The organism is Corynebacterium halotolerans, assembly GCF_050107895.1.
GTDB lineage: Bacteria > Actinomycetota > Actinomycetes > Mycobacteriales > Mycobacteriaceae > Corynebacterium > Corynebacterium halotolerans_B.
Genome location: NZ_JBNILW010000002.1, coordinates 172674 through 287105 on the forward strand (window position 1 = coordinate 172674; position 114432 = coordinate 287105).

At 66.7% G+C, this 114432-nt stretch carries 100 protein-coding genes and 1 pseudogene (1 of these 101 cut by a window edge); 41 read left to right on the forward strand and 60 right to left on the reverse strand.

Annotation, left to right across the window (positions count from 1 at the left end; translation table 11 throughout):
- The 5 genes in view from ACQCVD_RS03070 to ACQCVD_RS03090 are tightly spaced (at most 4 nt apart) and all read left to right on the forward strand, a layout consistent with a single transcriptional unit that may run on beyond the window.
- Positions 1-121 carry the 3' portion of a Na(+)/H(+) antiporter subunit C gene (locus ACQCVD_RS03070; protein ID WP_426822231.1) on the forward strand. It extends 371 nt beyond the left edge of the window, so the window shows 121 of its 492 coding nt (coding positions 372-492); its start codon lies off the left edge, out of view; the stop codon is at positions 119-121.
- Positions 114-1865, forward strand: coding sequence for a Na+/H+ antiporter subunit D (locus ACQCVD_RS03075; RefSeq protein ID WP_426822232.1), 1752 nt, complete (start codon positions 114-116; stop codon positions 1863-1865). The genes ACQCVD_RS03070 and ACQCVD_RS03075 overlap by 8 nt, the downstream gene beginning before the upstream one ends.
- Complete coding sequence (locus ACQCVD_RS03080) at positions 1862-2371, forward strand: Na+/H+ antiporter subunit E (RefSeq protein WP_426822233.1); 510 nt, start codon at positions 1862-1864, stop codon at positions 2369-2371. The genes ACQCVD_RS03075 and ACQCVD_RS03080 overlap by 4 nt, the downstream gene beginning before the upstream one ends.
- 4 nt (positions 2372-2375) lie before the next feature.
- Positions 2376-2651, forward strand: coding sequence for a monovalent cation/H+ antiporter complex subunit F (locus ACQCVD_RS03085; RefSeq protein ID WP_426822234.1), 276 nt, complete (start codon positions 2376-2378; stop codon positions 2649-2651).
- Position 2652: 1 nt separating this feature from the next.
- Entirely contained in the window at positions 2653-3033 is a 381-nt protein-coding gene (locus ACQCVD_RS03090; RefSeq protein WP_426822235.1) for a monovalent cation/H(+) antiporter subunit G, read from the forward strand.
- Between the two features lie 169 nt (positions 3034-3202).
- Here ACQCVD_RS03090 and ACQCVD_RS03095 read toward each other — a convergent pair whose 3' ends face one another.
- From ACQCVD_RS03095 to ACQCVD_RS03110, 4 genes are all read right to left on the reverse strand, one after another.
- Positions 3203-3817: an alpha/beta fold hydrolase gene (locus tag ACQCVD_RS03095; protein WP_426822236.1), complete on the reverse strand. Its 615-nt coding sequence runs from the start codon at positions 3815-3817 to the stop codon at positions 3203-3205.
- Positions 3810-4940: a glutamate--cysteine ligase gene (locus ACQCVD_RS03100; RefSeq protein ID WP_426822237.1), complete on the reverse strand. Its 1131-nt coding sequence runs from the start codon at positions 4938-4940 to the stop codon at positions 3810-3812. Before ACQCVD_RS03100 ends, ACQCVD_RS03095 begins: the two co-directional genes overlap by 8 nt.
- Positions 4941-4966: 26 nt before the next feature.
- Positions 4967-5665 (reverse strand): LytR C-terminal domain-containing protein, encoded by a 699-nt coding sequence (locus ACQCVD_RS03105; protein WP_426822238.1) that lies wholly within the window; start codon positions 5663-5665, stop codon positions 4967-4969.
- Positions 5666-5814: 149 nt separating this feature from the next.
- Positions 5815-6063: a DUF3263 domain-containing protein gene (locus ACQCVD_RS03110; protein WP_426822239.1), complete on the reverse strand. Its 249-nt coding sequence runs from the start codon at positions 6061-6063 to the stop codon at positions 5815-5817.
- Between the two features lie 16 nt (positions 6064-6079).
- Between ACQCVD_RS03110 and ACQCVD_RS03115 the strand changes: the two genes are divergently transcribed.
- The gene (locus ACQCVD_RS03115; protein WP_426822240.1) at positions 6080-6712 is read left to right on the forward strand and encodes a peptide deformylase; all 633 of its coding nucleotides are present in this window, start codon (positions 6080-6082) and stop codon (positions 6710-6712) included.
- Entirely contained in the window at positions 6712-7713 is a 1002-nt protein-coding gene (locus tag ACQCVD_RS03120) for an N-acetylglutamate synthase, CG3035 family (RefSeq protein WP_426822241.1), read from the forward strand. The genes ACQCVD_RS03115 and ACQCVD_RS03120 overlap by 1 nt, the downstream gene beginning before the upstream one ends.
- Before the next feature lie 6 nt (positions 7714-7719).
- Here the strand turns inward: ACQCVD_RS03120 and tatA are convergent, their stop codons facing one another.
- Positions 7720-7890, reverse strand: coding sequence for a Sec-independent protein translocase subunit TatA (gene tatA, locus ACQCVD_RS03125; protein WP_426822242.1), 171 nt, complete (start codon positions 7888-7890; stop codon positions 7720-7722).
- Positions 7891-7991: 101 nt separating this feature from the next.
- Between tatA and ACQCVD_RS03130 the strand changes: the two genes are divergently transcribed.
- Complete coding sequence (locus ACQCVD_RS03130) at positions 7992-8789, forward strand: exodeoxyribonuclease III (RefSeq protein ID WP_426822243.1); 798 nt, start codon at positions 7992-7994, stop codon at positions 8787-8789.
- Between the two features lie 15 nt (positions 8790-8804).
- Positions 8805-10328, forward strand: a complete 1524-nt coding sequence (cls, locus tag ACQCVD_RS03135; protein ID WP_426822244.1) for a cardiolipin synthase — start codon at positions 8805-8807, stop codon at positions 10326-10328.
- Positions 10329-10371: 43 nt separating this feature from the next.
- Here cls and ACQCVD_RS03140 read toward each other — a convergent pair whose 3' ends face one another.
- Positions 10372-11604 (reverse strand): multidrug effflux MFS transporter, encoded by a 1233-nt coding sequence (locus ACQCVD_RS03140; protein WP_426822245.1) that lies wholly within the window; start codon positions 11602-11604, stop codon positions 10372-10374.
- 346 nt (positions 11605-11950) lie between these two features.
- On the opposite strand from ACQCVD_RS03140, the gene ACQCVD_RS03145 reads away from it, so the two are divergent.
- Positions 11951-13198, forward strand: a complete 1248-nt coding sequence (locus ACQCVD_RS03145) for a Na/Pi symporter (protein ID WP_426822246.1) — start codon at positions 11951-11953, stop codon at positions 13196-13198.
- Between the two features lie 12 nt (positions 13199-13210).
- Here the strand turns inward: ACQCVD_RS03145 and ACQCVD_RS03150 are convergent, their stop codons facing one another.
- From ACQCVD_RS03150 to ACQCVD_RS03165, 4 genes are all read right to left on the reverse strand, one after another.
- Complete coding sequence (locus ACQCVD_RS03150; RefSeq protein ID WP_426822247.1) at positions 13211-14569, reverse strand: HNH endonuclease signature motif containing protein; 1359 nt, start codon at positions 14567-14569, stop codon at positions 13211-13213.
- 357 nt (positions 14570-14926) lie between these two features.
- Entirely contained in the window at positions 14927-15673 is a 747-nt protein-coding gene (locus ACQCVD_RS03155; RefSeq protein WP_426822248.1) for a multidrug ABC transporter permease, read from the reverse strand.
- A 2-nt stretch (positions 15674-15675) separates the two neighbouring features.
- On the reverse strand, positions 15676-16698 hold the full coding sequence (locus ACQCVD_RS03160; RefSeq protein ID WP_426822249.1) for an ABC transporter ATP-binding protein: 1023 nt from the start codon (positions 16696-16698) through the stop codon (positions 15676-15678).
- Positions 16699-16722: 24 nt separating this feature from the next.
- The gene (locus tag ACQCVD_RS03165; RefSeq protein ID WP_426822250.1) at positions 16723-17232 is read right to left on the reverse strand and encodes an NUDIX domain-containing protein; all 510 of its coding nucleotides are present in this window, start codon (positions 17230-17232) and stop codon (positions 16723-16725) included.
- Between the two features lie 184 nt (positions 17233-17416).
- Between ACQCVD_RS03165 and ACQCVD_RS03170 the strand changes: the two genes are divergently transcribed.
- Genes ACQCVD_RS03170 through ACQCVD_RS03180 form a run of 3 tightly spaced genes read left to right on the forward strand, consistent with a single transcriptional unit; the run spans position 17417 to position 22547 of the window.
- Positions 17417-19012, forward strand: coding sequence for a hypothetical protein (locus ACQCVD_RS03170; protein ID WP_426822251.1), 1596 nt, complete (start codon positions 17417-17419; stop codon positions 19010-19012).
- Positions 19012-20049 (forward strand): glutamate ABC transporter substrate-binding protein, encoded by a 1038-nt coding sequence (locus ACQCVD_RS03175; RefSeq protein ID WP_426822252.1) that lies wholly within the window; start codon positions 19012-19014, stop codon positions 20047-20049. The genes ACQCVD_RS03170 and ACQCVD_RS03175 overlap by 1 nt, the downstream gene beginning before the upstream one ends.
- Complete coding sequence (locus tag ACQCVD_RS03180; protein WP_426822253.1) at positions 20046-22547, forward strand: tetratricopeptide repeat protein; 2502 nt, start codon at positions 20046-20048, stop codon at positions 22545-22547. Before ACQCVD_RS03175 ends, ACQCVD_RS03180 begins: the two co-directional genes overlap by 4 nt.
- 17 nt (positions 22548-22564) lie before the next feature.
- Here ACQCVD_RS03180 and ACQCVD_RS03185 read toward each other — a convergent pair whose 3' ends face one another.
- Positions 22565-23773, reverse strand: a complete 1209-nt coding sequence (locus ACQCVD_RS03185; RefSeq protein ID WP_426822254.1) for an acetate kinase — start codon at positions 23771-23773, stop codon at positions 22565-22567.
- A gap of 2 nt (positions 23774-23775) precedes the next feature.
- A complete protein-coding gene (gene pta, locus ACQCVD_RS03190) occupies positions 23776-25152 on the reverse strand; it encodes a phosphate acetyltransferase (protein WP_426822255.1) in 1377 nt (458 codons plus the stop codon).
- A gap of 290 nt (positions 25153-25442) precedes the next feature.
- On the opposite strand from pta, the gene ACQCVD_RS03195 reads away from it, so the two are divergent.
- Both ACQCVD_RS03195 and ACQCVD_RS03200 read left to right on the forward strand, forming a co-directional pair.
- A complete protein-coding gene (locus tag ACQCVD_RS03195) occupies positions 25443-26810 on the forward strand; it encodes an FAD-dependent oxidoreductase (RefSeq protein WP_426822256.1) in 1368 nt (455 codons plus the stop codon).
- Positions 26811-26957: 147 nt separating this feature from the next.
- A complete protein-coding gene (locus ACQCVD_RS03200; RefSeq protein ID WP_426822257.1) occupies positions 26958-27473 on the forward strand; it encodes a GNAT family N-acetyltransferase in 516 nt (171 codons plus the stop codon).
- Here ACQCVD_RS03200 and purT read toward each other — a convergent pair.
- Positions 27470-28738 (reverse strand): formate-dependent phosphoribosylglycinamide formyltransferase, encoded by a 1269-nt coding sequence (gene purT / locus ACQCVD_RS03205; protein ID WP_426822258.1) that lies wholly within the window; start codon positions 28736-28738, stop codon positions 27470-27472. The two genes, ACQCVD_RS03200 and purT, sit on opposite strands and share 4 nt — an antisense overlap.
- 184 nt (positions 28739-28922) lie before the next feature.
- Here purT and ACQCVD_RS03210 point away from each other — a divergent pair, with 184 nt between their 5' ends.
- The 3 genes and pseudogenes from ACQCVD_RS03210 to ACQCVD_RS03220 form a co-directional block, all read left to right on the forward strand.
- Entirely contained in the window at positions 28923-30155 is a 1233-nt protein-coding gene (locus tag ACQCVD_RS03210; RefSeq protein ID WP_426822259.1) for an amidohydrolase, read from the forward strand.
- Positions 30156-30157: 2 nt separating this feature from the next.
- Positions 30158-31645: an MFS transporter gene (locus tag ACQCVD_RS03215; RefSeq protein ID WP_426822260.1), complete on the forward strand. Its 1488-nt coding sequence runs from the start codon at positions 30158-30160 to the stop codon at positions 31643-31645.
- Between the two features lie 289 nt (positions 31646-31934).
- Positions 31935-32153 (forward strand): annotated as a pseudogene (locus ACQCVD_RS03220) (IS1634 family transposase); the annotation flags it as partial.
- A gap of 17 nt (positions 32154-32170) precedes the next feature.
- Here ACQCVD_RS03220 and ACQCVD_RS03225 read toward each other — a convergent pair.
- Both ACQCVD_RS03225 and ACQCVD_RS03230 read right to left on the reverse strand, forming a co-directional pair.
- Complete coding sequence (locus ACQCVD_RS03225) at positions 32171-32710, reverse strand: GNAT family N-acetyltransferase (RefSeq protein WP_426822261.1); 540 nt, start codon at positions 32708-32710, stop codon at positions 32171-32173.
- Positions 32711-34000: an adenylosuccinate synthase gene (locus tag ACQCVD_RS03230; RefSeq protein ID WP_426822262.1), complete on the reverse strand. Its 1290-nt coding sequence runs from the start codon at positions 33998-34000 to the stop codon at positions 32711-32713.
- Between the two features lie 205 nt (positions 34001-34205).
- On the opposite strand from ACQCVD_RS03230, the gene ACQCVD_RS03235 reads away from it, so the two are divergent.
- A complete protein-coding gene (locus ACQCVD_RS03235; RefSeq protein WP_426822263.1) occupies positions 34206-35189 on the forward strand; it encodes a hypothetical protein in 984 nt (327 codons plus the stop codon).
- Positions 35190-35280: 91 nt separating this feature from the next.
- Here the strand turns inward: ACQCVD_RS03235 and ACQCVD_RS03240 are convergent, their stop codons facing one another.
- The 13 genes from ACQCVD_RS03240 to ACQCVD_RS03300 all read right to left on the reverse strand — a co-directional run bounded on the left by ACQCVD_RS03240 (position 35281) and on the right by ACQCVD_RS03300 (position 49174).
- A complete protein-coding gene (locus tag ACQCVD_RS03240) occupies positions 35281-36792 on the reverse strand; it encodes a YkvI family membrane protein (RefSeq protein ID WP_426822264.1) in 1512 nt (503 codons plus the stop codon).
- A gap of 534 nt (positions 36793-37326) precedes the next feature.
- On the reverse strand, positions 37327-37905 hold the full coding sequence (locus tag ACQCVD_RS03245; RefSeq protein ID WP_426822265.1) for a septum formation family protein: 579 nt from the start codon (positions 37903-37905) through the stop codon (positions 37327-37329).
- 153 nt (positions 37906-38058) lie between these two features.
- Entirely contained in the window at positions 38059-39294 is a 1236-nt protein-coding gene (locus ACQCVD_RS03250) for an FUSC family protein (protein ID WP_426822266.1), read from the reverse strand.
- A 54-nt stretch (positions 39295-39348) separates the two neighbouring features.
- Entirely contained in the window at positions 39349-40383 is a 1035-nt protein-coding gene (gene fbaA, locus ACQCVD_RS03255; RefSeq protein WP_426822267.1) for a class II fructose-bisphosphate aldolase, read from the reverse strand.
- A 141-nt stretch (positions 40384-40524) separates the two neighbouring features.
- A complete protein-coding gene (locus ACQCVD_RS03260) occupies positions 40525-41739 on the reverse strand; it encodes a glycoside hydrolase family 76 protein (RefSeq protein ID WP_426822268.1) in 1215 nt (404 codons plus the stop codon).
- A gap of 51 nt (positions 41740-41790) precedes the next feature.
- Entirely contained in the window at positions 41791-42471 is a 681-nt protein-coding gene (locus ACQCVD_RS03265) for a TrmH family RNA methyltransferase (protein ID WP_426822269.1), read from the reverse strand.
- Positions 42464-43018 carry an orotate phosphoribosyltransferase gene (pyrE, locus tag ACQCVD_RS03270; protein ID WP_426822270.1) on the reverse strand — a complete coding sequence of 185 codons (555 nt, stop codon included), beginning with the start codon at positions 43016-43018 and terminating at the stop codon, positions 42464-42466. The genes ACQCVD_RS03265 and pyrE overlap by 8 nt, the downstream gene beginning before the upstream one ends.
- 57 nt (positions 43019-43075) lie before the next feature.
- Positions 43076-44425 carry a hypothetical protein gene (locus ACQCVD_RS03275; protein ID WP_426822271.1) on the reverse strand — a complete coding sequence of 450 codons (1350 nt, stop codon included), beginning with the start codon at positions 44423-44425 and terminating at the stop codon, positions 43076-43078.
- A 97-nt stretch (positions 44426-44522) separates the two neighbouring features.
- Positions 44523-45389: a sulfurtransferase gene (locus ACQCVD_RS03280; protein WP_426822272.1), complete on the reverse strand. Its 867-nt coding sequence runs from the start codon at positions 45387-45389 to the stop codon at positions 44523-44525.
- Positions 45390-45476: 87 nt separating this feature from the next.
- Positions 45477-46100 carry a response regulator gene (locus ACQCVD_RS03285; protein WP_426822273.1) on the reverse strand — a complete coding sequence of 208 codons (624 nt, stop codon included), beginning with the start codon at positions 46098-46100 and terminating at the stop codon, positions 45477-45479.
- Positions 46101-46109: 9 nt separating this feature from the next.
- Complete coding sequence (locus tag ACQCVD_RS03290) at positions 46110-47318, reverse strand: sensor histidine kinase (RefSeq protein ID WP_426822274.1); 1209 nt, start codon at positions 47316-47318, stop codon at positions 46110-46112.
- Between the two features lie 11 nt (positions 47319-47329).
- Positions 47330-48175, reverse strand: coding sequence for an ABC transporter permease (locus tag ACQCVD_RS03295; protein ID WP_426822275.1), 846 nt, complete (start codon positions 48173-48175; stop codon positions 47330-47332).
- A gap of 30 nt (positions 48176-48205) precedes the next feature.
- A complete protein-coding gene (locus tag ACQCVD_RS03300) occupies positions 48206-49174 on the reverse strand; it encodes an ABC transporter ATP-binding protein (RefSeq protein ID WP_426822276.1) in 969 nt (322 codons plus the stop codon).
- 297 nt (positions 49175-49471) lie between these two features.
- Between ACQCVD_RS03300 and ACQCVD_RS03305 the strand changes: the two genes are divergently transcribed.
- The 6 genes from ACQCVD_RS03305 (at position 49472) to ACQCVD_RS03330 (ending at position 55791) form a co-directional block, all read left to right on the forward strand.
- The gene (locus tag ACQCVD_RS03305; protein ID WP_426822277.1) at positions 49472-50878 is read left to right on the forward strand and encodes an MFS transporter; all 1407 of its coding nucleotides are present in this window, start codon (positions 49472-49474) and stop codon (positions 50876-50878) included.
- Positions 50879-51223: 345 nt separating this feature from the next.
- On the forward strand, positions 51224-52186 hold the full coding sequence (locus ACQCVD_RS03310; RefSeq protein ID WP_426822278.1) for an ABC transporter substrate-binding protein: 963 nt from the start codon (positions 51224-51226) through the stop codon (positions 52184-52186).
- Positions 52187-52191: 5 nt separating this feature from the next.
- Positions 52192-53238: an iron chelate uptake ABC transporter family permease subunit gene (locus ACQCVD_RS03315; protein WP_426822279.1), complete on the forward strand. Its 1047-nt coding sequence runs from the start codon at positions 52192-52194 to the stop codon at positions 53236-53238.
- A gap of 4 nt (positions 53239-53242) precedes the next feature.
- A complete protein-coding gene (locus ACQCVD_RS03320) occupies positions 53243-54301 on the forward strand; it encodes a FecCD family ABC transporter permease (RefSeq protein WP_426822280.1) in 1059 nt (352 codons plus the stop codon).
- Entirely contained in the window at positions 54298-55080 is a 783-nt protein-coding gene (locus ACQCVD_RS03325; RefSeq protein WP_426822281.1) for an ABC transporter ATP-binding protein, read from the forward strand. Before ACQCVD_RS03320 ends, ACQCVD_RS03325 begins: the two co-directional genes overlap by 4 nt.
- 33 nt (positions 55081-55113) lie before the next feature.
- Entirely contained in the window at positions 55114-55791 is a 678-nt protein-coding gene (locus ACQCVD_RS03330; RefSeq protein WP_426822282.1) for an SIMPL domain-containing protein, read from the forward strand.
- A 1-nt stretch (position 55792) separates the two neighbouring features.
- Here ACQCVD_RS03330 and ACQCVD_RS03335 read toward each other — a convergent pair whose 3' ends face one another.
- Positions 55793-56365, reverse strand: coding sequence for a TetR/AcrR family transcriptional regulator (locus ACQCVD_RS03335; protein WP_426822283.1), 573 nt, complete (start codon positions 56363-56365; stop codon positions 55793-55795).
- A gap of 85 nt (positions 56366-56450) precedes the next feature.
- Here ACQCVD_RS03335 and ACQCVD_RS03340 point away from each other — a divergent pair, with 85 nt between their 5' ends.
- Positions 56451-56930, forward strand: a complete 480-nt coding sequence (locus ACQCVD_RS03340; RefSeq protein WP_426822284.1) for a hypothetical protein — start codon at positions 56451-56453, stop codon at positions 56928-56930.
- A gap of 6 nt (positions 56931-56936) precedes the next feature.
- Here the strand turns inward: ACQCVD_RS03340 and ACQCVD_RS03345 are convergent, their stop codons facing one another.
- Positions 56937-57374, reverse strand: coding sequence for a DUF4265 domain-containing protein (locus ACQCVD_RS03345; RefSeq protein ID WP_426822285.1), 438 nt, complete (start codon positions 57372-57374; stop codon positions 56937-56939).
- 234 nt (positions 57375-57608) lie between these two features.
- On the reverse strand, positions 57609-60170 hold the full coding sequence (gene clpB / locus ACQCVD_RS03350) for an ATP-dependent chaperone ClpB (protein ID WP_426822286.1): 2562 nt from the start codon (positions 60168-60170) through the stop codon (positions 57609-57611).
- A gap of 532 nt (positions 60171-60702) precedes the next feature.
- On the opposite strand from clpB, the gene ACQCVD_RS03355 reads away from it, so the two are divergent.
- Complete coding sequence (locus tag ACQCVD_RS03355; RefSeq protein ID WP_426822287.1) at positions 60703-61311, forward strand: class I SAM-dependent methyltransferase; 609 nt, start codon at positions 60703-60705, stop codon at positions 61309-61311.
- A gap of 93 nt (positions 61312-61404) precedes the next feature.
- Here ACQCVD_RS03355 and ACQCVD_RS03360 read toward each other — a convergent pair whose 3' ends face one another.
- Entirely contained in the window at positions 61405-62775 is a 1371-nt protein-coding gene (locus ACQCVD_RS03360) for a sodium/glutamate symporter (protein WP_426822288.1), read from the reverse strand.
- A gap of 143 nt (positions 62776-62918) precedes the next feature.
- On the opposite strand from ACQCVD_RS03360, the gene ACQCVD_RS03365 reads away from it, so the two are divergent.
- The 3 genes from ACQCVD_RS03365 to ACQCVD_RS03375 all read left to right on the forward strand — a co-directional run bounded on the left by ACQCVD_RS03365 (position 62919) and on the right by ACQCVD_RS03375 (position 66521).
- Positions 62919-64070, forward strand: coding sequence for an NAD(P)-binding domain-containing protein (locus ACQCVD_RS03365; RefSeq protein ID WP_426822289.1), 1152 nt, complete (start codon positions 62919-62921; stop codon positions 64068-64070).
- 171 nt (positions 64071-64241) lie between these two features.
- Complete coding sequence (locus ACQCVD_RS03370; RefSeq protein ID WP_426822290.1) at positions 64242-65309, forward strand: LLM class flavin-dependent oxidoreductase; 1068 nt, start codon at positions 64242-64244, stop codon at positions 65307-65309.
- Positions 65310-65354: 45 nt separating this feature from the next.
- Positions 65355-66521, forward strand: coding sequence for an FAD-binding oxidoreductase (locus ACQCVD_RS03375; RefSeq protein WP_426822388.1), 1167 nt, complete (start codon positions 65355-65357; stop codon positions 66519-66521).
- Between the two features lie 6 nt (positions 66522-66527).
- Here ACQCVD_RS03375 and ACQCVD_RS03380 read toward each other — a convergent pair whose 3' ends face one another.
- A complete protein-coding gene (locus tag ACQCVD_RS03380; protein ID WP_426822291.1) occupies positions 66528-67337 on the reverse strand; it encodes a carbon-nitrogen hydrolase family protein in 810 nt (269 codons plus the stop codon).
- A gap of 90 nt (positions 67338-67427) precedes the next feature.
- Between ACQCVD_RS03380 and ACQCVD_RS03385 the strand changes: the two genes are divergently transcribed.
- Positions 67428-67694, forward strand: coding sequence for a hypothetical protein (locus ACQCVD_RS03385; RefSeq protein WP_426822292.1), 267 nt, complete (start codon positions 67428-67430; stop codon positions 67692-67694).
- Entirely contained in the window at positions 67691-68932 is a 1242-nt protein-coding gene (locus ACQCVD_RS03390; RefSeq protein ID WP_426822293.1) for an alpha/beta hydrolase, read from the forward strand. Before ACQCVD_RS03385 ends, ACQCVD_RS03390 begins: the two co-directional genes overlap by 4 nt.
- Here ACQCVD_RS03390 and exaC read toward each other — a convergent pair.
- The 11 genes from exaC to dps form a co-directional block, all read right to left on the reverse strand.
- Positions 68902-70422 (reverse strand): acetaldehyde dehydrogenase ExaC, encoded by a 1521-nt coding sequence (gene exaC / locus ACQCVD_RS03395; RefSeq protein WP_426822294.1) that lies wholly within the window; start codon positions 70420-70422, stop codon positions 68902-68904. The two genes, ACQCVD_RS03390 and exaC, sit on opposite strands and share 31 nt — an antisense overlap.
- 259 nt (positions 70423-70681) lie before the next feature.
- Positions 70682-71143 (reverse strand): heat shock protein transcriptional repressor HspR, encoded by a 462-nt coding sequence (locus ACQCVD_RS03400; protein ID WP_426822295.1) that lies wholly within the window; start codon positions 71141-71143, stop codon positions 70682-70684.
- Positions 71144-71188: 45 nt separating this feature from the next.
- Entirely contained in the window at positions 71189-72382 is a 1194-nt protein-coding gene (dnaJ, locus tag ACQCVD_RS03405) for a molecular chaperone DnaJ (protein ID WP_426822296.1), read from the reverse strand.
- A 426-nt stretch (positions 72383-72808) separates the two neighbouring features.
- Positions 72809-73543 carry a nucleotide exchange factor GrpE gene (gene grpE / locus ACQCVD_RS03410; protein WP_426822297.1) on the reverse strand — a complete coding sequence of 245 codons (735 nt, stop codon included), beginning with the start codon at positions 73541-73543 and terminating at the stop codon, positions 72809-72811.
- Entirely contained in the window at positions 73540-75393 is a 1854-nt protein-coding gene (dnaK, locus tag ACQCVD_RS03415; protein WP_426822298.1) for a molecular chaperone DnaK, read from the reverse strand. Before dnaK ends, grpE begins: the two co-directional genes overlap by 4 nt.
- Positions 75394-75763: 370 nt before the next feature.
- Complete coding sequence (locus ACQCVD_RS03420) at positions 75764-76387, reverse strand: hypothetical protein (RefSeq protein ID WP_426822299.1); 624 nt, start codon at positions 76385-76387, stop codon at positions 75764-75766.
- Positions 76380-77780, reverse strand: a complete 1401-nt coding sequence (locus tag ACQCVD_RS03425) for a hypothetical protein (RefSeq protein ID WP_426822300.1) — start codon at positions 77778-77780, stop codon at positions 76380-76382. The genes ACQCVD_RS03420 and ACQCVD_RS03425 overlap by 8 nt, the downstream gene beginning before the upstream one ends.
- Positions 77781-78377: a SipW-dependent-type signal peptide-containing protein gene (locus tag ACQCVD_RS03430; RefSeq protein WP_426822389.1), complete on the reverse strand. Its 597-nt coding sequence runs from the start codon at positions 78375-78377 to the stop codon at positions 77781-77783.
- 93 nt (positions 78378-78470) lie between these two features.
- On the reverse strand, positions 78471-79049 hold the full coding sequence (locus ACQCVD_RS03435) for a SipW-dependent-type signal peptide-containing protein (RefSeq protein WP_426822301.1): 579 nt from the start codon (positions 79047-79049) through the stop codon (positions 78471-78473).
- A 209-nt stretch (positions 79050-79258) separates the two neighbouring features.
- Positions 79259-79804, reverse strand: a complete 546-nt coding sequence (locus ACQCVD_RS03440; RefSeq protein WP_426822302.1) for a signal peptidase I — start codon at positions 79802-79804, stop codon at positions 79259-79261.
- Between the two features lie 176 nt (positions 79805-79980).
- Positions 79981-80478, reverse strand: a complete 498-nt coding sequence (dps, locus tag ACQCVD_RS03445; RefSeq protein WP_426822303.1) for a DNA starvation/stationary phase protection protein Dps — start codon at positions 80476-80478, stop codon at positions 79981-79983.
- A 581-nt stretch (positions 80479-81059) separates the two neighbouring features.
- Between dps and ACQCVD_RS03450 the strand changes: the two genes are divergently transcribed.
- Together ACQCVD_RS03450 and ACQCVD_RS03455 are read left to right on the forward strand one after the other, a co-directional pair.
- Positions 81060-84542, forward strand: a complete 3483-nt coding sequence (locus ACQCVD_RS03450; protein WP_426822304.1) for a bifunctional proline dehydrogenase/L-glutamate gamma-semialdehyde dehydrogenase — start codon at positions 81060-81062, stop codon at positions 84540-84542.
- A 91-nt stretch (positions 84543-84633) separates the two neighbouring features.
- Positions 84634-86043, forward strand: a complete 1410-nt coding sequence (locus ACQCVD_RS03455; RefSeq protein ID WP_426822305.1) for an AI-2E family transporter — start codon at positions 84634-84636, stop codon at positions 86041-86043.
- Between the two features lie 157 nt (positions 86044-86200).
- On the opposite strand, the gene ACQCVD_RS03460 is transcribed toward ACQCVD_RS03455, so the two are convergent.
- The 3 genes from ACQCVD_RS03460 to ACQCVD_RS03470 form a co-directional block, all read right to left on the reverse strand.
- Positions 86201-87406 (reverse strand): cobalamin-independent methionine synthase II family protein, encoded by a 1206-nt coding sequence (locus tag ACQCVD_RS03460; protein WP_426822306.1) that lies wholly within the window; start codon positions 87404-87406, stop codon positions 86201-86203.
- A gap of 87 nt (positions 87407-87493) precedes the next feature.
- Complete coding sequence (locus ACQCVD_RS03465; protein WP_426822307.1) at positions 87494-88858, reverse strand: M20 family metallopeptidase; 1365 nt, start codon at positions 88856-88858, stop codon at positions 87494-87496.
- Positions 88859-88860: 2 nt separating this feature from the next.
- On the reverse strand, positions 88861-90546 hold the full coding sequence (locus ACQCVD_RS03470) for an AbgT family transporter (RefSeq protein ID WP_426822308.1): 1686 nt from the start codon (positions 90544-90546) through the stop codon (positions 88861-88863).
- Between the two features lie 360 nt (positions 90547-90906).
- On the opposite strand from ACQCVD_RS03470, the gene ACQCVD_RS03475 reads away from it, so the two are divergent.
- Positions 90907-91440: a type 1 glutamine amidotransferase domain-containing protein gene (locus ACQCVD_RS03475; RefSeq protein ID WP_426822309.1), complete on the forward strand. Its 534-nt coding sequence runs from the start codon at positions 90907-90909 to the stop codon at positions 91438-91440.
- Between the two features lie 85 nt (positions 91441-91525).
- On the opposite strand, the gene ACQCVD_RS03480 is transcribed toward ACQCVD_RS03475, so the two are convergent.
- Positions 91526-92110 (reverse strand): nucleosidase, encoded by a 585-nt coding sequence (locus ACQCVD_RS03480; RefSeq protein WP_426822310.1) that lies wholly within the window; start codon positions 92108-92110, stop codon positions 91526-91528.
- Between the two features lie 150 nt (positions 92111-92260).
- Between ACQCVD_RS03480 and ACQCVD_RS03485 the strand changes: the two genes are divergently transcribed.
- The gene (locus ACQCVD_RS03485) at positions 92261-92698 is read left to right on the forward strand and encodes an Hsp20/alpha crystallin family protein (protein ID WP_426822390.1); all 438 of its coding nucleotides are present in this window, start codon (positions 92261-92263) and stop codon (positions 92696-92698) included.
- A gap of 101 nt (positions 92699-92799) precedes the next feature.
- Here the strand turns inward: ACQCVD_RS03485 and ACQCVD_RS03490 are convergent, their stop codons facing one another.
- Genes ACQCVD_RS03490 through ACQCVD_RS03520 form a run of 7 tightly spaced genes read right to left on the reverse strand, consistent with a single transcriptional unit; the run spans position 92800 to position 99512 of the window.
- The gene (locus ACQCVD_RS03490) at positions 92800-93795 is read right to left on the reverse strand and encodes a sulfite exporter TauE/SafE family protein (protein WP_426822311.1); all 996 of its coding nucleotides are present in this window, start codon (positions 93793-93795) and stop codon (positions 92800-92802) included.
- 32 nt (positions 93796-93827) lie between these two features.
- Positions 93828-94556, reverse strand: coding sequence for a sirohydrochlorin chelatase (locus tag ACQCVD_RS03495; protein ID WP_426822312.1), 729 nt, complete (start codon positions 94554-94556; stop codon positions 93828-93830).
- A gap of 9 nt (positions 94557-94565) precedes the next feature.
- Positions 94566-95858, reverse strand: coding sequence for a sulfate adenylyltransferase subunit 1 (locus ACQCVD_RS03500; RefSeq protein WP_426822313.1), 1293 nt, complete (start codon positions 95856-95858; stop codon positions 94566-94568).
- Complete coding sequence (gene cysD / locus ACQCVD_RS03505) at positions 95858-96772, reverse strand: sulfate adenylyltransferase subunit CysD (protein ID WP_426822314.1); 915 nt, start codon at positions 96770-96772, stop codon at positions 95858-95860. The genes ACQCVD_RS03500 and cysD overlap by 1 nt, the downstream gene beginning before the upstream one ends.
- Positions 96772-97572 (reverse strand): phosphoadenylyl-sulfate reductase, encoded by an 801-nt coding sequence (locus tag ACQCVD_RS03510; RefSeq protein WP_426822315.1) that lies wholly within the window; start codon positions 97570-97572, stop codon positions 96772-96774. Before ACQCVD_RS03510 ends, cysD begins: the two co-directional genes overlap by 1 nt.
- A gap of 3 nt (positions 97573-97575) precedes the next feature.
- A complete protein-coding gene (locus ACQCVD_RS03515) occupies positions 97576-97827 on the reverse strand; it encodes a hypothetical protein (protein WP_426822316.1) in 252 nt (83 codons plus the stop codon).
- The gene (locus tag ACQCVD_RS03520) at positions 97824-99512 is read right to left on the reverse strand and encodes a nitrite/sulfite reductase (protein WP_426822317.1); all 1689 of its coding nucleotides are present in this window, start codon (positions 99510-99512) and stop codon (positions 97824-97826) included. Before ACQCVD_RS03520 ends, ACQCVD_RS03515 begins: the two co-directional genes overlap by 4 nt.
- Before the next feature lie 594 nt (positions 99513-100106).
- Between ACQCVD_RS03520 and ACQCVD_RS03525 the strand changes: the two genes are divergently transcribed.
- A complete protein-coding gene (locus tag ACQCVD_RS03525) occupies positions 100107-101489 on the forward strand; it encodes an FAD-dependent oxidoreductase (protein ID WP_426822318.1) in 1383 nt (460 codons plus the stop codon).
- A 966-nt stretch (positions 101490-102455) separates the two neighbouring features.
- On the opposite strand, the gene ACQCVD_RS03530 is transcribed toward ACQCVD_RS03525, so the two are convergent.
- Positions 102456-104114 carry a gamma-glutamyltransferase gene (locus tag ACQCVD_RS03530; RefSeq protein WP_426822319.1) on the reverse strand — a complete coding sequence of 553 codons (1659 nt, stop codon included), beginning with the start codon at positions 104112-104114 and terminating at the stop codon, positions 102456-102458.
- A 132-nt stretch (positions 104115-104246) separates the two neighbouring features.
- Between ACQCVD_RS03530 and ACQCVD_RS03535 the strand changes: the two genes are divergently transcribed.
- Positions 104247-104819 carry a hypothetical protein gene (locus ACQCVD_RS03535; protein WP_426822320.1) on the forward strand — a complete coding sequence of 191 codons (573 nt, stop codon included), beginning with the start codon at positions 104247-104249 and terminating at the stop codon, positions 104817-104819.
- 299 nt (positions 104820-105118) lie between these two features.
- Here the strand turns inward: ACQCVD_RS03535 and ACQCVD_RS03540 are convergent, their stop codons facing one another.
- Positions 105119-106411 carry a Fic family protein gene (locus ACQCVD_RS03540; protein WP_426822321.1) on the reverse strand — a complete coding sequence of 431 codons (1293 nt, stop codon included), beginning with the start codon at positions 106409-106411 and terminating at the stop codon, positions 105119-105121.
- Between the two features lie 1338 nt (positions 106412-107749).
- Here ACQCVD_RS03540 and ACQCVD_RS03545 point away from each other — a divergent pair.
- Together ACQCVD_RS03545 and ACQCVD_RS03550 are read left to right on the forward strand one after the other, a co-directional pair.
- On the forward strand, positions 107750-108655 hold the full coding sequence (locus ACQCVD_RS03545; RefSeq protein ID WP_426822391.1) for a cytochrome b/b6 domain-containing protein: 906 nt from the start codon (positions 107750-107752) through the stop codon (positions 108653-108655).
- A gap of 164 nt (positions 108656-108819) precedes the next feature.
- Entirely contained in the window at positions 108820-109419 is a 600-nt protein-coding gene (locus ACQCVD_RS03550) for a DUF1707 SHOCT-like domain-containing protein (protein ID WP_426822322.1), read from the forward strand.
- A gap of 117 nt (positions 109420-109536) precedes the next feature.
- Here the strand turns inward: ACQCVD_RS03550 and ACQCVD_RS03555 are convergent, their stop codons facing one another.
- Positions 109537-110799 carry an Nramp family divalent metal transporter gene (locus tag ACQCVD_RS03555; protein ID WP_426822323.1) on the reverse strand — a complete coding sequence of 421 codons (1263 nt, stop codon included), beginning with the start codon at positions 110797-110799 and terminating at the stop codon, positions 109537-109539.
- Positions 110800-110945: 146 nt separating this feature from the next.
- Positions 110946-111692 carry a sulfite exporter TauE/SafE family protein gene (locus tag ACQCVD_RS03560; RefSeq protein WP_426822324.1) on the reverse strand — a complete coding sequence of 249 codons (747 nt, stop codon included), beginning with the start codon at positions 111690-111692 and terminating at the stop codon, positions 110946-110948.
- Between the two features lie 312 nt (positions 111693-112004).
- On the opposite strand from ACQCVD_RS03560, the gene ACQCVD_RS03565 reads away from it, so the two are divergent.
- Complete coding sequence (locus tag ACQCVD_RS03565) at positions 112005-113195, forward strand: pyridoxal phosphate-dependent aminotransferase (protein ID WP_426822392.1); 1191 nt, start codon at positions 112005-112007, stop codon at positions 113193-113195.
- 61 nt (positions 113196-113256) lie between these two features.
- Here the strand turns inward: ACQCVD_RS03565 and ACQCVD_RS03570 are convergent, their stop codons facing one another.
- Complete coding sequence (locus ACQCVD_RS03570; RefSeq protein ID WP_426822325.1) at positions 113257-114159, reverse strand: universal stress protein; 903 nt, start codon at positions 114157-114159, stop codon at positions 113257-113259.
- Positions 114160-114432: the final 273 nt, after the last annotated feature.

Below are 114432 nucleotides of genomic sequence, written 5' to 3' on the forward strand. Positions count from 1 at the left end.
TTCCGCCGCCCCCGACCACGACGCCTCCGATGACCCGGAGACCGGCCGCATGACCTCCGGGGGCGACGCCTTCGGCCCGAAGTCCTTCGAACAGCCGCTGAAGGGGGAGGAGGATGACTGAGTTGCATTCCGCTCTGCTGGATCTGATGCCCTACCTGATCCCGCTGCCCATCGTCCTGCCCGCCGTCGCCGCGGGACTGGCCCTGTTACTCAGCCGCTTCCCCCACGCCCAGCGCGCGGTCGCCCTGTTCACGCTGTTGTTCATCATCGTGCTGGCCGGTGCGATGCTGTGGGTCGTGGACGCCAACGGCATCCAGACCGTCCAGATCGGCGGCTGGGACGCCCCCGTCGGCATCACCCTGGTGGCCGACCGGCTGTCCACCGTGATGCTGACCGTCTCCGCCCTCGTGCTGTTCTGCGTGATGTGGTACGCGATCAGCCAGGGCGTGCGCGACGGCGGGAAGGACGAGCCGGTGGCCGTGTTCATGCCCACCTACCTGCTGCTGAGCATGGGCGTGAACCTGTCCTTCCTGTCCGGTGACATCTTCAACCTCTACGTCGGTTTCGAGGTCTTCCTCGTAGCCTCCTACGTGCTGCTGACGTTGGGCGGTTCGCCCTCCCGCGTCCGCGCCGGTGTGGGGTACGTGATGGTCTCCATGGCCAGCTCCATGGTCTTCCTGTTCGCCCTGGCCATGATCTACGCCTCGGTGGGCACACTGAACATGGCGCAGGTCGGCATGCGGATGGACGAGGTGCCCTCCGGCACCCGGGCCGCCATTTTCGGCGTCCTGCTGGTCGCGTTCGGCATCAAGGCCGCGGTCTTCCCCCTGGACGCCTGGTTGCCGGACTCCTACCCCACCGCCCCCTCCCTGGTCACCGCGGTGTTCGCCGGCCTGCTGACCAAGGTCGGCGTGTACTCGATCATCCGGATGCGTTCGGTGGTGTTCACTGACGGCTCCCTGGACACCATGCTGATGTGGGTGGCCCTGGCGACGATGCTGGTGGGTATCCTGGGCGCGATGGCGCAGAACGACATCAAGCGTCTGCTCTCGTTCACCCTGGTCAGCCACATCGGTTACATGATCTTCGGCATCGCACTGGGCTCCGCCCAGGGGCTGTCGGGCGCCATCTTCTACGCCGTGCACCACATCCTCGTCCAGACCGCGCTGTTCCTGGTGGTCGGCCTCATCGAACGCCAGGCCGGCACGTCCTCGTTGCGGCGCCTGGGTTCCCTGGCCTACATCTCACCGGTGCTGGCTCTGCTCTACTTCATCCCGGCGATCAACCTGGGCGGCATTCCGCCGTTCTCCGGCTTCCTGGGCAAGATCATCCTGCTGCAGGCCGGCGCCAATGAGGGCGGCTGGCTGGCGTGGGTGCTCATCGCCGGTGCGGTGGTCACCTCCCTGCTGACCCTGTACACGATGGTCCTGGTCTGGTCGAAGGGGTTCTGGCGCGACCGTCGCGACGCCCCGGAGGGCTCGCTGGCGATGGCACGTCCGGCGCCGCTGGCCGATGTCACGGACGAGATCAAGTTCACCGACCGTGAGGACGTGGGCCGGATGCCCTTCGGCATGGTCGGCGCGACGACCCTGCTGGTGCTCGCCTCGCTGTCCCTGACGGTGTTGGCCGGACCACTGACCGGTGTCACCGGCCGGGCCGCCGATTCCGCCCAGGACGTCAACATCTACCGGACCGCGGTGCTGGGCGAGGACCCCGACAACCCGACCCGGACCCTGGACCAGCAACGGCTCGACGACGGCTCGGACGACCGGGAGCACCGGGATCGTCAGGAGCAGGCTCCCCTGCCGGACATCGCCACCGACAATGGCACCCCTGCCCCGGACGCCGAGGAGGACGCATCATGATCGTCGACATCAAACGCCGGTTCCGGCCCTGGACCCTGTTTTGGCTGACCTTCCTCTGGATGGCGCTGCAGGGAGAATTCACCTGGGCCAACTTCTTCGCCGGCCTGGCCATCGCGCTGCTGATCGTCTTCGGTCTGCCGCTTCCGGCCATGCCGGTCCAGGGACTGACCATCCACTGGGGCAAGTTCTTCAGTCTCATGGCCGCCTGGGTGGGAAACCTGATGTTCGCCTCCGTGAAGGTGGCCTGGTTGGCGCTGCGCCCCACGCCCCCGCCGCGCACCTCCATCGTGCGGGTGCCGATGCGGGTGCAGAATGAACTGATCCTGTCCTTCGCCACCATGCTGTTCAACCTGCAGCCCGGCGGTTCGGTCACCGACATCGACATCGCCAACCGCATGTGGACGGTCCACCTGCTGGACACCGACACCGATGAGGACCTGCAGCGCGAGCTGGCGTCTGTCGCCCGCCTGGAAAAGCGCCTCATCGAGACTTTCGAAAGGAGATAGCCACGTGGACCCGACACTCTACAACTCGATCCTGCTGGTGGCCGCGATATTCTTCGCCGGGGCCTTCCTGCTGACCATGTGGGCCATCCTGATTGGACCGAACTCACTCGACCGGCTGCTCGGTCTCGACGGCCTGGTGGCGATGATCCAGTGCATGCTGGCCACCTACATCTGCTGGACGCTGGACACCACGGTCTCCAATGCCATGCTCGTGGTCGCCCTGCTGGGCTTCATCAGCACGGTGAGCGTGGCCCGGTTCCGGAAGCGGGATGGTTCCTGATATGTCACTGCAACTTGTCACCGACATCGTCTCGCTGGTCTTCCTGCTCGCCGGGGCCCTGCTGGCCTTCTCCGCGGCAGTCGGACTGCACCGCTTCAACGACACCATGTCCAAGGTTCACGCGATCACCAAGCCGCAGACCACCGGACTGATCCTGACCGTGATCGGCGCGATCATCCGGGTCCTGGGCAGCGAGCACTTCGGGGTCACCGAACGCGGTGATCTGGGGATTCTGGTCCTGCTGGTCACTTTCGCGCTGCTCACCAGCCCCGTCACCGCACAGCGGGTGGGCCGGATCTCCCGGCGTGAAGGGCTCTACGGCACCAAGGACAACATGAACCACAATGAGGCACCGGCCGACCGTTCCATGCGGCGGCGGTGAGCCATGGGCTCAGCGGCGCTGGGCCAGATGCTCGTCGAGATTACCGTGCTGCTTCTGTCCGCGCGAAAGGCCACTCAGGCGGCGCGGGCGGTGTAGCTCCACTGCTGCCCTTCGTTCCGTAGTCGGCCGGGAACCGGTCCAGCAGCGACTGGGTGCGGAACGCCGCTTCCTACACCAGCAGCCTTCCGACCGCCGCACCGAACACCTCGGGCCGGGCTTCGAACCACGCCGCGGCCGGCCCGGGGCCAGTCGCGGCGTCCACCACCTCCAGCTCCGCCTGCGGCAGGGCGGCCGCCACCTCACGGGCCGCGGCCTCGGTGTCCCGGGCCGCCAACAGCTGCACCGGAATCTCCGCGACCGCGGCGAGGTCTCCGGAGAGGTCGAGCGCGGCGGCGTCGTCAAGCTGGTGGAGCAGCTCCGCCTTGTCCAGGCCGCGGCGGCGCAACAGGAACTTCGGCAGGAACTTCAAGGCGCTGCGGGTCTGCTTGAGCTGGGTCTCATCCAGGCGCAGCTGCGGGTCGGAGAGAACCAGGCCGCGCACCCGCTTCGGGAAGGCGGCGGCAAAGCGCACCGCCACCATCGCCCCCACTGCGTGACCACCCAGATAGAAGCTGGTCAACTCGTGTTTCTGCAGGTAATCCTGCAGCTGCTCCACCTGTTCGTCCAGCCCGCCCCGCAGCGTCGGCAGCTTGGGGACCACGCCGTGGGGCAGCTGGTTGATCACGCCTGTCCAGACCTCCGGCAGCTGTCCTGCGCCGGGCACCAGCACCAGATTCTCAGTCAAGGGGACGCAACTCCTCCATCTCATCGCAGGTTCTATCCACGGCCCCGATCCAGGAGCCGGTCTTTTCGAAGATGCGGCGTTGGCGGTGGTAGCCGGCACCGCGCTCCAGGATCTCGGAGATCAGTCCCAGCTCCCGGCGGCAGTTCAGTTCCGTAGCCAGCGGACCGAGTTCATCGACCAGTTCCGTCAGTTCTTCAGTCACCCACCGCTCGTCAGTGGCGCGGTTGACGATGACCAGCGCTTCCAGGCCGTAGCGGGCGGCCCGCCACTTGTTCTCCTCCACGTGCCAGGGCTGGAGGCTGGGCAGCGGCTCACCCCGGTCCAGCATGCGGTCGAAGTGGACCACCAGGCAGTGGGTCAGCGCCACCACAGCGGAGAGTTCCCGCAGGTTGGACGTGGCGTCGGAGATACGGACCTCGATGGTGCCCCACTTGGAGGCGGGCCGGATGTCCAGGTGCATCGATCCGGTGTGGTTGATCACGCCGGAGCGGTTCTGGTCATACATGTAGTCCACCCATTCCTGCCAGGACCGGAACTGCGGGGGCAGTCCGGCGGTGGGCAGCTGCTGGTAGAGCATGGTGCGGTTGGAGGCGTAGCCGGTGTCGATCCCATCCCAGCCCGGGGAGGAGGCCGTCAGCGCCAACAGGTGCGGATACTTGGTCAGCAGGGCGTTGATGATCGGCCACACCCGGTCCTCGTGCCGGATGCCCACGTGAACGTGGATACCCCAGATCAGCATCTGCGAACCCCAGTACTGGGTGCGCTCGATGATCTCGGAGTAGGAGCCCTTGACCGAGACCGGCTGCTCCCGGAAATCGGAGAAAGGGTGCGAGCCCGAGCCCCAGAGCCGGATGCCCAGCTGGTCCGCGGCCTCCTTCACTGCGGTCAGGGAGCGGTCCAGATCGGCGACGGCCTCCGGCACGTCATCACAGATACCGGTGACCAGCTCCACGGTGTTCTGCAGGAACTCGCGCTCCAGATGGACCTCGGGGTGGTTGCGCTCCACGATGTCGACGACATCCCCCGCGCGCGGGACCAGATCCCGCGTCTCCGGGTCGATCAGCCCGATCTCCCACTCCACGCCGAGGGTGGGGCGGGGCGAGCGGTTGAACTCGGGGGCCATGGCGACCTCCCCTTCCGAATAGGAAACTAGAGGACGACTTCCTTGACCAGGACCAGGGTGATGTCATTGCCGTCGGTGGTGTTGTCCGGCAGGGAATCGGCGTTCTCACGGGCCACGCCCTTCAGACGGGAGGCCAGCTCCCGGGCCTCCGCCTCCGCCTCGGGGTTTCCGGGGGTGAAGAAGACGGTGGTCTCCGGGAAGATCTCGTCGGCGAAGTTGCCCACCTCGCCGAGCTCGTAGCCCTCGTCACCGAGCTTCTCGGAAACCTCCGCGGCCAGCTCGGGCACGGTGGAGTTGTTCAGCACGTTCAGGCGGGCCGGCTCGGCCGGGGACGCGGCGCCACCCGGGGCAGCGTCCGCGGCGCGGTCGCGCTCACCGTCTCGTTCCTTGTCCCGCTCCGCGCCTTCCGCGGCGGCGTCACCTTCCGCGGACGTGTCCGGGGCGGCGCTCTCCCGGGCGGCGTCGCTTTCCGTGGCGTCGTCGGCCGGGGTCTGCTCCGACCCGGCCTCGGGTGCCGGGGACTGCGCGGGAGCGGACGCGGAGGATTCGGTGCTCTCGGCCGCCATCTCCGTGGAATCGGAGCCGTTACCGCCCTGGGTCAGGGAGTACAGCCCCCACAGGCCCAGCAGCACAGCGACGGCGATGAGCACCATCGCCAGACCACGCAGCGGCAGGCCCCCGCCTTTGGCTGGGGACTTCTCGGTCTCATTGTTCACATCAGTCACATCCATCACTCTAGCCCCTCATGCGCTCAGACACCCGACAACCTGCCCGGTCCGCGACTGGCTTTATCGTAACGGCCATTTCTCCCGGAGCCACCCCTGGTCCACCCGGGCGATACCGCCGCTCCGGGAGGAAGGTACTGAAGTGTCTCCTACTCCACCTCACGTGCCCCCTGCCGTTCCTGCTCGCGCTGATCCCGGATCCGGCGCAGCCGGGCGGTGAGCACGGGGTGCTCTGCCATGGCGGCCGGGGCGTCGATAAGCAGGTTGAGGCGCTGATAGTAGCGCACCGGGGAGATTCCGAGCTGTTTGCGGATGGCCTCCTCCTTCGCGCCGAGGCTGCGGGGCGCGTGTTCCTCGAAGTCGAGGAGGCGGGCATCGAAGTCATCTAGCTCGGGCATGCCTAAACTGTAGAACATGACTGTTCGTCCCATCGTTATCCACGGCGACCCCGTGCTGCACCATCCCACCGAGCCCGTGACGGAATCGCCGGCTGAGCTGGCCGAGCTGATCGCCGACATGTACGAGACCATGGATGCGGCCCGCGGCGTCGGCCTCGCCGCCAACCAGGTCGGCGTGGCCAAGCGGTTGTTCGTCTACAACTGCCCCGATGTCGAGGGCCCGGAGGGTTCCGCACTGCCCGAGGCGGAGCAGGGCTACCGTCGCGGCTGCGTGGTCAACCCGGTGCTGGAGACCTCCGCGATCCCGGAGACCATGCCCGCCGACGACGGCTCCGATGACGAGGCCTGCCTCTCGGTGCCCGGAGAGGGCTTCCCCACCGGTCGCGCCGACTGGGCCCGGGTGACCGGCACCGATGAGCACGGCAACGAGGTCAGCGTGGAGGGCTACGGCTTCTTCGCCCGCTGCCTGCAGCACGAGGTGGGGCACCTGGACGGCTACGTGTACACGGACACGCTGATCGGCCGGAACAAGCGCGCCGCGAAGAAGGCCATCAAACGCAACGGATGGACCGAGGCCGACCTGACCTGGCTGCCGGGCGTGGACGCGGATCCCTTCGGCCACGACGACGACGCCGACGACGACTCCTGATGTCCCGGATCTTCCGCTCCGACGAGATCGCCCCGGGTGACCGGGTGGTGGTGCGCCGCCTCCTCCCGGACACTCCGGGACACCTGAGCGACGTCATCGGCCATGTGCTCTCGACGGACCCGCTGGTGCTGCGCCCGCAGTCCGTGGGCGGCTTCACCAGCGACGCCCCCGCCATCGAGATCCCGGGGGAACTGGTCAAGATCGTCAAGAAACTCTCCCCGCGGCGGATCCGCAACTCCGATATCCGCGCGATCGAGGTAGCCACGGCGAAGGCCTTCCCCGGCATCGACCATTCCTGGTCGCAGTCCGGGCAGTGGCTGCTGCGCGCCGGCGACGGCGTGACTGAGCGCTCCAATTCCGCCGCCCCGCTGGGCCCGGCCGCGGGTTTCGACGCCGTTCCCATGGCGGAGATCCAGGACTTCTACGCCCGCCACCGGCTTCCGGTCCGGCTGCTGCTGCCCGAGCGCATCGGCAACCCGGCGCTGAAGCTCATCTCCGCCGACGGCTGGGAACTGGGGCAGGAAATCGTGGTCATGCAGCGCGACCTGGCGCTGCCACCCGAAATCCCCGGTGCCGGCGAGCTGGTCTTCCGCATCGACGAGCAGCCCGATGAGAACTGGCTGGACCTCTACCACTTCCGCGGTCAGCCGCTGCCCCGCCGGGCGCTGGAACTGCTGCGCACCCGCATCGACGGGAAGATGGGTTTCGGACGGCTGCAGACGCCCGACGGGGAAACCGTGGCGATCACCCGCGGCACACTGACCGGGACGGGGGACGGCCGGGTGTTCCTCGGTTACTCCGCGGTGGAGGTGGCGCCCGCGTGGCGACGCCGCGGCCTGGGCACCCGGCTGGGCGCAGAGATGCTGCGCTGGGGTGCCGACAACGGTGCCGACGAAGCCTACTTACAGGTCATCGCGTCCAACACCGCCGGGATCGGGCTCTACGGCAAGTTGGGCTTCGGCGAGCACCACCGGCACCGCTATGCCACGTACCAGGCTTAGCGCGGCCTAGTTCCGCGGCGTGTCCGCCGGGTCCGAGTCCAGTTCCTTGATCTCGGACTTGAAGATCCGCAGGGAGCGGCCGATGGAACGTGCTGCGTCGGGCAGTCGTTTGGCGCCGAAGAGGACAACGACGATCAGGGCGATGATGAGCAGTTGGGCGGGGCCGATGCCGGTCATGGGAAAACCTTTCGGAAACAACTGGTTTGCTGTGCCCACACCCTACAACGTCACTCCCCCACGGGGTTCATCGTGCAGGTCGAACAGCTAGTGTGGAGATCATGCGCATTGCCAGCTGGAACGTGAACTCGGCCCGCACCCGCGTGGACCGCATGGTGGATTTTCTGACCCGTCACGACATTGACGTCCTGGCCGTTCAGGAGACCAAGTGCACCGATGAGCAGTTCCCCTTCCACCGGTTCACCGAACTCGGCTACAAGGTCGCGCACTTCGGGCTGAGCCAGTGGAACGGTGTCGCGATCATCTCCCGGGTGGGACTGGACGACGTCGCCACGCACTTTCCCGGTCAGCCCGGCTTCGACAAGAACCCTGACGCGGAGCAGACCGTGGAGGCCCGCGCCATCGGCGCGACCTGCGGCGGGGTACGGGTGTGGAGCCTGTATGTGCCCAACGGCCGGGAGATCGCCGACCCACACTACGACTACAAGCTGCGCTGGCTCTTCGCCTTGGGCATCCACGTGTCCGACACCCTGCGGGCGGAACCGGGGAAGAAGCTGGTGCTCTGCGGCGACTACAACATCGCCCCGCACGACGAGGACGTCTGGGACCTGTCCTTCTTCGAGGGCAAGACCCACATCACCGAGCCCGAACGGGCCTCTTTCGAGGCTCTGCTGGAGCAGGGGTTGACCGAGGCCAGCCGGCGGTTCACGGAGGGGCAGTTCACCTACTGGGACTACAAGGGCATGCGTTTCCAGAAGGGACAGGGCATGCGCATCGATTTCCAGCTGGCCAGCGACGCCCTGAACGCCACCGCCACCGACGGCTTCATCGATGTTGAGGAGCGCAGCACCAAGGGCGCCTCCGACCACGCCCCGGTCGTCGTCGACTACGACGTCTAACCCCGCCGCGTCCCCATGACCCTGCAGATCGACCTGGAACTCTGGCAGACCATCGGCCTGATCATCGACTACTCGATCAAGATCATCGCCATCGGGGTCGTGCCGGAGGGTCGCCGCCCCAGCTCCTCGACCGCGTGGCTGCTGACGATTCTGCTCCTCCCGGTGGTCGGTCTGCCGCTGTTCCTGCTGATGGGCAGCCCGTACATCAACCGGCGCCGCCACCGCATCCAGCAGGAGGCCAACGCCATGGTCGAGGACGTCCTGACGGAGGTTCCCGATCAGCCCCCGGAGGCCTACACCGACCCCGAGGTCCAGTCCCTGATCCGGCAGAACCGCTTCCTGACCGGCAACCCCGCGGTGGCCGGGATCAATCACGGATTATTGGCCGACTATGACGCCACAATCCGGCGGATGTGCGAAGCCGTCGATGCGGCGGAGGAGTACATCTACGTCCAGATCTACATCATGGCGTGGGACTCCACGACCGACCAGTTCTACCGGGCCCTGGAGCGCGCGGTGCAGCGTGGGGTGTCGGTCCGCCTGCTCTTCGACCAGGTGGGCAGCTGGAAGTACCCGGGCTACCTCTCCCTGGGCCGGAAGCTGAGGAGGATCGGCGTCGACTGGTACGTCATGCTGCCGCTGAAACCCTGGCGGGGCAGATTCCGCCGCCCCGATCTACGCAACCACCGCAAGATGCTCATCATCGACGGCCGCGTCGGCTTCATGGGCTCGTTGAACATGATCGACCGCTCCTACCTGGTCCGCCGGAACCAGCGCGCCGGCCGGCAGTGGGTGGACGTGATGGTCGAACTGTCCGGTCCGATCGTGGCGTCCATGGAGGGTCTGTTCGCCGTGGACTGGTACTCCGAGTCGGACGAGACCCTTGACATCACGCGCCACACCCCCAACCTGGAGCTGCCCACCCGGCAGGGCACGGAGAGTGACGCAACCCCTCCCGAGGAATCGGAGCGCAACGTGGTCCAGCTGGTGCCTTCCGGACCGGGCTACACCACTGAACCGAATCTGCGGATGTTCAACTCGATCGTCCACCACGCCAAGCAGCGGCTGATCCTGTGCAGCCCCTACTTCATCCCCGACGAGTCCCTGCTGGAATCGGTGACCACCGCCTGCTACCGCGGCGTCGAGGTGGAGCTGCTGGTCAGCGAGCAGGCGGATCAGTTCATGGTCAACCACGCCCAGTCGAGCTACTACCAGGCGCTGCTGGAGGCCGGGGTGCGGATCTACCAGTTCCCCAAGCCCTACGTGCTGCACACGAAGTTTCTCATCGCCGACCCCGACAGCCCCGCCGGGCAACCGTTGGGAGTGATCGGCTCATCCAACATGGACATCCGCAGCTTCGGCCTGAACTACGAGGTCTCGCTCATGATCACCCAGGGTGACCTGCTGCAGCAGCTGCAGGAACTGGGGGAGAACTATCAGCGCGTCTCCCGGGAGCTGACCCTGGAGGAGTGGAACCGGCGCGGCCTGCTCCGCCGCTACATCGACAACGTGATGCGGCTGACCTCGGCGCTGCAGTAGGTGGTGCACCCGGAGGGGCGCTGTGGGGCACGGCGTCGGTGGGTCAGGGGCGCTGGGCGCGGGCGGCCCGGGCTGCGTAGACCTGCCCGCCCAGGGAAATGGAGACGCAGACGACCATGCCGATGGACATGGTCAACGCGGCGTTGGGCCCCAATCCCATCACGGGGCTCACGACGGCGGCCAGGCCGAACTGCAGGAAACCCATCACCGCGGATCCCGAGCCGGCGCGCTCGCGGACCGCACCGGTCCCCAGGGCGGTGGAGTTACCGAGGATCGGCGCAATCTGGCTGATGCAGAGGAAAACCAGGGGAAAAATGACCCACGGCGAGAGCGTGAGGTTGACGGCGATCAGCAGCGCCACGGTGAACACCGCGAGCAGCAGCTGCGCACCCCGGAGGATGGTGTGGGGTTCAAAATGGTCGATCAACTTGGCGTTGACCATGTTCGCGGCGACCAGCCCCAGGGAGTTCACGGCGAAGAACGCGGTGAAGGCACCGACAGACAGCCCCATCTGCTCCTGCACCACAAACGGCGAGGCCGAGATGTAGCAGAACATGGCGGCGAAACCGAAGGCGAAGGCGATGGTGTAACCGCGGAAAGCGGGGTTCTTCAGCACGTAGAGGTAGTTGCCGAAGATACCGCGTAGCGACGCCTCGGTACGCTCCTCCGGCGGCCGGGACTCGCGCACCAGGAACACGGCCACCAACAGCTGCGCCACGTTGACCCCGGCGAGCACCCAGAACAGCCCGCGCCACCCGATCGGGGACACGAGCAGACCACCGAGAACCGGCGCGGCGACGGGCGCGATGCCCTGGATCGTCATCATCAGCGCGAAGGCCTTGGCGGCCTTCTTACCGACGGCGAGGTCGGGAATCACCGCACGGGCCAGCACGATGCACGCGCCCGACCCCAGTCCCTGCAATAGTCGGCAGAAGATGAGGATCTCGATATTGGGAGAGAGCGCGGCGACGATCGATGCCGCCAACGCGATCCCCGCCCCACCGACCAGCAGCTTCTTGCGGCCGGTAGCATCAGAGATCGGACCGACGATCAGCTGGCCGACGGCGAGGCCGAGCATGAAGCCGGACAGGGTCAGCTGGACCATCGCCTGCGTGGTGTCCAGGTCCTCGACGATCAGCGGGAGCGCCGGCAGATACATGTCGGTGGCGAACGGGGCAGCCGCGGACAACAAGGCCAGTCCGAACAGCAGCGTGGTACTGAGCTCCTGCTTCGGGTGGCGGGCCCCGTTTGAAGCCCCGGTACTCTCAGCAGCCACTACACATCGCCTCTTTCTCCTGGAAGGTCCATCCGGCACCGGTCGTTCTCACCTCGGCGCAGCATAACCGGCGGCATGACTGGCTCGGAAGGCCCAGCGGCACAGCTGAACCTGCGGCCGATCCAGACTAACCCAATCTATAGCGTGACCGGTTACCGGAACTTCCCGGGACGGATCGACGGGACACCCCTTCGCTGCACCCCAGGAAAACCCGGGTGGTATTTTAAGGTGGACAGGCGATTCCAACGGGGTCGTCTTCAGATATACGAGTTGTGGGTCCGCGTGGCAGTGAGCGGCTGCGGCGTTCAGCAAAAAGGGGTATCGGTATGAAAGTTCGGGCTCTGCCGTGACGTCCGAACCACCGGAGATACATATCCTCTCCAAACGTCCGACGACTCTGGGCACCCAGCAGTTCATCAACCCCAAGTACATTTCTGCGGATAATGACATTGTGATGCTGTCCACCTCCGGAAAGGTCATCCGGTGGCTGGCGGTCATCTTGTCGGTGCTGGTGATGCTGCTCGGGATCGGCATGATCATCGACGGTGTATACGGTCTCGGCGGTGGCCAGATCCGGATGCTGTTCAATCTGGCCACCCATCCTTTGATCGGACTCGCCCTCGGCATCCTGGTCACCGCCGTACTGCAATCCTCCTCAACCACCACGGCGCTGACCGTCACCGCAGTAGGCGTCGGGCTGGTACCGGTGGAGGTGGCGATCCCGATCATCCTGGGTGCGAACATCGGCACGACCATCACGGTCTTCCTGGTCTCTTTCACCTTCGTGAGAAAACGGAAACAGTTCCGTCGGGCGTTTACCTCGGCCTCGCTTCATGGCCTGTTCAACATTCTGCTGGTCGCGATCATCCTCCCTGTTGAGCTGCTGTTCAGTCCCCTCGAGCGGCTCTCCCGGCTCTTGACTGAAACGGTGTTGGGAGCTGATGTCCAGATCAGTGATGCCGGGGTCATCTTCACTGTCATCTTCCAACCGGTGATCGATTTCTTCGGCATGGACGGGCTACTCGGCAGCATCTTCGACCTGCGGGTGGCCGCCGCCCTCTGCCTGCTCTCTGGCACGCTGCTGATTCTGCTCGGCGTGCGCTCCGTCAGTGCGCAGCTGCGCATTCTCATGGCCGCGACCACCCGCACCCTGCTGGCGAAGTCCTCCGGCGCCTCCGACGCACTCGGCTTCCTGTCGGGCCTGGGTGGCACGCTCGCCCTGCAGGCGTCCACCGTCACCGTCTCCTCCCTCGTCCCTTTCGCCGCGGAAAAGTCGTTGCGGCCCCGGGAGCTGCTGACCATCACACTGGGGGCGAACGTGGGAACGACACTGTCCTCCGTGGTCATCGCGCTGACACTCCCCGGGAACTATGGTGGATTCGCCCTCCAAGCGGCCGTCATCCACCTGCTTTTCAACCTCATCGGCTCCCTGGTGGTACTTCTCGTCCCACCGGTGCGGACTCTGATCCTCTTCCTGGCCGAGAAACTCGCCGGGTCCGCCCAGCGCAGTTACTCCATCACATTCTCCGTGATCATGGCGTTCTACATCCTGATTCCTGTCGGCGCGCTCACGCTGTACTCCATCTTCAGTTAACCAATCCCGGCTTTAGCCGATGTCAGCTGCTTGGTCGTCGAAGGCGTCCCCCGGCAGCAGCTCTCCCTGCACCGGCGCTGGATGGATGCTCTTCTGCGGGGTTCTTCTCGCGTGGGAGACATAAGTGACGCCGTCTGGGAAGGTGAACCAGATCCGGGTGGGGTCCTGTCGCCTGATGGTGATCTGCACGATTCCTGCCGTCACCAACGCGTGGCAGCCGCTGCACAGCGGTATGAGGTTGTCGAGATCGGTGCCACCACCTTCCTGCCAGGCCACGATGTGGTGGAACTCCAGGAAGCCACTGTGCACACAGCCAGGCAGCCCACACTGCCCCTCCCACTGCAGCAGTAGGGCCCGCTCCTGGGCGGCACTGACTGTGCGAACGGCCCGTCCCAGCCTGATGGTCACGCCCCGGTCATCGACGATGTGGAGATGATTGCGTGAGTTCAGCAGCAACCGGTGCAGCGAACGGGTCTCCGCCCCGACATGGCCGAGCAGAGTCGTGTTCCCGTCCGCAGCCACCTTGACGTGCACCTCCGCCCCGGGAGCGCGCACCTGGCGGCGGGGCGTCGAGCGGACCATCGCGACAACCCCGAGCAGGGACAGCAGCAGCCGGCTGCGTAGCGGGGGACCATGGCGGGTGACGCTCGGCGCAGTTTCCTCCTCACCTTCAGGCTCCCCCTCCGGAGTCCCGGGACCCGACGATCGTCCCCCCTCTTCGCCCACGCGCTCACCGGGCAGCTTCTCCGGGGTTCTACGGGCTTCCTCAATAAGTTCATCCAACTGCTCAGGCTTCGGAGACTCCGGAAGATCAGCGACTTCGCGCAGCGTCGCGAGCTCACCGGTCTTGAGGGCGGCGAGCAATTCCGCCCCTCGTTCCGCGCTCAACCGGCCCCAGAACCTTAGTTCCCCGGTCTCTTCGTCGGTGGTCACCTTGAAATACTCCCGGGCGTTCTTTCCGGAGGTGCTGTTCCGTGGCCGACCGGTGAGCTTCTGCTCCAGGCCCTCATGGGACAGTCCCTCGGCCAGGTCCAGGTATTCCTGTTCAGTATCCGCGGTCACGTACCGCAGGAGCAGGCGAACCATGGAATAACTGAGTTCCCCGGCCAGGAACTTTGCTGCGAGCAGCGGAAACCCCCGCAATTGCCGGGCCACGTTGAGATACTCATAGGCCGTCCGCGTGGCGATCCGGCACTCTCGTGACAACCAGGCAGCGGTGGTGACAGCTCCCAACTTTCTGCACAGTTCCCTGGCCGCGAATTCCCCCAGGGCAATGAGGAAGCGGGCCTTGGAGACCGTGAGAGTGTGGTGGGCGGTGCGGAGATCATCGGTCAGTTGGTCGTCGGTCAGTGTTTCGATCGTGCTGAGCATCATTCCCCCGAATGACTGAGCTAGATTTATCGAACACCTGTACCATAAATTCCCACCTGGACATCCCCACCCCCGACTCCACCCCCGCCCCTTCTGCAACGATAGTTCCGGTTCAGCGGCCGGGCAGACCGCGGCGTTTTCGAGAATCGTGCGCAGCTGCGCACTCCGGCCGTCCCCCCCCCTGCGCAAAGCCGGTCCGCCCTGCCCCACCTGCCGACGCCGAAGGCTCTATCACGACCGGGGCCCGGGACGTCGATAAGCAGACCGGGGCACGGTACGCGGCCACAGAACGCCGCACCGCCGAGCTCCCCACCGCACCAGACGAAACGGGTGTGCGCAGCTGCGCACGGGTGACAGTCAGGCGTCGCGCTTCTGCAGGAGGATGACGCCGGCCACCCAGATCACCACGGCCCAGACAGCGAAGTAGACGCCGCTGCCGATCACACCCCAGGGCACGTCCTGGATCTCAAAATTCGAGACGAACGCGTTGAGGTTCTCGAAGGGGCCGTAGTTCCGGATCTTGTCGCCGACCTTCGGCAACATGGCGATGACCCCCTCCAACGCCAGGTACCACATCAGCACGAGGGTGACCGCCCCCGCGGTCTGGCGCAGGAGGAGGGCAATGCCCTGCGAGAAGATGATCATCAGGCCGGCCATCACCGGGTAAGCCCACAGGAGGCGTCGGCCCTCCTCGGAGCTGAAGGGCTCATAGGCCACCGTGGCCTCGGACGGTGCCAACCACCCGGCCACGAGGTAGCACAGCGCGACAGTGACCAGCGTGAGCAGCATCCCGAGAACCAGGTAGAGCAGCAGCTTCGCGACAGCCACCATCCAGCGCTTCGGGGTGGCCAGATAGGTCACCGACTGGTAGCGGTGCCGGTACTCCGTGGTCACCACCATCACCGCCTGCACCGCGATGACGATGAAGCCGAACATGTACACGCCGACGGCGGCGCCGTTGGCCAGCAGCGGCTGATCCTCGGAGAAGGCTCCCATCAAGGCGGCCATGCCGACGCTGAAGAAGATGAACAACGCCGAGGTCCACCAGAAGGACTTCGTCGTACGCAGCTTGATCCACTCGGAGGCAAGGGTATTCAGAAACATGGTTACTTCTCCTCCGTCGTAGTCTGCCCGGCTGGCTCAGCGACGGATGCGGTGGCACCGCCTGCCGCCTCTGCCGGTGTTCCGGGTGCCGGGTGGGCCCCACCCGGAAATTCGCCCGCGTGGTACTGCACTGCGTGCCCGGTCATCTCCATGAAGGCGTCCTCGAGCGAGGCCTGCCGCAGGCTCAGCTCGTTGAGGGAGACGCCCGTGGAGAAGGCCAACGCACCGATCTCGTCGGTACTGCGGTCCTCGATCTCCAGGGTGGGACGCTGCTCCTGGTCCACGGCCTCGTGGAATCCGATGCCCTCGTTCTGCAACGCCGTCGCGAACTCCGGCAGGTGCTCGGAACGCACGATGACGCTGGTGCGGGAGTTTTCCTTGATGAAATCATAGGTCGGGGTATCCGCGATCAGCTGGCCGCGCCCGATCACGATGAGGTGATCCGCGGTCAGCGCCATCTCCGACAGCAGGTGGGAGCTGACCATCACGGTCCGCCCCTCCGCGGCCAGCGCCTTCATCAGGTCGCGGACCCAGCGGATGCCCTCCGGGTCGAGGCCGTTGACCGGTTCGTCGAGGATCAGCACGCCGGGGTCACCGAGCAGCGCTGCGGCGATACCCAGGCGCTGGCCCATGCCGAGCGAGAATCCGCCCGACTTCTTCCGCGCCACGTCGCTCAGACCCACCAGCTTGAGCACCTCGTCCACCCGCGACATCGGCAGCCCATTGGACTTGGCGATCCACTTCAGGTGGTTGGCGGCGTTGCGGTTCGGGTGCCGCGCCCCGGCGTCCAACAGCGCGCCGACCTCCGTGACCGGATTCTTCAGCGAGGTGTACCGCTCCCCGTTGATCGTGGCGGTGCCGGCCGTGGGGGTGTCCAGCCCGAGGATCATGCGCATGGTGGTCGATTTTCCCGCGCCGTTAGGCCCCAGGAAGCCGGTGACGATTCCCGGTTTGACCGTGAACGTCAGATCATCGACCGCCCGAACCTCCCCGTACTGCTTGGTCAGTCCCTGAACTTCAATCATGGGCACCAGAATGCCACACCAGCACTAGCCCAGCAGTTGCCGCACTTTCCGCCGCAGGACCGGGATGGAGGCCTCGAACGCCGGCAGCAACGGCAGTTTGGCCACGTCAGCCAACGGAACCCAACGCAATTCCACGGATTCCTCGTTCCGCGTGGTAGCCAGACGGACGGCGGTACGTGTGCGGGCAATCACAGTGGTGTAGGTCCAGTCACCCGGCAGCTTCGGTCGTTCCGGATCCGACGGGAACGGGCCGGCGGTGATGAGCGTGCTCAGCACCTCGAGGTCCGCGGCGTCGATACCCGTCTCCTCCTCCGCCTCCCGGATCGCCGCCTCCGTCGGGGTCTCATCGGAGTCCCGCGCCCCACCCGGCAGGGCCCAGGTGCCGCCGGAGTTGGTCCACAGCGCGCGGTGCTGCATCAGCACCTCGGGACCGGACGGCAGATCAGCCAGCAGGCAGAGCCCGGCGGCACCGTAGATGCCCCAGAGTTTCGTCCCGTCGGGTCCCGCCGCCCAGCCATTTCCGTCGCCATTCATACCTACGAGACTAGTCAGTCGTGCCCGGGGCAGGGCCATTTCACCCGCGTCCGCCGCCAACATCACGGACGGAGCCGTCGAGTGGGCTGAGAAACATCCCGCCCAGGGCGCACCACCACCGCTATCCCGCGGATTCCTTCCGGCGCCGCTCCCGAATCGCTGCAGCATTGGTTATCCTGGGGTAATGAGCGGCGATAAGGGGTCACCTACGCCAGTGGAAGAGCGGGAGGAAGGGATGCGGTCCGAGGACACCGGCACTGATCGGTCGACGGACCCGAAATTCACCTATTCCCGTAGTCGGCTACGCCGTGAAACCGCCCGTCAGCGCCGCAAATCCAAGGCCGGATCCGCCCCACTGGTCGACGGCAGCGAGATCCCGGAGGACACCCAGGATCACTGGCTCGACCACATGAACAATGACGACATCGGGCGCAGCGTGACCTTCTGGTCGGTCCTCTACGACTCCTTCGCGCTGCCGATCACCTGGGCGAAGAAGCTGTTCCTCTACATCGCCACCACGCCCGGCAAGATGCTGACGCTGACGATGATCCTCTCCGTGGCGATCTTCGCCGCCGGCTACTCGATGTCCCAGTCCGCGGACCAGCGGCAGGGTTCGCTGGACGTGCTGCTCAGCAGCACCGAGCCGATGAGCTACTCGGCCCACAACCTCTACACCTCGCTCTCGCTGGCCGACACGATCGCCACCACCGGATTCGTGCAGGCCGGTGTGGAGTCGGAGAACACCCGCTCCCGCTACAACGCCGCCATCGACCGGGCCTCAGTGTCCGCCGCAGAGTCCGCCGCGGGTATGGCGGCGGACGGTAGCCGCACCGTGCGGCTGGTCACCGATATCCAGCGGCAGCTTCCCGTCTACACCGGTCTGGTGGAGAGTGCCCGGGCCAACAACCGACTGGGCAACCCCGTGGGCGTGGCCTACATGGCGGAGGCGTCCTCGCTGATGCGCGAGGAGATCCTGCCCGCCGCCTCGGAACTGTTCACCATCACCAGCGAACGGGTCTCGGAGGAGCAGCGGAAACTGACGATGCCGCAGTTCGTGCCGCTCTCCGGGCTGCTGGCCGCCGTCCTGTTCCTGCTGATAGCCCAGTACTGGTTATGGCGGGTGACCAGGCGCCGGCTCAACCGCGGTTTTCTCGCCGCCACCGCCCTCATGCTGACGGCGATCCTGTGGGTCTCGGCCTCCAACTTCGCCACCTGGCAGGCCGGCAACCGCGGCTTCGCGGAGGCCGCGATGCCCTGGGACTCGCTGACCACCTCACGGATCATGGCGCAGCAGGCGCGCACCACCGAGACCCTGGTGCTGGTGCGCCGCCAGTCCTTCGACGAGACCGAGGTCTCCTTCGACCAGACCGTCGACTCCATCTCCACCGCCTTGGAGGACGTGGAGCAGGCGGACACCTACCAGGATCCGGAACGCAGCGAGCGGTTGCTCTCCGCGGCACGGGAATCCCTGCTGCACTGGGAGAACGCCCACGCCGGGCTCGCCCGGGCGCTGGAGTCCGGTGACTATGAGCGGGCCGTTGTCCTGTCCACCGGCGCCCCGGAGGAAAACGGTGGCTCCCCAACCGCCGCCTCCGCCTATGCCTCCCTGGACTCCACCCTGGGCACCCTGATCTCCGACGCCCGGGCCTCCATGCGGGCGTTCATCAATGACGGCCTGGCGGCCACGACGCTGGTGTCCACGGTGGTCATGATCCTCTCCCTGGCCGCCGTCATCGCCGTCTGGCTCGGCATCCGTCCCCGCTTCCGGGAGTACCTGTGATGTTCCACCGCACCCTTCCCGTCGTCGCCCTCATCCCGGTCCTCGCGCTGGTGCTGAGCGCGTGTTCCTCGGTGTTCCTGCGTGACGACGCCCCGGCGACCTCCGCCCCGGTCGACCACGCCGAGGGCTATGGTCCGCCGCTGCCCGCCGACGCCACCGTGGAGTCCGCGGGGGCGCGCCCGGCGCGGGAGATCGACACCACGAACCTCGTCGGTTCCCTCCGTCCCGTCGACGAACCGCCGGAGGAGCTGATCCCGGAGATCGTGGAGCGCGGCCGCGTCATCATCGGCGTCGACCAGTCGCAGTACCTGCTCAGCTACCGGGACTCCGTGAGCGGTGACCTGCTGGGCTTCGAGATCGACCTGTCCCGGGAGATCTCCCGGGACATCTTCGGCGACCCGAACCGGGTGGAGTTCCGCTTCGTCGACAGTTCCGACCGGGTCTCCGCCCTGGAGTCCGGGGACCTGGACCTGGTCATCCGCACCATGTCCGTCACCCATGCCCGACAGCAGGAGGTGCTGTTCTCCACCCCCTACCTGTCCACCGAGACCCGGTTGCTGGTGATGCAGAACTCCGGCATCGACTCCTTCACCGACCTGCCCGGGCAGACGGTGTGCGTGGCGGACAACTCCACCGCCCTGCAGTCGGCCCGGCAGTACGCCCCGCACTCGCCGATCCTGAAGGTGCGCAACTGGGCGGACTGCCTGGTGGCCCTCCAGCAGCACCAGGCGGACGCCGTGGTCTCCGATGGTTTCATCCTCTCCGGCATCAGCGCCCAGGATCCCTACACCACGATCGTCGGGGGGTCGCTGACCCCCTCGGAGTACGCCGTCGCCGCCGCCCGCCCGGATCCGGATACCGACACCACGGCGCTGATCCGCCAGGTCAACTCCACGCTGGAGCGCATCCGGGAGGACGGCACCTGGTGGCGGATGTACGACCGCTGGTTCTCCGCCTACCTGGCCACCTCCGGCCCACCGGAGCTGCACTACCGTGACGAAACAGAAGAGACCGAGGCGAAGGAGCCGCAGCCGTGACACCGCAGCCCGAGCAGGACAGGACGGGGCCCGCCCGGCGCGACGACGCCGCGGACGACGACCCGGGCACCGAGGCCGTCGCCTTCGACCCCTTCGCCGATGACGATGACGAGGACGACTATGACGTCGATGACGACATCGGCGATATCGGGGCGCTGCTGGAGGAGCTGGGCTCCCTGCGGGAGAAGTCCGGTACCCCGGCAACCTCCGAACCGACCTCGCCCCGCCCGGTCAACCCGCAGGACGCCCGGGAAGGGCTGGCCGGTGACCACGACAGCGGTCCCCACCCCGACGGTGACGAGGGCACCCGGCCGCATGCCACGAACGTCGCCGCCAACACCAGCGCCCGGTCCCGCCGGGAGGCGATCTCCACCTTCCGGGAGCGTCGGGGGGCCCGGCGGGTGGGGCGCACGGTGGCCGACGGCATGGTGCACCTGCCCTTCGTCGGGCTGACGAATGCCTCCGCCGCCCTCAAGAGCGCGGCGGACGTCGAGAAGTCCAAGGCCCCGCCCCCGCAGTTGGTGCCCGGCGACATCGTCGCCGAGCAGTACGAGATCATGGGGGTCATCGCCCACGGCGGGTTGGGGTGGATCTATCTGGCCGAGGACCGCAACGTCTCCGGCCGGCTCGTGGTGCTCAAGGGCATGCAGGCGGAGAAGACGGTGGAGGAGCAGGGCACCGCGGAAGCCGAGCGGGAGTTTCTCGCCGACATCACCCACCCCGGCATCGTGAAGATCTTCAACTTCATCGATGACCCGCGGGTTCCCGGCGGCTTCATCGTCATGGAGTACGTGGGCGGGCCGTCGCTGCGCGACCGCCGGAACGTGCTGCCGGACCGGACCTTCGCCATCGACATCGCGATCGGCTACATCCTGGAGGTGCTGCCGGCGCTGGACTACCTGCACTCCCGCGGGGTGGTCTACAACGACCTGAAGCCGTCGAACATCATCATCACCGAGGACCAGGTCAAGCTGATCGACCTGGGGGCGGTCAGCGGCATCGGCGCCTTCGGCTACATCTACGGCACGCGGGGGTTCCAGGCACCGGAGGTCGGCACCGAGGGCCCGTCGGTGGCCAGCGACATCTACACCATCGGCCGCACCCTGGCGGCCCTGACGCTCCAGCTGCCCGCCGACGAGGACGGCACCTATCTGCCGGGTCTGCCCAAGCCCTCGGCGGAACCGAAGTTCCGCCGCTTCCTGTCCTTCTACCGCTTCCTCTACCGGGCCACCCATCCCGATCCGGCGAAACGCTTCAGCAGCATCGGGGAGCTGCGCACCCAGTTGTTCGGGGTGCTGCGCGAAACCCTGGCGATCCGCGACGACAAGCAGTTCCCCGCCCAGCATTCGCTGTTTTCCCCGCAGCGTTCCACCTTCGGCACGAAGCTGCTGGTGTTCCGCACCGACCAGTTGATCGACGGCATCGACCGGACCGCCCGGATCACCTCCTCGGAAGTCGTCCAGGCCCTGGCCTCCCCGTTGATCGACCGCGCCGACGTCGGCGCGGCCATGCTCTCCGGGTTCTCCTACACCGAACCGGAGGAGGCCCTGGAGACCCTGCGCCAGGCCATGAAGACCGCGGAATACGAGAAGTCCTCGGAGATCCCCCTCGGCGTCGTGCGGGCCCTGCTGGACCTGGGCTTCACGGGACAGGCCCGGTCCTGGTTGACCAGCATGGCGGACAGGCTGGGCCACGACTGGCGCTTCCAGTGGTATTCCGGCGTCACCGACCTGCTGCTCGATGATTTCGCCGCCGCCCAGGAGCACTTCAACAACGTGCTGAACATCCTGCCCGGCGAATCCGCCCCGAAGTTGGCGATCGCCGCGGTCAATGAGCTGCTGCTGCAGCAGCTGGGCTACGATGAGACGCCCCTGTTGGATCCGGAGGCCACCCGCATCGCCGCGAACTTCGACGCCGATGACGAGGATCTGGAGAACGAGGCCTTCGCCACCATGAGCGATGCCTGGGCGCACACCTCCCAGGAGCCGGAGACCCTGAGGTTCGTGGCGATGCGCCTCTACGGCCTGGTGTGGCGCACCAACCCCACCACCGTCTCCTCCGCCTTCGGGCTCTCCCGCCAACTGACGGCGGAGAACCACATCGAGATGGCGGTGGCTGCCCTGGACAAGGTGCCCGTGGCCTCCCGCCACCACCGGATGGCGCAGTTGACCTCGATCCTGGAGCTGATCTCCGCCCGCCTGACGGAGTCCCGGATCCGCCGGGCGGCCCGCCGCCTGGAGGAGATCCCGACCAATGAGCCGCGCTTCTTCCAGATCAAGACGGCCGTGATGTCCGCCGCGCTGAACTTCCTGCGCGAGGCGGACCTGCAGTCGGCGGCCAGCTCGAATGACCTCTTCGAGTACCCCTTCACCCAACGCGGCCTGCGCTACGGCTTATCGGACACCCTGCGGCTGCAGGCCCGGCAGGCGCCCTTCGCCCGCCACCGCTACGCCCTGGTGGACATGGCCAACCAGGTGCGGCCGGTGACGTGGTTCTGAGCTGATCCAGGAGGTGCCTACCCCGTCTTCTGTTCCGCCAGTTCGGTGGCGTACCGGGCGATGGCCAGTTCCTCGTTGGTCGGGATCACGAAGACCTTGATCCGCGAATCGTCCGTGGAGATCAGGCGGGCGCCGTCATTGGGCAGTTCATTGCGTTCCGGGTCGATCCTGATGCCGTACATCTCCAGTTCCGCCAGTGCGTCGGCGCGGACGAAGCTGGCGTTCTCGCCCACCCCGGCGGTGAAGGTGATCGCGTCCACGTTGCCGAGGGTGATCATGTAGGAGCCGATGTAGCGGCGCAGCTGGTGGATGTAGATGCTGTAGGCGGCCCAGGCGTCCCGGTCCCCGTCATCGATCATCCGGCGCAGCTCCCGGAAGTCGTTGACGCCGGCGAATCCCTTCACCCCGGACTTCTTGTTCATCAGTGTGTCGATCTCGTCGATCGACATGTCCGCGTTGCGGGCCAGGTGGAAGATGATGCCCGGGTCGATGTCACCGGTGCGGGTGCCCATCACCAGACCGGCCAGCGGAGTCATCCCCATCGAGGTGTCGATGGCCTCTCCCCCGCGGATGGCGGCGCAGGAGGCGCCGTTGCCCAGGTGGAGGGTGATCTGGTTGATCTCGTCGGCGGGCTTGTCCAGCAGTTCGGGCAGCCGCTGGGACACGTACTCGTGGCTGGTGCCGTGGAAGCCGTAGCGCCGGATGCCATGCTCCACAGCCACCTCGTGGTTGAGCGCGTAGAGGGCGGCGGCCGGGGGCAGGGAGTGGAAGAAGCCCGTGTCGAAGACGGCCACGTGCGGGACGTCCGGCAGGATCCTGCGGGCGACCTCGATGCCGTCGACGTTGGCCGGGTTGTGCAGCGGTGCCAGCGGGATGAGGTCCCGGATCATCTCCACGATCTCGTCGTTGAGGATCTCCGGGCCGGAGAACAGCAGGCCACCGTGGACCACCCGGTGGCCCACCGCGGTGATCTCGACCTGGGAGGGGCCGTAGCCCTGTTCCGTCATCAGTTCGAAGGCCCGGGACAGCCCCACCGAGTGGTTCGGGATCTCCTCCTCCACCACGTGTTTGTCCCCGCCGTGTTTCAGGGTGAAACGGCCGGAGCTCTCGCCGATCTGCTCGACCAGGCCGGAGGCGAAGGGTTCATCCGTGGCACTGTTGCCCGGATCGAGCAGCTGGAACTTGATGGATGAGGAACCGGAGTTCAGCACGAGGGCGTAAGTCATGTCTACTGTGCTCCTGCCTGGATGGCGGTGACGGCGACGGTGTTGACGATATCCGGCACCGTCGCACCCCGGGAGAGATCGTTGACCGGCTTGTTCAGTCCCTGCAGAATCGGGCCCACCGCCAGGGCGGATCCCGTGCGCTGGGCGGTCTTGTAGCCGATGTTGCCGGACTGCAGATCCGGGAAGACGAAGACCGTGGCGTGGCCGGCGACGTCGGAATCGGGCATCTTCTTCCGCGCCACGCCCGGGTCGACGGCGGCGTCGAACTGCAGTGGGCCATCGACGCAGAGCTCGGGAGCGAGGCCGCGGGCGTGGTGGAGGGCGTCGATGGTGACCTCGACGTCGGGCCCCGCCCCGGAGGCGCCGGTGGAGTAGCTGAGCATGGCCACCTTCGGATCGATGCCGAACTGGGCGGCAGTGGCTGCGGAGACCACGGCGATCTCGCCGAGCTGCTCCGCCGTCGGGTTCGGGTTGACGGCGCAGTCCGCGAAGGCCCAGAGCCGGCCGCGCAGCACCATCAGGAAGATGGAGGAGACCACGGAGACATTCGGCCTGGTCTTGATGATCTGGAAGGAGGGCTTGATGGTGTGGGCGGTGGTGTGTGTGGCGCCGGAGACCATGCCGTCGACCATGCCGGTGTGGATCATCATCGTGGCGAAGTAGGAGATGTCCTTCATGGTCTCCCGTGCCTCATCCAGGGTGACGCCCTTCTTCTTCCGCAGTTCGGCGAACTGCTCGGCGAACTCCTCCAGGTGCGGGCTACTCAGATGGTTGATCACGTGCGCGTTGTCCAGGTTCAGGCCGAGTTCATCCGCCCGGTTCTGGATGTCCTCGGGATCCCCCAGGATGGTCAGGTGACAGATCCGGTGGGCCAGCAGCTTGTCGGCGGCCAGCAGGATGCGGTCATCATCACCCTCGGGCAGCACGATGTGCGCACCCGCCCGCTTCGCCCGTTCCAGCAGCTGCACCTCGAAGACCGGCGCGGTGATGACGGTGTCCACCTCCACCTTCAGGGCCTCCCGGATGCGGGTGGTGTCCGCCAGCTCAGCCTCGGTGAAGGCGTCGGCGACGACGGCGTGCAGGCGCTTGGCCTGGGCCTCCGCCAGGTCCACGGCGGAGCTGTGACGGTCCACGAGCAGCACCAGCGGCACGCCCAGGGCGGCGCCGACCTCGCAGTCGAAGCTCAGGTTTCCCGAGCCGAGGATCAGCGCCGGGCCGTCGGCCAGCGGGTGGGCGGCGAAGACGTCACCGAGGGTGGGTTCCAGGTCATCGAGACGCACCACGCGGAGATCGAGGCGGGCGGCAAGCGAGTCAACATCGAAGCCGTCGAAGTTACGACCGACGGCGCTCAGTACTACCGGGCTGGGTTGGACGGACATGCGGTCCCTTTCTGTGCGGGGCGTCTGTGCTCGATTCCAGGTTACGTGGCCAACGGACAACGGCATCCGGAACAGCTGTGCCGCGCCACACATCAGACGCTCGAATGTGATCGTTGCCAACTTTACCTTCACTGCGCCGACCTTTTAGTACGAATGGACTGTTAATTTTGGGAAGTGGTGCCCCGCTCCCGACCGGAACCAAGGGTGACCTTCCATCGCGGCATGGCCCCACGTAGACTGGTCAGGTAGTCCACCCCAGTGTCACAAGCAAGAACAGGATGCCTATCACCATGTCTCGACCCATGCGCGTCGCCGTCGTCGGTGCCGGACCCGCCGGAATCTACGCCTCGGATCTGCTCATCAAGTCCGGCACGGAGGTCAGCATCGACCTGTTCGAACGGATGCCGGCCCCCTTCGGTCTGATCCGCTACGGCGTCGCCCCGGACCACCCGCGCATCAAGGGCATCATCAAGTCCCTGCACAACGTGCTGGACAAGCCCGAACTGCGGCTGCTGGGCAACATCGAGATCGGCAAGGACATCAGCGTCGACGAACTGCGCGAATACTATGACGCGATCGTCTTCGCCACCGGCGCCACCGCGGACCGCCACATGTCCATCCCCGGCTCCGACCTGCCCGAGTTCCACGGTGCCGGCCGCTTCGTCGGCTTCTACGACGGCAACCCGAACTTCTCCCGTGACTGGGACCTGTCCGCCGAGGAGGTGGCGGTGATCGGCGTCGGCAACGTCGCCCTGGACATCGCCCGCATCCTGGCCAAGACCGCCGATGAGCTCAAGCCCACCGAGATCCCGGACAACGTCTACGAGAACCTCTCCCGCAACCGCGCGAAGGTGGTCCACATGTTCGGCCGGCGGGGCCCGGCCCAGGCGAAGTTCACCCCGAAGGAACTCAAGGAGCTCGACGAGTCCGACACCATCGAGGTCATCGTGGACCCCGAGGACATCGACTACGACGCCGCCTCCGAGGAGGCCCGCCGCAGCTCCAAGTCGCAGGACCTGGTCTGCCAGACCCTGGAGCAGTACGCCATCCGCGAGCCCAAGGGCGCACCCCACAAGCTCTACATCCACTTCCTGGAGTCCCCGGTGGAGATCCTCGGCGAGGACGGCCACGTGGTCGGCATCAAGACCGAGCGGATGGAACTGACCGGGGACGGCAACGTGCGCGGCACCGGCGAGTTCACCACCTTCGGTGCCCAGGCCGTCTACCGCGCGGTGGGCTACCGCTCGGACGCGGTCACTGGCGTGCCCTTCGACGACGACGCCGCCGTGATCCCGAACGACGGCGGCCACGTCCTCGACCTGGAGACCAACGAGCCGGTGGAGGGTCTCTACACCACCGGCTGGATCAAGCGCGGCCCCGTCGGCCTGATCGGCAACACCAAGTCCGACGCCAAGGAGACCACGGACATGCTGCTGGCGGACTGGGCGGACGGCAAGCTCGTCGAGGCCACCCGGCCGGAGCCCGACGCCGTCGTGCAGATGCTCGAGGAGCGCGGCATCGCGGTGACCACCTGGGACGGCTGGTACCGGCTCGACGCCGCCGAGCGCGCCCAGGGTGAGGCCGAGGGCCGCGAGCGCAAGAAGATCGTCGAATGGGACGAGATGGTCCAGCACGCCGGGCCGGAATACGAGATCTAGGACGCACTCCGGGGCGCGGCCTGACACCGGCCCGCGTCCCGGGCCGCCGTTCACCTCGGGTTTTACTCCTGGTTTCCACCAAGATACTTTCCGCGTTTTCAAAACGGCATTGAGTTTTCCCGTCGGGGCTGTCTAGAATTTGCGCCCATGACAACTTTCTTCGCCGTCGCCCACCTCGCGGAGCTCGCTCCGTTGGAGGTCCACCGGCTCTACAAGCTGCGCGTGGATGTGTTCGTCCACGAGCAGGCCACCCCTTATGCCGAGATCGAGGATCTCGACGCCGCCGCCGGCACCGTCCATGTCATGGCGCTGCAGACCCGGCGCGTCGACGGTCACACCACCACCGAACTGGTCGGCACCGCCCGCCTGAGCCCCGAGGAGGTGGCGGGTGAGCAGGTGATCCGGCTCGGCCGCATCATCGTCGCCCCCGCTGAGCGGGGCACCGGCCTGGCACAGGAACTCATTGCCACCGCCCTGCGGCACGTCGCCGAGAAGCATCCGGACACTGACGTGGTGCTGTCCGCCCAGGAGCCGCTGACCGGCTACTACGAGAAGTTCGGTTTCCGCCCCGTCGGTGGACTCACCGACGACACGGGAGTCCCCCACCAGCCGATGCTGCTGCATGCCGCCGAACTGGAAGGACTGGTCAGCCAGCCGGTCTAAACTGCGGCGGTGCCGGCGCCGTCTCCGTCGGGCTCACCGGCGGCGCCGGGTCCGCTGGCCACCTCCACCGTCACGGCCCGGGCCGCCGCCTGCGCGCGCTCCCGGGCCGCGTCCACGTCCTCGGCCGTCGCCAGGGCGACCCCCATGCGACGTCCCGGGTAGGCACCGGGTTTGCCGAACAGCCGCACGTCGGCCTCCGGAACGGCCAGGGCCTGCGCCAGACCGCTGTAAGTGACGGGTTCGGCGTCATCCGCCGCCCGGATGACCGCACTGGCCCCCGGTGAGATGAGGGTGACGTCGATCGGCAGCCCCAGCACCGCGCGGGCGTGCAGCTCGAACTCCGAGAAGCGCTGGGAGACCAGGGTGACCAGGCCCGTGTCGTGGGGACGGGGGCTGGCCGCGGAGAAGTAGACGTCATCGCCGGCGACGAACAGCTCAATGTCGCAGACCCCGCGACCGCCCAGGGCGTTGGTGATGCGCGCGGCCACGGAGCGGGCGTTGTCCAGGGCCGCCGCGGGCATGGCGACCGGCTGCCAGGACTCGGCCAGGTCCCCGTCGTGCTGGATGTGGCCGATCGGTTCACAGAACCAGGTTGCGGGCTTGCCCGTCGCCGGGTCGATGGAACGCACCGTCGGCAGGGTGATCTCGAAATCAAAGTCGATGAAGCGCTCCACGATCACCCGGTCCGCCGGGATGCGCCCGCCGTGCATCGCGTGCTCCCAGGCCCCAGCCAGCTCCTCCGCGGAGCGCACCACGGACTGCCCGCGGCCGGAGGAACCGTAGACGGGCTTGACCACGCACGGGTACCCGGTCTTCTCCACCGCCGCCTCCAGCTGCTCATAGTCGGAGGCGAAGGCGTAGGCCGAGGAGGGCAGCCCGAGTTCCTCGGCGGCGAGGCGACGGATCGTCTCCCGGTCCCGGGCCAGCTCCACGGTGCGGGCGTTGGGCACGACGGTGGCCAGCTCCCGCTCCTCGATCGCCACCAGTGCACTGATGTCCACCGACTCCAGCTCCGGGATGATCAGGTCGGGGCGCACCTGTTCCACCAGCCGCAGGATCGCGGCCGGGTCCGCGGTGTCGACGACGTGGGAGACGTGGGCGACCTGCTGGGCCGGGGCGTCGTGGTAACGGTCCACGGCGTGCACCTCAACCCCGAAGCGCTGGAAGGCGATCGCGACCTCCTTGCCAAGCTCCCCGGCCCCCAGCAGCATCACCCGGGTCGCGGAGTCCGAGAGCGGGGTACCGATGCGGTCAGGGGTATACACAGGTGTTCAGGGCTCCTTAAAGCAGCTGATCGATTTTTTCGAGTATCTCACATCCGACCGGCAGCTCCATAGCACCAGGGGACGCCGTCCTTTCCGGGGTGGCGTCTCCGCTCCGGTGCAACCTCTCTGCTCCGGGATTACTGTGGCCGTTGTCCGACGTTTTCCCGTCCTCAAGGAGACAATCATGACGATCAGAGACATCCTGGCACATCTCGATTCCACCCGGGAGGACCGGGAAGAGCTCTACAAGTACTTCCACCAGCATCCTGAGCTGTCCCTCCAGGAACACGAGACCGCGGCCAAGATCCGCAGCGAGCTCGATTCCTACGGCGTGGACGAGGTGATCGAGGTGAGTGGGACCGGCCAGGTGGCGGTGCTCCGCAGCGGCGACGGCCCGGTGGTGGCCATGCGCGGCGACATCGACGGCCTGCCGATGGCCGAGCGCTCCGGCAAGGACTACGCCGCCGAGGGTCGGACCCAGGTGAACGAGGCCACCGGTGAGGAAACCCCGGTGGCGCACTCCTGCGGCCACGACGTCCACATCGTCTCCCTGTTGGGCGCCGTCGAGGTCCTCGCCGCCCACCGCGACCAGTGGGCCGGCACCTTCCTCGCGGTCTTCCAGCCGGCGGAGGAGAATGCCGCCGGGGCGAAGGCGATGGTGGATGACGGGATCGTCGACAAGCTGCCGAAGCCCGATGTCTACCTCGGCCAGCACGTGCTGGGCACGCTGCCCGGCGGGGCGGTGGGCACCCGGGTCGGCCCGGTGCTGTCCACCGCCTCATCCATCGAGATCACGATCCACGGCAAGGGTTCCCACGGCGCGATGCCGGATCTGGGCGTTGACCCGGTGGTGCTCGGCTCCGCGATCGTCGGCCGGTTGCAGACCATCGTCTCCCGGGAGGTCGCGCCCAAGGAAACCGCCGTGGTCACCGTCGGCAGCTTCCACGCCGGCACGAAGTCCAACATCATCGCCGATGAGGCGGTGCTCCAGCTGAACACGCGCGCCTACTCCCAGGAGGTGGCGGACCACCTGCACGAGGCCATCGAACGCATCGTCCGTGCCGAGTGCCAGGCTGCGCGCAGCCCACAGGAACCGGAGTTCCGCTACTACGACGCCTACCCGCTGACCGACAACAACGCGGAGGTGACCGCCCGGGTACGCACCGCCTTCGACAGCTATTTCGGGCAGGAATCCCAGGAATTGGCGGCGGTGCCCGCCTCGGAGGACTTCTCCATCATCCCCGACGCCTTCGGCACCCCCTACACCTTCTGGGGACTGGGCGGATTCGCGGACTGGAAGAACGCGCCAGGCAACCACTCCCCGCGCTTCGCCCCGGACCTGCAGCCCACGCTCGACCGCGGCGTCGAGGCCATCGTCGTGGCCGCTTCCCCGTGGCTGGCAGCGGACGGAGCCTAACCGTGTCCAGTGCCACCACGGGCCCGGACGGCCGGACCTCCTTCACGGGCAATGACTCCGCGCTGCTGGGCATCGTGCTGGCAGTGGTCACCTTCTGGCTCTTCGCTCAGACCACCATGAACATCGGCCCGTTGATGGCGGAGGACGTCGGCATGCCGATGCCGGTGATGAACATCGCCATCTCGCTCTCGGCACTGTTCTCCGGCATGTTCATCGTCGTGCTCGGTGGCCTGGGTGACAAGTACGGACGCCTCAGGGTCGTCCTGCTCGGCAACATCCTCAACATCGTCGGCTCCCTGCTGATCGCCTTCGCGTTCGGCGCCGGGGCCACCCCGATGATCCTCCTCGGCCGCATCCTCCAGGGCCTGGCGGCCGGCTCCATCATGCCGTCCACCATGGCCCTGCTGAAGGTCTACTGGGACGGCCCGGCGCGCCAGCGGGCGGTGTCCATGTGGTCGATCGGTTCCTGGGGTGGTTCGGGGCTGACCGCCATCTTCGGCGGTTTCATGGCGTCGACCTTCCTGGGCTGGCGCTCCATCTTCATCATCTGCGCCATCGTCTCCGTGATCTCCATCCTGTTGATGCGCCAGATCCCGGAGTCCGCCCCCGCCGCCGGACGGGAGGGCAGGACCGACTGGGTGGGCATCATCTCCCTGGCGGTCGGGCTGGCCGCCCTGCTGATCGTGGTCACCCAGGGTTCCGCGATCGGCTGGACCAACCTGATCACCTGGGGTCTGCTGGGCCTCTTCCTGGCGGCCCTCGGGGTGTTCATCAATACCGAGCTGCGGACCGACACCCCTTTCGTGGACTTCAACCTGTTCAAGAACCCGGTGTTCACCGGCGCCACGATCTCGAACTTCCTGATCAACGGCACCGCCGGCGCGCTAACCGTGTCCCTGTGGGTCCTGCAGGGCGCGGCCGGCATGTCCGCGGCCACCGCCGGTTACATCACCGTCGGGTACGCGATCTTCATCATCGGCTTCATCCGCGTCGGTGAGAAGCTGCTCCAGAAATTCGGCCCACGCAAGCCCATGATCTGGGGATCGCTGATCGTCCTGGCCTCGATCGCCCTACTCATGGCCACGCATACCCTGCAGTGGCAGTACGTGATTCTGGCCGTGATCGCCTACTCCCTGTTCGGTTTGGGACTGGCCTTCTATGCCACGCCGTCCACCGACGCCGCGCTGACCAACCTGCCGGAGGAGCAGACCGGCGCAGGGTCGGGCATCTACAAGATGGCCTCCTCGCTCGGCGCCGCCTTCGGTGTCGCCGCCTCCGCCGCCATCTTCACCGCACTGTCCGAGTCCGGGCTCGAGGTCATCGGTGCCGCCCTGGAGTTTTCCGGCCGCCAGGACAACCTCGCGGTCCGCGAGGCCGGCATGATCGGTCTGGCCTTCAATGCCCTGATGGCCATCGCCGCGCTGATCTCCATCACGATCTTCATTCCGAAGCAGAAGAAGGAGAAGGCGGAGACCGCGGCGCAGGCCTGACCTGCCGTTGCTTCTCGACGCCCCGTCCCCCACGTCGGCGTCCGCTGCCAGCGGGAAAATACCCGGCGCCGGATCTCCGAGAGTGCGCAGCTGCGCAGATCTCTGTGCGCAGCTGCGCACAAAATAGAGGCAGGTACCGAACTGTCGGCTGGAACGACGGTGTCCGTCTTCCGCTAGCTGATCCGCGTATTAACCGTTTCCCACCGCACACACCGGAACGTGTCCCCTACAAGACAGGAGGGCACTCCTGCCCGAGCAGTACTGACGAGGGCGAGGAGGTGGCTGAACCGATGCTCACCTGACGGTGATCATGGCGGCGATGGCTGCCGGTCACCTGCTAGAGCAGCAACCCGCATTGTCCCTCAACAGGCTGGTACGCACAGTGAAGAAATACAGCATCTCCGAAGTCCACGACGCCGGCCAGACCGGCCACGCCGCGTTTCCGCTCCCAAACGACGCGGCCGAACTGGTTCACCGGCTTAGGTCGGGCGACCGGATTCCGCACTAAATTGGTCTGAGTCGGGGCTACAGCCGCCTGCGGTAGTGCACCGACCGGGAGACCCGGTCAGGGTAGACCCGCGGTTCCGGATCCACGAACATCCGCTCCGCCCCAGCCTTCTCCAGGCTGCGGCAGGACCGCAGATTCGCCACGTCAGCACGGAACCACACCTCTGACACCCCGGCTTCCTGCAACGCATCGAACATGGCTGTCTTGAGGGCCCTGTTGGCTCCCGCGCCCCGTTCATCGGGTGTCACCCAGGTGAAGCCGAGGCTCACCCGTCGTTCCTGCGGGTCACCGTCATAGACCGAGGTACAGGCGAGTGGAGTCCCGTCCCGCCACAGCGCATAGGTGCGGCGGCCGGGGTCGGCGGCCAGGAAGGCCGCCAGCGGGATCGGCAGCCTGGTGAAGAAGTGGAAGGTCTCGGCCTGCTGCTCCGACGGTACCGAGGCCTCGACCACACCTGCGGTTTCCGGGGTCACGCGCCGCAGCTCCCACGTGTTGCCCGCCGGATCCACTCCAGCCGGAATGATCTCCGGAAGGGGTGGCCAAGCGGTGCCCGTCACCTAGTCCTCCAGCACGTCGTGGATCACGATGGTCTGGTCCCGTCCGGGGCCCACACCGATGTAGGACATCCGGCAACCGGAGAGCTCCTCCAGGCGCTTGACGTAGGCCTGGGCCTTCTCCGGCAGCTCCTCGAAGGTCCGGCAGCCGGTGATGTCCTCGTCCCAGGCGGGCATGGTCTCGAAGATCGGCTCCGCGTGGTGGAAGTCGGACTGCGTCATCGGCATCTCGTCGTGTCGCACGCCATCCACGTCGTAGGCCACGCAGATCGGGATCTCCCCGATGCCGGTGAGTACGTCCAGCTTGGTCAGGAAGTAGTCGGTGAAGCCGTTGACGCGGCTGGCGTAGCGGGCGATGACGGAGTCGTACCAGCCACAGCGGCGCTTGCGGCCGGTGTTCACGCCGATCTCACCGCCGACTTCCTGCAGGTACTCGCCCCACTTGTCGAAAAGCTCCGTCGGGAAGGGACCGGCTCCCACACGGGTGGTGTAGGCCTTGATGATGCCCAGCGAAGAGGTGATCTTCGTCGGCCCCACACCGGAACCCACGCAGGCGCCACCGGCGGTCGGGTTGGAGGAGGTCACGAAGGGGTAGGTGCCGTGGTCCACGTCCAGCATGGTGGCCTGCCCGCCCTCCATGAGCACGTGCTTGCCCTCGTCGAGCGCCTGATTGAGCATGCGCTCGGAATCGATGACCATGGGGCGCAGCCGCTCGGCGTAGCCCAGGAAGTACTGGACGATCTCCTCCGCCACGATGGCCTTGCGGTTGTACATCTTGACCAGCATCTGGTTCTTCACGTCCAGGGCGGACTCGATCTTCTGCCGCAGGATCGACTCATCGAAGACGTCCTGGGCCCGGATGCCCACGCGGCCGACCTTGTCCTGGTAGGTCGGGCCGATGCCGCGGCCGGTGGTGCCGATGGCCCGCTTGCCCAGGAAGCGCTCCTGCACGCGGTCCAGGATCTGGTGGTACGGGGCGACCAGATGGGCGTTGGCGGAGATCCGCAGGCGGGAGGCATCGGCACCGCGGGATTCGAGGCCGTCGATCTCCTCGAAGAGGGCCTCGAGGTTGATCACCACACCATTGCCCAGGATCGGGGTGGCGTTCTCAGAGAGGATACCGGCGGGCAGGAGCTTGAGCTCGTACTTCTCGCCTCCGACCACCACGGTGTGGCCGGCGTTGTTGCCACCGTTGGGCTTGACCACGTAGTCGACGCGGCCGCCGAGGATGTCGGTTGCCTTCCCCTTGCCTTCGTCGCCCCACTGTGCGCCGACAATCACGATTGCAGCCATTGGTTTACGTCACATCCGATCGCTTGGGTTCGTCGCGTCGACCCCGGATGACCGCCAACGGTGAGCCGGGACACGCACGCGACAAGGACGTTGAACAATTCTAACAGCCACCCCGGACATCCACGGTCCCACCCGCCCCGGGAAACCCCCGCGGGGCATGCACCGATGGTTCCGGGCTCCGTGCCCGCGCGTAGAATCTGCGGGCATGGCACTGTTGGTTTTACGCTGCGGGCTGGACGACACCCCCGGCGACACCCTCGATGCGGCCACGGTCGAGGAAATCCTCACCCGCCGCCAGCTTGATTCCACCAAGCTGAGCGTCCACGATCTGAGCGCGGTCCCCACCCGACGCGAGCTGCGCTTCCTGGATGACACCGCCAAGGAGATCCTGCCGGTGGACCCCACCCCCTCCCTGGATGAAATCTCCGCGCGCCCCGATGTCGAGCACCTGGGGGCCCCGAAACGGGCACCGCAGCAGCCGCCGGAGGCACTACGGGTGATCGTGGTGGGCACGGACGCGGCGTTGTCCGCGGTGCTGACCCGGATGATGCGGGCGGACTACCTGTGGGCCGAGGTCGGCTACGTGCCGGTCGAGCAGGACAGTCCGGCCGCGACGAACTGGGGGTTGCCCACCGATCCGGCGGCGGCCCTCGAGGTTGCGGTCGCCGGACCCGTCAAACCGGTCCCGCTGATCCGCACGGACGCGGGGCTGGCCGTCGCCGGTTCCGCGACGATCAGCGCGTGGGACGGCGGGGAATTGACCGGGGAGATCATCGTCGACGACGCGATCCTCACCCGTCACGAGGCCCGCGAGGGAATCCGCTTCCACGGTGTCTTCGGCGCCCGGCTTGTGCCCATGACCGACGCCCCCGGCATCGCGGCGGTGCGCGCCACCGGTCCGGTGCAGTCGGTGGCGGGCACGGGCTCCGGGTTCGGCGGTTGGCTGGCACGGCGTTACTCCCCCGAGCAACTGCAGAAGATGGCGGCGTCGCCGCTGTTTCGTTCCGCGCTGGCCAAGACCCCCGCCCCACACGGCGGCGTCGCCCCCGAATCCCTGAAGTCCGGCCGGGCCGTCCAGGCCGGAGGGCCGGAACTGGCCGTCACCGTCGACGGCGTGCGGGCCAAGCGCCCCGCGGAACGCTCCACCTTCTACCGACACCTGCGGGACCTGCAGATCGTGCGACTCTAGCGGTGCTTCTATCGGGTGGGGACGCGGCCGCAGGCCAACCAGCGCGGCGGCGGACGGACTCGTCCGAATCAGCCGGGTGGCGGAGTGGTCGTCAGGAGGAGCTGGCCAAATGTGTCCGCTTCGCCTCCAGCAGCGCGTCCTTGATGGCACCCTCCGGCAGGCGCTCGATCTTCTCCAGCGAAACCATCTCCGCCAGCGCGCGGACGTCTGCGCCGGTCAACTCGGGCTCCGCGATCTCGGGGACCGCTGCGCCCTGGGTATGCAGCAGCTGCGTGCGGACATCGCCCGCCGGCAGCGCCTCGATCTCCTCCGGACTCAACTTCCGGGCGATGTAGCGGATGTCGGCCGGCATGTCGTACTCGATCGAACCGTCGCGGTGCAGCTCCTCGGCGACCTCGGTCGCGATGCGCTCCCTGAGCTCCTGGCCATCGTGTGCGACGGTGTCGGCCAGGCTCTCCAACTCGTGCGCGTCCTCCCGGCAGAACTTCTCCTCCGGGTGCTCGCGTTTGGTGAACAGTGCACGCAGCTGGATCCTCCGGTGGGTCTCCACCGCGATCTTCGGACGGTCCCGCAAGTAGGCCACCACCATGATCACGGCGAGGACGATGCCGGCGTAACCGATGACCGGGTAGACGTTGGCCATCAGGGCCTCGAAGCCGACGAAGGAGACCCCGAATCCGATCAGCACCATCGTCGCGAAGATCGGGTAGAACCGTTTCTTCCGCCCGGCCGAGAGCCGGCGCCCGAGAGCGTAGTACTGGCCGACGCAGGTATTGAAGATCATGGCGTAGATGATCCAGACGAGGATCGTGCCGAGGGCCGGGTGAATGGCGTTGAACAGCGCGAGGTTCGGCACGCCCACGCCGGCCACCGCGTCGATCTGCAGGAACATCGCGGTGCCGAGCAGGAGCAGCAGCCCGGTCAGGGTCAGACCCCCGACCAGACCTCCCAACCCGGCCTCGCGTGGGTTGACGTAGCTGCCGCCGATCACGAGCATCATCGACACGGCGGTGATCAGCACCAGTCCCGCGTAGTTGAAGGACGAGATCCACCAGTTCGACATCGCGGAGGGTTCGCCCTGGGCGATCTGGTTGAGCTCCGCGACGTCCACCGGCAGGTGGGTCAGCGCGTAGACGAACACCACGATGACGGCCCCCACGATCAGCGGGGTGATCCAGCCGATGATGTTGATCACCTTGTCGACGTTGAGCAGCCCCGTGATCAGGGTGAGCACGACCATCAGCAGAGCGCCCGCCCACATCGGCCAGCCGAACTGCTGGTTCATCGTCGAGCCCGCACCGGCGATCATGACGAAACCGAGGGCGAAGACCGTCAGTGTGACCATGACGTCAATGAGACGGGCGACCCATTTGTAGGTGATGGACTCAAAGACCGTCGAGTGGTCATCCGCCAGGTAGTAGGAACCGAGCTGGATGATGACCAGTCCGGTGACGGAGATGATCGCCCCGGCCACGGCGATCCCCACGATGCCGATCCATCCGAAGGAGACGAAGTATTGGATGGTTTCGAGGCCGGTCGCGACGCCAGCCCCCACCATCAGCCCCACGAAGGCCAGTGCGATTGTTACGGTTCTGAAGATCACGAGAGCAACCCTTTCCGCCAGCAGCGCTACCGATCACACTTGTTCGCGACCGGTGACGCAGATCTCATTGAGTTTCAAGCTAGTGAACATCACCGCAGGCTCGCAAGATTGTCAGACAATTACTTCTGAGTCGGTCGCCGATCACCCCCCGCACGGGGGCCGCCCCGCGCCGCTGGGGCCGGGATAATGTGGAACTTGCACTCCCCCGCTGGGCCGGCGCGCGCCGGTGATCCACAAATTGCGCCGAGACCCCGCCGCCGAAATCGCCTGCGCGGAGTTAGGTGGCTTCAGCTGCGCACCGGAGCAATCCGCTCGAGCGGCTGCCGGACGTGCAGGCGAAGGTCACGGGCATGGGAGAACCAGCAGGGACAAGACCCGGTAACTGGTGCCCTACGCTGGCGCACCGCGCCTGCCCCACCGCTCCAGCTGATCGCACGCGTCGCCGGACAGGCACAGCTCAGCTGACGCAGGGGCCGCGTTGCGCCATGTTCATGTTCTCCAGGACAACTGTCGACGGATTGACGGCGCAGGTCGTTAAGCCGCCGTCTGGTGGGCACTGCCCTCGGTTGGCTCGGGGGAGGTGAGTACGCAGAGAATGTCCCGGTCGCCCTGCGCCCAGGACTGCGGCGTGGGGTGGAGGTAGGCGATCTCCAACTCGGACTGCAGGTAGGGGACGCCGACGAAGGGTTCGAACTGCGCCAGACAGGATTCCTCCGCCGTGGCACTCAGTTCCTCCACGGCGGGGATCTCACCGTCCGGCAGGGTCTCAATGTGGAAGACCTCGCCGGTGTGTGGCTCGGCGCAGTCGATGACCCCGACGTTCTCGACGTCGTTGACCTTTTCCTCGCCCCCAAAGATCGCCTGGACGTCCGCCACGCAGTCGCCGGTCTCCAGATCGAAGACGAGCTCCTCCTCCGCCCCGGTCGACGTCTCCGGGCTGGTTTCCTCTGACGTGGGGGTTCCGGTGTCGCTCTCCGTCGGAGCCGTGGTTTCCTGGCTGGCCCCGTCCCCTGGACCGGTCTCGGATTCGCTGCCACCGCACCCCACCAGCAGCAGGGCCGAGCCGAGCAGCCCGGCGGTGGCGGTGAGCAGACGATGACTGGTACGCATCATGACGATCCCTTTCAATCCGGTAGGTCGTTGTCTCGACGTAACCAGAAGCTTCCGTCCCCCGCCCGGTAACCCCGGTAAGTGTGATCTATTTGCAACTTTCCCGTCTCTCACGGCGGGGCCGGTCACCGGGTGCGGGAGCCGAATAGCAACCGGTTATTTTCCGTGGTCGCTGCCGTCCACCTCTCCCGGCTCGTCCTCCTCGCCGCGGTGGGGCTCCTCCTCCAGATCCTCCTCCCAGACCTCCGGCGGGTAGGCCGGGGTCTGGGAACTCGGTGCCAGTACCGCCACCGCCGATTCCCGGGACATGCCGCAGACCTGCAGCAGGTCCACGATGATGGAGCGGGCCTGGGCCAGGATCACGTGGGCGGAGAGCACCCGGCCCTCGGCCACGGAGATACCGGCCCGCGCGCCGAGCACCCGCAGCCGGTGTACCAGTTCCGGGATTTCGGTGGCTTCGCTCACCTCCGCCTGACGCTCATAGAGGTCTGACAGTGCCAGCGTGATCTCGGCGAGCTCATCGATCATCTCGATCTGTTCCGGTGCCACGGTGTCCTCGTCCTCGGTGAGCACCAGGGCACGCCGGGCGAGCACGCGGACGTTGCGGATGGTGTTGTCCACCGGCGCCAGGATCCGCTCCAGGGAGCGCACCCGGCGTCGTTCACTCCACAGCAGCGGTGAGACGGTCGCCGTCTCCCGCGCATTCTTCCCCGCCGCGAGCATGGTGTTGATGTCCTGCTGGGTCCCGCGGACGGCGGACAGTGCCTCATCCAGGGCCCGGGTGTCACCCGCCCGCAGGGCCTCGGCGACGTCGTTCAGCACGCTGGCCGCGATCCCCAGTACCTTGGACACCTCCTGACGTCCGGCGCTCAGGGGGGAGGTGGGTATCAGCGCCATGATGAGAATCGCCACGAATCCGCCGATCAGGGCGTCGACGGCGCGGTCGAAGCCGTCGGAGGAACCGGGTGGCATGAGGGTGGCGATCAGGATCGACGCGATCGCCATCTGGTTGCTCACCAGCTGGGCCTTGGAGATGAACGCGGCGGCCATCATGGAGATGGCCACCGCGACGGAGATCTGCCAGTAGCCGGAGCCGATGCCGGCGATCACCAGGTCACCGAAGGCGACGCCGAGCGCGCAGCCCAACGTCAGTTCGAAGGCCCGCTTCAGACGTTCGCCACCGGACAGCCCCAGAATGATGACGGCGGCGATGGGGGCGAAGAAGGGCAGCGGGTGCCCGAAGACCGACGTGGCCACCCAGTAGGCCAGGATCACGGCGAGGGCCGCCTGCAGGTAGGTCAGACGGCGTTTCCACACCCGGCGCAACCTGGCGTTCAGTGAGTCGTCGATCTCCCGGAGCCGCTCCAGCGTCCCGATTCTCTGCTTCGGCATGCCCCCGATCCTAGTCGCCCGGCGGCCGGGGGAACCGAACTGCGCGGCGGGGTCCTACTTGGTGACGGACTTGCCCACGGAGTGCAGGTCCTCGCAGGCCTCGATGACCCGCTCGGACATGGACTGCTCCGCCTTCTTCAGGTAGGAACGCGGGTCATAGGCCTTCTTGTTGCCGACCTCGCCGTCGATCTTGAGCACCCCGTCGTAGTTCTCGAACATGTGGGAGGCGATCGGGCGGGTGAAGGCGTACTGGGTGTCGGTGTCCACGTTCATCTTGATGGTCCCGTAGCGCAGGGCCTCCTCGATCTTCTCCTTCTCGGAACCGGAGCCACCGTGGAAGACGAAGTCGAAGGGCAGGGCGGAGTCATCCAGGCCCAGCTTCTTGCGGGCGACCTGCTGGCCCTCCAGCAGGATCTCCGGGCGCAACTTCACGTTGCCCGGCTTGTACACGCCGTGGACGTTGCCGAAGGTGGCGGCCAGCAGGTAGCGGCCGTTCTCACCGGTGCCGATGGCGTCGATGGTCTTCTCGAAGTCCTCCGGGGTGGTGTAGAGGTTGGCGCCGGCCTTGGCCTCGACGCCGTCCTCCTCGCCGCCGACGACACCGATCTCGATCTCCAGGACGATGTTGGCCTTGCGCGACTTCTCCAGCAGCTCCTGGGCGATCTCGAGGTTCTCGTCGATCGGCACGGCGGAGCCGTCCCACATGTGGGACTGGAACAGCGGCAGCTCCCCGCGGTCCACGCGTTCCTGGGAGACGGCCAGCAGCGGGCGGACGAACTCGTCGAGGACCTCCTTCTGGCAGTGGTCCGTGTGCAGCGCAACATTGATGCCGTAGTGCTGGGCAGCCTCATGCGCGAAGGCGGCCAGGGCCTTGGCGCCGGCGACCTTGTTCTTCACACTCAGGCCGGAACCGAACTGCGCACCGCCGGTGGAGAACTGGATGATGCCGTCGGACTCGGCCTCGGCGAAGCCCTTCAGCGCGGCGTTGATGGTCTCCGAGGAGGTGCAGTTGATCGCCGGGAAGGCGAAGCCGCCCGTCTTGGCGCGGTCCAGCATCTCGTTGTAGACCTCGGGAGTTGCGATAGGCATGTGTTGGTTCCTCCATCAGATGGTTGAAAGTCCAGATGACGGGCCCGTCGGCCGTCAGTCCGCCTCCCAGTATGCCTGCGACGCAGCCGTTTTTCTCGGGTACCGGGTGATCCACACCCCAGTGTGGGACGGGTAACATTGCTACTCCCCCGAAACGGTGCCCCCGACTGTCTCCAGTTCCGCGGCCACCCGGGCGGCCGCCTCCATGAGCATCCAGCCCGAGAGCTGCACCGACAGGTCCCGCTCATCGATCCGGATGACCCCGACCTTCTCCGACAGGGACGTGGCCGCCAGCCCGAAGTTGTGCGGCAACCGGGCACCCTCGGTCCAGTCGGTGGCGAAAACGGGCAGCCCGTCCACCTCCAGGCGGTTGCCCCACACGCTCTCCGCACTGCCGATCACCAGGCGGGCCGCCAGCCGGCGGGTGTCCTTGTTAGCCCGACTGTCCGCCGGCAGTCGCACCGCCACGTCGGCGAGGTACCGGGCCAGGATGCCCTTGAACAGTCCCCCGTCACCGTCGCCGGTGGCCCAGTCGATCACGCCGTCCGCATTCGCCATCTCGCGCGCCACCGCCCGGACCAGGGAACGGATGTGGGTGATGTAGGACATCGCGTCATCCACCCGCTCGGCGTCGGCGACGTCGGTGATCTGGTCGGTGTGGGTGAATCCCGCACGTTCGCGCAGCCGGAGCGCGATCTCCAGGCTGGCCCCCAGTGTCACGCCCTGGCAGTAGGGGTGGATCTCGCGCACGATTTCGGGGCCGTGCATCCGCATGCGCAGGCCGTCGGCCACCAGCCCCGTCTCGGTGAGGAGATTGTCGTAGATCCAGTCGACGATGTTGATCGCCTGGTCGAGGCGCCCCGTCCGCACCATCATGATCGCGGCCGGGCCGTTGGTCGGCACATTGTAGAAGGTCTCGCCCCGGCGCCACGGCAGGACGCTGGTCAGCCCGTCGATGCCAGCGATGATGTCGAACTCCAGGGCGGACAGTGCCTTGGGTGCCTTGACCTTCTTCAGCCGGTCGGCCCGGGCCATCGCCAGGGCCAGCCAGGCCTTGTCGTCGTAGTACTGGTTATTGGTCAGTTTGCCCAGGTTGCGGATCCGGATGGCCCGCATGGTCTCCCGGATGCGCTGCTGCCGCCCCTTGGTGGGGCGGCGGCTGGCGGCGTCGACCAGGCAGTCCAGATAGTGGGCCTGCCACCAGTAGTGCCAGTGCAGGAAGATGGTCTCCTTCGCCGTGGGCGGCCAGGAGACCACGGCCAGGTTGGTCCGGGGCAGCCCCCAGAGGGAGGACGCGTGTCGTTCGTTGATCGCGGTCTCGGCGAGGTCGGCGCGGTGCGCCCATTTCTCTAGCACTGTCGTTTTCTCACTCCCGGTGCAGGTTCGTTACCTCATCGTAACAACTATCTACCAGGCACTGCCGAGATCACCGTGCTGTCTGATCCAGCTGTGCATGGCGATCCCGGCAGCCACCCCGGCGTTGATGGAACGGGTGGAACCGAACTGGGCGATCGAGCAGGTCATCAGGGACCCCTGCGCGGCCTCCGGACTGATGCCCGGGCCCTCCTGACCGAACAGCAGCAGACATTCCCGCGGCAGCTCGGCCGTCTCCAACGGCACCGAGCCCGGCGTGTTGTCGATGGCCACCACCGTCAGATCGTTGCGCAGCGCCCAGATCAGCAGCGAGTGCACGTCCGGGTGATGCCTGAGATGCTGGTAGCGGTCGGTGACCATCGCCCCGCGTCGGTTCCAACGCCGCCGGCCGACGATGTGGACGGTGTCCACGGCGAAGGCGTTGGCGGTGCGCACCACCGTGCCGATGTTGGCGTCGTTCTCGAAGTTCTCGATCGCGATGTGCAGCGGGTGCCGACGGGCGTCGATGTCCGCCACGATCGCTTCTCGGGACCAGTAGCGGTAGGCGTCGACGACGTTGCGCCGGTCGCCCTCGGCGAGCAGCTCGGCGTCATAACGTGACTCCGTGGGCACCGGCTCACCCGGATGCTCCTCGGACCAGGGGCCGACCCCGTGGCGGCCCTGCCCCCACTCGGTGGGGCCGGGCACCAGGTCGGGGCTCTCGGGTTCAGGCAAGATCGAGATCCTCGAGTCCCAGCAGGAAACGGTAGTCCAGCCCGGCGTCGGCGATGACCTGGTCAGCACCGGTGGCGCGGTCGACCACGGTGGCCACCCCGACGACCTCGGCCCCGGCCTCCCGCAGGGCCGAGACGGCCGTGAGCGGGGAGTTTCCGGTGGTGGTGGTGTCCTCGACCACGAGCACCTTCTTCCCCACGATGTCCGGGCCCTCAATGCGGCGCTGCATGCCGTGCTTCTTGGTCTCCTTGCGCACCACGAAGGAGTCGATCTCCCGGCCTTCGGCGTGCATGACGGCGGTGGCCACCGGATCCGCGCCCAGGGTCAGTCCACCGACGGCGACGAAGTCCCAGTCCGCGGTGAGCTGGCGCAGCAGCGTGCCGATCAGGCGGGCGGCGCGGTGGTGCAGGGTCGCCCGGCGCAGATCCACGTAGTAGTCGGCCTGCTTGCCCGAGGACAGGGTCACCTCGCCGCGTACGACGGCGAGTTGCTTGACCAGTTCGGCGAGCTCGGCGAGCTGTCGGGGTTCCAGGTCGGGTCGGGTCATGGCGTCATGGTCTCCTTGCGGGCCGGGCGGGATGTGCGGATCAGATCAGCCTAAAGCCTAGTTCTTGTCATCCCGCAGCGGATCAGTGCCCAGCTCCTGGGCCAGATCGTCGAAGATGCTGGGGCCGTCACTCAGGTCACGCAGCACCCGCAGTCCGTTGTAGTCCTCCGGATCCAGGTCCGGGGTGCCCTCCGCGATGGGCTCGACCTCATCCGCGCCGACGGCCCGGGGTTCGACCACCCCGCGGCTCTCCGCGCGCTGGCGGGTGGGCAGCTCCAGCGGCTCCTCCGGCCGGATGACCAGCGGGGGCGCCGGGGCCTCAGCCACTGGCGGGTGCGGCTCGACGACGGGTTTCTGCCGCGGCGGCATCAGCCGGGTGGGGTCCAGATCGTCCAGATTGAGTGCCTGGGGCGCGTTGAGCGGCGGCGGGAGGGTGCGCGCGGCGTCGGCGAGGGAGGCCAACGGCGCGCACATCTCATCCCAGGTGTCCAGGCGCGAACCCTTCCCGGTCTGGGCGAGCACCCAGTCACCTTCCACCCACACGGCCGTGACCAGCTCCGGCAGGGCATCCAGGGCGGCCTTGACGCGTTCATCGATGAAGCGTTCCGCCGGCCCCGCCTCCGTGGCGAACAACCGGAAACCGTGGACGTCCCCGACCGGCACCAGATCCGGGGACTCCCCGCCGCGGTCGGCCGGGATGTCCGCGATGCGGCGCAGGTCCACCACCACGTCGGAGGCCGCCCCGCGGCGCAACGCCATCACGGTCACCCCGCCCAGGTCCACCAGGTGCATCTCCTTGCCGTAGACGGCGCCACTGACGACGTCACGCACCACCGCTCCGCTGGCGGCGGCGCCCCGCTCCCACTCGTCGTCGAGGTACTCGTCGGTGCGCTTGAACTCCCAGCCGTTGTCCTCCGCCCAGGTGCGGCGCTCGCGGCGCTGGGCACCGGGCAGGGACAGTCCCGGGCGGTGCCGGGGTTTCCGCTCAGCGGCCGCCTCCCCGGGCTCGGCCGGATCCTCCCCCGGTTCGTCATCGTCGCTCTCCCCCGCCTCAGCGGCCTCGACGGGTTCCTCGGCGGTGCCGGTGACGGGGCCGGTCTCCGGTGTCGGCTCGGGTGTCGGGGGCGCGGCGTCCGGTGCTGGTTCGGCCTCCTCCTCGATCTCCACGTCGAGGGGTTCCTCCCCGGCGTGGTCGGGGGCTTCGGGTGTTGGTTCCGTCACGTCCGGCCCCGCCGGCGGTCCCGCCGTTCCGGAGGCCCCGGGTGCCGTTTCGGGGGCGGTGGGACTACCGGGGGTGGCGGGCTCAGTGGTCTCGTCGGTTCCGCGGCGTCGGGAAGCATCGACGAACCACAGTGCCGCGGCTCCGACCGCCGCGACACCCGCGAGAACGAATGCGATAGTTTCCATTACCCAATACAGTAGCGGTCAGCAGCAGTGATTCGGGGAATTGCGCCCGTTTTCCCGGTTCCGGCCCCATAACCCGGCCGGGTGCGGCCCCACGGGGTCAGGCGTTCTGGGATTCCGCCACCGCCACCGGATTCCGGGAGGTGGCGCTCCACTGGGACCATCCCCCCACGTAGTGCGCCGGGGTGGGGAAACCTGCGAGGTGCATGGCCACCAGCAACTGGGCAGAGTGGTTGCCGGAACCGGAGTAGACGATCATCTCCTGATCGCCGGTCACCCCCGCCTGCTCCAGCAGCGTGCGGATCTCGTCCGGGCTGCGGTAGGTGCCGTCCGGGTTGATCATGTCGCGCGACGGCACGTTGACCGCCCCGGGGATGTGCCCGGCCTTGAGGTCCAGCAGCTCGCGGCGCCCGCCGAAGCGGGCGGGTTCCCGGGCGTCGATGAGCAGGCCGTCGAATTCACGGACGTCCTCCATCGTGGCCAGGGGCAGCTGCCCCGGATTCGGCGTGACGTTGCTCTCCGGCTGCTGGTTACCGGGGCCGGCCAGCACGGGGTAGCCGGCGTCGTCCCAGGCGGTGAGTCCGCCGTCGAGGATGCGCACATTGTCCACCCCGGCCCAGCGCAGGATCCACCAGGCACGGGCGGCGTACAGGCCGCGACCGAAGTCGTAGACGATGGTGCTGCGGTTCTTCCGCAGCCCCCAGCGGCGGAACCAGAAGGCCAGGGTGTCCGGGTCCGGCATGGGGTTGCGGCCGGCGGTCGAGCTGGGCACGGCCGCCAGCGCCGCCGCCGGATCACAGAACAGGGCGGTCGGGATGTGCTCGGAGGAGTAACGGCTGAGCCCGGCGGTGTTGTACCCGGCCAGACTCCGGGTGTCTCCGGCAGTCCAGTAGCAGGCGAGAAGGCTGATCTTGTGGGCGTGGAAAATGGCTTCGCGGACCTCGGACGGAGTCATGAGAGTACTCATGCCCCGCAGTCTATTGAGGGTTCCCGGCTTGTGCCGGGTGGACGGATCACGAAGCCGGCTGGGCGGGCGGGCAGGGTCCGCCGCGGTCTACAGCCACCCCAGTTCCCGGGCGCGGGTGTAGGCCTCGAAGCGGTTCTGGGCGCCGACCTTGCCCATCGCCTGGGACAGATAGTTGCGGGTGGTGCCCGACGCCAGATGGGCCGCGGCCGCGATCTCCTCCACGCTGCCGCCCCGGCCGGCGAGTTCCAGGATCTCCTCCTCGCGTTCCGTCAGCGGGGACTCTCCGGCGGAGATGGTCATGGCGGCCAGCTCCTGGTCCAGGTACCGGCGCCCGCCCCGCACGCTGCGGATCGCTCCGGCGAACTCCTCGGCGGTGGCGGTCTTGGGCAGAAAACCCAGTACCCCGTTGGCCAGTGCGCGCTTGAGCTGGCGGGGCCGGGCGTGGCTGGTCACGATCAGCACCGGCAGATCCGCACTGAGTTCCCGCAGCTGGACGGCGGTGTCGATGCCGTCGATCCCGCCGAGCTGCAGGTCGAGCACGCAGACCTGGGCCACCGGCTGGGAGGTGGTCAGCCGCTTGCGCCACCAGGTCAACAGCTCCTCACCGGAACCGCAGGTGACCAGGACCTCCAGGTCATCCTCCAGGCTGAGCAGGGTGGCCAGGGAACTGGCCACCAGGGACTCGTCGTCGGCGATCGCGATGGTGATCATCTTGTCTCCTTATTCCGTGGATTCCGCGGGGATCAAGGTGGCGGCGAAGTTCCCGCCGTCCTTCTCCACCAGCAGACGTGCCCCGTGCTCGCGGGCGCGGCGGCGCAGGGAACCGAGTCCGGACAGCCGACCCAGCTCCCCGTTCGCCCCGTCATTGCTCATGCGCACCCGCTCCGCGCCCAGTTCCAGGTGGACGGTGGTGGCGTCGGCGTGCCGCAGCACATTGGTGGTGGCCTCCCGGACGAACCAGGCGGCCAGCTCCCGGTCGGCCTCGGCCACGTCCAGGGCGTCGCCGGTGGTCTCGAGGATCACCTCGGCGTCGGCCAGCAGGGAACGCGCGCCGGTGATCTCGGTGGCGAGGTTGACGGAGCGGTAGCCCTCGACCACCTCCCGCATCTCCGACATCGATGTCCGGGACAGCTGCTGCAGCTGCTCCAGCTCGCCCGTCAGCCGCTCGTCGCCACGCCGGGCCAGAGCCAGGGCCAGCTCGGACTTCAGAGAGATGGCCGCCAGGTGCTGCCCCAGGGTGTCGTGGAGTTCCTGGGAGAAACGCAGGCGTTCCTCGGTGACCTTCAGGGAGGCCTCGGTGCGGCGGGCCTCCTCCACCTCCTTCATCAGGTTGACCGTCCACACCGACAGTGCGACGGTGCCCAGGAAGAACAGGCCGAGAAGCGGCAGGAAGACGATGCTCATTCCCGCCGCCCCGTGGAAGGCCAGGCTGACGGGAACGGTCAGCACCAGGCAGAGCAGCCAGCGGTAACGCAGCCAGGGCAGATAGGCGCAGCAGAGGATCATCACGGCGGCGTTGCCCACCAGGATGCCGAAACCGATGGTGGGCTCCGGCGCCGCGGGCAGCAGAGTCAGCAGACTCAGCGCGAGCAGCAGCAGGGTGTAACCCAGCCCCGCCCGGTACACCGGGCGGACCTCGCGGCGGGGCCGGGTGTTCAGGTCCGGCTGCAGTTCCAGGACCGCCGTGGCCCAGGCGGCCCCCACCGCGATGAGCAGCAGCGTCAGCACCGCCAGCCAACCCGGGATGCCCACGGCGTTGTTTGCGGCCACCAGCGCGACGACCATCCAGAGGAAGGTGAACGGCGGCAACGACTCAATGGACAGGCGGGTGTACAACACGAACTTGGCGGCGCCACCGAGGCGTCGCCAGGTCTGTCGCGGCCGGGCCAGTCTGCGCAGGCCGGCGTGCAGCGCGTGATCGTTTGTCATCGGTCCTGATATTAGCGGTGGGAGTCCCAGCGCATGGTGGTCTTCGCGGCGTAGAGGGACACGGCTGTCCAGGCCACCAGGATCAGCAGGGGCTGCCCGGCCGCGGTGAGGGTGTCGGCGAAGTTGAGCGCGGTGGCCCCGGACAGCAGGTCCCCGAAGATGGCGCCGTTCCATCCCAGCCCGATCAGATCGCTGATCGCGGCGTAGGGGGTGAAGCTGATGATGTCGTGGACGATGCCGTCGCCGAACATCGGGCGTAGGGCGCCCAGGCCCAGGATCGCGATGGTCAGCACCGGAAAGGAGGTGATCTGGGCGGCCTCGGCGTTCTTGGTGTAGGCGCTGGTCACCAGCGCCAGCGCGCTGAACAGGACCAGGCCGAGCAGCACGGCGACGGCGATCAGCACGAGGTTCACCGGAGCTGGGGCCCCGAGGATGATCAGCAGCGGGACGATCACGATGGTGAAGACGGTGGCCAGCAGCGCGCCGGGGGCGCAGATTCCGGCGAGGATCTCACCGTCCCGGGCCTCGCCGGTTCGCAGCCGTTTGAGCACGCGTTCGTCGCGGCGGGTCGTGGCCATGGACAGCACGGTGTAGAACTGCACGAAGGTCAGCGTGTAGAAGACGAACATGTCGAAGGAGTTCGCCGCCTGGACACCCTCGCCGTCGCCCATCAGGAACAGCAGCAGCGGGATACCGAGGGGAAACACGGTGGCCATGAACAGCAGGGTCTTGTTGCGGCGGAACTGCAGCCATTCGGCCCGGGCCAGTGAGCTGGTGCGCTGGAAGGTTGTGGACCGGTTCCGGTGCTTGTCGGCGTCCGCGGCAGGCACGGTGGGGGTGATCGGTGCGGTGGCCATGGGGATTCTCCTTGTGGGGCGCGGGTGGGGTTACAGGGACTGTGCGTCGGCGCCGGCGATGTCGAGGAACACCGTCTCCAGGGAGGCGGGGCGGGCGGCGAAGGCGGTGAGGTGCAGGTCGTGCTCGGCTGCCCAGTTCAGGATCCGGCGGGTGTCCGCCTGCAGCCGGCTGGTGGTGATCTCCACCCTCCGGCCGTCACGGGTCAGTGAGGTGCCGGGCAGTTCCGGCAACGGCGGGTAGTTGTGGTCGAGTTCGAAGCGGATCACGGAGCCGGCGTCGGCGATCAGTTCGGGCAGCGTCCCCTCGACGGCGAACCTGCCGCGGTGCATGATCGCGATCCGGTCGGCCAGAACCTCGGCCTCCTCCAGGTAGTGGGTGGTCAGGATCATGGTCACGCCGCGGTCCTTCAGCCCCCTGAGCAGCTCCCAGACATTGTGGCGGGACTCCGGGTCCAGGCCGGTGGTCGGCTCGTCCAGGAAGATCACCGAGGGATCGCCGAGCAGGGCGCAGGCCAGGTCGAGGCGGCGCTGCTCACCACCGGAGAGGGAACCGACCTTGACGTCCGTCCGGTGGTTCAGTCCGACCTCGCCCAGCACGACGTCGATGTCACGAGGGGTGGAGCAGGTTCCGTGCCACATGCGCATGGTCTCTGCCACGGTCAACTGACTGGGCAGCCCGCCGGACTGGAGCATGATGCCCAGTTCGGGGCGCAGCTCGGCGCGGTCCGTGACCGGATTCCTCCCCAGGACGGAGACGGTTCCGGAGGTGGGCTCGGCCAGCCCCTCCAGCAGTTCCAGGGTGGAGGTCTTGCCGGCACCGTTCGTGCCGAGCAGGCCGTAGACCTCGCCGCGGTGGACGGTGAAGGTGGACCCGTCCACGGCGGTGTAGGTGTTTTTCCCGCTGCCGTAGGTGCAGGTCAGCTCATTGACCGCGATGACGGTCTCCCGTCCGGCGTGGTCAGCGGGGGCGGTTTCGTTGGCTCCTAGTGTGCTGGTCATGCCCCTTACTCTGCCGGGCGGGTGTTTTCGCAGGTAGCGATGGATGTCAGGAGTCTGCGGGTACGGTGTCACGAATAGTCGCTGACATTTGTCATGTGGCGGCGGCAGAACGGCGCCGGAGCGGTGCCGGGAAGCCGCCGGGAGATGCACCCTGGGAGAGCCCCTACCTGGTTCCCGGGTTTTACGTTGTTCTCCGGTCCGGTATTTTCTTGCTGGTAACGGCAGTTAATTTCGTCATCCGGCTACCCCTCGGCTGGCGTCGCGCAGACCTCCCCATCCACCAGGAGTGCCGAGCCCGTGAAGCCCTTCCACCAGATCCTGATCAACACCCTGATCGCGAATGTGACCACGAGCTATCTGTGGTTCGCCCTGACGTTCTGGGTGTACCTGGAAACCCGCGATGTCGCTCTGGCCGGCACCCTCAACGCCCTCTACATCGGACTGATCGCGATCGGTTCGGTCGTCTTCGGCGGCATCGTCGACCACAACCGCAAGAAGAACGTGATGGTCTTTGCCGCGGTGTCCACGCTGGTCTGTTTCGCGCTGGCCGCGGTGGTGTGGGTGACCGCCATCAACCCGGACACGATCGGCATCACTGATGCTGCGCTGTGGGCCTTCTCGGCACTGACCCTGGTGGGCGCGGTGGTCGAGCACCTGCGTAATATCGCGCTGTCCACCACCGTCACCCTGCTGGTCCCGGAGGGCCGGCGTGACCGGGCGAACGGCCTGGTGGGCATGGTCCAGGGCGTGGCGTTCATGGCCACCAGCATCCTGTCGGGGGTGTCCATCGGCTTCATCGGCATGGGGCCGACGATGTGGATCGCCCTGGGCCTGACCGTGGTGGCGCTGGTCCACCTGCTACCGGTGAGGATTCCCGAGGAAGAGATCCTCACCACCGCCGAAGCCCAGGCCGCGGTGGGCGCCGGGATCCCCACGGAGGCGGACCACGGCGGCGTCGATAAGCCGCAGGGGTATCACGCGGCGGAGCACAAGGGGCTGGATCTGCACGGGTCCCTGCTGATCATCCTGTCCGTCCCCGGCCTGCTGGCGCTGATCCTGTTCACCTCCTTCAACAACTTCATCGGCGGGGTGTACTCCGCGATGATGGACCCCTACGGTCTGGAGATGTTCCGCCCGGAGGTGTGGGGCACGCTGCTCGGCCTGACCAGCCTCGGGTTCATCCTGGGCGGCGCGATCATCGCGAAGACCGGCCTGGGGAAGAATCCCGTGCGCACGCTGCTGCTGGTCAACGGCGTGGTGGCCATCCTGGGCATCGTGTTCGTGGTCCGCGAGTGGTGGTGGCTCTACATCGGCGGCATCTTCATCTTCATGCTCATCAACCCGGCGACGGAGGCCGCAGAGCAGACCATCCTCCAGCGGGTGGTCCCCTACCGGCAGCAGGGGCGGGTCTTCGGGCTGGCCATGGCCGTGGAGATGGCGGCCAATCCGCTGGCCACCCTCGTGATCGCCATCGTGGCCCAGGCCTACGTGATCCCCTGGATGGCGGGTCCGGACGGGCAAGCCGCCTTCGGCTGGCTGCTCGGCGAGGGCACGACCCGCGGCATGGCGCTGATGTTCATGGCCTCCGGCGTGATCATGCTGATCGTGGTGCTGTTGGCCTTCCTCTCCCGGCCGTACCGACTGCTCAGCCGGTACTACGCGGAACACCGGCAGGACCTGGCGGGGCAGGGTGGGCCCGGTTGATCCCGGCGCTGCGCAGAAACTGTGCGCAGCTGCGCACCCCTACCCCGGTGGCGAGTGCCGCCGAGGATAAGCCGGGCGGCACTTACCGACGCCCCGCCTGGCACCTCCTGCGCAGCTGCGCACTCGCGGCGCGCGACTCACTGTGTCCCCTGGGGCGGAAAGTGTGCGCAGGGACTGGTGTTGTGCGCAGCTGCGCACTCCCCCGGGAAGAGCACGCGGGACGCCGTGGCAGCCAACGGCCACTCCCCCTCCCGACACCCCCGGAAAAGGAAAGGTACCCTAACCTAAGTTAGGTCGTGCTAATGTCTGCGATCGGTTATTGTCCGCACTCCGAAAGGCCCGCCCGTGAAACGTCGGCTCCTCACCTCCATCACCGCTACCGCGGCCCTGCTCCTGGCATCCTGTTCCGGATCCCAGGACGGGCCCGCCTCCGACGCTGAGCCAGCGGGCGACGGGGGCACCACCCTCTCGCACCCCACGATCGACGGTCTGGAGATCTCCTTCGAGCAGCAGCCGGAATCGCTGGTCATGGACTGCTACGCCTACAGTTCCCTCCACGAGTACGGGATCGAGCCGGACGCCCTGTTCGGCTTCGACTGTGAGAACCCCTGGGTGATGGGCGACGCGGACATCAGTGGCATCGAGCGGATCGGCCAGGACGGCGAGATCAACATGGAAAAGCTCGCCGAGATCCATCCGGATGCCATCATCGGCCAAGGTGACGCGGAGGGCTGGTCCTGGTTCGACGAGGACGTCAATGCCCAGCTGACCCGGGTGGCCAACTTCATCCCCCTGCCCTCGGGGGAATCCGTGGGGGAGAACATCGACGCCACCCGTCAGGTCGCCGGTTTCCTCGGCGCCGACACCGGGGCGGAAGGCGTCCGGCAGGCCGACGCCGACCTGGAGACCGCTAAACAGGAGTTCTCCGATGCCGCGGCGGCGAAGGACCTGTCCTTCCTGCTGGCCAGCCCCACCAAGGAGATGCTCTACACCGGCGTCGGTTTCAACCAGGCGGACCTGCTGGGGGAACTCGGCGCCACCATCGTCGGCCCACCGGCCCCGGAAAGCGGGAACCCTTGGGGCCAGGTCGCCTGGGAGGAGGCCTCGACCTACCCGGCGGACGTCATCCTCGTGGAGGGCTATGACGCGGACAACGGTTTCACCACGGAGCTCTGGGAGGACCTGCCGGCGGTCCAGGCCGATCAGGTCACCGGCTGGAACTCCAAGGGGGCAATGACCTCACGCGCCTACGCCGACTGGCTGTCCGAGCTGACCGGGCAGGTCAACGCCTTCGACAAGGTCGTTTAAGCGCGATGCCGGTGACCCTGGCCGAACCCGGCCCCACGACCCGACGGCACCACCCGCGGTCGTCGTCACGCGCGCTGGGCCTGCTGCCGCTGGCCCTGCTGTGTCTCGCCGCGCTGACGCTGAGCATGCTCGTCGGCTCCCGCACCATCCCACCGGGCGAGGTACTGCACTTCCTGCTCCACCCCGACCCCACGGCCCCGGTGTCACAGGTGGTCTGGCAGTCGCGGGTGCCGCGCACGGTGCTGGTGCTGCTCGCCGGCGCCGCGCTCGGGGTGGCCGGCGGGCTGATGCAGGCGGTCACCCGCAATCCGATGACCGACCCCGGTATCCTCGGCGTGAACGCCGGGGCGTCGCTGGCCGTGGTTCTCGGCCTCGCCTACTTCGGCATGACCGACGTGGGCCAGTACATGTGGTGGTCACTGGCCGGCGCGCTGGTCACCTCGGTGGTGGTCTTCATCGTGGGCAACACCGGGACCGGCCGGGGTAACCCCGTGCGCATGACACTCTCCGGGGTGGCGCTCGGTGCCGTGCTCTCCGGCTTCAGCTCGGCGGTACTGCTGAGCAACTCGGACGTGCTGGAGCGCATGCGCGGCTGGTCGGCCGGCACCACCGCCTCCCAGCCCCTGGCCGCCACCCTGACCATCGCGCCGCTGATCGTCGCCGGATTGGTGCTGGCGCTGCTGAGCACCCGCTCGTTGGACGTGCTCTCCCTCGGCGAGGCCGCGGCCGTGGCCATGGGGGCCCGTCCCAACCGCATCCGGCTGGTGGTCCTGCTCGCCATCGCCCTGCTGGCCGGCGGCGCCACCGCCGCGGCCGGTCCCATCGGCTTCCTGGGACTGCTGGCCCCGCACCTGTCCCGCATGGTCGTCGGTCCGCACCAGGGCTGGATCCTGCTCTACTCCATCCTGCTGGCCCCGGCGGTCCTGGGTTTCTCCGACGTGATCGGGCGGGTGATCACCCCGGGTGAGGTACCCGTGGGTGTGGTCACCGCCTTCGTCGGCGCCCCGTTGCTGATCTGGATGGTCCGCCGATTCCGCGTCGCGGAGGTGTGAACGGATGACGGACATGAAACTCGATTTCGGCCGCCGCGTGTACCGGTTCGGCCCGCGGCACCGGCCGCTGCTGCTTGTCGACGCCCGCTCGGCCCACCTCTGCGCCCTGCTCTGGGCGGCGACGGCGTTCCTCGGCGTCCTCGCGGTGTTCTCCGGGGACGCCACAGTCACCCTTACCGAGGCGCTGGCTGCCCTATCCGGCAACGGGACGGAGTTCACCACCATGATCGTGGTGGAGTGGCGCATCCCGCGGATCCTGCTGGCCGTGCTGCTGGGCGCCACTCTGGCGGTCAGCGGCGCGATCTTCCAGAACCTGACCGCCAACCCCTTGGGTTCGCCGGACGTGATCGGTTTCCAGACCGGATCCTTCACCGGTGCGCTGATCGTGATGCTGCTCCTGCGGGGCGGGGCATTGGCCACGGTGGCCGGTGCCCTGGTCGGGGGCGTGGCCACCGCTTTCGCGGTCTTCCTGCTGGCCTCCCGGCACGGGGCCGCCCGCGGGGTCCGGCTCATCATCGTCGGGATCGGGGTCAGCGCCATGCTCGCCTCCTTCAACGTCTGGCTGCAGCTGACCGCCACCGTCGAGGACGCGATCATGGCCGGGCTCTGGGGTGCGGGCAATCTCTCCGGCGCCACCTGGCGGACCGTCCTGCTGGTGGCCGCCTCCTCCGCGGTGTTTCTGCTCGGCGCCGGGCTGCTGGCCCGGCCGATGAAACTGACGCAGATCGGCATCCCCTTCGCCACCGCCCTCGGGCAGAATGTGCGCCGCGTCCAGGTCGCCGCGATCGTCGTGGGCGTGGGGTTGACGGCCCTGGCCACCGCCAGTGTCGGTCCGGTCTCTTTCATCGCGCTGGCCGCCCCGCAGATCGCCCGGCGTCTGGTGCGCTCGGACGGCCTGGCCCTGGGGCCGAGTGCCGCCGTCGGAGCGTTCCTGCTGCTGCTCGCCGACATCGCCGCCCAGCGCCTCAACCCGGATTCCCCCCTGCCCGTCGGCATCGTCACCGTATCCATCGGTGGCCTCTATTTCCTGTGGCTGCTGCTCCGGGAAGGAAGGAAACCATGACCCGGCTGCTCGTCACGGAGGCCGCCCTCGGTTACGCCGAGAAGGTGGTGTGTGACAACGTCTCCGTCGCCGTCCCCGACCGCGCCTTCACGGTGATCGTCGGACCCAACGCCTGTGGCAAGTCCACCCTGCTCAAGAGTCTGACCCGGCTGCTCACCCCAAGCTCCGGCAGCGTGGTGCTGGACGGCAACGCCCTGCACCGGCTGCCTACCCGGCAGGTCGCCAAGGAGATCGGGCTGCTGCCCCAGGGGCCGGTCGCCCCGGACGGCATCCGCGTGGTTGACCTGGTCTCCCGGGGCCGGTACCCGCACCAGGGTATGTTCCGACCCTGGTCCCCGGAGGACGAGACCGCCGTCGCCGACGCCCTGGATGCCGCCGGGGTACGGCACCTTTCGGGCCGGCTGGTCGACGAGCTCTCCGGGGGCCAACGACAGCGGGTGTGGCTGGCGGTCGCCCTGGCCCAACAGACCCCGATCCTGCTGCTGGACGAGCCGACGACCTACCTGGACCTGAACCACCAGATCGAGCTGCTGGAACTGTGCCGGCAGCTCAACCGGGAGGAGGGCACCACCCTGGTGGCCGTCCTGCACGACCTGAACCAGGCCGCCCGCTACGCCGACCACATCATCGCCATGCAGGCCGGCGCCGTGGTGGCCGCCGGCACCCCGGACGAGGTGATCACGGAATCCCTGCTCGCCGAGGTCTTCGGGCTCGACGCCCGGGTGATCACCGACCCGGAGTCGGCCAGCCCACTGGTGGTCCCGCGCTGGCGGCACTAGCCGGCACCACCCCGTCCCGGCATACTGGGCGTCATGAACCAGCTGTCGCAGGAGCGCGGCGCCCCGACCGTGACCGCCACCGGCGAGGCCGGCATCGAGGTGCGCACCGACCGCGCCGAACTCACCGTCACCGTCGCGGTGCACGACGCGGACCAGCAGGCGTGTCTGCGGCGGCGTCGTGAAGCAGTAGCCGTGGTCCGCACCGTGCTCGCGCGCGTCCCGCTGCTGGGACAGGAGGACGAGAAGGTGCACGAGTCCGTCTCCCATGACCGCGTCCATCAGGCCAGCTGGAGCGTGACGCTGGTGCTGCCCGACGCTGCGGATGAGGCCGCCCGGGAGCAGCTGGTGGAGGCGATCTCGCGGCTGAGCGGGGCCGGGGACTGCCAGCTCAGCGGGCCGGATTGGAGTCTCAGCCCGGCCGCCCGGCACGCCGCGCACTCCCGGGCGCTCGGGAAGGCAGGCACCGACGCCCGCGCGCAGGCCGAAGCCATGGTCACGGCCCTCGGCGGTCGGATCAGCGGGATCAGGTCCGTCACCGCAAACTCCCACGTTCCGCTCACCCTGGACGCCGGGCCGGCGCGCACGCGGATGACACTCGCCGCCGCCGAGGCTCCGCTGCCGGAACGGCAGCTGGAGATCAACGCCGAACCGGCCCTGGAGACGGTACGTGCCGCCGCCGAGGTGGTCTGTTTCGCCGAATTCCCGGGCTAAATCACAAAAAGCACAGCTTCCGGAGCCTGGTGCACAGCACATCGCGGGCCTGCCCGGCATCGAAGTCCGGGTCCTCGAGCAACCGCAGACTCAGCCCGTCGAGCACCAACCGCAGCTCCAGGGCCGCCGGGGCGACGTCCTCCGGCGGACAGGTGGCGGTGACGATCGCCTGGCACAGCTCATCCAGCTGCGCGGCGGCGGCGACACCGGCCCGTCGCAGCTTCTCCTGCCCCGGATGCGTGGTGTGCACCGACAACCGGGCGAGCAGGTCGGCCCGTGATTCCGCCGTGGTGGGCAACAGCTCCAGGAGCAGTTCCACCACCGTGTCCCGGGAGAGTTCGGGCCGGGCGCGGAGCGCGTCCCGGTGCCGGGTGATGCGCTCCTCCCCCTCGGTCAGCAGGGCGAGAAGCAGGTCCTCATGCGAGGGGAAGATATGGCGTAGGGAGCCGGTGGACATCCCGGCCTCCTCTGCCACGCGCCGGACGCTGGTGGCTGCTGCCCCCTCGCGGACGAGCAGACGGGCGGCGGCATCGAGAACTTGGCGGCGGCGCTCCTGGCTGGACCTTCTCGGCATGCCCCGAACTCTATTACAACCCTGCGGCCCGTGCCGGGTGTACACAGGAGCACCGCTGGACAGCGGTGCACTAGGATTTCCAGACGTGTCCGACTCCCCCTCACCAGCCGCTTCCCGACGCCGCGTCCCACGCCCCGGGCGTCGCAGCGGGGTGCCTGTGGGCGCAGTGCTGGCCGGATTACTGCTGAGCGGGTGCGCCGCCGCCGACGGCACGGCGGTGGACGGTGCCGGTGAGGAGGTCGTCGTCTCCACCCAGCCGATCGACGCGGTGACGGTGTCCGCTGACCCACCCAGCCCGGCCGCACTGAGCGGCGGGGCCGGCGCCGTGACCTTTTCCTGGACCGGGCTGCTGGCGGGCGAGCCGGTCACCCATGAGGAATGCGTGGGCATGGTCGCGCTGACCTCCCCCAAGGGCCACCTGGTCCACTTCGACCCGAGTCTGCGGGAATGCTCCGGACAGACCGTCCTGCCGTTGGATGCGACGACCACCGTGACCGGCGATTACCGGCTGAACGTGATGCTCAACGGCCTGAACACCACGATCTTCTACCCCGTGCTGCCCTAGCCGGAATCAGCCCCGTGGCAGGTCCCCGGGGGCCAGCTGCACCAGGCCCTGATCCTGCAGCTCGGAGAGGTACTCGGCGATCCCCTCCCCCGGCGCGTCCGGGGCGAGGTTGACCGTGAGCACACCGGGCACCGGGTTCCCGACCCGGCAGCCGAGCGACTCCAGCCGCGGGTGCAACTGACCGGTGAAGGGTTCCTCGACCAGTACCCGCAGCGTCCGGTTGCCGCCGCGGACGGCGACGCCGGTGAACTCGAGGACCTCATCCACCGGGTGGGCGTGGACGACGTCGCCCAACGCCAGGCCGGTGGCGGCGACGGGAATGCTCAGCACCAGGTAGTGGCCGCCGCCCAGATGCTGGACGGCGAGCTGCTCCGACTCCACGCCGGCGATCTCCAGCGGGACGCGGAGGACACTCCCCGGGTGGGAAGGGACAGGTGGGGTCATACGGTCCTTTCGGTGGTCCTGATGTGTTTTTGCCGGACGCCGGCGGGCGGGTCAGTAGTGGTAGCGGCATGCGGCGATGCGCACCCCAGCGCCGAGGCCCTGTGGACGAGTCGGCGCCCGACACGGGTGGCACTTACCTCTCCCCAATCCTGGGTTACTGCATCCGACACCCCGGCGGAACCACGCCCTGCGCCCTGCCTGCAGGAGGCAGGGCGCAGGGCGTGGAAACCATGCTTAGCGTGCGGCGCTGATGTCCAGGGTCTCACCGCCGTCAGCCACGTCGACGTTGACGGTGTCGCCGTCGCGGACGTCACCGGCCAACAGCTTCTTGGCCAGCTGGTCGCCGATCGCCTGCTGGATCAGACGGCGCAGCGGGCGGGCACCGTAGGCCGGGTCGTAGCCGCGTTCGCCGAGCCAGTGCCGGGCGGCGTCGCTGACGTGCAGCTGCAGGCGCCGTCCCGCCAGCCGGTCCGAGAGCTGGTCGACCTGGATGTCCACGATGTGGGTCAGCTGTTCCTCGGACAGGGCGTCGAAGATGACCACGTCATCCAGCCGGTTGATGAATTCCGGCTTGAAGGTGCGCTTGACCGCCTCCATCATCTGCCCGCGGTCACCGCCGGCCCCCAGGTTGGAGGTCAGGATGATCACGACGTTGCGGAAGTCCACCGTGCGGCCCTGGCCATCGGTCAGGCGGCCGTCATCGAGCACCTGCAGCAGGATGTCGAAGACGTCCGGGTGCGCCTTCTCCACCTCGTCGAAGAGCACGACGGTGTAGGGGCGGCGGCGCACCGCCTCGGTCAGCTGGCCCCCGGCGTCATAGCCGACGTATCCGGGAGGAGCACCGACCAGGCGGGAGACGGAGTGCTTCTCGCCGTACTCCGACATGTCGATGCGCACCATGGCACGTTCATCGTCGAAGAGGAAGTCGGCCAGGGTCTTGGCCAGCTCCGTCTTACCCACGCCGGTCGGGCCGAGGAAGAGGAAGGAACCGGTGGGACGGTTCGGGTCCGCGACTCCGGCCCGGGCGCGGCGCACCGCGTCCGAGACCGCCTGGACGGCGTCGGACTGCCCGACGACCCGGCGGCCGAGCACGGACTCCATGTTCAGCAGCTTCTCGGTCTCCCCTTCGAGCATCTTGCCGGCGGGGATACCGGTCCAGGCGGCGACGACCTCGGCGATGGTGTCCGGGGTGACCTCCTCGGAGAGCATGGCGTTGTTCTGCCCGTCCTGGACGTTCTCCTCGGCGGCCTCGACCTCCTTCTCCAGCTCCGGGATCCGGCCGTAGCGCAGTTCAGCCACGCGGCCGTAGTCGCCCTCACGCTCGGCGATCTCGGACTCCGAACGCAGCTTCTCCAGCTCCTCCTTGGCTTCGCGGACGCGGTCGATCGCACCCTTCTCATTGGTCCAGCGGGCCTTGAGCTCGCCGAGCTTCTCACGCTCGTCGGCCAACTCGGAGCGCAGCTTCTCCAGCCGCTCCTTCGAGGCCTCGTCTGACTCCTTGCCCAGGGCCACCTCCTCGATCTCGAGGCGGCGGACGATGCGCTCGCGCTCGTCGATCTCCTCCGGGGAGGAGTCGATCTCCATACGCAGGCGGGAGGCGGCCTCGTCGACCAGGTCGATGGCCTTGTCCGGCAGGAAGCGGGAGGTGATGTAGCGGTCCGAGAGTTCGGCTGCGGCGACCAGGGCGGAGTCCTGGATGCGGACACCGTGGTGGACCTCGTAGCGCTCCTTCAGCCCACGCAGGATGCCGACGGCGTCCTCGACGCTCGGCTCGCCCACGTAGACCTGCTGGAAGCGACGTTCCAGGGCCGCGTCCTTCTCGATGTGCTTGCGGTACTCGTTCAGGGTGGTGGCGCCGACCAGGCGCAGCTCGCCCCGGGCCAGCAGCGGCTTGATCATGTTGCCGGCGTCCATGGCGGATTCACCGGAGGCACCCGCGCCGACGATGGTGTGGAGCTCATCGATGAAGGTGACGATCTGCCCGTCGGAGTTCTTGATCTCGTCGAGCACGGCCTTGAGCCGCTCCTCGAACTCACCGCGGTACTTGGCACCGGCGACCAGGGCACCCAGATCCAGCGAGATCAGGGTCTTGCCCTTCAGCGACTCCGGCACGTCACCGGCGACGATGCGGCGGGCCAGTCCCTCGACGATGGCGGTCTTACCGACACCGGGCTCACCGATGAGTACCGGGTTGTTCTTCGTCCGTCGCGAGAGCACCTGCACAACACGGCGGATCTCGGGGTCCCGGCCGATGACCGGGTCAATCGCCCCCTCCCGGGCCAGCCTGGTCAGATCCGTGGAGTACTTCTCCAGTGCCTGGAACTGTCCCTCGGGGTCCTGGCTGGTGACCTTCTGGGACCCGCGCACGGAGGGGAAGGTGCCGGTGATGGCCTCGTAGGTGGCGCCGCGCCCCTTGAGCAGGTCGGCGGCGTCCGAGGAGCCGCGGGCGATGCCCGCCAGCAGCACCTCGGTGGAGACGTATTCATCACCGAGCTCGCCGGCCAGCTCCTGGGAGGCGGTCAGGGCGTTGAGTGCGTCCCGGTTGAAATTCGGGTTGGCCAGATTGGCGCCCTCTGCCTTCGGATAGCTGTTGACCAGATCCTGTGCCTCCTTGAGCACAGTCTGCGGATCAACGCCGGTGGCCTTGAGCACCGGGGCGGCGACGCCCTCGGCCTGGTCCAGGATGGCGGCCAGCAGGTGGGCCGGACGGATGTCCGGGTTCCCGTTGGCGGACGCTGCCTGCAGGGCGGACTGCAGCGCCTCCTGGGTCTTGGTGGTGGGGTTGAAGGAGCTCAATTGCGTGTCCTTTCCTCGGTCACAACTTGTGTTTTATCAGTCAGCTTTCTTGCTCTCACTGGATATAACGCACCAAGAGTTGAGTCTGTTCCACTCAACCCGAGATTTTCTGAATCTTTTTTGAGTGCAGTCGGCTCAACTTTGGCTCCACCGCCCATCTTAACCACCGCCGGGGACATTGGACAGGGACTGTTCCCCCTCGGAGCCCGGACCAGGGGGCCAGGGGGCCACAGAGACCGTGATCCTGGACGTGCCGTCCGGCACCAGCTCCGCCACCGCCGGAGGCAGCCGTTGACAGAAGGCAGCAGGAAGCTGGTCCTGCCAAGGGGCCTCTTCGCCCCGCGGCACCCGCCGTCCCAGGAGCCGAGTGCCGCATGATCATAGTTTTCTGTCCGGTTACACCACGCTGTACCCCTCCCCGCCACATGCCGTTTTGCCAACCGGAAAAATTCCTTGCCCCATTTCCGGGACACCAGGCATGCTGTCCCGGACCGCAGGAGATGCCTGCGCCCATCACCACTGGAGGACCCCCGTGCACGACTTCGACCGCGACTACTGGCAGCAACACTGGCAGTCCGCCACCCGCCAGACACAAAGCGGCCAGATCCCGCCCAACCCGTACCTCACGGCCGTCGCGAAGCAGCTGGCGCCCGGCACCGCGCTCGACGCGGGCTGCGGGGCCGGAACCGAGTCCCGCCTCCTGGCCGAGGAGGGGTGGCAGGTCACCGGTGCGGACATCTCCGCCGAGGCCCTGACGGTGGCCGCCTCCCTGGCGGCACAGGCCGGGCAAAACGGGGTCACGTGGCTGGAGGCGGACCTGAGCACATGGGAACCGGACGACCAGTTTGATCTGGTCACCAGCAGCTACGCCCACCCAGCCACCAGCCACGCCGAATTCTATGCGCGGCTGGCCAGCTGGGTCCGCGCCGGCGGCACGCTGCTGATCGTGGGGCACCTCCACCATCACGGACCCGAAGCGGAGATTCCCGAACAGGCACAGGTCAGCCTGGATGAGATGACCCGCGCCCTCGACGAACACTGGCGCATCGAGGTCGCGGCGCCGCACACGCGACAGGTCTCCACTCCCGCCGGAGTAAAGACGCTGCACGACGTCGTGCTGCAGGCGACCCGGCTGGAGTGAGCCGGAGGACAGTGCGCAGCTGCGCACAACGACCACACGCCCGCACCTGGAGGAGGTGCGGGCGCGTGGCGGGGACGGGATGTCTCGGAGCGACTATGTTTCCGCCGTCGACGGCTCAGCGGGCCGCTCATCGCCCCTGACATGGCCGCGGGCGGGCAACCATTTACCGAAGACCGCCACCCCGAGCACCACCAATGCGATGAGAAGGGAGATCCAGCCGAGTCCTGCGGTGAAGCCGGCGATCACCGCGATCGGGGCCACGATGGTCATGCCGATCTCGAAGGGGGCGAAGCCGATGTAGGCCACGCCGTACTCGTTGAGCGTGCCGGACTTGAGCTTCGGGTCCACGATCTTGAGCAGGGCGATGCCGGTGGCCACGGCCGCGGTCGCCCAGCCCCAGCCGAACACGCCGCGCTCGAGCCACTTCTCACCGAACCAGCGCGGGGCCACCCAGAACAGGAAGAACAGGCAGTAGACCACGCCGAGCACGAAGAGGATGACCAACGGCAGCAGGTAGTCCGCGATGGCGGCCGGCACGATGGAGGCGATGCCGAAGGCGATCAGATAGTCGGTGGCCGCCCCCGAGATCGTGTTCACGGTGTCCTTGTCCAGGTACTTCGGCTTCTTCAGTGCCTTGAGAATGCCCATGCCGATGATGCCGATGACAAATGACATCGCGAACAGCGGGATGGACACGGCCGGGAAGATGTCGCTGATGACGCCGTTCACCAGGTAGGCCAGGAGAACCGTCAGGGCGATGATGCCGACGTGCAGCGCCATCGGCTCGATCGCGGAGGGGTTGGTGGTGGCCCGGCCGATGCTGGGACGGTCCCTCTCCTCATCGATATAGCCGCTGCGCAGATCCCAGGGCAGCTTGGAGGGCATGGCCGAGGTCTTGCCCTTGCGCATGCCCCAGGAGGTGAAGATGATGCCGCCGACGATCGCGGCCAGCGTGCCGACGGTCGCCGACGTGAAACCCAGCGAGGACGCCGCAGCCGCGCCCGCCCCCTCCAGGGCGCCACCGACTGCGGCGGCGGTACCGAAGCCACCGACGAACCCGACCGGCAGCATCATGCCGAACCAGGATTCGGTGCCCCAGATCGGCTGGAAGACGAACACGCCCAGCAGGATGAACAGGGCCCACTGCCCCATGAACATGCCGGTGGAAAACGACCACATGTTCCGTGCCCCGGAACGCACGGAGCGGTCGAAGGTCATGGAATACGGCATGGACGCGAACACCACGGCGATCAGGATGGAGGTGTAGGTGCCAATGTGCTCGGAGAAGTTGATCAGCTGCAGCACCTCGGGGCCGAGCACCAGGCCGATCAGGCCGGCGGTGATCGACGAGGGGATCAGCAGGGTCTGGAAGAAGGGGACCTTCCGGCGCAGCACGTTGCCGACGACCATGAGGGCGGAAATCCACCCCACATCAATCAATAAACTGTACGGGGTGTATTCCATGACCTACCCACTTCCTCTCTTTAAGCACTATCCAAATGTCAGAACGTGAAGAGCTTAGTCGATAGCTCACATTTCACCGACTCCTGTAGTCTCCCGCACTCTCACCCTTCACACTAGCGGGGAACCGTGCTAGTTTTGTTGACATGACAACTATTTACCAGGCGATCATCATCGGGGCAGGCCAGGCGGGGCTGGCGGCCGCCCACGAGCTCGCCCGGCGCGGACTGGCCCCGGGCGCGGACTTCCTGCTCCTCGATGCCAACCCCGGCCCGGGCGGCGCCTGGCGGCACCGCTGGGACTCGCTGACCCTGGGCAGGGCCCACGGCATCGCCGACCTACCCGGGTTGAAGATGAAGCGGCCGGACCGCGGAGTGCCGGCCAGCCGGCTGGTGACCGACTACTACGGCGCCTACGAAGACACCTTCCAGCTCCAGACGGTCCGGCCGGTGCAGGTCAGCCGGGTGGAACCGGTTGGCGATGAGCTGGTGCGGACCACGTCCGCTGACGGCCGGTCCTGGCTGAGCCGGATGGTGCTCAACGCCACCGGCACCTGGACAAACCCGTATATCCCCTACCTCCCGGGCATCGAGACGTTCCGCGGAACCCAGCTGCACACCAGGGACTACGTCCGCGCCGGGGACTTCACCGGCAAGAAGACCCTGGTGGTCGGCGGCGGCCTGTCGGCGGTGCAGTTCCTCCTGGAGCTCGCGCCGGTGACGGAAACCGTCTGGGCGACCCGACGTCCGCCGAACTTCACCGCCCGGGAATTTGATGCCGGGTGGGGCCTGGCCGTGGAAAAGGCGGTGCGGGAACGCACCCACGCCGGGGAGACGCCCGCTTCCGTGGTGCGCACCACGGGCATCCCGCAGCTGCCGGAGTATCTCCGCGGCGTCGAGGAAGGCACCCTGGTCAGCCGCGGCATGATCGACCGGATCGACGCCGGGAAAGTTCGCTTCGGACCACCGCTTTCGGCACGGGCACAGGGACTGGGACCGTCCGCGGACGGAGAACTCGCCGTGCCGGAGAGTTGGGACCCCTTCCCCACCGGTCATGTCGAGGAGGTGGACGTGATCTTCTGGAACACCGGCTTCCGTGCCGCCCTACGCCACCTGGCGCCGATGAAGCTGCGCAGCCGGGGCGGCATCAAGATGCTCGACGAGGTCACCCCCGCCGCCGATCCCCGGGTGCTGCTGGTCGGATACGGCTCGACCGCCTCCACCGTGGGAGCCACCCGCGCGGGGCGGATGGCCGGCCGGGTGGCCTGGAAACGACTGCGGGAACGACGGGGAGCGTAGCGTTGGCGACGGCGGAAGGGCTGCCCCGGCACAGGATTGCGGGCAGCCCCGACCTCGGGCGTTAATGGGCCACACCGCCCCGCCGTTTTCACCCGCCCCAGAAGCCGGACCCGCCACCGGGCGAGCCACCCACCCTCGACACTTGTTGACACATCAACTACAATTGCGACCATGAAATCCTTCGGCTTCCTGTCATTCGGCCACTACGCCATCGGCAACCAACCCGGCCCCAATGCCCGCGACACCCTCCACCAGGCCATCGACCTGGCGGTGGCAGCGGATGAGATCGGCGTGAACGGCGCCTACTTCCGCGTCCACCACTTCGCCCCGCAGAACGGCTCCCCGATGCCGCTGCTCGGAGCCATCGCCGGCAAGACCAGGCACATCGAGGTGGGCACCGGCGTCATCGACATGCGCTACGAGAACCCCCTCTACCTCGCGGAGGAGGCCGCCGCACTGGACCTGATCGCGGACGGCCGGGTGGCCCTCGGCGTGTCCCGGGGATCACCCGAGCCGGCGGAGAAGGGCTGGGAGTCCTTCGGCTACCAGGCCGCCGAAGAAAACGGTTCCGACATGGCACGCAACAAGTGGGAGACCTTCCTGGCCGCCATCGACGGGTACGGCGTCGCCAAGGCGGCACCCGCCGGCCAGCAGTACCCGCAGATGTACCGCCCCGGCACCCCGCTGCCGATCTTCCCGCACTCCGAGGGACTGCGCCGCCACGTCTGGTGGGGCGCCGGCTCCCACGGCACCGCCGAGCAGGCCGCCCGCGACGGCGTGAACCTGATGAGCTCCACCCTGGTCTCCGAGGCGGACGGCTCCTCTCTCGGTGAGATCCAGTACGAACAGATCCGGCGCTACCGTGCCGCGTGGCAGGCGGCCGGCCACGACTGGTCCCCGCGGGTGTCGGTCTCCCGTTCCGTCTTCCCGATCGTCAGCGACCGCGACCGCCAGCTCTTCGGCCTGCAGGCCAGCTCCACGGATCAGGTTGGCTCGCTGGGCGAGGGCACGCCGGTGACCTTCGGCCGCACCTATGCCGCCGAGCCCGATCAGCTGATCGAGCAGCTCAAAGCGGATCCGGCGGTCATGGCCGCGGATTCGCTGATGCTGACGGTCCCCAACCAGATGGGCGTGGACGTCAATGTCTCGATCCTGCAGAACTTCGCCGAACACGTCGCCCCGGCACTTGGCTGGGAGTCCGCTGACAAGGGCCTGACCACCGGCTACCCGATCAACTAGCCGCTTGCGGGAGGGGCGTGGGCGTAGGGCACAATGGGAGCCGTGATGCTTCCCGAGACTCTCTCCGCCGTGGCCGAGCAACTCCGCGCGCACCAGGAGCGGTTCCGGGACATAACCCACGACCGCTTCTTCGCCAGCATCCTGGAGGCGCGCTCGATCTTCCCGCTGGCCCGGGACCGCACGCACCTCCAGCTGGTGCCGGCGCTGGCCGACGTCCTCGACCGCACCCCGCTTACCGGTGAGGTCCCGGACCACATGCTCCGGCACGTCGCGGTCCACGGCGTACGTCACCGCCGCCACGCCTTTCCACCGGAGGCCTACGAGCCCTTCGCGGACGCGCTGGGGGTGGCGCTCCACGACGTCGTGACGGGCATCCACCCCGCCACCGTGGACGCCGCCGAGCGCGCCCTGCGCCAGGTGTGCGCGAGGATGGCCGATGCCGCACGGCAGGAGGACCTGGCCGGTACCCCGCCCGCCTGGCTGGCGAACGTGGTGCAGGTGGAACGGCGCAGCCGGCGCATCAGTGTGGTGCGGCTGGAGACCGGCATGCCCGTGAACTACCTGGCCGGCCAGACCCTGCCGGTCACGGCCCGGTACCTGCCGGGGGTGTGGCGGATGCTCTCCCCGGCGCTGCCGTCGAATGACTACGGCCAGCTGGAGTTCCATGTCCAGGCGATCGAGCGCGGCACCGCCTCCCAACTGCTGACCACCCCGCGGGTCGGCGACCATTGGACCCTGGGGGCTCCGGCGGGCACGCTGACCCCGTCCGGGCAGCACCCCCTGTTGCTGATCGCCCACCGCATGGGCATCGCCCCGCTGCGTGCGATCGTCTTCGATCTGCTGCAGCGGGCCGAACCCGCCCCCGAGGTGCACCTGGTCATCAGCGCCGAATACCCCGGCGAGCTGCATGACCTGACGGCCCTGCACAATGTCTCCCGAGCCGTGGACTGGTTGAGCCTCACCGTCGTCGCCGAGCACCAGAAGGATCCGTGGTGGGTCGGTGCCACCGAAACCTCCCGGGTGCCTGAGGACCTCACCCTGCACGTCACGCAGGATCTGGGGGCGCTGGTGCTGGAGCTCGGCGAGTGGCGGGACCATGAGGTGCTGGTCGCCGGTCCCGCCCGTGGGGTGCACGAGACGGTGTGGAGCCTGTTCCGGGGTGGCGTCCCCGCCCACCGGGTCAACTATGAGGCCTGGCTCGAGATGTCCTGAGCCGGGTCAGGCGTGCAGCACCGGCAGCGTCTTGCGGACCTTGCCCACCAGCTCCGCGTCGACGTCGACGAGTAACGTCTCCTCCCCGTAGCCGGCCTCCGCCACGCGCCTGCCGGTGGGATCCACCACGCAGGAGTGCCCGATCCCGGTCGGGCCGGAGGGCTCACCGGCCTGTGCCGCACCACCGGGGCGGGCCTGCCCGGCAGCGACGACCCAGCTGGTGGAGTCGAGGGCCCGGGCGGCGGTCAGGGTGCGCCACTGCGGGAGCTTGTCCGGCCCGTCCGCCCAGGAGGTGGGCACCACGATGACCTCCGCCCCCTCCCTGGCCAACGCCTTGAACATCTCCGGGAAGCGCACGTCATAGCAGACGGCCACTCCGACGCTGACGCCCTCGACCTCCACCCGCAACAGTTCCTCTCCCGGGCGCACGGTGTCTGACTCCGCATAATTGAACGCGTCATAGGTGTGGATCTTGCGGTAGCCGGTGTGGTGGCCGCCTCCGGTGACCAGTGCGGTGTTGTAGACCCGGTTGATGGTCTTGTCCCCGCGCTCCACGGTGTCGGCGGGTGTGAACATGCCCGCGACGATCACCACGTCCAGCTCCGCCGCCAGGTCCCGCACCCCGGTGGCGAACTCCCCGTCCAGCTCCTGGGCGTGGGTGTCCAACCGGCCGGTGGCGAAAGCCTGACTCATGGCCTCCGGGAAGACGATCAGCTTCGCCCCCCGTTCGGCGGCACGGCGGGCGGTGTCCCGGACGCGGTCCAAATTCTCCACGATATCCGCTCCGGACTGGATCTGTACGACTGCAATGCGCATGACCCCAGGGTATGTGGACAACCGGTGGTTATCCACAGCTTCCGGGATCAGGTGGTTGGCAGGAGACACGTGGTCCGCTGTGCTGGGCGCATGACAAGCACCCACCTGTCCCTGACCACCGATCTTCCCGGGGCGCTCCGTCGTCTCCACCAGCCACCGGCACTCCCCCGGCCGACGATCACCCTGCGCCCCTGCCGCACCGCCACCGCGCTTGTCGACGCCGCGGCCGCCTGGCAGCGCCGCTGCGCCGACGCCGCCACGGCGATCACCACCCAGCTGCAGCAGCTCGAACACTTCGCCGTCTCGCTCGTGGACGAGGATCGACGCACCGCCACCGCTCTCGGCGGCTGGCGATGACAGCCCCGTCGGCCCACCTGCCGCCCCTGCGCGCCACTGATTCCGCCACCACCGCGGAATTGCTGGCTCAACTGTCCCGGCGCCTGGCCGAGCAGGTGGGCCACCACGAACAGGACTGGCGACTGGTGGCGCAGGACACCGCGGGTGAGGCCTTCAGCGCGGGGTTTTCCCGGTTACCGGTGCTGGCCGCTCCGCTGCCGGTGGCTGCCGGAGAGATACTGCAGGCCAGTCACGTGCTCCAGCAGGCTGCCGAGCTGCTCGGCCCCTGGGAGGAGCTGGCTCACCGGGTACTGCCGCTGCTGGAGGCGGCCGGTGAGTACTCTCCGATGGCCACCCTGATCCTGCGGCAGGTCCAGGCCGCCGGCGAGCTGATTGACTTCATGTGCGCCCGCGAGATCGACACCCTGTGCACTGACCTGACCCCGGAGCCGGTCCAGTCACTGGCGGATTTCAGGGACCTTCCGGCGGCGGCCATCCACGAGCACCAGATGACCCAGGCCCCGCCGGAAATCAGGGAGCTGGCTGCGGCACATCCGGATCTGCGACTGCTGGAGACCGGGGACGGCACCCTGGTGGCCGCCCTCGGTGACATCGACTCGGCGGATTCGGTGACCACGATCGCCGCCGGCGTGGGCTCCTCCGATCCCGCCGGGTGGTCCACGCAGGTGGCACGCGCCCGCGCGGTGGCCGGTGCCACCGGTGGCGCGAGCGTCCTCTGGCTCGGTTACCGCGCCCCTGACAGTGTCACGCACGGCATCACCGGCGCACCCGCCCGGCAGGCGGGCGTCCAGCTGCAGCAGTTCCAGCGGGCGCTGGCGGATCGCCGGCCCGGACAGCACCGCACCGTGATCGGTTACTCCTACGGTTCAGTGGTGCTGGGGGCGGCAGCTGATGCGTCCGGCCCCGGCCTGGCGGCGGATACCGCCATCCTGCTCGGCAGCCCGGGTGCTGGCGTGCACCGGGCGGAACAACTGAATCTGCAGGCCGGCCCGGCTGCGGAAGGAGACGTTTCCCGGGTGATCGCGGTGACCGGAACCCGGGATGTCGTGGGACTCACGGCCACCGCCCTCGGCGGAGTACACGGGGTGGACCCGACCACTCCCGGCTTCGGGGCCGAGGTGTGGCCTTCCGGCGCGGACCACTCCGGGTACTGGGATGACCCCCAGTTCCTGGCGCAGCTGGGTGGACTCTCTCCTCCTACGTGGAATCAGAACAGGCCCGAGGGGGACTCACTGTAGGAGACGAGCATGTTCTTGGTCTGCTGGTAGTGGTCCATCATCATCAGGTGGTTCTCACGGCCGATGCCGGACTCCTTGTAGCCGCCGAAGGCCGCGTGCGCCGGGTAGACGTGGTAGTGGTTCACCCAGACACGGCCGGCCTGGATGGCACGGCCGGCACGGTAGACGGTGTTGTTCTGGCGCGACCAGACACCGGCCCCCAGGCCGTAGTTGGTGTCGTTGGCGATCTGGATGGCCTCGTCGAAGTCCTTGAAGGTGGCCACCGAGAGGACTGGGCCGAAGATCTCCTCCTGGAAGATGCGCATGGAGTTGTCGCCGCGGAAGACGGTGGGCTCGATGTAGTAGCCGTTCTCCAGGCCGTCGATCTTGTTGACGTTGCCGCCGGTCAGCGTCTGCGCCCCCTCCTCCGGACCGAGCTTGAGATAGGAGGTGATCTTGTCCATCTGCTCCTGGGAGGCCTGGGCGCCCATCATCGTCTCGGTGTCCAACGGGTTGCCGATCTTGATCTGCTGCACCCGCTTGATGGCCAGGTCCAGGAACTCATCCGCGATGTCCTCGTGCACCAGGGCACGGGACGGGCAGGTGCAGACCTCGCCCTGGTTGAGGGCGAACATCGAGAATCCCTCGACGGCCTTCTCCAGGAAGGAGTCGTTCTCGTCCATGATGTCCTTGAAGAAGATGGACGGGGACTTGCCGCCCAGCTCCAGGGTGACGGGGATGATCTTGTCCGAGGCGGCCTTGTTGATCAGCTTGCCCACCTCGGTGGAACCGGTGAAGGCGATCTTGGCGATGCGGTTGGAGCCAGACAGGGCGGCCCCGGCCTCACTACCCAGGCCGTTGACGATGTTGAGCACGCCGTCCGGCAGCAGGTCACCGATGATGTTGACCAGGTACAGCAGGGAGGCCGGGGTCTGCTCGGCGGGCTTGAGCACGATGGCGTTGCCGGTGGCCAGCGCCGGGGCGATCTTCCAGGTGGCCATCAGGATGGGGAAGTTCCAGGGGATGATCTGGCCGACGACACCGAGCGGCTCCTGGAAGTGGTAGGCCACGGTGTCGTGGTCGATCTCGGAGGTGCGGCCCTCCTGGGCCCGGATGGCGCCCGCGAAGTAACGGAAGTGGTCGATGGCCAGTGGGATGTCGGCGGCCAGCGTCTCCCGGACGGCCTTGCCGTTCTCCCAGGACTCGGCGACGGCGATCTCCTCGAGGTGCTCCTCCATGCGGTCCGCGATGCGGTGGAGGATCAGCGCCCGCTCGGCGACCGGGGTCTTGCCCCACGCATCTGCCGCAGCGTGGGCGGCGTCCAGCGCCAGTTCGATGTCCCCGGCGGTGCCGCGGGCCACCTCGCAGAAGACTTCGCCGGTGATCGGGGTGACGTTTTCCAGGTACTGCCCCTCCACCGGCGGAACCCACTTGCCGCCGATGTAGTTCTCATAGCGCTTCTCGTAGTTGACGATGGAGCCTTCGGTGCCCGGGTTTGCGTACACGGTCATGGCGGTGCCTTCCTCTGCAAGTCAGAACCCTCCGGCCCAACGCCGGAGTTTTGTTATCCACCTCATTTCTAACCGTTGCAAAGATGTGACGCAAGCAACTTTTGCAAGTTTAATGTGACATGACCCCTTCACAACATTCACAAAACTGGGAGACGGGCCATTCCCCCAGTTCACGGGGTCAACAGCTGACCCCCACCACCCGACTCCGGGACGGGTGATGGGGGTCTGGAAGATCGGCGTGTCGCCGCGGTGGCACCGGTTACTGTCGCGAGCGGGTCCGACGCGGGCGACGCGGTTCCCACATGACCACCGCCGTGGACCGGGGAACGTGGACGATTTCGCCACGGGTGCGGCCACCGACGCGCTCCACGTGGCCGCGCAGCTCGGCGTTATCCGCCCGCAGCTGCTCGTTTTCCTGCCGCAGGCGCTCATTGGCCTCGCTGAGCTCGATGATGGACTTGATGCCGGCGAGGTTGACGCCCTCGTCCTGGCTCAGCCGCTGGATCTTGCGCAGCATCGCGACGTCACGCCGTGAGTAACGGCGACCGCCACCGGAGGTCCGCATGGGGGTCACCAGTCCCATGCGGTCGTAGGTGCGCAGGGTCTGGGCGTGCATGCCGGACAGTTCGGCCGCCACCGAGATGACGAAGACTTCACCGATTTCGGCGTCGGCGGTGACTGCCGTTGGTTCTGGTTGCTGCTTGTCTACTCTGTTCGCCATGATTTCTCCTCACCTCCTTCCCGGGGTGCCGGGCGGTGGCCCGGACTACTTCCGCTTCGACCCGGCCCAGTCCGCCCGGGGATCGAAACCGGAATCACGCTCGGCCTGCGCATAGGTACGCAGGGCACTGGTGGCGGCGGCATCAAGGTTCTTGGGCACGGTGACCTGCACTGTCACCAGTAGATCACCGGCTTCCCCACCGCGCTTCGGCACGCCGCGGCCGCGCACCCGCAGGGTCCGGCCGTCCGGAGTGCCGGCGGGCACCTTCACTCGCACCGGGGCGTCGAGAGTGGGCACGGTGATGGTGTCGCCGAGGGCGAGCTCGGCGAAGGACACCGGGACGGTGACCTCCAGGTCATCACCGGAGCGGTTGAAGACCCGGTCCGGGCGCACGTGAACGGTGACGAACAGGTCACCGGCGGGTTTGCCGTTGGGACCGGCCTCCCCCTGCCCCGCCAGGCGCACCTTCTGCCCGTCGATGACGCCGGAGGGAATGCGCACGGTGATTGAGCGGGTGCGGTTGACCGTGCCGGTACCCGAGCAGTGCGGGCAGGGATCCGTGATCACCTGGCCGGTACCGCCACACCGGGAACACGGCGCCGAGAACCCGAAGGCGCCGCGGTTTTCCGAGGTGAACCCGGTGCCGCTGCACTCACCACAGGTGGAGGGATTACCCGACCTGGAACCGGAACCGTGACAGTTGTTGCACGGCGCCTCCCCGGTCAGCTGGATCGGGATCGTCGTCCCCTTCGCCGCTTCGGCGAAATCAAGGGTGATCTCCGTTTCGACGTCCGCACCCCGCGTCGGCCGAGCTGCTCCGCGAGCACCACCGCCACGGTTGAAAAGGCCACCGAAGATATCGCCCAGACCGCCGTCCTCAGAAAATCCTCCACCGGATCGGTCTCCGAAGAGGTCGGAGACGTCGAAGTCCGATTGCGTCTGACGAAACCCACCGGGGAAGCCGGGACCTCCCGACCGACCGAAGCCACCGAACCCGCCGGAGCCCACGGCCGCCTTGAACTGGTCGTACTCCTTGCGCTCCTTCTCGTCGCCGAGCACGTCATAGGCCTCGGCCGCCTTTTTGAAGCGATCCTCGGCGGCGGTGTCCCCGGGCTTGGCGTCGGGGTGGTTCTCACGGGCGATCTTGCGGTACGCCTTCTTGATCTCGTCCTGGCTGGCTTTGGAGGACACCCCGAGGTCGCCGTAATAGTCTTTTGACACCCAGTCGTTCTGAGCCATCAGCAGCTCTCCTTCGATTCAAGCGAAAATTCTTTTCAATCTCTGTCGGCGGCAACCACGGAGCACCGGCCCCACTCCGGATATCTGCCCCGGTGAGGGCGTCGACCGCAATCATCCTGAAACTCATTGTTGAGTCTATAACACTGAACTTTGTGTGACGTTGTCTCCGGTTCCCTGCCTCTTCCGACCGCGTCCGCCCCAGCTTCCCCACGGGCCGTGTCTGAACATCTGGTTCGATGGGACAAATCCTGGTGGCCACCACTCCTTCCCCGCTGGCCCGCCCGGCGCCGGATGCTTCCCCACCTCCGGCACCGGGTCCACCACGTGGGACAGAGACTTAAAAACCCGCACGCTCCTGCGTTGCCGAGGAGGTGCGGGTTCTTAAGCGTTGCTGTCCCTTAACCAGGATGCGCGGAGCGCGGGATCCTAGTTCTCAACGGGATCCGCGATGATGACCATCGCGGTGCGGATCATCCGGTCGCCCACGCGGTACCCCTTGCGGAGGACCGTGCCGATGACCTTCTCATCGCCGGAGGACAGATCCTGAACCGCCTCATGCGCTTCCGGATCAAAAGCCTCCCCCTCAACACCGAAGGGCTCCAACTTCTGCTCCTGGAGCGAGCTACGGAACTTGTTGGCGAAGGACTTCAGCGGGCCGTCCGCCTCCAGGTCGCCGTGCTGCTCCGCGAGGTCCAGGTCATCGAGTACCGGCAGGAGCTTGGTGACGACCGACGCCTTGGCGCTGTCGGCGATGCCCTGGCGCTCCCGCTCGGTACGGCGGCGGTAGTTGGCGTACTCCGCGCTGACCCGCTGCAGATCCTCGGTACGCTCTGCCAACTGTGCCTCCAGGTCGTTGCCGCCGGCTTCGCCGGTTTCACCGGCAGCAGGCTCGTCGCCGAGCTCGGCGTCGATGTCCGAGAGCGCTGCCTCGACGTCGTCGTCGTTGAGGTCGGCCTCGCGGACCGGATCGAACTCATTCTCCTCGACGTCCACGACCGGATCCGGACCGGTGGTCAGGAGATCGTCGTCTTCGTCCGCACCCTGGGCGTCGGCCGCCTCTGCAGCGGCCTGTTCTACGCGGTCCGGGTCAGCCGACTGCACCTCCGGGTCGGTGTTCTCCGGCGCGCCCGGGTCATCGGACATTCCGTGGGGCTGGGTCACTTGTCGTCACCCTCCTTCTTCTCGTCGGCGTTCTCGTCGTCGACAACCTCGGCGTCAACGACGTCGTCGTCGGCGTTCGGGGCGTCCGCCTGGGTGGCACCGGAGTTGGCGTCGGCCTCGTAGATGGCCTTGCCCATCTCCTGGGACTCGGTGGACAGCTTCTCCACGGCGGCCTTGATGGCCTCCAGGTCATCGCCCTTGAGCGCCTCGTCGACCTCCTTGGCGGCATCCTCGACCTTGGTCTTGATGTCCTCGGAGACCTTGTCGGAGTTGTCCTCGACGAACTTGCGGGTCTGGTAGGCCATGGACTCGGCGTTGTTACGGGTCTCCTGCTCCTCGCGACGCTGCTTGTCCTCCTCGGCGTGCGCCTCGGCGTCCTTGACCATCCGGTCGATCTCCTCCTGGGACAGGCCGGAGCCCTCCTGGATCTTGATCGTGTTCTCCTTGCCGGTGCCCTTGTCCTTGGCGGTCACGTGGACGATGCCGTTGGCGTCGATGTCGAAGGTGACCTCGACTTGCGGGACACCACGCGGTGCCGGAGCGATGCCACCGAGCTCGAAGGAGCCGAGCAGCTTGTTGGCCGAAGCCATCTCACGCTCACCCTGGAAGACCTGGATCTGCACCGACGGCTGGTTGTCCTCGGCCGTGGTGAAGGTCTCGGAGCGCTTGGTCGGGATGGTGGTGTTGCGCTCGATGAGCTTGGTCATCACGCCGCCCTTGGTCTCAATACCCAGGGACAGCGGGGTGACGTCGAGCAGCAGCACGTCCTTGACCTCGCCACGCAGCACGCCGGCCTGCAGGGCGGCGCCGACTGCGACGACCTCGTCCGGGTTGACACCCTTGTTGGGCTCGCGGCCACCGGTCAGCTCCTTGACCAGGTCACCGACAGCCGGCATACGGGTGGAGCCGCCGACGAGCACGACGTGGTCGATCTCGGAGATCGACATGTCCGCGTCCTTGACCACCTGGTTGAAGGGCTGCTTGGTGCGGTCCAGCAGGTCCTGGGTGATCTTCTGGAACTCGGTCCGGGACAGGGTCTCGTCCAGGAACAGCGGGTTCTTGTCGGAGTCCACCGTGATGTACGGCAGGTTGATGGTGGCCGACTGGGAACTGGACAGCTCGATCTTGGCCTTCTCTGCGGCCTCGCGCAGACGCTGCAGAGCCATCTTGTCCTTGGTCAGGTCAATGCCGTTGGCGGCCTTGAACTTGTCGACCAGCCAGTCGACGATGCGCTGATCCCAGTCATCGCCGCCGAGGGCGTTGTCACCGGCGGTGGCACGGACCTCGACCACGCCGTCACCGATCTCCAGCAGGGACACATCGAAGGTGCCGCCGCCGAGGTCGAAGACCAGAATGGTCTGCTCCTGCTCACCCTTCTCCAGGCCGTAGGCCAGAGCAGCAGCGGTGGGCTCGTTAACGATGCGGAGCACGTTCAGGCCCGCGATCTGGCCGGCTTCCTTGGTGGCCTGGCGCTGGGCGTCCTCGAAGTAGGCCGGGACGGTGATGACGGCGTCGGTGACGTCATCGCCCAGGTAAGCCTCAGCGTCGCGCTTCAGCTTCATCAGGGTACGCGCGGAGATCTCCTGCGCGGTGTACTTCTTGTCATCGATATCGACGTTCCAGTCAGTGCCGATGTGGCGCTTGACGGAGCGGATGGTGCGGTCGACGTTGGTCACGGCCTGGTTCTTGGCGGACTGGCCGACCAGGACTTCGCCGTTCTTGGCGAAGGCGACCACGGACGGAGTGGTGCGGGAACCCTCAGAGTTTGCAATGACGGTGGCCTCGCCACCCTCCAGCACGGAAACCACGGAGTTGGTGGTACCGAGGTCAATTCCTACTGCACGTCCCATTATCTATCTTCCTCCTGTTGTTGTTGCTGAATCCTCAAGTTGACTGCGACCAGCTCAACTTCTGGAATCCAGACTAACAGATATCCTTGAGCCGTTCTCGCTCAACCTTACATACGTGACAACGGACAGTCACTCAAAGTTGTTCCCGAGGGACTCAACTTATTAAGTTTCTGCAGGTTAAGAGGAAGAAAATTTTTCCTGGAGCGCGGCGGCAACCGGCTTTCAAGATTGATAGAAAGGCACTCAACTTTCGGTTCCCACGGTAGCGACCCTGTCCTTTTTGGCCCTACCGCCCAGGGTACTGCTAACTAACGTTGGGGGGCCGGGGGTTCCGGGTTCTGGCGCGCCCATGGCAATTGGCCGCACCAGTTCAGTCTGACACCCCTGTCACGGTCCATGTCGCAGTTTCGGTGGGCGGTGGAGTGCCCCCGAGCAGCCAGTTATTGTCATTCATCCAGGCCCGGACGCAGAGCACCACGGTCTCCCCCGGTTCGCCGCTCTTCTCCGGCGCGGGAAGCGCGAAGCCCTCGCTGACTTGGCCGCGCAACGTAATCTCTGACGTCAGAGACTCTGCTCCGGTTACACCGGCAGCGTCACAGGTAGGGACGTCGCGATAAATCTCACCACGCAGGGAGTCCCCGAAAGCACTGTCACCCAACCTAGTTTCGGTGATATTCGCGGTGGCCCCGGTATTCGATCCCGCAGCCACCCGCACGTGCATGGGTGCATAAATGGCATTCTCCTCCCCGACCTGCAGCGCCATCTGGTCCGGCGAGAAAGTCAGCTCGGTCACTGCCTCGGAGTCATTCCACGTGGTGCCATCCACTGAGCCCTCCAGCTCTAGCACCGCATCGACGGTCACGGAGAACTCTGTCGCCGCGTACTGGCTGGTGCTACGTTGCGCCTCGGTGACACTTATCGACGCCGTGAGTACCGCCGCTACGGCAAGGCCCGCTACCGCTGTGCCGGTGGCGAGGATGCGACGTCTATTCATCGGCAGCCTCCTCACCGGTTTCCTCCGGGGCAGCCGGCATCTGACTGGTGGTTGACTGCTCAGTGGCCGGTTCAGAGGTTTGCTCAGCCGTCGGTTCCGAAGGTTGCCCAGTAGTAGTGGTTGGTGTTGCTGAAATTGTTAGATCGGGAGTTGGGTACTGGACGCCCGGAAGATTGGGGCGGGCTTGGACGATGGCACCGTCCGCAAGTTCGATCTCGAGCACCGGGACCTCCCCGCCCGCAGCCTCGGCACTGTAGAGCCACCAGCGAGCCGTGGCGGTCTCACCTTGTACTGCACCGGTTTCCCGGGTGGCAGTGAGCACATCGGCGATGACCTCCCGGTCAAGCAGATCCAGCTCACGCGTGGAGAGCAGGTGGTAGTCAACGTCATTGGCTGTGGTCAGCGAGCTTTCATCGGTGAATCCTGATTGCTGCGGGGTGCCGGGGGCCGTAGTGGGCTGATCGTCGTTTGGAGCAGGGGTTGGAGACGATTCTGGATCACTTGTCTCAGTATTCTCCGGATCAGCGAGGCCGAAAGCTTGTGGGGAGGCAAGAGATTGCGCTTGCTCCCCTTCGGGGCTGCTAGATCCCGTGCCGTCGCTCATGAGCATGCCACATTCGGAGCGGGCCGTGAACGACTCCTCATCTTCCACACTCCCAGCCTTGATAGTGCGATAGGTAATTTCAACCTCGGAATGAGCCCTCAAATTCACTGGATCCCAATCGAAGTCGGCTTCCGCTTCCACCTCGACTCGCAAAGTTCCCCCTAACCCTGAAATCGCAGCAGTTTCTGCGGCGAGAGCAAGCGGCTGATCATCTTCCAATTTCTGAAGGTCCAAGGGGAGGTCAGGATTTTCTCCTAGAAGCGCATTCCCTCCATATCGTATTGTGCCCGAAGGGCGGTCGAACTTCCCAGTAGGATTAGAATTTTCATCCAGATAGCACCTTGCGCTAGTCGCAATTGGGGCGTCAACGCTTCCTTCGACCCACGTCAGCCCCAGGAGTCCAAGCAATTCATATTCGGAGCGAACCGGATCCATCCCCCCTCTATCGGTCGCAGCGCTAGAAACTTCTCCAGATCCCCGGCAACTTTCCCCTAAACCCGCAAACACACATCCATGGCCACTTGGCAGTAAGCCCTCTGCATCGGTACTATAAACAGTTTCTTCAGATCCGTTGATGCTTATCGAAGCGTACTGGCTGACTAGTTCACGAGGCTTCTCCCCCGCCTGGAACTCAGCCCTGAAACCAAGTGAGTCGGAAACGGACTTGGCCTGCGTCTGGCCCCCATCCTCCTGCGCCTGAACCCCCACCCCGAAAATAATCAGGCCAAGCAGCGTCAGCACCGTCGCAATCGCAACAAAAGCGGGGATAAGATTCTTTCGCTGCGCCATCTACACCGCCTCCTCCGTAACCCGGAACTGCCAGCCCACACGCCCGGTAGAATGCTCCCCCGCCGGGAGTTCCGAAATATCATTCAACGTGGCAGTGATACAGACTGCCTGCGCCGACCCGGGTTCCCCATCCACACCAGCAGGAAGATTAAAAGCATCTGGAGCGTCCGCCAGCTCTTCAAGAAGTCCCTCTTGGAGCACCTCACCGGGGGAATCGCAAGAACCCTTCGCGACGGCTACGTCGATCAGTCCGTTGAGCTCTTCGTTTTCCACTGTCGGAGCGAGCACGCTGACGGTTCCCGTACTTTCGGAAGCCATCCGCAGCCAATACCCCGTAGAAACAGGTTCGCCCTCGGCGAGCTCGCCGGCAGGCAATACAAATTGCAGGGCAGCTGCATCGTCTGCGCTGTCATGAGATTCAAATGGACCGCTTGCGGATGTCGCGCCTTCCACCTGGAAGCCGGGAGACCAAAAGGTCGCGCTCAGGAACTCGGAGTCCGACCAGAAAGCCAGAGTCGCCACAGACCCGAAACCGAGTACGGCAGCAGCAGCAATGACCGCACGGACTCGCCGTGAAGTTCGGGGGACAGCTTGCATCACGCCTCCTTCAACGACCATCCTTCCAGCTAATGGCTTAAGGGGCAGGCAATTTGCCTGCCCCTTAAGTCATTTCCTAGACCGGAACCTCGACTAAGCCGCTTCCTCCGGCAGCTCCGCGGTGAACTCCCAAGTCACATCCATCTCCTGGGCCGCATCCGGATTCGTAACTCCAGTGTAGTTGACCGTAATGCAGAGCTCCTGAACATTCTGATCCACCAGAGGGAAGCTGCCCGTCCCTTCAGCCAGTACAGTCAGGTCGGTGGTGTCGAGATTGTCAGTACAGGCAGCAGGGGCCACATTCTCGTAGACGGTGGTGGTGAACTCCCCAGAGATGTTGTTGGACACGGTTCCGCGGGTGTAGGTGACTGTAGTATCTGCACCGTCGGCGATGTTCTTGACCTGGTAGGGGAACGCCGAAACCTGGCCAGGCACCATGTTCACTCGCTCCCCTTCGCCCTCCACGGGAGTGAGCGTCAGGGGCGCCCCCTCCTCGGCATGTTCACCGAAAACGCCGTCGCCCGCTGCGGCTTGGATACCGAAAGCCTCGGTACCGAACAGACCCTGCGCAAACTCGTTGTCACTCCAAGCAGCGAGGGTGACGGCAGCGCCGATGCCGAGGACTGCGCCGCCGGCGGCGAGGGCGCGGATCTTACGGGACTTCTGGGACATGATGCACTCCAAAGGGCTCAAAAAGGAAAGGAAGGAAGAACCTCGAGTCGAATGCCACCTTAGAAAACCCTTATAGTTGGCACCTCAACTCACAACGATCATATTAACCGTCCACTTACTTTCACACAAGGGTAATTTTCGAGATAGACCAGTTGTCCCGTGTTATTCCGAGCACATGGTCAGACCATTGTGCTGGCTATCCCCAGACGCTAGGAACCCTCCCGGCCCCGCGGCCAAAACGCCCAGGTCACCACCAACGCCGCCAGCATGGTGACGATCGCCAGGGTTTTCGGGTCAGCCAGGCGCGCGAAGGTATGCCCCCACTCCGGCTGAGACCAGAACAGCAGCTGCACCTCAGAAACGCGGTAATCCACTGGATCCGGTTGCGGGTTGGCATCGCCCTTCATCTCGATGATGCGATCCTCAGGTCCGCCCGCCGGGTCTGGCTCGTTACTGATAACTCTATGAGTAATGGGAAGCTGCCCGGGACGCTGGACGGTAATCACGTTCCCGATGTCCGCCTCAGCCGCGGGAATCTCGCGCACCAGGGCCACCGAACCCGCCGGAATTCCAGGTGCCATGGAGCCGGTCTTGAACATCATGATATTGACCCCGAAGACCCAAGCGGCGATGACCGCAGCCACGCAGACCACCCCGAAGATCGAGAGAATGGTCAGCAGGATCTCCCCCACCCAGCCGAACACCGAACGACGCTTTCGCCCACCGGCAATCCCCTTGCCGGAATGCTTCCCCATACTCGGCCACCTCCCACCGTCAACCTTTCGGCACACCTGCGCCAGATAGGTATGACGTTAGCCCACCCACCCTCCCCGACCCCAGAATTTTTTCCCCGTCACGCAACAAAAGAGGCGGCCCCCACCATGACTCTTGCGGTGGGGACCGCCCCCGAAATCTCCGTGGGACCGGAGAACTACTGCGGCAGGTTGCCCTGAGCGTCCTCCAGGTGAGCGCGGACGAACCACTGGAACTTCTCCAGCTCAGAAGCCTGCGCGATGAGAATGTCCTCGGTGATTGCGTCCAGATCGCCGGCGATGGCGCGGGATTCACGTACCCCCTCGATGACCCTGGTGTAGACCTTGTTCAGCTCAGCCAGGTGATCCTGGGTGGAACCGCGGTTGGTCTCGTAGGTCAACGGAGTGCGGTTCTCGATGTGGCCGGCGGGAGTGCCCACCGGGGAGCCGCCCAGGGTGGACACCCGCTCGGCAACTTCATCAGCGAAGCCGCGGACCAGCTCGACCTGCGGGTCGATCATCTCGTGGACGGCGATGAAGTTCGGGCCCGTCACATTCCAGTGGGCGTGCTTGAGGATCAGGTGAAGATCATTGAAGTCGGTCAGACGGGCCTGCAGCTCGTCGATCAGCTTCTTGGCGTCATTTTCGTCGATTCCGGGAACGGTGTAGTTGCTCATGCCCCCATTATACAGAAAATCAATGGAACGTCAGCGATATTTAGCCTTAACTTATATTTAATAGGCATGCCTTGCCTTATGAACCTATGACTGGTGGACATCCTAGCGGGGATGCCGCCCAATTTCTCTGTATTTCGGAACTCCCCCTTCCCCATATAAGCCCTCGCCGTTTAGCTTCACCAGCCAACCGAGAGCCTGCCCCCAGTCCGGGCACCACCCCCCGACAGCCCCGATTGAGCCTCCGATCCCCATAAATCGCTTCCACCAAATGCATTAATGTGCATTTCTCCCATACAGCGGAAAACGTCCATATACTCGGGAATCAGATAGTTCCCCGGCCGTTTACGCAGCAAGATACCTGGAAGGTGGTGTCAATCAGATGCAGCGAAACCGCTTGAGATCGCGGCACATCAGTGACCGCCCGCCTGCGCGGCCCTTCGGCAGTTAATGTGCCCGTCGCCCGATCCGCCGGCACCGCCTTCCTGAGGCTCCGACGGGTCCGGCACGGAAATTATGACAGCCGGAACTCTACGCAGACGTTCCGCACGCGCCCATCCCAGACTTACGTGAGGACTCCCGACATGACTGAGATCACCGAGCAGAAATTCGCTCCCCGCACCCCGACGCCCAACTCCAGCGACGTCGAGGCCGTCACCGACGCCGCGATCCGTCGCGCCCATGACTGGCTGAGCGAGACCGATTCCCGGGAGTCCCACAGCGAGTCCAAGGCCACTGAGCAGCTCGCGGAGCTGGTCCGGGACCCGAATGGCGTCCACTTCACCATGGATTTCGTGGACCGGGTCGCCCGCCCGGAGGATAATAAGGTCGCTGCACAGGAGCTGCGCAAGCTCACCGACGTCCCGGACTTCCTCGGCCCCATCAACAAGGCGATGCTGGGGCTGGGCGGCTTAGTGGGGAAAGCTTTACCCGACGTGGTGATGCCCCTGGCACGTCAGCGGATGCGCCAGATGGTCGGCCACCTGGTGCTCGACGCCGACGGCAAGGCCCTGAACTCCCTGCTGGACAAGGCAGCAGCGGAAGGAAATGAGCTGAACCTCAACCTGTTGGGCGAGGCCGTGCTCGGAAACGATGAAGCTGACGACCGGGCGGAGCGCACCATTGAGCTGATCCGTAACCCGCGTGTCACCTATGTTTCGGTGAAGGCCTCCAGCCTGTGCGCCCAGCTGAACCCCTGGGACATCGAGGGCAGCACCCAGCGGTTGAAGGAGCAGCTGCGTCCGATCTACCGCGCAGCCATGGAGCAGAGTCCACAGGTCTTCATCAACCTGGACATGGAGGAGTACAAGGACCTCCACCTGACCATCAAACTGTTCACTGAGCTGCTCAGCGAGGACGAGTTCACCAACCTGGAGACCGGCATCGTGCTGCAGGCCTACCTGCCGGACACCTATGACGCCCTGGTGCAGCTGGCGGAGTTCGCCGCCGAGCGCCGCGCCGCCGGTGGCGCACCGATCAAGGTTCGCCTGGTCAAGGGCGCGAACCTCTCGATGGAGCACGTGGAAGCCGAGCTCCACGGCTGGACGTCGGCACCATATTCCTCCAAGCCTGAGGTGGACGCGAACTACCTCCGGCTGCTGGACTACATCCTGCAACCGGAGCACGCGGACAATATCCGCATCGGCGTGGCCAGCCACAACCTGTTCACCGTGGCCCTGGCCTGGGAGCTGGCGGTCAAACGCGGCGTCGAGCGCCAGATCGACGCGGAAATGCTGCAGGGCATGTCTCCCTCGCAGGCACGGGCGGTCCGCGACGTCGTGGGCCGGATGATCCTGTACACCCCGGTGGTCAACGTCGAGGATTTCGACGTCGCCGTCAGCTACCTGGTTCGCCGCCTGGAGGAGACCAGTGAGCCGCAGAACTTCCTGCCGGCGCTGTTCGCCCCCGAGGTCGAGGGACCGGATGACCGCACCCCGATGGGCGAGCAGGAGGACCGTTTCCGGGCTGCGGTGGACACCCGGTGGACCACCTTCGCCGGACCGCGCCGTACCCAGGACCGCAACCTGGATTCCGGCACCCAGGCCGTGAGCCTCGGCCGTTTCGTCAACGAACCGGACACCGACCCCGCCCTGCGTGCCAACCGCGAATGGGCCCTGAACGCCCTGCAGGCAGATCCGGGTGAGCCCGTCAACGAGGAGGTCACCGACTCGGCGGTCGTCGACACCGCCGTGGCACGCGCCAAGCAGCTGGCCCAGGAGTGGGGCGCCCGCAGCGGTGCGGAGCGGGCCGACGTCCTGGACCGCATCGCCGACGCCCTGGCCGACGCCCGCGGCGAGCTGGTCTCCGTCATGGCCTTCGAGGCAAACAAGACTGTAGACCAGTCCGACCCCGAGGTCTCCGAGGCGATCGACTTCGCCACCTACTACGCCGAGTCCGCCCGCGCCCTGGACGACGCCCGCTCGGTGTTCACCCCGCACGAGGTCGTGGTGGTCACCCCGCCGTGGAACTTCCCCGTCGCCATTCCGGTCGGCGGCATGCTCGCTTCCCTCGCCGCGGGATCCGCCGTCATCATCAAACCCGCCCCGCAGGTGGTGCGCTGTGCCGAGATCGCCGTCGACGCAATCCACCGGGGCATGGTCGCCGCCGGGGTGGACACCGAGCTGCTGCAGCTGGTCCGCGCCGACGAGGGTGAGGCCGGCGAGCGGTTGATCACCCACGAGGACGTGGACTCCATAATTCTGACCGGTGCCACGGACACCGCCAAACTCTTCCGCTCCTGGAAGCCGGAGCTGAAGATCAACGCGGAGACCTCCGGCAAGAACGCCATGATCATCACCCCGAGCGCGGACCCGGATCTGGCCGTCGCGGACCTGTACATGTCCGCCTTCGGCCACTCCGGCCAGAAGTGCTCGGCGGCCTCCCTGGTCATCCTGGTCGGCCCGCAGGCGGAGTCCAAGCGCTTCCTCAACCAGCTGCTCGACGCCGTCCGCACCCTCAAGGTCGGCCCCGGCACGGACATCTCCACCACCATGAATGGTCTGGTGGAACCGCCCACGGACAAACTGCAGCGCGGGCTGACCGTCCTGGAGCCGGGCGAGCGCTGGCTGATCAAGCCCGAACAGCTCAACGAGGAGGGCACCCTGTGGTCGCCCGGGGTGCGGGACGGCGTGCAGCCCGGTTCCTGGTACCACACCCACGAGTGCTTCGGCCCGATCCTGGGCATCATGCACGCCAAGGATCTGGATCAGGCCATCGACTGGCAGAACTCCACCGGGTTCGGCCTGACCGGCGGCATCCATTCCCTGGACAACGACGAGATCGAGCACTGGATCGACCGGGTCGAGGTGGGCAACGCCTACGTCAACCGCGGCATCACCGGCGCGATCGTCCAGCGCCAGTCCTTCGGCGGCTGGAAGAACTCGGTCCTGGGCAACGGCGCGAAGGCCGGTGGCCCCAACTACGTCGCCCAGCAGGGCACCTGGGCGGACGGCGATCTCAAGCCACGCGATGTCGCCGTCCGTCCGGCCATCGCCCGGCTGCTCCGGGATGCCGCGCAAAACTACACCGACTACCTCGGGGAGGAGGACGTCGCCTGGCTGTGGCGGGCCGCCGAGCTGGATGAGCTGGCCTGGCGCGAGGAGTTCGGCGTGGAACATGACGCCACGGCGCTGACCGCGGAGGCCAACGTCTTCCGCTACCGGCCGCTGTTGGCTCCGCTGCGCGTGCGGCTGGGGGCCGGCTACCAGCTGCGCGATCTCCTCCGCTTGGAGATCGGGGCCATGGTCACCGGTACGGAGCTCGACGTCTCCGCCGGCCAGCGTATCGCGCGCCATCTGCACTCCCTCGGCCTCGCGGTCCGGCAGATCTCCGATGACGCCTTCGACGTCGAGATCGCCGAGGACGAGTCCGTGCGTGTGCGCACGCTCGGCGAGGTGGACAGCTCCCTGCGGGATGCGGCGGTGGAATCCTCCTCGGTGATCCTGGACGCCCCGGTGCTGGCGGACGGGCGGCGCGAACTCCTGCATCTCCTGCTGGAGCAGGCCGTGTCGGTGACGATGCACCGCTTCGGCATCATCCGGGAGACCGGAAACCTCAAGCGTTTCTGAAATCCGGCTGCTGATCTGCAGCGACGTCCTCACCGGGCGTCGTTGCCTCACCGCCCCAAAGTAGTCACCCTGTGGCATAGTTGGAGACCTCATGAACGAGCACACCGGCGCCGATAACGACGCAACCGACACTTCCCGCACCGGCATCCCCGACTCGGACGGTACGGGCGATCTCGCGGCGAGCCGCGATCTACCCGCGATGATCTCTGAGGCCGTCGAAGGCGAATCGATGTCGCTGAATCAACAGGACGATCCCCGCACCGTCGATCGCGCGGTGATCATCGGCCGCGACGGCCGCTGGATCGCCGGCTGGGCCCTGCGCTTCATCATCCTGGTGGTGGCCGCCTGGATCCTCTGGCAGGGGCTCGGGGTCATCTGGGCCGGGCTTCTGCCGATCCTGCTGGCACTTCTGGTCTCCACCGTATTGTGGCCGTCCACAAAGTTCCTCCGTGAGCACAAGTGGCCGGGCGCACTCGCGGCGCTGACCTCGATGCTCGGCACCATCGCCATCATCGGTGGCATCTTCACGGCGATCGCCCCATCCGTGGCGGACCAGTCCACCCGGCTCTATGACCGGGCCTTCAACGGTATCCAGAGTCTGCTCGACCGGCTCCAGAGCGAGCCCTTCAACTTGAACCTGGAGCAGTTCGACCAGTTCCTCAACGAGGCCACCGACTGGCTGCAGGATCGGTCCTCCAGCATCGCCTCCGGGGTCTTCAGCGGTTTGTCCACGGCCTCCACGATCCTGGTGACCATCGCCGTGATGCTGGTGCTGACGTTCTTCTTCCTCAAGGACGGCGACCGCTTCCTACCCTGGCTGCGCAAATATACCAGCAATAATGCCGGTTGGCACCTGACTGAGGTCCTGAGCCGCAGCTGGAACACCCTGGCCGGGTTCATCCGCACCCAGGCCCTGGTGTCCTTCGTGGATGCGTTCTTCATCGGCATCGGCCTGCTGCTCCTGGGTGTGCCGATGGCGCTGGCCCTGGCCGTGATCACCTTCTTCGCGGGGTTCATCCCGATCGTCGGTGCCTTCACCGCCGGTGCCCTGGCGGTCATCATCGCGCTGGTCACCAACGGCCTCACCAACGCCCTGCTGGTGCTGCTCCTGATCATTCTGGTCCAGCAGCTGGAGGGCAATGTCCTCCAGCCGGTGCTGCAGGGTAAGGCGATGAAGATGCACGCCGCCGTCGTCCTGCTCTCCGTCACCGTCGGATCCACCCTCTTCGGCATCCTGGGCGCCTTCCTGGCGGTTCCGGTGGCCGCGGTGGTGGCGGTCTGGTTCCGCTACCACGCCGAGATGGTCTCCCTGCGCTCCGGGGAGATCACGGTGGACGACATTCAGATCGAGACCGCCCGTGGTGGAAGCATGACCAGTCAGGAAGCCTTCATCGCCGTACGCGACCGGCTGATGACCATGGGCAGGCGTAAATCCAAGCTCGGCAGCGGTTCGACGGCCGCATCATCCATGAAGGAATCCGAGGACGACGACCAGAAGTAACTGACGTAGTTCCGTCCGCCGGGCTGTGCCGGCTGGCGGATCCGGCAAGTGCGCCCGCCCCGGGAAGTGATCTTCCCGGGGCGGGCTTTTCTGGCTCAGTGTGCAGGGCGGCCCTCCAGAGCGGAAGTCCAGCGTCGGGGTCTCGGCCGCGGTAAACCTAGAACAGTTCCTTCGAGGCGATTTCCGCGCCCTTGACCAGAGATTCCAGCTTGGCCCAGGCGATCTGCGGGTGCAGGCGGCCGCCCAACCCGCAGTCGGTGGAGGCCACCACATTCTCCGGGCCGACCTGCTCCGCGAAGCGGATGATGCGGTCTGCCACCAGGCGGGGGTGTTCGACGGCGTTGGTGGAGTGGGAGACCACGCCCGGGTAGATCAGCGTGTCCTCCGGGAGGGTGTGCTCCTGCCAGACGCGCCATTCGTGCTCGTGGCGCGGCGAAGCGCCCTCGAAGGAGTGGCCGCCGACCTCGGCGCGCAGGATCTCCTCGACGATGTCGCCGAAGGGGACGTCGGTGACGTGTGGGCCGTGCCAGGAACCCCAGCAGATGTGCAGGCGGGTCTGTTCCTTCGGCAGGCCCTTGATGGCCTTGTTGATGGCGTCGATGCGGATGCGCAGCCAGGCGCGGTAGTCCTCCAGCGCGGGCTCCGGGTTGATCTGGTCCCACGACTCGGCGAGATCCGGGGCGTCGATCTGCACGGTGAAGCCGGCGTCGGTGATGGCCTTGTACTCGTGGTGCAGGGCGTCGGCACACGCGTCGACGAACTCCTCATCGGTGGCGTAGAACTCGTTGCCCACGCGGGCCGCGGAGCCCGGAGAGATGGCGGCCACGAAGGCGTCCCCGGCCCCGGCGGCGTCGACGGCGCGGCGCAGTTCGCGGGTGTCGGTGTCCACCAGGTCCTGTCCGATGTAGGTGATCTCGGAGGTGGCCACCGGGTTGACGATCTTGCCCTGCGGAGTGTGCACCCCGGAGTTCGGGTCGGTGTAGACCTCGTCGAAGAGACGGCGGTCGCGGCGGTCGGCGAAGGAGGTCAGGACGATGTTGCCCGGCTCGGAGCGCTGCGGCTTGTTGTCGGAGAGGAACTCCACGCCCTCCCGCAGGTCCAGACCGCCCAACCGGGAGAAGGAGTAGGTCCACCAGGCGCCGTAGTCGACGGCGCCGGGAGCCTCGTGCCCGTACTCACCCTCGTTGACGATGTCGATGCCCAGGTCCACCTGGCGCTTGACCACGCGGTCGACGCCGTCGCTCAGGATCTCCTTGAACTCTTCATCGGAGATGCTGCCGTCATCACGGCGCTTGGTGGCCGCCAGCAGTTCCGGTGTGCGCGGCAGCGAGCCGACGTGGGTGGTACGGATCTTCCGGGTCATGGTCTTCGGTACTCCTGAACGCTCGTGAACGGTACGGAACCACACCCTAACGCATTTTCAGACCGCTCGGTCTGTCTTTCGGGAATATTATTCAGCCACCCGGCCGAGCCCCTCCGCCACATGGAAGGCACCGCCCTCTTCCTCGAACTCCGCCCTGGCGGCCGCCGCCAGTTCCGGTTCCGCCAGCACGTCGAGGGCCACCTGCGCCAGGCCGGCGGCCGAGTCCACCGCGCCGCGCAGGGCTTCATTCCCGATCGCGTAGTTGGCAAACGCCTCGGTGTGCAGCGCCACCCCGGTGGGGGCGATCTTCACCATCGGGTGCAGCCCAGGCACGAGGTGGGAGACATTGCCGAAGTCGGTGGAGGCCGCGAGAGTATCCGGCACCACGCCCGCCGGCAGGGGTAGCCGGTTCCGGATCGCCTGCGTGGCCGTCCAGCGTCCGGCCAGCACCTGGTTGTTCCGGATCGGCAGGGTGGCGGGGTGGACGTCCCATTCCTTCACCACGCGGACGCCGGCCATCAGGGCCGCGCCGTGGAGGACGTCATCCACCCGCTGGGACAGGTCCTGCAGGGTATCGGTGTAGAGCGAACGGACGTAGATGCTCATCTCCGCATCCTGCGGAATCACGCTCGGGCGGTGCCCGCCCTCGGTGATGACGGCATGGAGGCGGTCCGACGGCGGCATCTGCTGGCGCAGCAGCCCGAGCCCCTGGTAGGCCAGGGTGGCGGCGTCCAGGGCGTTGCGCCCCATGAAGGGCTGGGAGGAGGCGTGGGCCGCCACCCCCTCGAAGCGCACCGTAAGGGTGCGCCGTCCGACCCAGGCGTGGCTCGCGATGTCATAGCTGAAGGGGTGGATCATGATCGCGAAGTCGATGCCCTCGAGCATGCCGCCGCGGATCATGTACTCCTTGCCCGAATGCCCCTCCTCCGCCGGGGTGCCCAGCAGAACCAGCCGGCCCTGAATCCCCGGGTTCTTCTGGAGCTCCTCTACTGCGGTGAGGAAGGCGCCCACCCCGGCGGCCGCGATGACGTTGTGGCCGCAGGCGTGTCCGAGGCCCGGGAGGGCGTCATACTCCGCCATGATCGCCACCGTGGGGTGCTCCGCAGCGTCGAAACCCGCGGTGGCAAACTCCGAGCGCAGGGCGGTGTCCACGCCGTGCACCCCCGGATGCACCGGGCGGCCGTGGGACTCCAGGAGGGCGGAGATCCGGCTCTGCGCGTAGGCCTCCCCGAAGGCGAGTTCCGGGTTGGCGTGCAGATCACGGATGAGGGCGTCCAGTTCGGCGGCCAACCCCTCGGCGGTCAGGGCGATGTTCGACCAGACCGAGTCCTGGCCGGGGTGGTCCTCCCCTATCCGGCCCGGGGTGGCGGCGGCTTCCGCTTCCCGGATCCGGCGGCGGACCTCGTCGTTGGCGTGGTCGAGATAGGCGGTGGAAGGGCGAAGATGGTCCACGGTTACTGCTCCAGCATGATGTTGGATCCGGGGCCCAACGGCAGATCGACGTAGAACCAGATGGCCAGCAGGACCACCCAGGCGATCCAGAAGGGCACCACGAAGGGCACGAGTCGTGACATCAGCGTACCCAGACCGGCGTGGGGTTCATAGCGCCGCAACATGGCCAGCATCACGATCATGAAGGGGTTGAGCGGCGTCATCACCTGCGTGGCGGAGTCACCGACACGGAAAGCGGCCTGGACGAAGGAGGGTTCGTAGCCGAGCAGGGCGAACATGGGGACGAACACCGCCGCCATCAGCGTCCACATGCCGGAGCCGGAGATGATGAGCAGGTTCAGGCAGCTGGCCAGGATGATGAAGGCGATGATCGCGGGGAAACCGGTCAGGCCGATGGCCTCCAGGCCGGCGGCACCCTGCACGGCGGTCCAGGTGCCGATCCCGGTCCAGGAGAACAGGGCGACGAACTGCCCGAGGATGAACGCGAGCACCAGGAAACTCAGCATGTCCTTCAGCGAGTTCATCATCATGGTGACCATGTCCTGGCTGGATCTGATCGTGCCCACGTAGAGGCCGTAGACCAGGCCCAGGACGATGAAGTAGGCGAAGACGACGAACACGATGGAATCCAGGGCCGGGGACTGTGGGAGGAAACCGCCTTCCGCGTTGCGCCAGGGAGTGCCCGGAACCAGGACGGCCGCGACAAAGAAGACCGTGAGCAGCACGGCCGCCACCAGCGACGCGATCAGCCCCCGGCTCTCCTGGCTGCTCAGCTCGACGGAGAGTTCATTGCCCTCGGAGTCCCGGTCCCCGCGTTCGGCGGGGTTCTCGCCCTCCAGGTTCTCCTCGGTGGGCACGTTCTGCCTGATCATGCGCGGTTCCACGATGCGGTCGATGATCCAGCCGCTGACGATGCCGAGAACCAGTGCGGAGGCGATGTTGAAGTAGTAGTTCGAGATCGGGTTGACCTCGGTGTAGGCCATCTCGGGCAGCGAGTCCATCACGGCATTGGTGATCCCGGCGAACAGGGCGTCGAGGCTGGTGGGCACCAGCGCCGTGGAGTAGCCGGCGCCCACGGCCGCGAAGCCACCGATCAACCCGGCCACTGGGTGGCGTCCGGCGGCCTTGAACACCATCGCGGCCAACGGCGGAACGACCACCCACGCCGCGTCGGCCATCACCGACGCCGTGACACCGACGACGCCGACCGCGTACGGCAGGATCCACTTCTTCGCGGAACCGAAGAGTCTGCGGATCAGCGCCGAGAGCATCCCGGTACGCTCAGCGATGCCCACGCCCAGCATGATGGGCAGCACGGTGACCAACGGCGGGAAACCGATGTAGTTCTCACCCAGCATGGTGGTCAGCCACACCATGCCCTCCCCGGTGAACAGGCCGCTGATGGCCAGTTCCTCATCGGAACCGGGCACCGTGACGGTCACGTCCAGCCACGCCATGATGGTGGAGGCCACGCCCGTGATCAGGAACAGGATCAGGAAGAGCGCGAAAGGCTCCGGGAGTTTATTGCCGACGGTTTCGATCCCGTTGAGGACCCGGTCCCCGAAGGACGGTTTCCCGGCGGGCTTCCCCGTGTCCTGCCCGCTGTTCCCGGCGGCGTCACTGACCGCGACACTGCTGCCGGGCAACGGCTTCTTTTCATCGTCTACGTTGTTCTCGGAGCTGTTCATCTGCCGTCCCTTTCGGAACGGGCCCGCGGCCACCCCACCTTGACACAGGCCGCGCCACGGACCCGGGAGCTGGTGTTTCGAGTCACTGTCACAAAGCTGTCGTAAGCCCGAACACTACAAGTAAGCGCAGACACTCTCTCGCCAAAGGTAGGTTCTTAACGCAATCGTTATCGCTCTGGTCACACCTGGTCAGACGGCATGGCCGCGGTTCCGGTTCCGGTGATTTCTCGGGACGTTCCCGCTGCTCAACCTATTCATCTCCGCAAGAACTCCGTAGGAGTGCAACTTTCTGCACGTCTCGGATGATGTCGTTACGCTGGAGACCGTAAGCGAAAACGCAACAGCAAAAGGAGCAGGACAATGGCTGATCTGAGCAATCGCAAGGTAGCGGTCATCGCCACCAACGGCTTCGAGGATTCCGAACTCACCAGCCCGGTGGAAGAAGTTAAGAAGGCCGGAGCCACCGTGAAGGTGCTGTCCACGGAGGCCGGCACCATCGAGGGCAAGAACGGCACCAAGGTGGACGTGGATTCCACCACCGCGCTGGCCTCCGCCAGCGAGTTCGACGCCCTGCTGCTGCCGGGCGGCACCGGCAACGCCGACAAGATCCGCATGGACAAGGACGCGGTGAAGTTCGTCGAGGAGATCTTCAAGGCCGGCAAGCCCACCGGCGTCATCTGCCACGGCGGCTGGATCCTCACCGAGGCCGATGTCCTTAAGGGCCGCACCCTGACCTCCTTCCCCAGCCTCCAGACGGACCTGCGCAACGCTGGCGCCACCTGGGTTGATGAAGAGGTCCACACCGATAACGGCCTGGTTTCCTCCCGCACCCCGGATGACCTTCCGGCGTTCAACGCCAAGGTCATCGAGGAGTTCGCCGAGGGCCAGCACTAGTTAACTGACACTGCGCAGGTGCGCACCACAAGGGCCGGTGGGGGAATTCCCCACCGCCCCTTTCCGGTATGTCCCAGCCGGGCACCTACCCCACCAGTCTGTGCAGCGCCTCCCCCAGTTCCTGAGCGCCGCCCTCCGCGGCGGCGGACCACCCCTTGGGCGCGTCTTCGTCGGCACGGTCACTGACCTGCTTCAGCAGGGTCACCGGAAGATCGAAGTACTCGCCGACCCGCGCCACGGCGTAGCCCTCCATCTCGGCCAGGTCAGCGAATTCCGATAACTGGCCACGCATCACAGAATCGGAGATGAAACGGTCACCGGTGGCCAGGCGCGCCGTGGGAAAATACCCGGAGACGTCCAGGACCATGCGGTTGCGGCAGGGCTTCCCGGTGATCTGCTCAATCATGTCACTGTCGAAGTCGTGCTGGTAGACCGAGGAGATCTCGAAGATGCCGTGCAGACCATTCTTCAGGGCCCCTGCGGTGCCGAAGTTGAGCAGCTGGGAGGGCACCCGGCCCTCTGCCCGCGCCGCTGACAAGGCGGCCGTCAGGCTGATGGAGCACGCGACGGTGCCCACCCCGGTGATCAGCAGGGGCAGGTTGGCGGGGGCATGTGCCGCTCCCTCGGCGGTGGCGGCTACGAGCAGCGGGGCTCCGTTGATGATCTCCATGCCCACCACCCTAGCGCCCCAGGCGGCAGCCCACCCAAAGCTCTGTCAACCAGCAACAACAACCAAAGTTGAGCGTGATGTAATAAACTTTGGGACAGCAGGGTTGAGTCTGGTGAAAGCAACTTTCAGAGGAAGGAAAACACCATGGCTCTGTTCCAGAATGACCCGTTCGCCCCGCTCGATTCGCTGGCACGTGAGCTGTTCACCGCCGCTCCCGCGGCCCAGTCCCGCACGCCGCGCTTCATGCCGATGGACCTCTACAAGGTGGCGGGTGCCTACACCCTGACCGCTGACCTGCCGGGGGTTGATCCGGGCAGCATCGACATCGACATCGACAATGGAGTGCTGACCATCTCCGCCCAGCGCGACACCGCCCCGGCGGATGAGGCCACCCAGTGGGTGACCAATGAGCGTTTCACCGGCTCCTACCGCCGGCAGCTCACGCTGAGCGATTCCGTGGATACCGAGAATGTCACCGCGGAGTACAGCAACGGTGTGCTCACCCTGACCCTGCCGCTGGCCGACCGCGCCAGGAGCCGCAAGATCGAGGTCACGTACGTCGATTCCCCGAAGGAGATCGACGCCTGATTCCTGCCTGACCCCCTTTGGTCAGACCACGAAGCCCCGGCCCCGCACACAGCGGAGGCCGAGGCTTCGTGCGCAGCTGCGCACCCTCTGACGGGAAGAGGTCAGTGCCTCCGCGACTGGGCCCACGCGTCCTCGGGACACCCGCCTTCCGCCGGCTCCGCGTCCGGTTCCGCCGCGGGGACCGTCGTGTCGGGCGCCACCGTGACGCTGGTGACCGACTGCTGCCCGACCGTCGTGTTGCGGTGGGCACGGCGGTAGCCCAGGACGGACAGCCCCACGCCGATCACCAACAGAGCCGCGCTCAGCACGATGACGGATGTGCCGCCCAGCCCGAAGACGGCCAGGACCTTCGGGAGGTTGAGCACCACCAGGAAGGTGCCCACGATTCCGCCGAGGGCGACCGGGTTCAGCTTGGTCACCGCCAGCGCGGCGATCGGGGCGGCGATGGTCCCACCGATCAGCAGGGCGAGGACGGCCGCGAGGTTTTCCACCAGGTCGCTCCACATGCCGATCGCGAAGCCGGCGGTGGCGGCCAGGGTGACCAAGAATTCGGCGGTGTTGACGGTGCCGACGACCCGGCGCGGTTCGGTCCGTCCGAGGGACAGCAACGTGGAGGTGGTCACCGGCCCCCATCCGCCGCCCCCGGTGGCGTCGATGAAGCCGCCGAAGATGCCCAGTCCGCCGAGGAAACCGGTGCTGTGCCGTTGCTCCGTGATAGTGCGCTTGACCTTGCCCCGGGAGAAACGCCAGACCAGGTTCAGTCCGATGGCGGTGAGGATCGCCGCGGTGATCGGGGTCGCCACTGCCGTCGAGATCGACGCCAACAGGGTTGCCCCCAGGAACGCCCCGATGGCGCCGGGCACGGCCAGGCGGAGGACCACCTGCCAGTCCACGTTGCCGAATTTCCAGTGACTGAAACCGGAGACCAGGGTGGTGCCCAGTTCCGCGGTGTGGACCACGGCACTGGCCTGCGCCGGACCGAGACCGGCGAGGATGATGAGCATGGTGGTGGAGGTTGCCCCGAACCCCATCCCGAGGCCACCATCGACGAGCTGGGCGGCCAGTCCCGCCACGGCGATGAGAATGAGAGTTTTCATGATGGTGTCCTTGGTTGATTCGGATGGGAGAGCTAAGCGTTCAGCAGGTTCAGGGCCTGGCACTCCTCGTGGTATCGCTGAGCGACGACCCCTGCGAGGTCCGTCCCCAGGGGCCGGCTCGCGGTGATGCGGGTTCCGGTGGCTTCGCTGATGCGGTCCAGCCGGGTGGTGATCTTGTCCAGCAGCAGGCCATCGGCCACGAACAGGGGCAGCACGTGGAGGGCGCGGTGGTGCAGCGTGGACTCGATGAGTCCGGCACCGCCCCTGCCAGCTCCACCGGTGGCCGGGACGACCTCGATGGTGCGGCCGGTGCGTTGCCCGACGGCCTGCGCCAGGTCATGGACGTCCTGGTTGGCGGCCAGGTCGGAGGAACCGACCGAGTAGAGGACCAGGTGGCTGCCCGGCGGGGCGTCGGCACGCACCCGTTGGCTGAGCACCGCCGCCACGTCCGGGCCGGTGCCCAGTCCGGTGGCGAGGTGCAGGCGCATCCCGCTGGCGGCGACGGCCTCCCGGAAGACCGCGGGGACGTCGTTCTTGGCGTGGAAGGCCCGGGTGAACAGCAGCGGGACGACGACCGCCTCGGTCACGCCCTCACGCACCAGTCCCTGGGCCGCCTCGGGCAGCGTGGGCGTGGTGAAGTCCAGGTGGGCGGAAAACGCCGGCACCGCCAGCTCCCGACCGGCGGCCTCGGTCAACCGGCGGACCGTGGGTTCCGCCCGGGTGTGCCGGGAGCCGTGGGAGAGCGTGATCAGGGCGGGCATGGTGGTCTCCTAGCGGAGTCGGTGCCCCACCAGGCCGGCGGCGAGCGTGTTGCCGCTGCCCTGGTCGATGAGCAGGAACGAGCCGACGGCGCCGCGGGCGGCGTAGTCCTCGGCGTTGATCTCACTGGCGACGTCGATGCGCACGTGCGCGATGTCGTTGAGGCCGAAGGTCTCCGGGTGCTCCTCGTCCGGCCGGCCGTCGATGTGGAGCAGTCGGTCCACGCTGGCCACGCGGCCGCGGACCAGCTGGGTACCGTAGCGGATCTTGACGGACTTGCCGGCCTTGACCTCGCTCTCGGTCAGACCGACGACGGTGGCGTCGAAGCTGCGGACGGCCTCGGGGCGGTCTGCCCCGGAGATCAGGTCACCGCGGGTGAGGTCGATGTCATCGGCCACGCGCAGGACGATGGAATCGCCGGGGCCGGCGTGCTCGGCCGCGCCGTCCGGGGTGTCGATGTGGGTGACCGTGGTGGTCCGCCCGAAAGGCAGGTGCACGGTGTCGCCCACGGCGACCTCCCCGGCGTCGACGCGTCCGGCGTAGCCGCGGTAGTCACTGGCGTGCTCGCGGATGACGTGCTGGATCGGCAGGCGGAAGCCCAGCTCGTTGGCGCGGCCCCGGGAGACCTCCACGCTTTCGAGGATGTCCAGGATGGTCGGGCCGGTGTACCAGCCGGTGTTGGCACCGCGCTCGACGACGTTGTCGCCGAGCAGTGCGGAGATCGGCACGACGCGGGCGTCGTCCACGCCCAGGTCGGCGGCCAGGCCGGTGAACTCGGCCTCGATGCCGCGGAAGACGTCCTCGGAGAAGTCCACCAGGTCGATCTTGTTCACGGCGAGCACCACACTGCGCACGCCCAGCAGGGCGGCGACATTGAGATGGCGGCGGGTCTGCTCCACGACGCCGTGGCGGGCGTCCACCAGGAGCACGACGACCTGGGAGGTGGACACACCGGTGACGGTGTTACGGGTGTACTGCACGTGGCCGGGGGTGTCCGCCAGGATGAAGGAGCGCTTGTCGGTGGCGAAGTAGCGGTAGGCCACATCGATGGTGATGCCCTGCTCGCGCTCGGCACGCAGGCCGTCGACCAGCAGGGACAGGTCCAGGCCGTCGAAGCCTCGGTCCGCCGAGGTGCGTTCGACGGAGGCCAGCTGATCGGCCAGCACCGACTTGGTGTCGTGCAGCAGACGCCCGACGAAAGTGGACTTGCCGTCATCCACGGAACCCGCGGTGCACAGCCGGAGGGTCTCGCGGGCGGCCAGCTTCTGCGTGGCGGAGTCAGGGGAGATGGTGGGGGCGGACATCAGAAGTAGCCTTCCTTCTTGCGGTCTTCCATCGCGGATTCGCTGATGCGGTCATCGGCGCGGGTGGCGCCGCGTTCGGTCAGGGTGGAGGTGGCGATCTCGGCGATCACGTCGTCGATGGTGGTGGCGTCAGAGAGCACGGCGCCGGTGCAGGACATGTCGCCGACGGTGCGGTAGCGGACCTGCCGGGTCACGAGCTCCTCGCCCTTCTTCGGGCCACCCCATTCGCCGGCGGTGAGCCACATGCCGTCACGTTCGAAGACCTCGCGGTCATGGGCGAAGTAGATCGGGGGCAGCTCGATGCCGCGGGCGCCGATGTACTCCCAGATGTCGGCCTCGGTCCAGTTGGAGATGGGGAAGACGCGGACGTTCTCACCCGGCAGGTGGCCGCCGTTGTACAGGCTCCACAGCTCCGGCCGCTGCCGGCGCGGATCCCAGCCGCCGAAGGAGTCACGCACGGAGAACACGCGCTCCTTGGCGCGCGCCCGCTCCTCGTCGCGGCGGGCGCCGCCCAGCACGGCGTCGTAACCCTGCTCCGCGATGGTCTCCACCAGCGGCACGGTCTGGAGCGGGTTGCGGGTACCGTCGGGGCGTTCCTGCAGCTCGCCGCGGTCGATCCAGTCCTGGACCTGCGCCACGCGCAGCCGGGCACCTGTGCGTTCGACGAGGCTGTCGCGGAAGTCCAGGACCTCCGGGAAGTTGTGGCCGGTGTCCACGTGCAGCAGTTCGAAGGGCACGGTGGCCGGGGCGAACGCGCGGCGGGCGAGCTCGAAGACCACGCAGGAGTCCTTGCCGCCGGAGAACAGCAGCCCGACCTTGTCGAACTGGCCGGCGACCTCGCGCAGGATGTGGATGGACTCGTTCTCGAGGTCCTTCAGGTGGGGGGAAAGTGCAGTGTCAGTGGCAGTTGTCATCAGTGCAGTCCGCATTCTGTCTTGGTGGAACCGGCCCAGCGGCCGGCACGGGGGTCTTCTCCTTCGGCCACCGGCAGGGTGCACGTGGCACAGCCGATGGAGGGGTAGCCCTGCCTGGTCAGGGGGTGGACGATCAGGTTCTCGTCCGCGATGAAGTTGTCGGTGTCCGCCAGTGACCAGGTGATGATCGGCGAGATCTTCAACCGGCCGGTGGGGTCCAGGCTCAACGCCGGCGCGGTGGCGCGGGTGGGGCCGTCCGCCCGGCGCAGACCGGTCACCCAGCCGGCGTACGGCGAGAGGTTCACCGCGAGCGGCTCCACCTTGCGCATGCGGCAGCAGGCGGTCGGGTTGGACCGGTAGAGGTTGACCCCGTAGAGCGAGTCCTGCTCCTTCCGGGTGAGCACCGGCAGGGCGGTGACCAGCTGCTGCGGGTAGCGCTGGTCCACCTGCCGGGCCACGTCCAGGGTCTCGTCGAAGTGGTAGCCGGTGTCCAGGAAGAGGAAATCCGCCTCCGGCAGGTGCCTGGCGGCCAGCTCGGCCAGCACCGTGTTCTCCATGGACAGGGTCACCGCGACCTTGCCCGGCGCGTGCTCGGCGGCCCACGCCAGGATGGTCGCGGCGTCAGCGTCGTAGAGCTCATCGGCGTAACGTTCGACTAGTTCCGCGTTGCGCGCGGCGACGTCGTCCGGCAACGGTGCCGTGGCCGTCGGCCCCTCGGGACTTTGTTCCGGGTCCCGCACGCCGGCGGTGCCGGGCCGGGCACCGAGGGCGTCGAGCGCGTTGAACTGGGTGAAGGTCATGATCTACTTGCCGCCTCCTGGTAATTCACCCTTCCGTGCCAGGCTCGCACGGAGGGCGTCGTTGGTGGACAGGGACTGCGCAGGCTGATGTTCCGAGTCATCCTGACCGTGGAACATCACCGAGAACACCCGGGCACATTCCTTGCACGCCCAGGCGAACTCGGTCTCCTCGTCCGGGAAGAGGTTCTCCCCGGCGCAGTACGGACAGTATTGCGGATGATTACGGTTCGGGTTGGGCTTGCGGCGGAATCTCACTTGAGGTCCGCCTCCTCGGCGCGCTGCACCCACTGGCGGAAGATCTCGCCCTCGTGGCGCTGCTCCTCGAACCTGGTGATCAGCCGGGTGACGTAGTCCCCCACGTCGGTGGCCATGACCTTGTGCCCCTTGAGCTTGCGCCCGAAGTTCGGGTCCAGGCTCATCGAGCCGCCCAGGTGCACCTGGAACCCCTCGACCTTGTTGCCGTCCGGGTCGGTGACGGTCTGGCCCTTGAAGCCGATGTCGGAGACCTGCGTGCGGGCGCAGGCGTTCGGGCAGCCGTTGAGCGCGATCTTGATCGGGGTGTCCATGTCCCCAATGCGCTCCTCCAGGTCATCTACCAGTTCGATGGCCAGCGCCTTGGTGGTGGTATGCGCCAGCTTGCAGAACTCCAGGCCGGTGCAGGAGATGATCCCGCGGCGGAACTCACTGGGCTCCGGGTAGAGGCCGACCTCGGCCAGCGCCCGTGAGAGCGGCTGGATCTGGTCCTGCTCCACGTCCAGGAAGAGCAGTTCCTTGTCCGGGGTGGTGCGGATGCGCTCGATGCCGAACTCCTCGGCCACGTCCGCGATGGCGATCAGCTGCTCTCCGGTGGTGTGGCCGACTGTCGGCTTCACGCCGAGATAGAACCTGCCGTCGCGCTGCGGATGCACGCCGATATGGTCGCGCAGGCCGTTGTTGATCGGCTGGTGCGGGCCGTCGGCGAGCTTGTAGCCCAGGTACTCGTCCTCGAGAACTTCCCGGAACTTCTCGACGCCCCACTGGGCGACCAGGAACTTCAGCCGCGCACGGTTGCGCAGACGGCGGAAGCCGTAGTCCCGGAAGATCGAGACCACCCCATACCAGACCTCCGGGACCTGCTCCAGGGAGACCCAGGCCCCCAGCGACTGCGACAGCATGGGGTTGGTGGACAACCCCCCACCCACGTAGACCTCGAAGCCGGGGCCGTGCTCCGGATGCTCGGAACCGATGAAGGCGACATCCTGCACCTCATGGGTGACGTCCTGGCGGGCGTTGCCGGAGATCGCGGTCTTGAACTTGCGGGGCAGGTTCTTGATGTCCTCGCGCGGCAGGTAGTCCCGCTGGATCTCCTCGATGGCCGGGGTGGCGTCGATGATCTCGTCGGTGGCCACGCCGGCGACCGGGGAGCCGAGGATCACGCGCGGGACGTCCCCGCAGCCCATGAGGGTGCCCAGGCCGACCGACTCCAGTTTCTCCCAGATGGTGGGGACGTCCTCGATGCGGATCCAGTGCAGCTGGATGTTCTGCCGGTCCGTGAAGTCCGCGGTGGAGCGGGCGTAGTCGCGCGAGATCTCGCCGACGGCGCGCAGGCGGGCCGGGGAGGCCAGGCCACCGTCGAAGCGCACCCGCATCATGAAGTAGTGGTCGGAGAGCTCGTAGTTCTCCAGCTGCCCGGTGTGCTCGGTGCCCAGGTCCTGCCGGCGCTGGGTGTAGATGCCCAGCCACTTGAAGCGCTTGAGCACGTCATCTTCCGGGATGGACTCGAAGCCCTGCTTGGAGTAGACGTCGATGACGCGCTGCTTGACGTCCAGCGCCGCCTCCTCCTGCTTGACCTCCTCATCGCGGTTCAGCGGAGCCGTGCCGTCGACCTTCCACTGCCCCTCAGGTTTCTTGGCGCGGGCGGGACGTGCCTTCCGCTCCTGTGTTGCCGTGGTGGGTGCCATTGCTTCTCCTTGACGTGGGTTACTGAAAAACGCAGCGTTCTGACCTCGGTGATTGTCCTGAAGTAGTGCTCCCCTGCTGGGAGCTCTTCAGAGTCATGCTGCCAGGCTGTGTCACCTTCCGCAGAAGATGACGATGGTGATCTGACGTGGCCCTCAATCTATCCATACCGAGCAGTCTGCAACAAGACTTAGATTCGCCCGCTTGAATTTAGGGTGCCCTATTAATTTTGGAGATATAGTGCTTTAACTGGCGTTTTACTGCCATATTCCGATGAATTAAATAGACAGATCGGTTCACAAGTTGCGCCGAGTGGGTGAATTTAATCCGCTGACCCCCTTGGCAAACACGTTCAACGGTGCTAGCTTTACAGACCAAGCGGTCTGCCACCTGGCAACACCCCCGAACTGAGCAGTCTGGTTCGCGGCCCGTAGTCGCGGCTCCGTCAGCTCATCCTCCGGTTCCGTCCCCGGCACCACCGGCAAACCGATGTGAACCCCAGGAAACATTAGGGCCCCAATTTCAGTTGTTGCCTCAGGATCGCCCTGACTGTCTCTCCCAGCCCCCCCACCCCACCGCGAAAGGTAAACGCCGCCATGTCAGTTTCCACCCAGCCCCTGCGCGTCGCCGTCATCGGCGCCGGCCCCGCCGGCATCTACGCCTCCGACCTCCTGATCAAGTCCGACGCGGACGTCCACGTCGACCTCTTCGAGCAGATGCCGGCGCCCTTCGGGCTGATCCGCTATGGCGTGGCCCCCGACCACCCGCGTATCAAGGGCATCGTGAAGTCCCTGCACAACGTGCTGGACAAGCCGCAGCTGCGACTGCTGGGCAATATCGAGGTGGGCAAGGACATCCACGTCGACGAACTGCGCGAGTACTATGACGCCGTCGTCTTCTCCACCGGCGCGGTGTCCGACCGCGACCTGAACATCCCGGGCATCGACGCCGAGGGATCCTTCGGCGCCGGTGAGTTCGTCGGTTTCTACGACGGCAACCCGCGTTTCGAGCGCTCCTGGGACCTGTCCGCCCAGGAGGTCGCCGTGATCGGCGTGGGCAACGTCGGCCTGGACGTGGCCCGCATCCTGGCCAAGACGGGCGATGAGCTCAAGGTCACCGAGATCCCCGACAACGTCTACGAGTCCCTGGCGGAGAACCAGGCCACCACCGTCCGCGTCTTCGGCCGCCGCGGCCCGGCCCAGGCGAAGTTCACCCCGCAGGAGCTCAAGGAGCTCGACCACTCCGACACCATCAACGTGGTCGTCGACCCGGAGGACATCGACTACGACGACGCCTCCGAGGAGGCCCGCCGCAACTCCAAGTCCCAGGACCTGGTGTGCCAGCTGCTCGAAGGCTATGCCCTGCGTGAGCCGAAGCAGGCCCCGCACACCCTGCAGATCCACCTCTTCGAGTCCCCCGTCGAGGTGCTGACCGAGAACGGCGCCGTGGTCGGGCTGCGCACCGAGCGCACCGAACTCGACGGCAAGGGCGGTGTGGTGGGCACCGGCACCTTCACCGACTGGCCCGTGCAGTCCGTCTACCGCGCCGTCGGCTACAAGTCCGACCCGGTCCCGGGCCTGCCCTTCGATGAGGACAGCCACGTGCTGCCCAACGACGGCGGCCACATCCTGGACAACGCCGGCGCTTCCCCGCTGCCCGGCCTGTACGCCACCGGCTGGATCAAGCGCGGCCCTGTCGGCCTGATCGGCAACACCAAGTCCGACGCCAAGCAGACCACCGACATGCTGCTCGCCGACGCCGACGCCGGCAAGCTCGAGGCACCGAAGCACGCCGACCCGGACGCGATCATCGGGTTGCTCACCGAGCGTGGCATCGCCTACACCACCTGGGAGGGCTGGTACCGCCTGGACGGCGCCGAGCGTGAGGCCGGCGAGGCCGAGGGCCGCGAGCGCAAGAAGATCGTGGACTGGGAGGAGATGGTCAGGTACGCCCAGGCCGTGCCGGTGCACGCGCAGTAGGGACCCGGTGTTGTTGGGCTGGTCCGCGCGTCCAGCCCAATTTATACGTAAGTTAAGGCCGGATCCGCGGTGAATCCGCGGTTTTCCGGCCTTAACTTACGTATGAGTTGCGGTTGCGCCCATCTGAGCACCGGTCAGCCGCGTGTACTTCTCCACACCCGCTGCGGGTGGTCCGCCTGAAGCGGGCGGTCCAGGCCCACTGCTCCGGCAAAGCCCGGAACTGACAACGTGGCTGTTGCCCGGACAAGCAGAGCGGTGGACTCAAACAACTTTTTATGAATCTGCCGCCACCGACGTGCCGCTGCCGACAGTGTCCGGAGAACCGCTTGACTGTGGCAGCTAACCCGACGCTACCCAGGGAAATCAGGCCAGATCCGGTAGACACGGATAATGCTCCGCTACTGTCCACCATCCTCGTCCGGCACATACCAATTCGGAAATGTTTATGGGTGTCGGAGCTTCCTGGGGGGGGCATCGTTGGTACGCTCGACAATGTCCGATAAACGACACAAGAAGAAGGAGAACGACATGCGCGGAAGCGGCTTGATTTGGACTATCGTCGGAATTCTAGCGATCATCGCATTGGCGATCTGGATCTTCTCGGCTATCTGACACCGGTGTAATCCAACCGGCGTGCATGCATGGCGCTGGTTGGATTACCTGGCTTTCCCCGCCAGTTTCTCTGGCCCCGCCGCGGGCGAATACATTCACACCAGCTCGAGCAGGCAACCGCCCTGGCCCGTTCTGGTGCGTCGCAATCTTCCTTCTGTGCCCCTTCGCCCGACGGTCTCATGGCCCGTGCTTCCCCCACAGCCGGGGAAGCGCGGGTTGATTCGTTTGTGGGCGTGCCGTCATTGCCGGGCGGACGGGGACAGCACGTGACAGGCCACTCGGGGTTGTCGGGTAGGTCGCGGAAACCGGGGGTTTTGCCTCCGGAAACGACGCAAATGGGCCACTTCCCGCTACCTACCCGTCACCCCGAACCTCCTCCACCACCACCCCGGCCTCCAGCCGGGTGTCCAGGGGACCGCCGACCGTCCGCGCACCGTAGTCGACCTCCAGGGTCTGCAGCGAGCCGAACAAGCCCGGCGCGGAGGCCGAGACCTGCCAGCCCCTCGAACTGAGCTCCTGGGCCGCCCGTGTGTCCACGAAGGTCTGCTCGGCGATCAGCCGCTGGGTGGCGTCATCGAAGCGGAAACGGGGGGCCGCCACCGCCTCCTCCAGCGGCTGGTCCATCAGCCCCCAGCGGATGAGCGCGTTGGCGAGAATGTTGAGGATATTCGCCCCACCCGGTGTGCCGACCCCCAGCACCGGACGCCCCTCGCTGTCCAACACCATCGTCGGATTGGACCAGGTCACCGAACGACGTCCCGCTTCCGGCTGGTTCTGCGGGGTGTCGAAGGTGTTGAAGCGGCTGAGCTGGTTGTTGAGGAAGAAGCCGCCCACCTCGGTGCCGGAACCCCAGAACTCGGTGAGCGTGTTGGTCATGGAGACCACCATGCCGTCGCCGTCCACCACGGTCAGGTGCGTCGTGTTGCCCGGAGTGTCCAGGTTCTCCCCCGGCACTCCGTCATCGATGATCCCGGCCAGCTCGGCATTGCGTTCCGGGTCCACGAGCTCGGTCACGGGAACATCAGTGAAGGTGGTGTCCCCGAGGTACTCCCGCGCACTCTCTTCCGCCAGCAGCCAGGCCTGCGAGACCCGTTCCACGTACTCGGCGGAGTTCGGGTCCACTGCGGCGATCCCCTGGGATTCAAGGACCTGGAGCATCTGGATCAGCGGGGCCCCGGGCAGCGCTGGCGCGGAGGACACCACCTGATGCTCTCCCACCTGACCCTGCGGCGGCTCATTGTGCTGGACGCCGTACTGCTCCAGCGAGACCGGATCCAGCCCGTTGGTCTGGTTCAGCTGCTCCGCGATCGTGCCCCGGTAGAAGGCGTCCGGCCCCTCGGCCTGCAACGTGCGGAGGGTGGCCCCGAGTTCCGCCTGGACCAGCGGTTGGCCAACCTGCAGCGGTGCCCCGCCCGGGGTGAACTGCGGTTGGCCGATGATCGCGTCCGCCCCACCGCCGTTGATCCGGAGGGTCAGCTGTTCGGTGGCGGGCACGCCCTGCTCGGCCATCCGGGCGGCGGGCTCCAGCAGTTGGGCCCAGTCGAGGGTGCCGTGCTCCGCGTGGAGTTCGGCCATGCCGGCCACGAACCCGGGGACACCGGTGTTCGACGGTGGGATCACGCCGTCGGCGGCCACGACTTCGCGGTAGTCGAAGGCCTGCGGTTCCTCCTCAGACGCCGCGATCAAGGCCGATCCCCCGCCACCCATCCCGGAGGCGTAGGGCTCAACCACCGAGACCGCGAAGGCCGCCGCGACAGCCGCATCCACTGCAGTGCCGCCGGCATCGAGCATCTCCATGCCCGCCTCGGCCGCCAGCGGGTGACCGGCGTTCACCCCGTGCTGATCCAGCACCGTCTCCGGGGGCTCCTCGGCCGTGGTATCCGGCGACGCTGTCGTGGTCGAGGTCGCGGATTCAGGCAGGGTGTTATCACCCGGCAGCGTGCAGCCGGCCAGGATGAGGGCCGCGGCAAGGACGGCCGCGAGGGCTGTGCGAGATGCGGAGATACTGGGCATGGGGATCATCCTGTCCTGTCGGTTCCGCGCTAACCCTGACGCTAGACGACGCCGCGTTCCCGCGCCACGCCCCCGCCATTGCGCTATCCTCGGCCCCACCAGCAGCGTCTGCTCCCCGACAAGGAGGGAACAATGAGGACCCGCCCGCCCCGACTCCTGACCGCCCTGGCCGCCGTTGGCACGCTCGCCCTCGCGGGCTGCACCGGAACCACCACGGATGAGGCCGACACCTTGGACACCCTGACTTCGACGCAGACGATCGCCACGAGCCCCGAGGAAATAACTCCGGAGGCTCCCGCGGAAACCGTCACCACCACCGAGACCACCGGCCCGGAGACCAGCTCCATGTTGCCGGATGACACCCCGACCGAGGACGTCCCGCGCGAGGAACTGCCCCAGGAACCGGTCGGCTCTGAGGTGACCATCGCCGGGGAACCCGCCACCGTGTGCATCTTCGGCGACGGCTGGGGCACCAATGTCTGGGCGGGCAACGCCAACACCAGCTGCGAGTTCGTGAGCGCCGTCCATGAAACGTTGATCGAGGGGCTGAACCCCACCCGGAACAACATCCGCGAGCACCTGCGGGAGCAGATCACCGTCACCAGCCCGGTCACCGGTGAAGACTACGACCTCACGTGCGCCCCGCGCGGTGAAGCCCTGGTCACCTGCGCCGGTGGTGAAGGAGCTGCGGTCCACTTCTACTGACGGTCAGGGCTGTCCGTCCCCACTGCGGCCGTGGCAGTTCTTGTCATTCCGCAGCACCAGGATGATCCAGGACAGTAAAAGCCAGCGCCGGAATGACCCGCGGCACGTCGGTGAAGAGCAGGACAAATGGCCAGGAGTGACGCGGCCAAGCCGATGGAGTCTCGAGCACCGGTCACATTGTGTATTTCTGCCGACGGCTTTCATTTTCCGGACCGGGATCCATGTCCCGCCGACGCTCATCCAGCTGGATTCGGGTGGCCAATCGTGATCGACCAAATGGAGACTTTCGTTCCTGACGTTCACGGCTGTTTCGGCACCGCCCGCGCCCTCGGCGGCGATATTGCAGTATCGAACCGAGTGCTCGCCAAACGACGCTCAGCGAGAGTAATCAAATCAAAAACATCATCCGCCAGGTAGCCGGTGACCCCTCTATCAATGGATTTCCTACGGAGCACCCCGGCCTCAACGAGGTTGTCGAGGGCTTTCCCCGCGGACGTACGAGTTGTCGCAAAGATCTCGGCAGCAACCGGTGCCGTCAGCAGAGGGTGGTCCGGTAGGTTCTCCAGAATCTTCCGCTCAATCGAATCACTCCGCAACGCCCGGGTTTTTCCCTGGTTGCGTCGGTGCACATCCACTTGTTCCCGCCACTCCTGCCGGAGCAAACCAAGCTCCGAAGCAATTCGTCTGGCCTGGTCCGCGGCCTCGCTGGCGGCATTGATGAAGATCTGCAACCATTCCAGAATTCCGTCCGAACCCGCTTCATCATCCCGAAAGCGCGTCAACCCGTGAACATAACGATCCGACCAAGTTCCCAGGACCATGCTCACAGGAAGGATGGGAGCCTCGACAAGCCCTCGTCGCTGCAGGACCGCATGGATCAATGCCCGCCCAACCCTGCCGTTACCATCAGGAAAGGGATGGATCGTCTCGAATTGAGCATGCACCATTGCAGCTTGGATCAGTGCACCGTGCGTAGCGCCATTGAGGTAATCGACCAGATCATCCATTAGCTCGGGGACATGCTCCGCTGGCGGTGGTACGAATTCTGCCTCCATCGGAGAATAGGAAGAACCTCCGATCCAGTTCTGTTCCTCTCTGAACCCACTATGGCGGGTCTCTCCCAGCAGCAATGCCTGAGCCGCCATGATGTCCTCGTTCGTGAGTTCCTCGGTATCACGAAGCTGTGCACTCATCTGTTGCAGTACGGAGACGTTATTGGCCACCAGCTGCGCTACGTTCGTCACCGGAACGTCAGGGTCTGTTCTGGTCAATTCAGCAATGGCGACCTTGTCAGGTTGCGGTGCCATCCCCTCAATCCGGGAGGATGAGATCGCTTCAGAACGCAGCAGGAACCTAGCGATCCCCTCGAGTCCGGTGCCGGATCCCGTTTCTCTGCGGACGCCACGATCCGACAGATTCAGAATCTTCTGCTCAACCCTGCTGGCCTGTCGTGCGAGGTCAGCTGGCAGTTTCAGTCCCCGCGTGGTTAACAGATCGGGAAGAAAGGCCAGGTAAGGACCTCCCACACGGGACCGTCGACCGATGCCCGGTCCGCCCACAGGTACCCACTGCTGCTCCAGCCATCGAGACATAAGGTTTAACCTTCTTCAATTCGACGAGAATGTAAAGGGTAAGAATTATCCTCTACATATTACACGTGACAGTAAAGGATAAGACTTATCCTTTACACGACGCCGCGGTGAGTGCCGGAAAAGACTTATCCTTCCCGCAAGCCATCCCCACCGCCCCATCACGAGGACAGCAGGCCATGGGGAGGCCATGCGCCCTCTCCGTTCATGACGGTAACCAGCACTCCTAGACTCAGCAGTATTGCAAACATAGACTATGTTGTTCAGAACGTGAATGGCGACGGCTTCGTAACTGCGGCGGATCGCCTGCTCACCGCGGTCAACCCGCGCCGCATCCGTGCGTGAAATAAAGGGCCCGACGATATGGAGAATGTTTCCCCGGCAGCTACCCTTGTCACTGAACATTCGTCAGCTCGGCTCATGCGCTCCTGGCGCCCCGACGTTTTCGACGCCCTTCTTAACCCTGCAGCAAGAAACGAATCGATGATGGACGGCACCTCACCAGACAAGAAGAACAGCCAACCCTTGCCTCAGCCCGGCCCGGCGGTTCCCCCTCCCGGCTCGGCCGTTCCGCCTCCTGGCGCTGCCGTCCCGCCGCCCGGTGCCGCTGCGCCGGGTTCCGACGTCCCGGCACCGGGTAGCGCCGTGCCGGCTCCCGGTTCCGCTGTCCCGCCCCCAGGTGCGGCAGTTCCCCCGGATCCGGAGGACAAGGCCGCGACGGACTCGACGCCGCCTGCCCCCGGCTCCGCTGTTCCTGCGCCCGGTGCTGCCACCCCTATATCTAAGGACACTGCTACATCGCCGGGTTCCGGCGTCCCGATGCCCGGCTCCGCTGTTCCTGCGCCGGGCGGAGCGGCTCCGGCACCCGGCGTAGCCGTGCCGCCACCTGGGGGATCCATCCCCTCCCCGGGTGCCGCCGTGCCACCGCCCGGTGCCAACGTTCCCGTCCCCGGGGCTGCAGCCCCCGCCCCCGGCGGGGCTGCACCGGCTCCCGGGTCAGCGGTCCCGGCCCCGGGTGACGCCGCGCTGGCTCCCGGTTCGGCCGCTCCCGCCCCAGGTGCTGCGGCGCCCGCGCCCGGCAGCTCCATACCTACGCCCGGCGCGGCGATTCCCGCGCCCGGCAGCTCCATACCTACGCCCGGCGCGGCGATTCCCGCACCTGGCGCCCCCGCGCCCGGTGCTGCAGCACCCGTGGCCCCGGGAGCTTCAGCTCCAGCCACGCCCGGGACTACCGCACCCCGGCCTGGCACGTCGGTTCCCGGTGCAACCGCCGCCAAGACGTCAAAGTCTGGCGACAGCGAGGAAGCCGACGAGGAGAAGCCGAAACAGCGCTCCGTGCGCATGCGGCTGCTGACTCCGCTCACGCGGAAGCAGTGGGCCGGCACCGCCGGCGTCACGTTTATCGCGCTGCTCATCGGCGCCACGATCGCCGTCGTGATCGCCCGCTGGCTGGTGGGACTGGAGCCGGTCGAGGAGTTCCTCACCAGGTACCCCGGCGAGTACGAGCTGCCCGAAAGTGCGCCCACCGGGTTCCCCGCTTGGGTGGGGTGGCAGCACTTCTTCAACATGTTCTTCCTGTTCCTGATCATCCGGACGGGAATCCAGGTCAACCAGGAGCGCCGACCGCAGGGGTACTGGACGTCGAAACGCGGCGGGAAGAAGATCAGTCTGACGCTGTGGATTCATCTGGTCCTGGACCTGCTGTGGATCATCAACGGCGCGGTGTTCGTCATCCTGCTGTTCGCCACGGGGCAGTGGATGCGGGTGGTGCCCACCAGCTGGGAGTTCTTCCCCAACGCGGTGTCCGCGGGGCTGCAGTACCTGTCCCTGGACTGGCCGACCCACAATTCCTGGGTGAACTACAACAGCCTGCAGGAGCTGTTCTACTTCCTCACGGTGTTCATCGCGGCGCCGCTGGCCATCATCACGGGGCTGCGGCTCTCCCAGTACTGGCCCCGGAAGAACAAGGCGCTGAGCAATGCGTTCCCGATCGGGCTGGCCCGGAAACTGCACTTCCCGGTGATGATCTACTTCGTGGTGTTCACCGTCATCCACGTCATCCTGGTCTTCGCCACCGGCGCGCTGCGCAACCTCAACCACATGTACGCCGCGCAGGACTCGACGAACTGGACCGGCTTCGTGCTGTTCGTGCTGTCCCTGATTGTCATCGTCGCAGCATTCGTCGCCGTCCGGCCCTCGCTGGTCGCACCGGTCGCGCAGAAGTTCGGCGATGTGACAGCGCGGTAGGACCGCCTCCAGCTCCTCCACTCCCCTGTACCGGGATCCCGGTACAGGGGAGTTTTGTCATTTCCGGACGTTTCAACCGGCCGCCCGGGCCATCTCCGCCCGGACCAGAAGATCAGGGCGATCCCCGAAAGACAGTTAGCCGCCCCAGCGATAGAATCAGGTGCATGAACGCCGAGCAGTATGGGAATCAGCACGTCCGCCTGAGTGACGCGGAGCGCGACGCCGCGATGTCTCAGCTCGGCCAGGCCATGGCCGAGGGCCGGCTCAGCATCGAAGAATATGATTCCCGTTGCCGCCGTATCGCTGCTGCGCAGGTGCGCAGTGACCTGGATGGCCTGTTCTCCGACCTGCCAGTGAACTTCGCCGCTCAGCCGGGCCGGGAGATCGAGCAGGTGTACGGGGCGTCGGAAATCGAGGCCGCGCACCGTGCCGGGGCGCGCCCCAAGGCGGGGGTGCTGGGTCTGACGACGGTCGCAGCCATCGCCGGCACCGCCATCGCCGCGCCGGCCATCGGCGGGCTGGCCACGCTGTTCCTGCTGCTCATCCCCGTGGTTTTCATCCTGCTCTACGTGATGAAGCTCGGTCCCGCCACCTGGTACGCGCCGAGTAAATGGCAGCTGGAACGCAACCGGCTCCGGGAACTGCGCAGCGCCGAGCGGATCCGGGCGGCGGAGCTGCGGGTGCAGCGCAAGGAGCGCCAGCACGAACTGACCTCCGAGGCGATGAACATGGCCAAGAACTTCCTGGGCAAGAAACGACGCTGAACAACCACGAAACCCACCGACCCCCTCACAGGGACCCGGTGGGTTTTGTCATTCACCGCTTATCGACGCCGCGGTTTAGGGCGCGGGTCACGCCGCGCGGCGCCGGGTGCGCCCCGGTCAGAACAAACCGATCACCTGCGTGATGCACAGATACAGGAACGCCGCGGAAATGATTCCCATCAGCGTGTTGGTCAGCCAGCCGTTACGCCAGCGCTTCGGAGTCATCTTCGAGTTGAGCAGGATCAACAGGGTCAGTCCGAGGAAGGGCATGAACAGCGCACCGAGCACACCGTAGGCGATGATCAAGCCGGTCGGCTGGCCGAGCAGCAGGAGCAGCATCGGCGGGAAGGTCAGCCAGATCAGGTAGGCGCGGTAGTAGCGTCCGCCGGAACGGATGTGCGGGTGATCCGCGGGCAGCTTCTTCAGGTGACCGACATAGTCAGCGAACATCAGGGACACACCGTTCCACACACCCAGGACCGAGGAGACGGCGGCCGCGAGGAAGCCGACGAGGAAGACCTTGGACATGACCGTGCCGTAACGGTCAGCCAGCACTTGCGAGAGATCCACCAGACCCTGGTCATTGTCGGCGACGGTGAGGTTCGCGCTGTAGAGCATCTCCGCACCGAGGATGAGCATGGCGACGACGAAGATGCCGGTGATGATGTAGGCGACGGTGTTGTCCAGCCGCATGACCTTCATCCACTTCGGGGAGTACCAGCCCTTCTCACGGAGCCAGTAGCCGTAGGCAGCCAGAGTGATGGTGCCGCCGACACCGCCCGCGATGGACAGGACGTAGACGAAGGAGCCGTCCGGCACCGTGGGCACCAGCCCCTTGGCGATCTCCGGGAGATTCGGCACCGAAATAGCGGCGATGCCCACCACCGTCACGAACATAACGCCCACCAGTACCGCGATGAGCTTCTCGAACAGCTGGTACTTACCCAGCCACATCAGTCCGAAACAGAGAAGACCGGTCAGGATCGCCCACATCGTCAGGTTCGTCCCCGGGAAGAGCGCCGCCATTGCCAGCCCCGCACCGGACATACCGGCAGCACCGTACACCAGACCCCAGATGACGATATAGGGGGCGAAGTACCAGGAGGTCCACTTACCGAGCTTGCTCCACCCGTGGAAGATCGTGTTCCCGGTCGCCAGGGTGTAGCGCCCCGCCCCTTCCACCAGCACGATCTTCATGATGGTTCCGGCTATCACCGCCCATAACAGGGCGTAGCCGTAGCGTTGTCCGGCGATCATGGTGGCGACCATGTCGGCGGCGCCCACGGCGGTGGCTGCGGCAACCAGGCCTGGGCCGACCAGCGTCCACTTGACCTTCTTCGTGGACTCTCTGTCTACGACGGCCGCATCCTGCGCTTCCATATTTATCGACACCTCGTCTGCACCTTTCTGGAATGTGGCCTGAACTTCGACGGGGTCGATATTATGGCAGGAACCACATTCTTTCGCCCTTGGTGCTACCTTTCACCCCCGGTTCCTGACCTGCTGGAGCCATTTCCGCTGTTCAACTAATCCAGGCCGGAAATCCCCCGCAGGAGCACCGTGACACCTCCGGTGGCCGCCAACAACAGCGCCAGCCGCGCGGCAAAGGGCCGGCTGACATAACGGGTCGCCACGGACCCCAGCCCGATTCCCAGCAGCATGGCCACAACACCCATAGGCCAGATCAACCAGTTGGTTTCAGCGAGGGAACCCGCCCCGGAAACGATCTTGACGCTGAAGGAAATCAGTCCCGCCACAACGAAGATCGGCTGCATCGTCGCCGCGTACGTCTGCTGCGGCCATCGCGTCACCTGCGTATAGACCGTCAGGGCAGGACCCGCGATGCCCGCGAGGGTATTCATGAACCCTCCGATCACGCCCGCGGCAAGTGCAGGAAGCCGGCCCGAGACCTCCGGCATCCACCGCCTCCCGAAGGTCACGATCCCCAGGGCTGCGAGCAACAACACTCCCACCAGCACCTGCAACAGCGCGGGCGAAACCTCCCGCACGAGCAGAGCACCCGGAACCGACCCGAAGATCAACACCGACGCGATCAGGCCGCACTTCCGCCAGTCCACATGACGGCGTACCGTCACGGTGGTGATGGCCGCGTTAACTACCGCCAACGCATTGACGACGAGGATCCCCTCGACCGGGCCCATCACCACCGAGAGCACGGGACCGGCGATCAGCGCGAACCCCATCCCCGAAACCCGCTGCAGACACGAACCCGCCACAACGATCACACTGAGCAGGAGCAGACCGGAAAGCACGGGATCAGATTACTAGGTCACATCATTACCGGAACGGTATTCATCCCGAATTCTTCTGCAGCGGTGGAATACCGGGCCCCCACTCGAAGGCAAACCACCCGCACCAGCCACTACACAATCACATCCAAAAGTGGCAAAGTGATAGCGGTGAGTAACAGCGCCCATTCAGACCATACGACCACCCTGGACACCACGCCGTCCACCCGAGCCCGCGAGCAGGCCCTGGGTGCAGCCGCCGCGGCCGCCGCCCCGGAAAGCAGCCCCAGCCGACCCCGTCGCCGCGCCCCGCGCGTTCTGGACCAGTCCGAGAAGATGAAGGACGTCCTCTATGAGATCCGCGGCCCGGTGGCCGCGGAGGCGGAGCGCCTGGAATCGGACGGCCATAACATCCTGAAGCTGAACACCGGCAACCCCGCTGTCTTCGGCTTCGACGCCCCGGACGTGATCATGCGCGACATGATCGCGGCTCTGCCGACCTCGCAGGGCTACTCCACCTCCAAGGGCATCATTCCGGCCCGGCGTGCCATCGTCACCCGCTATGAGCTGGTGGAGGGCTTCCCCCACTTCGACATCGACGACGTCTTCCTGGGCAACGGTGTCTCCGAACTCATCACCATGACCACCCAGGCCCTGCTCAACGACGGCGACGAGGTGCTCATCCCGGCCCCCGACTACCCGCTGTGGACCGCCGCCACCTCCCTGGCAGGCGGCAAGCCGGTGCACTATCTGGCCGACGAAGAGGACGGGTGGAACCCCTCGATCGAGGACATCAAGTCCAAGATCACCCCGAACACCAAGGCCATCGTGGTGATCAACCCGAACAACCCGACGGGAGCGGTCTACCCGCGGCACATCCTGCAGCAGATCGTCGAGATCGCCCGCGAACACCAGCTGCTCCTGCTGGCCGACGAGATCTACGACCGCATCCTCTATGACGACGCCGAGCACATCAGCCTGGCCACCCTGGCCCCGGATCTGCTGACCATCACCTTCAACGGCCTGTCCAAGGCCTACCGGGTGGCCGGCTACCGCGCCGGCTGGATGGTGCTGACCGGCCCGAAGGACCACGCCAAGGGCTTCATCGAGGGCCTGGAGCTACTGGCCGGCACCCGGCTGTGCCCGAACGTGCCCGCCCAGCACGCGATCCAGGTCGCCCTGGGCGGTCGCCAGACCATCTACGAACTGACCAGTGAGTACGGCCGCCTGCACAAGCAGCGCAACGTCGCCTGGGAGAAGCTCAACGAGATCCCCGGCGTCAGCTGCGTGAAGCCCCAGGGCGCCCTCTACGCGTTCCCCCGCCTGGACCCGAATGTCTATGAGATCCACGACGATGCTCAGCTGATGCTCGATATCCTGCGCTCGGAGAAGATCCTCATGGTCCAGGGAACGGGCTTCAACTGGCCCGACACCGACCACTTCCGTGTGGTCACCCTCCCCTGGGCCTCCCAGCTGGAGAACGCCATCGAACGCCTCGGCAACTTCCTAGTCAGCTACAAGCAGTAAACCACCGCTCGACGACGTCGCGCCCTGTCCGCTCTGCGGGCAGGGCGCGTCCGCCTCCGGTTCAGCGGTCTTTCTCCGGCCGGACCACCATCAGCGGGCAGGATGCGTAGCGCAACAGGGCCCGCGAGGTCGAGCCCAGCAGCATGCCCCAGAAACCACCCCGACCGTGGGAGCCGACGATCAGGAGCTGCGCGCCCTCGGAGCGTTCCGCCAGGGAGCGAACCGGGCGGTCGCGCGTGACCACCTGGGTCACGGCCACGTTCGGGTATTTCTCCACCAACGGCTGCAGCCACTCGGCCAAGGCGTCGCTCTGCTCCCGCTCAACCTCCTCCCACGGCTGCTGGACCGGCGCCAGACCGGACAGGGAGGTCTGGACCGCCATGTCCATCCAGGTGTGCACCGCCACGAGTTCGGCACCCCGGGCGTCGGCCTCCGCGAAGGCGTATTCGGTGGCGCGGTGCGAAACCTCCGAGCCGTCCACGCCAACCACCACGGGTCCGTACTTATTGTCCGGGGTGACGGCGCTGTCCGCCCGGACCACCACGACCGGGCAGTCGGCGTGCCGGACCGCGGCCGCGGACACCGAGCCGAGCACCATGCCGGGCACCCCGCCCCGGCCCCGGGTGCCCATCACGATCATGGTGGCGTCACCGGACATGCCGTTGAGCACGTCCACGGGGTGGCCCTCCACGACCGTCTCCTCGATTTCGAGTCCCGCCGCCACCTCCGTGGCCAGCGCACGGGCCTCGGCGGTGATTTCCTTGGCAGCGGCCTCGAAATCATAGAAGAGTTCCCGGGAGGGCATCAGACCTTCGTTGTACAGCACCGGTGGCCAGGTGAAACTGGTGACCACCCGGAGCGGGACACCGCGTTTATCGGCGGTGTTGGCGGCCCAGCGGACGGCTGCCCGCGAGGGCTCGGAACCGTCCACCGCGACGATGATGATGTCTTGCCTGGTGTTCATGTGGGATACGACCTTTCTGGCTCGAACTGGCCCGCGGAGGTCACCGCAGCCACAGTCTCACGGTGCTCCGTCTCATCTCCCATCATATTCCGCTGTTCAGCTCTTTTGCCGCTTTTCGGCCGCCCCGACCGCAGTTCAGATTTGCCACCCCGGTCATGTCGGGTAGGTAGCGGAAACCGGACAATTTTCTCCTGTCACAGGACACAATCCGGCAGTAGCCGCTACCTACCCGACACGCATCGACTGAGCTGAAGTAGTGGCCGCCCCAAGTGC

Excerpts from the sequence above, each read along its gene's own strand:
- ACQCVD_RS03075 (WP_426822232.1), top strand. The coding sequence starts at position 114 with ATGACTGAGTTGCATTCCGCTCTGCTGGATCTGATGCCCTACCTGATC.
- ACQCVD_RS03080 (WP_426822233.1), top strand. The coding sequence starts at position 1,862 with ATGATCGTCGACATCAAACGCCGGTTCCGGCCCTGGACCCTGTTTTGG.
- ACQCVD_RS03090 (WP_426822235.1), top strand. The coding sequence starts at position 2,653 with ATGTCACTGCAACTTGTCACCGACATCGTCTCGCTGGTCTTCCTGCTC.
- ACQCVD_RS03100 (WP_426822237.1), bottom strand. The coding sequence starts at position 4,940 with ATGGCCCCCGAGTTCAACCGCTCGCCCCGCCCCACCCTCGGCGTGGAG.
- ACQCVD_RS03110 (WP_426822239.1), bottom strand. The coding sequence starts at position 6,063 with ATGCCCGAGCTAGATGACTTCGATGCCCGCCTCCTCGACTTCGAGGAA.
- ACQCVD_RS03115 (WP_426822240.1), top strand. The coding sequence starts at position 6,080 with ATGACTGTTCGTCCCATCGTTATCCACGGCGACCCCGTGCTGCACCAT.
- ACQCVD_RS03120 (WP_426822241.1), top strand. The coding sequence starts at position 6,712 with ATGTCCCGGATCTTCCGCTCCGACGAGATCGCCCCGGGTGACCGGGTG.
- tatA (WP_426822242.1), bottom strand. The coding sequence starts at position 7,890 with ATGACCGGCATCGGCCCCGCCCAACTGCTCATCATCGCCCTGATCGTC.
- ACQCVD_RS03130 (WP_426822243.1), top strand. The coding sequence starts at position 7,992 with ATGCGCATTGCCAGCTGGAACGTGAACTCGGCCCGCACCCGCGTGGAC.
- cls (WP_426822244.1), top strand. The coding sequence starts at position 8,805 with ATGACCCTGCAGATCGACCTGGAACTCTGGCAGACCATCGGCCTGATC.
- ACQCVD_RS03150 (WP_426822247.1), bottom strand. The coding sequence starts at position 14,569 with ATGCTCAGCACGATCGAAACACTGACCGACGACCAACTGACCGATGAT.
- ACQCVD_RS03155 (WP_426822248.1), bottom strand. The coding sequence starts at position 15,673 with ATGTTTCTGAATACCCTTGCCTCCGAGTGGATCAAGCTGCGTACGACG.
- ACQCVD_RS03160 (WP_426822249.1), bottom strand. The coding sequence starts at position 16,698 with ATGATTGAAGTTCAGGGACTGACCAAGCAGTACGGGGAGGTTCGGGCG.
- ACQCVD_RS03165 (WP_426822250.1), bottom strand. The coding sequence starts at position 17,232 with ATGAATGGCGACGGAAATGGCTGGGCGGCGGGACCCGACGGGACGAAA.
- ACQCVD_RS03170 (WP_426822251.1), top strand. The coding sequence starts at position 17,417 with ATGAGCGGCGATAAGGGGTCACCTACGCCAGTGGAAGAGCGGGAGGAA.
- ACQCVD_RS03175 (WP_426822252.1), top strand. The coding sequence starts at position 19,012 with ATGTTCCACCGCACCCTTCCCGTCGTCGCCCTCATCCCGGTCCTCGCG.
- ACQCVD_RS03185 (WP_426822254.1), bottom strand. The coding sequence starts at position 23,773 with ATGACTTACGCCCTCGTGCTGAACTCCGGTTCCTCATCCATCAAGTTC.
- pta (WP_426822255.1), bottom strand. The coding sequence starts at position 25,152 with ATGTCCGTCCAACCCAGCCCGGTAGTACTGAGCGCCGTCGGTCGTAAC.
- ACQCVD_RS03195 (WP_426822256.1), top strand. The coding sequence starts at position 25,443 with ATGTCTCGACCCATGCGCGTCGCCGTCGTCGGTGCCGGACCCGCCGGA.
- ACQCVD_RS03200 (WP_426822257.1), top strand. The coding sequence starts at position 26,958 with ATGACAACTTTCTTCGCCGTCGCCCACCTCGCGGAGCTCGCTCCGTTG.
- ACQCVD_RS03210 (WP_426822259.1), top strand. The coding sequence starts at position 28,923 with ATGACGATCAGAGACATCCTGGCACATCTCGATTCCACCCGGGAGGAC.
- ACQCVD_RS03230 (WP_426822262.1), bottom strand. The coding sequence starts at position 34,000 with ATGGCTGCAATCGTGATTGTCGGCGCACAGTGGGGCGACGAAGGCAAG.
- ACQCVD_RS03235 (WP_426822263.1), top strand. The coding sequence starts at position 34,206 with ATGGCACTGTTGGTTTTACGCTGCGGGCTGGACGACACCCCCGGCGAC.
- ACQCVD_RS03245 (WP_426822265.1), bottom strand. The coding sequence starts at position 37,905 with ATGATGCGTACCAGTCATCGTCTGCTCACCGCCACCGCCGGGCTGCTC.
- ACQCVD_RS03250 (WP_426822266.1), bottom strand. The coding sequence starts at position 39,294 with ATGCCGAAGCAGAGAATCGGGACGCTGGAGCGGCTCCGGGAGATCGAC.
- fbaA (WP_426822267.1), bottom strand. The coding sequence starts at position 40,383 with ATGCCTATCGCAACTCCCGAGGTCTACAACGAGATGCTGGACCGCGCC.
- pyrE (WP_426822270.1), bottom strand. The coding sequence starts at position 43,018 with ATGACCCGACCCGACCTGGAACCCCGACAGCTCGCCGAGCTCGCCGAA.
- ACQCVD_RS03275 (WP_426822271.1), bottom strand. The coding sequence starts at position 44,425 with ATGGAAACTATCGCATTCGTTCTCGCGGGTGTCGCGGCGGTCGGAGCC.
- ACQCVD_RS03280 (WP_426822272.1), bottom strand. The coding sequence starts at position 45,389 with ATGAGTACTCTCATGACTCCGTCCGAGGTCCGCGAAGCCATTTTCCAC.
- ACQCVD_RS03285 (WP_426822273.1), bottom strand. The coding sequence starts at position 46,100 with ATGATCACCATCGCGATCGCCGACGACGAGTCCCTGGTGGCCAGTTCC.
- ACQCVD_RS03290 (WP_426822274.1), bottom strand. The coding sequence starts at position 47,318 with ATGACAAACGATCACGCGCTGCACGCCGGCCTGCGCAGACTGGCCCGG.
- ACQCVD_RS03295 (WP_426822275.1), bottom strand. The coding sequence starts at position 48,175 with ATGGCCACCGCACCGATCACCCCCACCGTGCCTGCCGCGGACGCCGAC.
- ACQCVD_RS03300 (WP_426822276.1), bottom strand. The coding sequence starts at position 49,174 with ATGACCAGCACACTAGGAGCCAACGAAACCGCCCCCGCTGACCACGCC.
- ACQCVD_RS03315 (WP_426822279.1), top strand. The coding sequence starts at position 52,192 with ATGCCGGTGACCCTGGCCGAACCCGGCCCCACGACCCGACGGCACCAC.
- ACQCVD_RS03320 (WP_426822280.1), top strand. The coding sequence starts at position 53,243 with ATGACGGACATGAAACTCGATTTCGGCCGCCGCGTGTACCGGTTCGGC.
- ACQCVD_RS03325 (WP_426822281.1), top strand. The coding sequence starts at position 54,298 with ATGACCCGGCTGCTCGTCACGGAGGCCGCCCTCGGTTACGCCGAGAAG.
- ACQCVD_RS03330 (WP_426822282.1), top strand. The coding sequence starts at position 55,114 with ATGAACCAGCTGTCGCAGGAGCGCGGCGCCCCGACCGTGACCGCCACC.
- ACQCVD_RS03335 (WP_426822283.1), bottom strand. The coding sequence starts at position 56,365 with ATGCCGAGAAGGTCCAGCCAGGAGCGCCGCCGCCAAGTTCTCGATGCC.
- ACQCVD_RS03345 (WP_426822285.1), bottom strand. The coding sequence starts at position 57,374 with ATGACCCCACCTGTCCCTTCCCACCCGGGGAGTGTCCTCCGCGTCCCG.
- ACQCVD_RS03360 (WP_426822288.1), bottom strand. The coding sequence starts at position 62,775 with ATGGAATACACCCCGTACAGTTTATTGATTGATGTGGGGTGGATTTCC.
- ACQCVD_RS03365 (WP_426822289.1), top strand. The coding sequence starts at position 62,919 with ATGACAACTATTTACCAGGCGATCATCATCGGGGCAGGCCAGGCGGGG.
- ACQCVD_RS03370 (WP_426822290.1), top strand. The coding sequence starts at position 64,242 with ATGAAATCCTTCGGCTTCCTGTCATTCGGCCACTACGCCATCGGCAAC.
- ACQCVD_RS03375 (WP_426822388.1), top strand. The coding sequence starts at position 65,355 with ATGCTTCCCGAGACTCTCTCCGCCGTGGCCGAGCAACTCCGCGCGCAC.
- ACQCVD_RS03380 (WP_426822291.1), bottom strand. The coding sequence starts at position 67,337 with ATGCGCATTGCAGTCGTACAGATCCAGTCCGGAGCGGATATCGTGGAG.
- ACQCVD_RS03385 (WP_426822292.1), top strand. The coding sequence starts at position 67,428 with ATGACAAGCACCCACCTGTCCCTGACCACCGATCTTCCCGGGGCGCTC.
- ACQCVD_RS03390 (WP_426822293.1), top strand. The coding sequence starts at position 67,691 with ATGACAGCCCCGTCGGCCCACCTGCCGCCCCTGCGCGCCACTGATTCC.
- exaC (WP_426822294.1), bottom strand. The coding sequence starts at position 70,422 with ATGACCGTGTACGCAAACCCGGGCACCGAAGGCTCCATCGTCAACTAC.
- ACQCVD_RS03400 (WP_426822295.1), bottom strand. The coding sequence starts at position 71,143 with ATGGCGAACAGAGTAGACAAGCAGCAACCAGAACCAACGGCAGTCACC.
- dnaJ (WP_426822296.1), bottom strand. The coding sequence starts at position 72,382 with ATGGCTCAGAACGACTGGGTGTCAAAAGACTATTACGGCGACCTCGGG.
- dnaK (WP_426822298.1), bottom strand. The coding sequence starts at position 75,393 with ATGGGACGTGCAGTAGGAATTGACCTCGGTACCACCAACTCCGTGGTT.
- ACQCVD_RS03420 (WP_426822299.1), bottom strand. The coding sequence starts at position 76,387 with ATGAATAGACGTCGCATCCTCGCCACCGGCACAGCGGTAGCGGGCCTT.
- ACQCVD_RS03425 (WP_426822300.1), bottom strand. The coding sequence starts at position 77,780 with ATGGCGCAGCGAAAGAATCTTATCCCCGCTTTTGTTGCGATTGCGACG.
- ACQCVD_RS03430 (WP_426822389.1), bottom strand. The coding sequence starts at position 78,377 with ATGCAAGCTGTCCCCCGAACTTCACGGCGAGTCCGTGCGGTCATTGCT.
- ACQCVD_RS03435 (WP_426822301.1), bottom strand. The coding sequence starts at position 79,049 with ATGTCCCAGAAGTCCCGTAAGATCCGCGCCCTCGCCGCCGGCGGCGCA.
- ACQCVD_RS03440 (WP_426822302.1), bottom strand. The coding sequence starts at position 79,804 with ATGGGGAAGCATTCCGGCAAGGGGATTGCCGGTGGGCGAAAGCGTCGT.
- dps (WP_426822303.1), bottom strand. The coding sequence starts at position 80,478 with ATGAGCAACTACACCGTTCCCGGAATCGACGAAAATGACGCCAAGAAG.
- ACQCVD_RS03450 (WP_426822304.1), top strand. The coding sequence starts at position 81,060 with ATGACTGAGATCACCGAGCAGAAATTCGCTCCCCGCACCCCGACGCCC.
- ACQCVD_RS03455 (WP_426822305.1), top strand. The coding sequence starts at position 84,634 with ATGAACGAGCACACCGGCGCCGATAACGACGCAACCGACACTTCCCGC.
- ACQCVD_RS03460 (WP_426822306.1), bottom strand. The coding sequence starts at position 87,406 with ATGACCCGGAAGATCCGTACCACCCACGTCGGCTCGCTGCCGCGCACA.
- ACQCVD_RS03470 (WP_426822308.1), bottom strand. The coding sequence starts at position 90,546 with ATGAACAGCTCCGAGAACAACGTAGACGATGAAAAGAAGCCGTTGCCC.
- ACQCVD_RS03475 (WP_426822309.1), top strand. The coding sequence starts at position 90,907 with ATGGCTGATCTGAGCAATCGCAAGGTAGCGGTCATCGCCACCAACGGC.
- ACQCVD_RS03480 (WP_426822310.1), bottom strand. The coding sequence starts at position 92,110 with ATGGAGATCATCAACGGAGCCCCGCTGCTCGTAGCCGCCACCGCCGAG.
- ACQCVD_RS03490 (WP_426822311.1), bottom strand. The coding sequence starts at position 93,795 with ATGAAAACTCTCATTCTCATCGCCGTGGCGGGACTGGCCGCCCAGCTC.
- ACQCVD_RS03495 (WP_426822312.1), bottom strand. The coding sequence starts at position 94,556 with ATGCCCGCCCTGATCACGCTCTCCCACGGCTCCCGGCACACCCGGGCG.
- ACQCVD_RS03500 (WP_426822313.1), bottom strand. The coding sequence starts at position 95,858 with ATGTCCGCCCCCACCATCTCCCCTGACTCCGCCACGCAGAAGCTGGCC.
- cysD (WP_426822314.1), bottom strand. The coding sequence starts at position 96,772 with ATGACAACTGCCACTGACACTGCACTTTCCCCCCACCTGAAGGACCTC.
- ACQCVD_RS03510 (WP_426822315.1), bottom strand. The coding sequence starts at position 97,572 with ATGACCTTCACCCAGTTCAACGCGCTCGACGCCCTCGGTGCCCGGCCC.
- ACQCVD_RS03520 (WP_426822317.1), bottom strand. The coding sequence starts at position 99,512 with ATGGCACCCACCACGGCAACACAGGAGCGGAAGGCACGTCCCGCCCGC.
- ACQCVD_RS03525 (WP_426822318.1), top strand. The coding sequence starts at position 100,107 with ATGTCAGTTTCCACCCAGCCCCTGCGCGTCGCCGTCATCGGCGCCGGC.
- ACQCVD_RS03530 (WP_426822319.1), bottom strand. The coding sequence starts at position 104,114 with ATGCCCAGTATCTCCGCATCTCGCACAGCCCTCGCGGCCGTCCTTGCC.
- ACQCVD_RS03535 (WP_426822320.1), top strand. The coding sequence starts at position 104,247 with ATGAGGACCCGCCCGCCCCGACTCCTGACCGCCCTGGCCGCCGTTGGC.
- ACQCVD_RS03540 (WP_426822321.1), bottom strand. The coding sequence starts at position 106,411 with ATGTCTCGATGGCTGGAGCAGCAGTGGGTACCTGTGGGCGGACCGGGC.
- ACQCVD_RS03545 (WP_426822391.1), top strand. The coding sequence starts at position 107,750 with ATGCGGCTGCTGACTCCGCTCACGCGGAAGCAGTGGGCCGGCACCGCC.
- ACQCVD_RS03550 (WP_426822322.1), top strand. The coding sequence starts at position 108,820 with ATGAACGCCGAGCAGTATGGGAATCAGCACGTCCGCCTGAGTGACGCG.
- ACQCVD_RS03555 (WP_426822323.1), bottom strand. The coding sequence starts at position 110,799 with ATGGAAGCGCAGGATGCGGCCGTCGTAGACAGAGAGTCCACGAAGAAG.
- ACQCVD_RS03565 (WP_426822392.1), top strand. The coding sequence starts at position 112,005 with ATGAAGGACGTCCTCTATGAGATCCGCGGCCCGGTGGCCGCGGAGGCG.
- ACQCVD_RS03570 (WP_426822325.1), bottom strand. The coding sequence starts at position 114,159 with ATGAACACCAGGCAAGACATCATCATCGTCGCGGTGGACGGTTCCGAG.